At 67.3% G+C, this 113,169-nt stretch carries 103 protein-coding genes and 1 pseudogene (2 of these 104 running past the window's edge); 67 read left to right on the forward strand and 37 right to left on the reverse strand.

Annotation, left to right across the window (positions count from 1 at the left end):
* The 12 genes and pseudogenes from Q0263_RS04580 to Q0263_RS17405 all read left to right on the forward strand — a co-directional run.
* On the forward strand, positions 1–694 hold the 3' portion of the coding sequence (locus Q0263_RS04580; protein ID WP_298013752.1) for an NADH-quinone oxidoreductase subunit D. 560 nt of this gene lie to the left of the window's left edge; only the last 694 of its 1,254 coding nucleotides appear in the window; its start codon lies beyond the left edge, outside the window; its stop codon occupies positions 692–694.
* Between the two features lie 27 nt (positions 695–721).
* Positions 722–1,207, forward strand: coding sequence for an NADH-quinone oxidoreductase subunit NuoE (gene nuoE, locus Q0263_RS04585; protein WP_298013754.1), 486 nt, complete (start codon positions 722–724; stop codon positions 1,205–1,207).
* Complete coding sequence (gene nuoF, locus Q0263_RS04590; RefSeq protein ID WP_298013756.1) at positions 1,204–2,574, forward strand: NADH-quinone oxidoreductase subunit NuoF; 1,371 nt, start codon at positions 1,204–1,206, stop codon at positions 2,572–2,574. The genes nuoE and nuoF overlap by 4 nt, the downstream gene beginning before the upstream one ends.
* 14 nt (positions 2,575–2,588) lie before the next feature.
* Positions 2,589–4,919, forward strand: a complete 2,331-nt coding sequence (gene nuoG / locus Q0263_RS04595; protein WP_298013757.1) for an NADH-quinone oxidoreductase subunit NuoG — start codon at positions 2,589–2,591, stop codon at positions 4,917–4,919.
* Positions 4,919–5,992, forward strand: a complete 1,074-nt coding sequence (gene nuoH / locus Q0263_RS04600; protein ID WP_298013759.1) for an NADH-quinone oxidoreductase subunit NuoH — start codon at positions 4,919–4,921, stop codon at positions 5,990–5,992. The genes nuoG and nuoH overlap by 1 nt, the downstream gene beginning before the upstream one ends.
* 10 nt (positions 5,993–6,002) lie before the next feature.
* A complete protein-coding gene (gene nuoI, locus Q0263_RS04605) occupies positions 6,003–6,491 on the forward strand; it encodes an NADH-quinone oxidoreductase subunit NuoI (protein ID WP_298013761.1) in 489 nt (162 codons plus the stop codon).
* A gap of 16 nt (positions 6,492–6,507) precedes the next feature.
* Positions 6,508–7,137, forward strand: a complete 630-nt coding sequence (locus Q0263_RS04610) for an NADH-quinone oxidoreductase subunit J (RefSeq protein ID WP_298013763.1) — start codon at positions 6,508–6,510, stop codon at positions 7,135–7,137.
* A complete protein-coding gene (gene nuoK, locus Q0263_RS04615) occupies positions 7,137–7,445 on the forward strand; it encodes an NADH-quinone oxidoreductase subunit NuoK (protein ID WP_298014217.1) in 309 nt (102 codons plus the stop codon). Before Q0263_RS04610 ends, nuoK begins: the two co-directional genes overlap by 1 nt.
* Before the next feature lie 7 nt (positions 7,446–7,452).
* Entirely contained in the window at positions 7,453–9,507 is a 2,055-nt protein-coding gene (nuoL, locus tag Q0263_RS04620; protein ID WP_298013765.1) for an NADH-quinone oxidoreductase subunit L, read from the forward strand.
* An 11-nt stretch (positions 9,508–9,518) separates the two neighbouring features.
* Positions 9,519–11,006: an NADH-quinone oxidoreductase subunit M gene (locus Q0263_RS04625; protein ID WP_298013766.1), complete on the forward strand. Its 1,488-nt coding sequence runs from the start codon at positions 9,519–9,521 to the stop codon at positions 11,004–11,006.
* Between the two features lie 12 nt (positions 11,007–11,018).
* Positions 11,019–12,503, forward strand: coding sequence for an NADH-quinone oxidoreductase subunit NuoN (nuoN, locus tag Q0263_RS04630; protein WP_298013767.1), 1,485 nt, complete (start codon positions 11,019–11,021; stop codon positions 12,501–12,503).
* A 397-nt stretch (positions 12,504–12,900) separates the two neighbouring features.
* Positions 12,901–13,098 (forward strand): annotated as a pseudogene (locus tag Q0263_RS17405) (DUF2818 family protein); the annotation flags it as partial.
* A gap of 46 nt (positions 13,099–13,144) precedes the next feature.
* On the opposite strand, the gene Q0263_RS04640 reads toward Q0263_RS17405, so the two are convergent.
* Positions 13,145–14,269: an alpha-hydroxy acid oxidase gene (locus tag Q0263_RS04640; RefSeq protein WP_298013770.1), complete on the reverse strand. Its 1,125-nt coding sequence runs from the start codon at positions 14,267–14,269 to the stop codon at positions 13,145–13,147.
* A gap of 118 nt (positions 14,270–14,387) precedes the next feature.
* Here Q0263_RS04640 and serB point away from each other — a divergent pair, with 118 nt between their 5' ends.
* Positions 14,388–15,239 (forward strand): phosphoserine phosphatase SerB, encoded by an 852-nt coding sequence (gene serB / locus Q0263_RS04645; protein ID WP_298013772.1) that lies wholly within the window; start codon positions 14,388–14,390, stop codon positions 15,237–15,239.
* Positions 15,240–15,250: 11 nt separating this feature from the next.
* Here the strand turns inward: serB and Q0263_RS04650 are convergent, their stop codons facing one another.
* The 4 genes from Q0263_RS04650 to Q0263_RS04665 form a co-directional block, all read right to left on the reverse strand.
* Positions 15,251–16,537: a TRAP transporter large permease gene (locus Q0263_RS04650; RefSeq protein ID WP_298013774.1), complete on the reverse strand. Its 1,287-nt coding sequence runs from the start codon at positions 16,535–16,537 to the stop codon at positions 15,251–15,253.
* Positions 16,534–17,067, reverse strand: a complete 534-nt coding sequence (locus Q0263_RS04655; protein WP_298013776.1) for a TRAP transporter small permease — start codon at positions 17,065–17,067, stop codon at positions 16,534–16,536. The genes Q0263_RS04650 and Q0263_RS04655 overlap by 4 nt, the downstream gene beginning before the upstream one ends.
* A gap of 65 nt (positions 17,068–17,132) precedes the next feature.
* Positions 17,133–18,125 carry a TRAP transporter substrate-binding protein gene (locus tag Q0263_RS04660; protein ID WP_298013777.1) on the reverse strand — a complete coding sequence of 331 codons (993 nt, stop codon included), beginning with the start codon at positions 18,123–18,125 and terminating at the stop codon, positions 17,133–17,135.
* A 68-nt stretch (positions 18,126–18,193) separates the two neighbouring features.
* Entirely contained in the window at positions 18,194–19,072 is an 879-nt protein-coding gene (locus Q0263_RS04665) for a dihydrodipicolinate synthase family protein (protein WP_298013779.1), read from the reverse strand.
* A 120-nt stretch (positions 19,073–19,192) separates the two neighbouring features.
* Between Q0263_RS04665 and Q0263_RS04670 the strand changes: the two genes are divergently transcribed.
* From Q0263_RS04670 to Q0263_RS04705, 8 genes are all read left to right on the forward strand, one after another.
* On the forward strand, positions 19,193–19,570 hold the full coding sequence (locus Q0263_RS04670) for a hypothetical protein (protein ID WP_298013780.1): 378 nt from the start codon (positions 19,193–19,195) through the stop codon (positions 19,568–19,570).
* Positions 19,571–19,620: 50 nt separating this feature from the next.
* The gene (locus Q0263_RS04675) at positions 19,621–20,763 is read left to right on the forward strand and encodes an acyl-CoA dehydrogenase family protein (protein ID WP_298013782.1); all 1,143 of its coding nucleotides are present in this window, start codon (positions 19,621–19,623) and stop codon (positions 20,761–20,763) included.
* A gap of 11 nt (positions 20,764–20,774) precedes the next feature.
* Positions 20,775–22,358, forward strand: a complete 1,584-nt coding sequence (locus Q0263_RS04680; RefSeq protein ID WP_298013784.1) for a CoA-transferase — start codon at positions 20,775–20,777, stop codon at positions 22,356–22,358.
* Positions 22,351–23,292 carry a dihydrodipicolinate synthase family protein gene (locus tag Q0263_RS04685; RefSeq protein WP_298013785.1) on the forward strand — a complete coding sequence of 314 codons (942 nt, stop codon included), beginning with the start codon at positions 22,351–22,353 and terminating at the stop codon, positions 23,290–23,292. Before Q0263_RS04680 ends, Q0263_RS04685 begins: the two co-directional genes overlap by 8 nt.
* Before the next feature lie 50 nt (positions 23,293–23,342).
* Positions 23,343–23,870: a MaoC/PaaZ C-terminal domain-containing protein gene (locus Q0263_RS04690; protein ID WP_298013787.1), complete on the forward strand. Its 528-nt coding sequence runs from the start codon at positions 23,343–23,345 to the stop codon at positions 23,868–23,870.
* Complete coding sequence (locus Q0263_RS04695) at positions 23,867–24,631, forward strand: enoyl-CoA hydratase-related protein (protein ID WP_298013789.1); 765 nt, start codon at positions 23,867–23,869, stop codon at positions 24,629–24,631. The genes Q0263_RS04690 and Q0263_RS04695 overlap by 4 nt, the downstream gene beginning before the upstream one ends.
* Positions 24,632–24,668: 37 nt before the next feature.
* Complete coding sequence (locus Q0263_RS04700; protein ID WP_298013790.1) at positions 24,669–25,397, forward strand: GntR family transcriptional regulator; 729 nt, start codon at positions 24,669–24,671, stop codon at positions 25,395–25,397.
* A 61-nt stretch (positions 25,398–25,458) separates the two neighbouring features.
* Positions 25,459–26,655 carry an MFS transporter gene (locus Q0263_RS04705; RefSeq protein WP_298013791.1) on the forward strand — a complete coding sequence of 399 codons (1,197 nt, stop codon included), beginning with the start codon at positions 25,459–25,461 and terminating at the stop codon, positions 26,653–26,655.
* Positions 26,656–26,683: 28 nt separating this feature from the next.
* Here Q0263_RS04705 and Q0263_RS04710 read toward each other — a convergent pair whose 3' ends face one another.
* From Q0263_RS04710 to Q0263_RS04720, 3 genes are read right to left on the reverse strand one after another with little or no spacing between them, the layout of a single operon-like run.
* Positions 26,684–27,376 (reverse strand): Fe2+-dependent dioxygenase, encoded by a 693-nt coding sequence (locus Q0263_RS04710; RefSeq protein WP_298013793.1) that lies wholly within the window; start codon positions 27,374–27,376, stop codon positions 26,684–26,686.
* Positions 27,370–28,128, reverse strand: coding sequence for a tetratricopeptide repeat protein (locus Q0263_RS04715; RefSeq protein WP_298013795.1), 759 nt, complete (start codon positions 28,126–28,128; stop codon positions 27,370–27,372). The genes Q0263_RS04710 and Q0263_RS04715 overlap by 7 nt, the downstream gene beginning before the upstream one ends.
* On the reverse strand, positions 28,128–30,362 hold the full coding sequence (locus tag Q0263_RS04720; protein WP_298013796.1) for a TonB-dependent siderophore receptor: 2,235 nt from the start codon (positions 30,360–30,362) through the stop codon (positions 28,128–28,130). The genes Q0263_RS04715 and Q0263_RS04720 overlap by 1 nt, the downstream gene beginning before the upstream one ends.
* Positions 30,363–30,584: 222 nt before the next feature.
* Between Q0263_RS04720 and Q0263_RS04725 the strand changes: the two genes are divergently transcribed.
* Positions 30,585–32,732 carry a prolyl oligopeptidase family serine peptidase gene (locus tag Q0263_RS04725; RefSeq protein ID WP_298013798.1) on the forward strand — a complete coding sequence of 716 codons (2,148 nt, stop codon included), beginning with the start codon at positions 30,585–30,587 and terminating at the stop codon, positions 32,730–32,732.
* Here the strand turns inward: Q0263_RS04725 and Q0263_RS04730 are convergent.
* From Q0263_RS04730 to Q0263_RS04745, 4 genes are all read right to left on the reverse strand, one after another.
* The gene (locus Q0263_RS04730) at positions 32,729–33,976 is read right to left on the reverse strand and encodes an MFS transporter (protein WP_298013800.1); all 1,248 of its coding nucleotides are present in this window, start codon (positions 33,974–33,976) and stop codon (positions 32,729–32,731) included. The two genes, Q0263_RS04725 and Q0263_RS04730, sit on opposite strands and share 4 nt — an antisense overlap.
* A gap of 56 nt (positions 33,977–34,032) precedes the next feature.
* On the reverse strand, positions 34,033–36,162 hold the full coding sequence (locus Q0263_RS04735; protein WP_298013802.1) for a TonB-dependent siderophore receptor: 2,130 nt from the start codon (positions 36,160–36,162) through the stop codon (positions 34,033–34,035).
* A gap of 217 nt (positions 36,163–36,379) precedes the next feature.
* The gene (mfd, locus tag Q0263_RS04740; RefSeq protein ID WP_298013803.1) at positions 36,380–39,859 is read right to left on the reverse strand and encodes a transcription-repair coupling factor; all 3,480 of its coding nucleotides are present in this window, start codon (positions 39,857–39,859) and stop codon (positions 36,380–36,382) included.
* Positions 39,859–40,704 carry an SIS domain-containing protein gene (locus Q0263_RS04745; protein WP_298013805.1) on the reverse strand — a complete coding sequence of 282 codons (846 nt, stop codon included), beginning with the start codon at positions 40,702–40,704 and terminating at the stop codon, positions 39,859–39,861. Before Q0263_RS04745 ends, mfd begins: the two co-directional genes overlap by 1 nt.
* Positions 40,705–40,863: 159 nt before the next feature.
* Between Q0263_RS04745 and Q0263_RS04750 the strand changes: the two genes are divergently transcribed.
* The 8 genes from Q0263_RS04750 to Q0263_RS04785 all read left to right on the forward strand — a co-directional run bounded on the left by Q0263_RS04750 (position 40,864) and on the right by Q0263_RS04785 (position 47,702).
* Positions 40,864–41,886, forward strand: coding sequence for a LacI family DNA-binding transcriptional regulator (locus Q0263_RS04750; RefSeq protein WP_298013807.1), 1,023 nt, complete (start codon positions 40,864–40,866; stop codon positions 41,884–41,886).
* 119 nt (positions 41,887–42,005) lie between these two features.
* Positions 42,006–42,677, forward strand: a complete 672-nt coding sequence (locus Q0263_RS04755) for an amino acid ABC transporter permease (protein WP_298013809.1) — start codon at positions 42,006–42,008, stop codon at positions 42,675–42,677.
* Entirely contained in the window at positions 42,677–43,333 is a 657-nt protein-coding gene (locus tag Q0263_RS04760; protein WP_298013811.1) for an amino acid ABC transporter permease, read from the forward strand. Before Q0263_RS04755 ends, Q0263_RS04760 begins: the two co-directional genes overlap by 1 nt.
* Before the next feature lie 61 nt (positions 43,334–43,394).
* Entirely contained in the window at positions 43,395–44,204 is an 810-nt protein-coding gene (locus Q0263_RS04765) for a transporter substrate-binding domain-containing protein (RefSeq protein ID WP_298013813.1), read from the forward strand.
* Between the two features lie 22 nt (positions 44,205–44,226).
* A complete protein-coding gene (locus Q0263_RS04770) occupies positions 44,227–44,991 on the forward strand; it encodes an amino acid ABC transporter ATP-binding protein (RefSeq protein ID WP_298013815.1) in 765 nt (254 codons plus the stop codon).
* An 11-nt stretch (positions 44,992–45,002) separates the two neighbouring features.
* Positions 45,003–45,791 (forward strand): TIM barrel protein, encoded by a 789-nt coding sequence (locus Q0263_RS04775; protein ID WP_298013817.1) that lies wholly within the window; start codon positions 45,003–45,005, stop codon positions 45,789–45,791.
* Positions 45,784–46,728, forward strand: a complete 945-nt coding sequence (locus Q0263_RS04780; protein WP_298013818.1) for a sugar kinase — start codon at positions 45,784–45,786, stop codon at positions 46,726–46,728. Before Q0263_RS04775 ends, Q0263_RS04780 begins: the two co-directional genes overlap by 8 nt.
* The gene (locus Q0263_RS04785; RefSeq protein ID WP_298013820.1) at positions 46,725–47,702 is read left to right on the forward strand and encodes a D-glycerate dehydrogenase; all 978 of its coding nucleotides are present in this window, start codon (positions 46,725–46,727) and stop codon (positions 47,700–47,702) included. Before Q0263_RS04780 ends, Q0263_RS04785 begins: the two co-directional genes overlap by 4 nt.
* A 9-nt stretch (positions 47,703–47,711) precedes the next feature.
* Here Q0263_RS04785 and eda read toward each other — a convergent pair whose 3' ends face one another.
* The gene (eda, locus tag Q0263_RS04790; protein ID WP_298013822.1) at positions 47,712–48,335 is read right to left on the reverse strand and encodes a bifunctional 4-hydroxy-2-oxoglutarate aldolase/2-dehydro-3-deoxy-phosphogluconate aldolase; all 624 of its coding nucleotides are present in this window, start codon (positions 48,333–48,335) and stop codon (positions 47,712–47,714) included.
* A gap of 222 nt (positions 48,336–48,557) precedes the next feature.
* Between eda and Q0263_RS04795 the strand changes: the two genes are divergently transcribed.
* Entirely contained in the window at positions 48,558–49,298 is a 741-nt protein-coding gene (locus Q0263_RS04795) for a 2-C-methyl-D-erythritol 4-phosphate cytidylyltransferase (RefSeq protein ID WP_298013825.1), read from the forward strand.
* Positions 49,299–49,354: 56 nt separating this feature from the next.
* Positions 49,355–49,870 (forward strand): 2-C-methyl-D-erythritol 2,4-cyclodiphosphate synthase, encoded by a 516-nt coding sequence (ispF, locus tag Q0263_RS04800; protein ID WP_298013827.1) that lies wholly within the window; start codon positions 49,355–49,357, stop codon positions 49,868–49,870.
* Between the two features lie 32 nt (positions 49,871–49,902).
* On the opposite strand, the gene Q0263_RS04805 is transcribed toward ispF, so the two are convergent.
* From Q0263_RS04805 to ompR, 3 genes are read right to left on the reverse strand one after another with little or no spacing between them, the layout of a single operon-like run.
* The gene (locus Q0263_RS04805; protein ID WP_298013829.1) at positions 49,903–50,451 is read right to left on the reverse strand and encodes a peroxiredoxin; all 549 of its coding nucleotides are present in this window, start codon (positions 50,449–50,451) and stop codon (positions 49,903–49,905) included.
* Between the two features lie 45 nt (positions 50,452–50,496).
* On the reverse strand, positions 50,497–51,888 hold the full coding sequence (locus tag Q0263_RS04810; protein WP_298013831.1) for an ATP-binding protein: 1,392 nt from the start codon (positions 51,886–51,888) through the stop codon (positions 50,497–50,499).
* Between the two features lie 45 nt (positions 51,889–51,933).
* On the reverse strand, positions 51,934–52,668 hold the full coding sequence (ompR, locus tag Q0263_RS04815) for a two-component system response regulator OmpR (RefSeq protein WP_298013833.1): 735 nt from the start codon (positions 52,666–52,668) through the stop codon (positions 51,934–51,936).
* Between the two features lie 155 nt (positions 52,669–52,823).
* On the opposite strand from ompR, the gene tsaB reads away from it, so the two are divergent.
* Both tsaB and Q0263_RS04825 read left to right on the forward strand, forming a co-directional pair.
* Positions 52,824–54,065 carry a tRNA (adenosine(37)-N6)-threonylcarbamoyltransferase complex dimerization subunit type 1 TsaB gene (gene tsaB / locus Q0263_RS04820; RefSeq protein ID WP_298013835.1) on the forward strand — a complete coding sequence of 414 codons (1,242 nt, stop codon included), beginning with the start codon at positions 52,824–52,826 and terminating at the stop codon, positions 54,063–54,065.
* On the forward strand, positions 54,062–54,940 hold the full coding sequence (locus Q0263_RS04825) for a uracil-DNA glycosylase (protein ID WP_298013837.1): 879 nt from the start codon (positions 54,062–54,064) through the stop codon (positions 54,938–54,940). The genes tsaB and Q0263_RS04825 overlap by 4 nt, the downstream gene beginning before the upstream one ends.
* Positions 54,941–54,979: 39 nt before the next feature.
* On the opposite strand, the gene lplT is transcribed toward Q0263_RS04825, so the two are convergent.
* A complete protein-coding gene (gene lplT, locus Q0263_RS04830) occupies positions 54,980–56,284 on the reverse strand; it encodes a lysophospholipid transporter LplT (protein WP_298013840.1) in 1,305 nt (434 codons plus the stop codon).
* Between the two features lie 172 nt (positions 56,285–56,456).
* Here lplT and smc point away from each other — a divergent pair, with 172 nt between their 5' ends.
* From smc to ligA, 3 genes are read left to right on the forward strand one after another with little or no spacing between them, the layout of a single operon-like run.
* Positions 56,457–59,990 carry a chromosome segregation protein SMC gene (smc, locus tag Q0263_RS04835; protein WP_298013842.1) on the forward strand — a complete coding sequence of 1,178 codons (3,534 nt, stop codon included), beginning with the start codon at positions 56,457–56,459 and terminating at the stop codon, positions 59,988–59,990.
* Positions 59,991–60,009: 19 nt separating this feature from the next.
* Positions 60,010–61,002, forward strand: coding sequence for a cell division protein ZipA C-terminal FtsZ-binding domain-containing protein (locus Q0263_RS04840; protein WP_298013844.1), 993 nt, complete (start codon positions 60,010–60,012; stop codon positions 61,000–61,002).
* Positions 60,999–63,149, forward strand: coding sequence for an NAD-dependent DNA ligase LigA (gene ligA, locus Q0263_RS04845; protein ID WP_298013846.1), 2,151 nt, complete (start codon positions 60,999–61,001; stop codon positions 63,147–63,149). The genes Q0263_RS04840 and ligA overlap by 4 nt, the downstream gene beginning before the upstream one ends.
* An 89-nt stretch (positions 63,150–63,238) precedes the next feature.
* Here ligA and Q0263_RS04850 read toward each other — a convergent pair whose 3' ends face one another.
* The 4 genes from Q0263_RS04850 to msrB are packed head-to-tail and all read right to left on the reverse strand — an operon-like array spanning position 63,239 to position 65,302.
* Positions 63,239–64,033, reverse strand: a complete 795-nt coding sequence (locus tag Q0263_RS04850) for a peptidylprolyl isomerase (protein WP_298013848.1) — start codon at positions 64,031–64,033, stop codon at positions 63,239–63,241.
* Positions 64,030–64,332: a BolA family protein gene (locus Q0263_RS04855; RefSeq protein WP_298013850.1), complete on the reverse strand. Its 303-nt coding sequence runs from the start codon at positions 64,330–64,332 to the stop codon at positions 64,030–64,032. Before Q0263_RS04855 ends, Q0263_RS04850 begins: the two co-directional genes overlap by 4 nt.
* The gene (locus Q0263_RS04860; protein WP_298013852.1) at positions 64,329–64,910 is read right to left on the reverse strand and encodes a septation protein A; all 582 of its coding nucleotides are present in this window, start codon (positions 64,908–64,910) and stop codon (positions 64,329–64,331) included. The genes Q0263_RS04855 and Q0263_RS04860 overlap by 4 nt, the downstream gene beginning before the upstream one ends.
* The gene (gene msrB, locus Q0263_RS04865; RefSeq protein WP_298013854.1) at positions 64,907–65,302 is read right to left on the reverse strand and encodes a peptide-methionine (R)-S-oxide reductase MsrB; all 396 of its coding nucleotides are present in this window, start codon (positions 65,300–65,302) and stop codon (positions 64,907–64,909) included. Before msrB ends, Q0263_RS04860 begins: the two co-directional genes overlap by 4 nt.
* 285 nt (positions 65,303–65,587) lie before the next feature.
* Here msrB and Q0263_RS04870 point away from each other — a divergent pair, with 285 nt between their 5' ends.
* The 5 genes from Q0263_RS04870 to Q0263_RS04890 all read left to right on the forward strand — a co-directional run bounded on the left by Q0263_RS04870 (position 65,588) and on the right by Q0263_RS04890 (position 71,897).
* A complete protein-coding gene (locus Q0263_RS04870; RefSeq protein WP_298013856.1) occupies positions 65,588–66,757 on the forward strand; it encodes an ABC transporter substrate-binding protein in 1,170 nt (389 codons plus the stop codon).
* Between the two features lie 66 nt (positions 66,758–66,823).
* Positions 66,824–67,861, forward strand: coding sequence for a branched-chain amino acid ABC transporter permease (locus Q0263_RS04875; protein WP_298013858.1), 1,038 nt, complete (start codon positions 66,824–66,826; stop codon positions 67,859–67,861).
* 4 nt (positions 67,862–67,865) lie between these two features.
* Entirely contained in the window at positions 67,866–69,725 is a 1,860-nt protein-coding gene (locus Q0263_RS04880) for a branched-chain amino acid ABC transporter ATP-binding protein/permease (protein ID WP_298013860.1), read from the forward strand.
* Positions 69,722–70,471, forward strand: coding sequence for an ABC transporter ATP-binding protein (locus Q0263_RS04885; protein WP_298013862.1), 750 nt, complete (start codon positions 69,722–69,724; stop codon positions 70,469–70,471). Before Q0263_RS04880 ends, Q0263_RS04885 begins: the two co-directional genes overlap by 4 nt.
* A gap of 223 nt (positions 70,472–70,694) precedes the next feature.
* Entirely contained in the window at positions 70,695–71,897 is a 1,203-nt protein-coding gene (locus Q0263_RS04890; protein WP_298013864.1) for an ABC transporter substrate-binding protein, read from the forward strand.
* Between the two features lie 111 nt (positions 71,898–72,008).
* Here the strand turns inward: Q0263_RS04890 and Q0263_RS04895 are convergent, their stop codons facing one another.
* The 9 genes from Q0263_RS04895 to fdxA all read right to left on the reverse strand — a co-directional run bounded on the left by Q0263_RS04895 (position 72,009) and on the right by fdxA (position 80,090).
* Positions 72,009–72,986 (reverse strand): branched-chain amino acid ABC transporter permease, encoded by a 978-nt coding sequence (locus Q0263_RS04895; RefSeq protein ID WP_298013866.1) that lies wholly within the window; start codon positions 72,984–72,986, stop codon positions 72,009–72,011.
* Complete coding sequence (locus tag Q0263_RS04900) at positions 72,983–73,870, reverse strand: branched-chain amino acid ABC transporter permease (RefSeq protein ID WP_298013868.1); 888 nt, start codon at positions 73,868–73,870, stop codon at positions 72,983–72,985. Before Q0263_RS04900 ends, Q0263_RS04895 begins: the two co-directional genes overlap by 4 nt.
* Before the next feature lie 88 nt (positions 73,871–73,958).
* Positions 73,959–75,170 (reverse strand): ABC transporter substrate-binding protein, encoded by a 1,212-nt coding sequence (locus Q0263_RS04905; protein ID WP_298013870.1) that lies wholly within the window; start codon positions 75,168–75,170, stop codon positions 73,959–73,961.
* A 54-nt stretch (positions 75,171–75,224) separates the two neighbouring features.
* Positions 75,225–75,938: an ABC transporter ATP-binding protein gene (locus Q0263_RS04910; RefSeq protein ID WP_298013872.1), complete on the reverse strand. Its 714-nt coding sequence runs from the start codon at positions 75,936–75,938 to the stop codon at positions 75,225–75,227.
* Positions 75,939–76,083: 145 nt separating this feature from the next.
* Positions 76,084–76,866, reverse strand: coding sequence for an ABC transporter ATP-binding protein (locus Q0263_RS04915; RefSeq protein ID WP_298013874.1), 783 nt, complete (start codon positions 76,864–76,866; stop codon positions 76,084–76,086).
* A gap of 134 nt (positions 76,867–77,000) precedes the next feature.
* Positions 77,001–77,639 carry an endonuclease III gene (gene nth / locus Q0263_RS04920; RefSeq protein WP_298013877.1) on the reverse strand — a complete coding sequence of 213 codons (639 nt, stop codon included), beginning with the start codon at positions 77,637–77,639 and terminating at the stop codon, positions 77,001–77,003.
* Positions 77,636–78,247 (reverse strand): RnfABCDGE type electron transport complex subunit B, encoded by a 612-nt coding sequence (locus tag Q0263_RS04925; RefSeq protein WP_298013879.1) that lies wholly within the window; start codon positions 78,245–78,247, stop codon positions 77,636–77,638. Before Q0263_RS04925 ends, nth begins: the two co-directional genes overlap by 4 nt.
* A 104-nt stretch (positions 78,248–78,351) precedes the next feature.
* Complete coding sequence (gene phaZ, locus Q0263_RS04930) at positions 78,352–79,569, reverse strand: polyhydroxyalkanoate depolymerase (protein ID WP_298013881.1); 1,218 nt, start codon at positions 79,567–79,569, stop codon at positions 78,352–78,354.
* 194 nt (positions 79,570–79,763) lie between these two features.
* Positions 79,764–80,090, reverse strand: a complete 327-nt coding sequence (gene fdxA, locus Q0263_RS04935; protein ID WP_298013883.1) for a ferredoxin FdxA — start codon at positions 80,088–80,090, stop codon at positions 79,764–79,766.
* Between the two features lie 220 nt (positions 80,091–80,310).
* Here fdxA and Q0263_RS04940 point away from each other — a divergent pair, with 220 nt between their 5' ends.
* The 4 genes from Q0263_RS04940 (at position 80,311) to accD (ending at position 85,555) form a co-directional block, all read left to right on the forward strand.
* Positions 80,311–82,509 (forward strand): bifunctional (p)ppGpp synthetase/guanosine-3',5'-bis(diphosphate) 3'-pyrophosphohydrolase, encoded by a 2,199-nt coding sequence (locus Q0263_RS04940; RefSeq protein ID WP_298013885.1) that lies wholly within the window; start codon positions 80,311–80,313, stop codon positions 82,507–82,509.
* 125 nt (positions 82,510–82,634) lie between these two features.
* A complete protein-coding gene (gene trpB, locus Q0263_RS04945) occupies positions 82,635–83,834 on the forward strand; it encodes a tryptophan synthase subunit beta (protein ID WP_298013887.1) in 1,200 nt (399 codons plus the stop codon).
* Between the two features lie 9 nt (positions 83,835–83,843).
* On the forward strand, positions 83,844–84,677 hold the full coding sequence (gene trpA / locus Q0263_RS04950; RefSeq protein WP_298013890.1) for a tryptophan synthase subunit alpha: 834 nt from the start codon (positions 83,844–83,846) through the stop codon (positions 84,675–84,677).
* Positions 84,674–85,555, forward strand: coding sequence for an acetyl-CoA carboxylase, carboxyltransferase subunit beta (gene accD, locus Q0263_RS04955; RefSeq protein ID WP_298013893.1), 882 nt, complete (start codon positions 84,674–84,676; stop codon positions 85,553–85,555). The genes trpA and accD overlap by 4 nt, the downstream gene beginning before the upstream one ends.
* A gap of 131 nt (positions 85,556–85,686) precedes the next feature.
* Here accD and Q0263_RS04960 read toward each other — a convergent pair whose 3' ends face one another.
* Complete coding sequence (locus Q0263_RS04960; protein ID WP_298013896.1) at positions 85,687–88,680, reverse strand: Rne/Rng family ribonuclease; 2,994 nt, start codon at positions 88,678–88,680, stop codon at positions 85,687–85,689.
* 484 nt (positions 88,681–89,164) lie between these two features.
* On the opposite strand from Q0263_RS04960, the gene Q0263_RS04965 reads away from it, so the two are divergent.
* Positions 89,165–90,106 carry an RluA family pseudouridine synthase gene (locus Q0263_RS04965; protein ID WP_298013899.1) on the forward strand — a complete coding sequence of 314 codons (942 nt, stop codon included), beginning with the start codon at positions 89,165–89,167 and terminating at the stop codon, positions 90,104–90,106.
* Positions 90,103–90,870: an HAD-IA family hydrolase gene (locus Q0263_RS04970; RefSeq protein WP_298013901.1), complete on the forward strand. Its 768-nt coding sequence runs from the start codon at positions 90,103–90,105 to the stop codon at positions 90,868–90,870. Before Q0263_RS04965 ends, Q0263_RS04970 begins: the two co-directional genes overlap by 4 nt.
* Positions 90,871–90,876: 6 nt before the next feature.
* Here the strand turns inward: Q0263_RS04970 and Q0263_RS04975 are convergent, their stop codons facing one another.
* On the reverse strand, positions 90,877–91,584 hold the full coding sequence (locus Q0263_RS04975) for an SAM-dependent methyltransferase (protein ID WP_298013902.1): 708 nt from the start codon (positions 91,582–91,584) through the stop codon (positions 90,877–90,879).
* 5 nt (positions 91,585–91,589) lie between these two features.
* Complete coding sequence (locus Q0263_RS04980) at positions 91,590–92,177, reverse strand: Maf family nucleotide pyrophosphatase (RefSeq protein WP_298013904.1); 588 nt, start codon at positions 92,175–92,177, stop codon at positions 91,590–91,592.
* 115 nt (positions 92,178–92,292) lie between these two features.
* On the opposite strand from Q0263_RS04980, the gene Q0263_RS04985 reads away from it, so the two are divergent.
* From Q0263_RS04985 to rarD, 18 genes are all read left to right on the forward strand, one after another.
* Positions 92,293–92,799 carry a YceD family protein gene (locus Q0263_RS04985; protein WP_298013906.1) on the forward strand — a complete coding sequence of 169 codons (507 nt, stop codon included), beginning with the start codon at positions 92,293–92,295 and terminating at the stop codon, positions 92,797–92,799.
* Positions 92,800–92,864: 65 nt separating this feature from the next.
* Entirely contained in the window at positions 92,865–93,047 is a 183-nt protein-coding gene (gene rpmF / locus Q0263_RS04990) for a 50S ribosomal protein L32 (RefSeq protein ID WP_298013908.1), read from the forward strand.
* A 28-nt stretch (positions 93,048–93,075) separates the two neighbouring features.
* The gene (gene plsX, locus Q0263_RS04995; RefSeq protein WP_366140681.1) at positions 93,076–94,134 is read left to right on the forward strand and encodes a phosphate acyltransferase PlsX; all 1,059 of its coding nucleotides are present in this window, start codon (positions 93,076–93,078) and stop codon (positions 94,132–94,134) included.
* A gap of 19 nt (positions 94,135–94,153) precedes the next feature.
* Complete coding sequence (locus Q0263_RS05000) at positions 94,154–95,128, forward strand: beta-ketoacyl-ACP synthase III (protein WP_298013910.1); 975 nt, start codon at positions 94,154–94,156, stop codon at positions 95,126–95,128.
* An 11-nt stretch (positions 95,129–95,139) separates the two neighbouring features.
* Positions 95,140–96,072, forward strand: coding sequence for an ACP S-malonyltransferase (gene fabD / locus Q0263_RS05005; protein WP_298013912.1), 933 nt, complete (start codon positions 95,140–95,142; stop codon positions 96,070–96,072).
* A gap of 1 nt (position 96,073) precedes the next feature.
* A complete protein-coding gene (gene fabG / locus Q0263_RS05010; protein ID WP_298013914.1) occupies positions 96,074–96,814 on the forward strand; it encodes a 3-oxoacyl-ACP reductase FabG in 741 nt (246 codons plus the stop codon).
* 185 nt (positions 96,815–96,999) lie between these two features.
* Positions 97,000–97,239: an acyl carrier protein gene (gene acpP, locus Q0263_RS05015; RefSeq protein ID WP_043680887.1), complete on the forward strand. Its 240-nt coding sequence runs from the start codon at positions 97,000–97,002 to the stop codon at positions 97,237–97,239.
* A gap of 140 nt (positions 97,240–97,379) precedes the next feature.
* A complete protein-coding gene (gene fabF / locus Q0263_RS05020; RefSeq protein ID WP_298013921.1) occupies positions 97,380–98,609 on the forward strand; it encodes a beta-ketoacyl-ACP synthase II in 1,230 nt (409 codons plus the stop codon).
* A gap of 19 nt (positions 98,610–98,628) precedes the next feature.
* Positions 98,629–99,228, forward strand: coding sequence for an RNA polymerase sigma factor RpoE (gene rpoE / locus Q0263_RS05025; RefSeq protein WP_298013923.1), 600 nt, complete (start codon positions 98,629–98,631; stop codon positions 99,226–99,228).
* Positions 99,229–99,237: 9 nt separating this feature from the next.
* Complete coding sequence (locus Q0263_RS05030) at positions 99,238–99,744, forward strand: sigma-E factor negative regulatory protein (protein ID WP_298013924.1); 507 nt, start codon at positions 99,238–99,240, stop codon at positions 99,742–99,744.
* Entirely contained in the window at positions 99,744–100,757 is a 1,014-nt protein-coding gene (locus tag Q0263_RS05035; RefSeq protein WP_298013926.1) for a MucB/RseB C-terminal domain-containing protein, read from the forward strand. Before Q0263_RS05030 ends, Q0263_RS05035 begins: the two co-directional genes overlap by 1 nt.
* 23 nt (positions 100,758–100,780) lie before the next feature.
* Positions 100,781–102,265: a DegQ family serine endoprotease gene (locus tag Q0263_RS05040; protein ID WP_298013927.1), complete on the forward strand. Its 1,485-nt coding sequence runs from the start codon at positions 100,781–100,783 to the stop codon at positions 102,263–102,265.
* Positions 102,266–102,418: 153 nt separating this feature from the next.
* Entirely contained in the window at positions 102,419–104,212 is a 1,794-nt protein-coding gene (gene lepA / locus Q0263_RS05045) for a translation elongation factor 4 (RefSeq protein WP_298013928.1), read from the forward strand.
* Between the two features lie 9 nt (positions 104,213–104,221).
* Positions 104,222–105,109 (forward strand): signal peptidase I, encoded by an 888-nt coding sequence (gene lepB / locus Q0263_RS05050; protein WP_298013930.1) that lies wholly within the window; start codon positions 104,222–104,224, stop codon positions 105,107–105,109.
* Positions 105,109–105,864 carry a ribonuclease III gene (rnc, locus tag Q0263_RS05055; protein ID WP_298013932.1) on the forward strand — a complete coding sequence of 252 codons (756 nt, stop codon included), beginning with the start codon at positions 105,109–105,111 and terminating at the stop codon, positions 105,862–105,864. Before lepB ends, rnc begins: the two co-directional genes overlap by 1 nt.
* Positions 105,861–106,793 (forward strand): GTPase Era, encoded by a 933-nt coding sequence (gene era / locus Q0263_RS05060; protein WP_298013934.1) that lies wholly within the window; start codon positions 105,861–105,863, stop codon positions 106,791–106,793. Before rnc ends, era begins: the two co-directional genes overlap by 4 nt.
* Positions 106,786–107,376, forward strand: coding sequence for a DNA repair protein RecO (recO, locus tag Q0263_RS05065; protein ID WP_298013936.1), 591 nt, complete (start codon positions 106,786–106,788; stop codon positions 107,374–107,376). The genes era and recO overlap by 8 nt, the downstream gene beginning before the upstream one ends.
* A gap of 21 nt (positions 107,377–107,397) precedes the next feature.
* Positions 107,398–108,282, forward strand: coding sequence for an EamA family transporter RarD (rarD, locus tag Q0263_RS05070; protein ID WP_298013938.1), 885 nt, complete (start codon positions 107,398–107,400; stop codon positions 108,280–108,282).
* Between the two features lie 81 nt (positions 108,283–108,363).
* On the opposite strand, the gene Q0263_RS05075 is transcribed toward rarD, so the two are convergent.
* From Q0263_RS05075 to Q0263_RS05085, 3 genes are all read right to left on the reverse strand, one after another.
* Entirely contained in the window at positions 108,364–109,065 is a 702-nt protein-coding gene (locus Q0263_RS05075; protein ID WP_298013940.1) for a Bax inhibitor-1/YccA family protein, read from the reverse strand.
* Positions 109,066–109,175: 110 nt separating this feature from the next.
* On the reverse strand, positions 109,176–109,619 hold the full coding sequence (locus Q0263_RS05080) for a DNA polymerase III subunit chi (RefSeq protein WP_298013942.1): 444 nt from the start codon (positions 109,617–109,619) through the stop codon (positions 109,176–109,178).
* The gene (locus Q0263_RS05085; protein WP_298013944.1) at positions 109,616–111,112 is read right to left on the reverse strand and encodes a leucyl aminopeptidase; all 1,497 of its coding nucleotides are present in this window, start codon (positions 111,110–111,112) and stop codon (positions 109,616–109,618) included. The genes Q0263_RS05080 and Q0263_RS05085 overlap by 4 nt, the downstream gene beginning before the upstream one ends.
* 100 nt (positions 111,113–111,212) lie before the next feature.
* On the opposite strand from Q0263_RS05085, the gene lptF reads away from it, so the two are divergent.
* Entirely contained in the window at positions 111,213–112,334 is a 1,122-nt protein-coding gene (lptF, locus tag Q0263_RS05090) for an LPS export ABC transporter permease LptF (protein WP_298013946.1), read from the forward strand.
* A gap of 16 nt (positions 112,335–112,350) precedes the next feature.
* On the opposite strand, the gene Q0263_RS05095 is transcribed toward lptF, so the two are convergent.
* A protein-coding gene (locus Q0263_RS05095; RefSeq protein ID WP_298013948.1) for a LysR family transcriptional regulator crosses the window boundary here: on the reverse strand, positions 112,351–113,169 show its 3' portion. It continues 144 nt past the right edge of the window; only the last 819 of its 963 coding nucleotides appear in the window; the start codon falls outside the window, past its right edge; it ends in the stop codon at positions 112,351–112,353.

The raw sequence follows: 113,169 nt of genomic DNA on the forward strand, positions 1-113,169 counted from the left end.
GCGTTCCGGCTCGCTGCTGGATTTCATCGAGGACTTCACCAACCGCTTCCCCGCCTGTGTGGACGAATACGAAGTCCTGCTGACCGAAAACCGCATCTGGAAGCAGCGCCTGGTGGACATCGGCGTCGTGTCGCCCGAACGCGCCCTGGCGCTGGGCTTCACCGGCCCCATGCTGCGCGGTTCCGGCATCGAATGGGACCTGCGCAGGAAGCAGCCCTACGAAGTCTACGACAAGCTGGAATTCGACATCCCCGTGGGCAAGAACGGCGACTGCTACGACCGCTACCTGTGCCGGATCGCCGAAATGCGCGAATCCAACCGCATCATCCGCCAGTGCGTCGAATGGCTGCGCAACAATCCCGGCCCCGTGATCACCGGCAACCACAAGGTCGCCCCGCCCACGCGCGAGCGCATGAAGACCGGCATGGAAGACCTGATCCACCACTTCAAGCTCTTCACGGAAGGCATGCACGTGCCCGAAGGCGAAGCCTACGCCGCCGTGGAACACCCGAAGGGCGAGTTCGGCATCTACCTGGTGTCCGACGGGGCCAACAAGCCCTACCGCCTGAAGATCCGCGCGCCGGGCTTCGCCCACCTGCATTCTCTGGAAGAAATGTCCAAGGGGCACATGATTTCCGACGTGGTGACCATCATCGGCACCCAGGACATCGTGTTTGGCGAAATCGACCGCTAGCCGCCCGGACACCACAGGACTATGACGATGCTGCTTTCCGAACAAGCCTACCGGGACATCGACCGGGAAATCTCCAAATACCCGGCGGACCAGAAACAATCCGCCGTGATGGCCGCGCTGACCATCGCCCAGACCGAAAAGGGCTGGGTGTCGCCGGAAGTCATCCGCGACGTGGCCGGCTACCTGGGCATGCCGCCGATCGCGGTCCAGGAAGTCGCGACCTTCTATTCCATGTACCACACCCACCCGGTGGGCCGCTACACCCTGACCATCTGCACGAACCTGCCCTGTGCCCTGCAAGGCAGCGCCCAGGCGGCCGAATACCTGAAGGAAAAGCTGGGCATCGGTTTCCATGAGACCACGCCCGACGGCCTGTTCACCCTGGCCGAAGGCGAGTGCATGGGAGCCTGCGGCGATGCGCCGGTGGTGCTGGCCAACGGCAAGCACATGTGCTGCCGCATGCAGCCCGAGAAAATCGACGCCCTGATCCGTGACCTGAAGGAGTCGGCATGAGCGCCCTGGATGTTTTGCAGAAATACGGCACGGATGCGCTGAATCCGAACCTGGGCGACGACGTCTCCCGCAGCATGATCTTTCACGGCCGCCACATTCAGCCGCAGATCCTGGCGGGCCTGGATGGCGACAACTGGGGGATCCAGGATTACATCGCCCGGGGCGGCTATGAATCCCTGAAGAAGATCCTGACCACCGGCATGACGCCCGACGACGTGATCGCCGAACTGAAGGCGTCCAGCCTGCGCGGGCGCGGCGGCGCCGGGTTCCCCACGGGCCTGAAATGGTCCTTCATGCCGCGCAACCTGCCCGGCCAGAAGTACGTGGTCTGCAATTCCGACGAAGGCGAACCCGGCACTTTCAAGGACCGCGACATCCTGCGCTACAACCCGCATTCCGTGATCGAAGGCATGATCATCGGCGGGTTCGCGATGGGCGCGTCCGTGGGCTACAACTACATCCACGGCGAGATCTTCGACGTCTACAGCCGCTTTGAAGAGGCCCTGGAACAGGCCCGCCAGGCCGGCTTCCTGGGCGACAACATCCTGGGCACGGGATTTTCCTTTCAGCTGCACGGGCACCACGGCTTCGGCGCCTACATCTGCGGCGAGGAAACCGCGCTGCTGGAATCCCTGGAAGGCAAAAAAGGACAGCCGCGCTTCAAGCCGCCGTTCCCGGCCAGCTTCGGCCTGTACGGCAAGCCCACCACCATCAACAACACCGAAACCTTCGCGGCCGTGCCGTTCGTGTTCCAGATGGGCGCTCAGGCCTACCTGGAACTGGGCATCGAAAAGGCCGGCGGCACCAAGATCTTCTCGATCTCGGGCGACGTCGAACTGCCCGGCAACTACGAAATCCCGCTGGGCACGCCGTTTCCCAAGCTGCTGGAACTGGCCGGCGGCATGAAGGGCGGGCGCAAGCTCAAAGCCGTCATCCCCGGCGGCTCGTCCTCGCCGGTGCTGCCCGCCGACATCATGATGAACACCAACATGGATTACGACTCGATCGCCAAGGCCGGGTCCATGCTGGGCTCGGGCGCGGTCATCGTCATGGACGAGACCCGCTGCATGGTCAAATCGCTGATGCGCCTGTCGTACTTCTACATGGAAGAATCCTGCGGCCAGTGCACGCCCTGCCGCGAGGGCACGGGCTGGCTGTATCGCATGATGCAGCGCATGGAACACGGCCAGGGCACGATGGAAGACATCGAGACCCTGGATTCGGTGGCGCACAACATGATGGGCCGCACGATCTGCGCGCTGGCCGACGCCGCCGCCATGCCGGTACGCAGCTTCATCAAGCATTTCCGCGACGAATTCGTCCACCACGTCGACCACAAGGAATGTGTGGTCGCCAAGTATCTGTAGGGTCAGGACACGCCATGGTAGAACTCACCATCGACGGGCTGAAGGTTCAAGCCGAAGAAGGCAGCATGGTCATCCAGGCTGCCCACGCGGCGGGGCTGTACATCCCGCATTTCTGCTATCACAAGAAGCTCAGCATCGCGGCCAACTGCCGCATGTGCCTGGTCGAGGTCGAAAAGGCCCCGAAACAACTGCCGGCCTGTGCCACGCCCGTCACCAACGGCATGGTGGTGCACACCCGCTCGCCCAAGGCCGTCGAGGCCCAGCGCGCGGTCATGGAATTCCTGCTGATCAATCACCCCCTGGACTGCCCCGTGTGCGACCAGGGCGGCGAATGCCAGCTGCAGGACCTGGCCATGGGCTACGGCGAATCCGCCTCGCGCTACAAGGAAACCAAGCGCGTGGTCTTCCACAAGCCCATGGGCCCGCTGATTTCCGCCGAACAGATGCAGCGCTGCATCCACTGCACCCGCTGCGTGCGGGTCGGCCAGGAAATCGGCGGCATCATGGAAATCGGCATGCTCAACCGGGGTGAATTCTCCGAGATCACCACCTTCGTGGGCGAAGCCGTCGAATCCGAACTCTCCGGCAACATGATCGACGTCTGCCCGGTGGGGGCCCTGCTGTCCAAGCCCTTCATGATGGGCGCCCGGACCTGGGAACTGGCCCGCCGCCGCTCGGTCAGCCCGCACGACAGCGTGGGCGCCAACCTGGTCGTGCAGACCAAGATGGACCGCGTGCTGCGCGTGGTGCCGTTCGAGAATGAGCCCGTCAACGAATGCTGGATCAGCGACCGCGACCGCTTCTCCTACGCGGGCCTGTACGTCGAAGACCGCCTGCAGCACCCCATGGTGCGCGGCTGCGACGGCCAGTGGCACGAAGCCTCCTGGACGGATGCCCTGCAGTCGGTCGTCACCGGCCTGAACCAGGTGCGCGAGGACGGCGGCGGCGCGCAGATCGGCGCCCTGGCCACCGATACGGCCACCCTGGAAGAACTGACCCTGCTGGCGCGCCTGACCCGCGCCCTGGGGTCGGACAACATCGACTTCCGCCTGCGCGGCGACGGCGCGGCCCTGGATGCCGTGCGCGGCGGCGCCCCCTGGCTGGGCATGCCGATCGCCGATCTGAACACCCTGGACCGCACGCTGGTCGTGGGTTCCTTCCTGCGTAAAGATCACCCCCTGATGGCGCAGCGCCTGCGCCAGGCGGCGAAACACGGCATGCAGCTGTCCCTGGTGGACAGCGTGGCGGCCGATCCGCTGGTGCCGGTCGCGGGCCGCATCACGGTCAAGCCGTCCGGCATGGTCCAGGCGCTGGGCGAAATCGCCGTAGCCCTGGCTGCGCTGAAATCCCGGCCCGCGCCCGACGGCCTGGCCGGCGTGCAGCCGGGCGAAGCCGCCCAGGCGATCGCCGACAGCCTGGCTTCCGGCGAACGCGTGGCGGTCTTCCTGGGCAATCTGGCCGTCTCCGACGACCAGGTCGCCCTGCTGGCGGCCAATGCCCAGGCGATTGCGCAACTGGCCGGCGGCCGCTTCGGCTTCCTGACCCCGGGCGGCAACACGGTGGGCGGCTACCTGGCCGGCGCCGTGCCGTCCGACGGCGGCCTGGACGCCCGGCGCATGCTGGGCGGCGATCCGCTGAAGGCCTATCTGGTCCTGCACGCCGAACCGCGTCTGGACAGCGAACTGGGCGAGCGCGCCGCGCGCGCCCTGCAGGGCTCCGCGATGGCGGTGGCCTTCACGGCCTTCCGCTCCGCCGCCGAGGACTGGGCCGACGTGATGTTGCCCATCGCGCCGTTCACGGAAACGTCCGGCTCCTTCGTCAATGCCGAAGGCCGGGTGCAGAGCTTCAAGGGCGTGGCCGCCCCGGTGGGCGACACCCGCCCGGCCTGGAAGGTCCTGCGCGTCCTGGGCAATCTGCTCGGGCTGCAGGGCTTCGATGACGAAACCTCCGAATCCGTGCGCGACACGGTGATGGTGGGCGGCGTCGATGGCCGACTGTCCAACGAGATCCGCCTGGCTCCCGGCACGGTGGCGCCCGCCGACGGCCTGGAACGGGTCGCGGAACTGCCCATCTACCGCACCGATGCGCTGGTGCGCCGTTCCCAGCCGCTGCAGGAACACGTCAGTTCCGCGCCGCCGCAGGCAGCGGCCAATGCCGCCACCCTGCAGTCCCTGGGGCTGTCGGCGGGGGATGCCGTGCGCGCGTCCACCGTCCACGGCTCGGCCGAGCTGACCGCCGCCCTGGACGATACCGTGGCCGACGGCGCCGTGCGGATCGCCGGCGCCTTTGAACAGACCGCCGCCCTGGGCATGGGCTCGGGCGCCATCCAGCTGGAGCGACGCTAATGGACTGGTTGAATATCCTGAACGCCTACGGCGCGAGCCTGATCGGCGAAACGTCCTGGCTGGTCGTCTGGACGCTGGTCAAGATCGTCGTCATCGCGGTGCCCATCATCCTGTGCGTGGCCTACCTGACGTACTGGGAACGCAAGATGATCGGCTTCATGCACGTGCGCCTGGGGCCCAACCGCGTGGGCTACCGAGGCCTGCTGCAGCCTTTCGCCGACGTCTTCAAGCTGCTGACCAAAGAACTGATTGTGCCGAGCAAGGCCAATCCGGTGCTGTACATCCTGGCTCCGGTGGTCACGCTGATGCCGGCGCTGGCGGCCTGGGCGGTGATTCCGTTCCAGCCCGACGTCGTTCTGGCCAACATCAATGCCGGGCTGCTGTTCATCATGGCCATCACCTCGATCGGGGTGTACGGCGTGATCGTGGCGGGCTGGGCGTCCAACTCCAAATACGCCCTGCTGTCGGCGCTGCGCGCGTCCGCCCAGATGGTGTCCTACGAACTGGCGGTCGGCTTCGTGCTGGTCACGGTGCTGCTGGTCTCCGGCACGCTGAACCTGTCGGGCATCGTGGTGGGGCAGGGGACAGGCTGGTTCGCGGAACGCGGCATCAGCTTCATGTCCTGGAACTGGCTGCCGCTCCTGCCGCTGTTCATCATCTACGTGATCGCGTCGGTGGCGGAAACCAACCGCCACCCCTTCGACATGGCGGAATGCGAATCCGAAATCGTGGCCGGTCACATGGTGGAATATTCGGGCATGGGCTTCGCCCTGTTCTTCCTGGGTGAATACGCCAACATGATCCTGTTGTCCGCCATGGCGGCGGTCATGTTCCTGGGAGGCTGGCTGCCGCCGCTGGACATCGCGCCGTTCACCTGGGTGCCGGGCTGGCTGTGGCTGGGCATCAAGACCTTCTTCGTCGTGTCCATGTTCATCTGGTTCCGCGCCACCTTCCCGCGCTACCGCTATGACCAGATCATGCGTCTGGGCTGGAAGGTCTTCATCCCCCTGACGGGGGTCTGGCTGGTGGTCGTGGCGGTCTGGATGCAGACGCCCTGGAACATCTGGCAGTAAGGGGTACATCATGGAAGCAATCAAGGACTTCTTCGGCAGTCTGATGCTGAAGGAAATGTTCGAAGGCATGCGCCTGACGGGCAAATATTTCTTCAAGCGCAAGGTCACCCTGCGCTATCCGGTCGAAAAAACGCCGGCGTCGCCGCGTTTCCGGGGGCTGCACGCCCAGCGTCGCTACGCGAACGGCGAGGAACGCTGCATCGCCTGCAAGCTGTGCGAAGCCGTCTGCCCGGCCCTGGCCATCACCATCGAATCCACTCAGCGCGAGGACGGCACCCGCCGCACCACGCGCTACGACATCGACCTGGCGAAGTGCATCTTCTGCGGCTTCTGCGAGGAAGCCTGTCCGACCGATGCCATCGTCGAAACGCACCTGCACGAATATCACGCCGAAAAGCGCGGTGATCTGTATTTCACCAAGGACATGCTGCTGGCCGTGGGCGACCGCTACGAATCGGAAATCGCCGCCCGTCGCGCCGCCGACGCGCCCTATCGTTGATGCCGGAAGACCGACCATGAGTTTTGATTCAATCCTGTTCTATCTGCTGGCCATCGTGCTGGTCGTGGCGGCGTTCCGCGTCATCACCGCCAACAGCCCCGTCACCGGGGTGCTGCACCTGATCCTGGCCTTTTTCACGGCGTCCATGATGTGGATGCTGATCCAGGCGGAATTCCTGGCGCTGGCGCTGATGATCGTCTACGTGGGCGCCGTGATGGTGCTGTTCCTGTTCGTCGTCATGATGCTGGACATGCGCTCGGAAGGCCTGAAGAGCGGCCTGAAGGTCTACCTGCCCCTGGGGCTGACCGTGGGCGGCATCATGGTGCTGGAAATGGCCTTCGTGGTGCTGCGTTCCTGGGGCGACGCCCCGGCGCTGCCGCAGCCGGCCGACAATTTCGACAACACCCTGGCCCTGGGCACGGCCATGTACACGGACTTCAGCTACGCCGTGCAGGTGGGCGGCCTGATCCTGCTGGTGGGCATGATCGCCGCCATCGCGCTGACCATGCGCAAGCGCAGCGACTACAAGCGCACCAACCCCGGCAAGCAGGTGCGCGTGAGGGCTTCCGATCGGATCCGCATCGTGAAGATGTCTTCCGTGGTAGATACGCCCGCCGCCCCCGAATCCGAAGGAGCCGAAAAATGATGCAAATCGGACTGAGCCATTATCTGATCGTCGGCGCCATCCTGTTCGCCATCGGCGTGTTCGGCTTTTTTCTGAACCGGCGCAACCTGATCGTGCTGCTGATGTCGATCGAATTGATCCTGCTGGCGGCCAACATGAACTTCGTGGCCTTTTCCGTCTGGTCGGGCAATCCCGCCGGGCAGGTCTTCGTGTTCTTCGTGCTGACGGTGGCGGCTGCCGAGGCCGCCATCGGGCTGGCCATTCTGGTGCTGCTGTTCCGCAATCTCAGCACCATCAATGTCGACAAGCTCGACCAGCTGAAGGGGTAAGGGCGTCATGACCGCGCAAAGTCTTTATTTGTTGATCGCCCTGGCGCCTCTGGCGACGGCCGTGCTGATCGGGTTTTTCGCCACCGGCTTCATGGGTTCATGGCTGGGCCGCCGGGCGACGCATACGCTCGCTGTCCTGGGGGTGGCGGTGTCCTTCGTCGGATCGCTGGTCGTGCTGCAGCAGGTGCTGGGCGGCCAGACCTTCGACGGCACGATCTACACCTGGTCCATGATCGGGCCGTTCAAGTTCGAGATCGGCTTCCTGATCGATTCCCTGACGGCCCTGATGATGGTGGTCGTCACCGGCGTGTCGCTGATGGTGCACATCTACACCATCGGCTACATGGCCGAAGACCCCGGCTACAACCGCTTCTTCTCCTACATCTCGCTGTTCACGTTCTCCATGCTGATGCTGGTGATGTCGAACAACATGCTGCAGCTGTTCTTCGGCTGGGAAGCGGTCGGCCTGGTGTCCTACCTGCTGATCGGCTTCTATTATTCCAAGCCGTCCGCCATCTTCGCCAACCTGAAGGCCTTCATGGTCAACCGGGTGGGGGATTTCGGCTTCGTGCTGGGCATCGGCCTGCTGTACGCCTACGCCGGCAGCCTGAACTACGCGGAAGTCTTCGCGCAGGCCGACAAGCTCGGCGCCATCGTCTTCCCGGGCACCGACTGGCAGATGCTGACCGTCGCCTGCCTGTGCCTGTTCGTGGGCGCCATGGGCAAATCCGCCCAGGCCCCGCTGCACGTCTGGCTGCCCGATTCCATGGAAGGCCCGACCCCCATTTCCGCCCTGATCCACGCCGCCACCATGGTGACGGCGGGCATCTTCATGGTGGCGCGCTTCTCGCCGGTCTATGAACTGAGCGAAACCGCGCTGTCGGTCATCATGGTGATCGGCGCCTTCGGGGCCCTGTTCCTGGGCATCCTGGGCGTGGTGCAGAACGACATCAAGCGCGTCGTGGCCTATTCCACGCTGTCGCAGCTGGGCTACATGGTCGTGGCGCTGGGCGCGTCCGCCTATTCGGTGGCGATCTTCCACCTGATGACGCACGCCTTCTTCAAGGCCCTGCTGTTCCTGGGCTCGGGCTCGGTCATCATGGGCATGCTGCACGATCAGGACATGCGCCACATGGGCGGCCTGTGGAAGCGCATGCCGATCACCTGGATCACCATGCTGATCGGCACGCTGGCCCTGGTGGGCACGCCGTTCTTCTCGGGCTTCTACTCGAAGGAAAGCATCATCGCCGCCGCCGAGGCCGCCAACATCCCGGGCGCGGGCTTCGCCTACGCCCTGACCCTGACGGGCGTGTTCGTGACCTCGCTGTATTCCTTCCGCCTGTACTTCCTGGTCTTCCACGGCAAGGAACGCTATGAAGATCACGGCGATCATGGCCACGACCACGATCACGATCACGCCCATGGCGAAGGCCATTGGGTCAGCCACGGCGACGGCCCCAGCATCCATGCCCTGCATGGCGCCAAGCCCAAGGAGTCGCCCTGGGTGGTCACGCTGCCGCTGTCCATCCTGGCCTTCATGTCGGTCGTGGCGGGCGTCTGGTTCGTCGACCCGCTGCTGTTCGACGGCTATTTCGGCAAGTCCATCACGGTGCTGGCGCAGCACCCGGCGATGGCGGCGCTGGCCGAGGAATGGCACGGCTGGGTGGGCTTCGGCCTGCATGGCCTGACGTCCGTGCCCTTCCTGCTGTTGCTGGCCGGCTTCGTGGTGGCCTGGTACTGCTGGCTGATCAACCCGGCCGTACCGGCGGCGATCGCCCGCGCCCTGGCGCCGGTGTACCGCCTGCTGGACAACAAGTACTACTTCGACTGGTTCAATGAACAGGTCCTGGCTCGCTTTGTCCGCAATCTGGGGCGCGGCCTGTGGCAGGGCGGCGACCGCGGCATCATCGACGGCCTGGTCGTCAACGGCAGCGCCCGCCTGGTGGGGGCCGCGGCCGCGACGACGCGCCTGCTGCAGTCCGGCTATATCTACCACTACGCCTTCGCCATGATCATCGGCATCATGGTGTTTCTCACATTCTTCGTCCTGATGGTTCATTGATGGCTAGCGAAATGGCGTCTTCTACACTCCCCTGGCTGACCCTGTCGATCTTCGTCCCGATCATCTTCGGGCTGTTGGTGCTGCTGACCGGCCGGGACGACAATCCGCGCACCGCCCGGGTGCTGTCGCTGGCGGGGTCCATCGTCGGCCTGCTGGTGACGATTCCCCTGTACACGGGCTTCAATCCGAAGACGGCGGACATGCAGTTCGTCGAGAACACCCCGTGGATCGAGGCCTTCAACCTGAACTACCACCTGGGCATCGACGGGATCTCGGTCTGGTTCGTGCTGCTGACGGCCTTCATCACCATCCTCGTGATCCTGGCCGGCTGGGAAGTCATCAAGTCCCGCGTGGCGCAGTACAACGCCGCCTTCCTGATCCTGTCGGGTCTGATGATCGGCGTCTTCAGCGCGCTGGACGGCATGCTGTTCTACGTGTTCTTCGAGGCCACCCTGATCCCGATGTACATCATCATCGGCGCCTGGGGCGGTCCCAACCGGGTCTATGCCGCGTTCAAGTTCTTCCTGTACACGCTGCTGGGCTCGCTGCTGACCCTGATCGCCTTCATCTACCTGTGGCACGCGGCCGGCGGCTCGTTCGACATCGCCACCTGGCACAAGCTGCCTCTCAGCTACACCGAGCAGATGTTCGTCTTCATCGCGCTGTTCGCCGCGTTCGCCGTGAAGATCCCGATGTGGCCGATCCACACCTGGCTGCCGGACGCCCACGTGGAAGCCCCCACGGGCGGGTCCATCGTGCTGGCCGCCATCATGCTGAAGCTGGGCGCCTACGCCTTCCTGCGCTTCTCGCTGCCGATCGCGCCGGACGCCTCCCACAGCCTGGCGGGGATGATGATCGCCCTGTCGCTGGTGGCCGTGATCTACATCGGCCTGGTCGCCATCGTCCAGGACGACATGAAGAAGCTGGTGGCCTATTCGTCCGTGGCGCACATGGGCTTCGTCACCCTGGGCTTCTTCGTCTTCAACATCACGGGCCTGGAAGGCGCCATCATCCAGATGATCTCGCACGGCTTCGTGTCGGGCGCCATGTTCATGTGCATCGGCGTCATGTACGACCGCCTGCACACGCGCCGCATCGACGCCTACGGCGGCATCATCAACCGCATGCCGCGCTTCGTGACCTATTTCGTGCTGTTTTCCATGGCCAACGCCGGCCTGCCCGGCACCAGCGGTTTCGTGGGTGAATTCACCGTGATCCTGGGGGCCGTGCAGTACAACTTCTGGATCGGCCTGCTGGCGGCATCCGCCCTGATCTGGGGCGCGGGCTATTCCCTGTGGATGGTCAAGCGGGTCGCTTTCGGCCCGGTGGCCAACGAACAGGTGGACGGCATGAAGGACATCAACCGCCGGGAATTCCTGATCCTGGGCCTGCTGGCGATCTTCACGCTGTTCATGGGGATCTACCCCAGTTTCTTCACCGATCTGATGCACCCTTCCGTGCAGGCGTTGCTGGATCACGTCGCTCAATCGAAACTGTAGACCGGAATCACGATGCAAAATCTTTTCGACTTCGCGCTGGCGACCCCCGAGATCGTGCTGCTGGTACTGACCGGGGCCGTGCTGCTGATCGATGCCTTCGGCAACGAGCCCCAGCGGCGCATGACCTTCATCCTGACCATGGGCACTTTGCTGGTGGCGGTGCTGGTGTCCTGGGGGCAGTGGGGAGAGGGCGTCCAGGGCCGCACCTTCAGCGGCCTGTACGTGACCGATTCCCTGGCCCATTTCCTGAAGATCCTGTCGGCCATCGCCGTGGCGGTCACGCTGATCTACGGCCGCGCCTACGCGGAAAAACGCGACATGATGGCGCGCGGCGGGGAACTCTATTCCCTGGCGCTGCTGATGCTGCTGGGTGAATTCGTCATGATCTCGGCCGGCAGCATGCTGACGGTGTACCTGGGCGTGGAACTGATGTCCTTCGCCCTGTATGCGCTGGTGGCCCTGCGCCGCGACCACCTGCCGGCCACGGAAGCGGCCATGAAGTACTACGTGCTGGGCTGCCTGGCCTCCGGCATTCTGCTCTACGGCATGTCCATGATCTACGGCGCCACCGGCCAGCTGGGCCTGGCGGAAATCGCCCAGGTCATCCGCGACGGCGGCGCGCAGCGCCTGCCGCTGGTGTTCGGCGTGGTGTTCATCGTCTCGGGCCTGGCGTTCAAGCTGACCGCCGCTCCCTTCCACATGTGGACGCCGGACGTCTACCAGGGTGCGCCGACCACGGTCACGCTGCTGGTCGGGGCCGCGCCGAAATTCGCCGCCTTCGCCATCACCCTGCGCCTGCTGATCGAAGCCCTGCACGGCATCGCCATCGACTGGCAGCCCATGCTGCTGATTATGGCGGCCCTGTCGCTGGCCATCGGCAACATCGTGGCCATCGCCCAGTCCAACTTCAAGCGCATGCTGGCGTATTCGACCATCTCGCACATGGGCTTCGTCTTCCTGGGCCTGCTGTCGGGCGTGTACCAGGGCCAGGCCGGCGCCAGCGCGGCGGCCTACGGTTCGTCGCTGTTCTACATCGTCATCTACGTGCTGACGACGCTGTCCACCTTCGGCCTGATCATGCTGATGTCGCGCCAGGGCTTCGAGTGCGAGGAAATCGCCGACCTGAAGGGCCTGAACCGCCGCAATCCGCTGCTGGCCGGCGTACTGCTGCTGTCCATGTTCTCGCTGGCGGGGATTCCGCCGCTGTCCGGCTTCTACGCCAAGCTCGTGGTGCTGCAGGCCCTGGTGGGCGCGGGCCACGTGCCCCTGGCGGTGTTCGCCGTGCTGATGTCGGTGATCGGCGCCTTCTACTACCTGCGCGTGGTCAAGATGGCCTATTTCGACGAGCCGGACGACGGCGTCACCCTCAGTTCGGGCACGACGGTCACGCGCGGCGTGATGTCGCTGAACGGCCTGCTGGTGATCGGCCTGGGTATTCTACCGGGCGGCCTGATGGCCCTGTGCATCAACGTCATCCAGCAATCGCTGCGCTTCTGAGGGTGCTGGCTTCATGACCCTGACGCTCGCGGTCTGGCTGGTGATCCTGGGCGCCCTGGCGCTGGCCAATCTGCCGTTCCTGGTCGAACGTCCCCTGGTCCCCTGGCCCTGGGGGCGCGCCTGCCGCTCCTACGGCGGGCTGTCTCGCTGGATCGTCGCGCTGGGGTTCCTGATCCTGCTGGCCGTCTGGGCCTGGGGCACGCTGAACCTGGTGGGCGGCGCCTTCGGCGGCGTGGGCGGCCCCCTGTTCGTGGTGAAGCTGCTGATCAGCATCGCCCTGGCGGCATTGCTGCTCTATGCGCCGGGGTGGATGGCGCAAGGCGCCGGCCAGGCCCCGCAGGGATCGGCCTCGGGCCGTGAAGGCGCCGCGGCCAAGGCGGCGGGCCAGTCAACGGGCAAGCCCTTCATCGACCGCTTCCTGGAAGCCCTGGTCGGTTATGTGCTGGTCGGCACCTTGGGGTTCACGATGGAACTGGACCTGGGCAATGCCTTTCCCCAGGGCTGGGAATTCTATGCCGTGACCCTGGCCCTGTTCCTGGTGCTGGGCTACCCGGGCTTCGTCTGGCGCTACCTGCTGCAGCGCCGCCGGCGTTAAGGCGCCGCGCATCCTGCGCCTGGCAGTGGCCTGGGAGCCGCCGGCGCTATCGATCCCACAGCGTCTCCGGCCCGATGTCGGCCAGCATCCGGCAGCCGGTCAGCGCCATCGCCACTTCCAGCTCTCCTCTCAGCACCTGAATCAGGTGGGCCGCCGCAGGCGCGCCCCCCACAGCCAGCGCGTGCAGCACGGGCCGTCCGATCAGCACGCCCCGGGCGCCCAGCGCCAGGGCTTTCAGAATGTCGGTGCCCCGGCGGATGCCCCCGTCCATCAGGATGGGGAGGCGGCCTTCGGCCGCCTGCGCGATGCCGGGCAGCGCATCCAGGGTGGACGGCAGCGTGTCCAGGCAGCGGCCGCCGTGGTTGGAGACGATCAGGCCGTCGATGCCGTGCGCCAGCGCCGCACGGGCGTCGTCCGGGTCCAGGATGCCCTTCAGCCACAGCGCCGTGCCGGGCAGTTGCGCACGCAGCCAGGCGACGTCGTCCCAGGTCGGGGCGGCGTCCAGCAGTCCGCTGTCGAACAGCGGGCTGCCGCCGGGCGGCGTCGGCCGCGCCGCCGGGGGCGACAGGCCGTCCAGGTGGACGGAACGAATATGGCCGGGCAGGTGAAAGCCGCTGCGCTGTTCGGCATTGCGCACTCCGTTGACGGGGGCGTCGACGGTCAGCACCAGAGTCCGGGCGCCGGCGCCCGCGGCGCGGCGGGCCAGCGCCAGCGTGTCGTCCCGGCGCGCCTGGGCATAGAGCTGGAACCACAGCGGCGGCGGGCCGGGCAGGGCGGCCAGGGTTTCGATGGGCGTGCCCGACTGGGCGCTGACGATGAAGGGCGTATGCGTGGCCGCGGCGGCCAGGGCCGTGGCCTGTTCGGCGTCCGGGTGGACTAGGCCGTGCCAGGCCATGGGCGCGATCAGGATGGGGTGCGCCAGGGCCTGGCCGTTCAGTTCCAGCCGGGTGTGCGCCCCGGCCAGCGGCCGCAGCGCGCGGCTGCGCAGGCGGACGCCGGCGTAGGCGTCCCGGTTGGCCCGGACGGTGATTTCGTCCGCGCCCCCCGATTCCAGCCAGGTCCAGACGGCCGGGTCCAGCCGTTCGCGGGCAAGGTCGGCATAGTCCTGGGCGCAGAGGGGAGACGAGAGAGACAGGGCGTTCATGGAAGCGGGCTGTGTACGGCGATTCATGTGGGTAGGGCGCTCGATGTCCGGCGGGCGCGGAAGCGTGGGTCATGGCCGGCTGTCGTGGCGCGCGCCGCCCCGTCTGACGGGTAAAATGGCCGCGCACTATTGGGAGACCGGATTCATGGCACATATTATCTTGCAGGCGCCGCGCCTGCTGGCGGCGGACGTCGAACGGCTGGCGGCGGTCGCCTGCGCGGAAGGCGTGCAGGAACTGGGCCCCACGGCCATCCGCCTGCTGAACGTGGATCCGTCCGCGCGCGACGAGGTTCTGCCCATGGCGCAGGCGGCGCACATGGACGCGGCCTGGCTGGATGCCATCCACCGGCTGGCCGACTGCAAGCTGCTGGCGATGGACATGGATTCCACGCTGATCAACATCGAGTGCATCGACGAAGTCGCCGACGCCGTGGGCCGCAAGGCGGAAGTCGCGGCGATCACCGAGGCCAGCATGCGCGGCGAACTCAAGGACTTCGCCGAGAGCCTGCGGCGCCGGGTGGCACTGCTGAAGGGCGTGCCGGAATCGGCCCTGGAAGACGTCTTCGCGCAGCGCCTGCGCCTGAATCCGGGCGCGGAGAAGCTGATTGAGACCGCGCGTTCGCACGGCCTGAAGACCCTGCTGGTGTCGGGCGGCTTCACCTTTTTCTCCGAGCGCCTGCGCCGGGGCCTGATGCTGGACCAGGCCCATGCCAACACCCTGGAAGTCGTCGATGGCGTGCTGACGGGGCGGGTGCTGGGCGACATCGTGGACGGCGCCGCCAAGGCCCGCCACGTCCAGGCCCTGGCGCAGTCGCTGGGTGCGACGCCGGAACAGATCATCGTGATGGGCGACGGATCCAACGACCTGCTGATGATGGCGCAGGCGCATTATTCCGTCGCCTACCGCGCCAAGCCCGTGGTGCGCGCCCAGGCGCGCTTCGCGCTGGACGTGAGCCCCCTGGACGCGGTGTTGAACTGGTTCCGGCGCCAGCACTGAGCCGGCCCGGCTCAGCGGATGAGGTTCGTGGCCCGGGGCAGCCACAGCGACAGGTCGGGGAAGAAGGTCACCAGGACCAGCACCAGGACCATCACGCTGATGGGCGCGAGCGACTTGCGCCACACGCGCACCGGCGGGCGTTCGGCCACGTTGGCCGCCACCAGCAGGCAGATTCCGTACGGCGGCGTCACCGTGCCGATGGCGCAGTTGAACACCACGACCAGGGCGAAGTGGATCGGGTCCACGCCGAAGCTGGCCGCTACCGGAATCAGGACCGGCGCGACGATCAGGATGGCAGCGATCGTCTCCATGAACATGCCGATGAACAGGAACAGGATGTTGACGAACAGCAGGAACACCAGCGGGCTGCTGGACACGCGATTCAGCCAGTCGGCCAGCATGTCGGGCACGTCGGCGTTGGCGATCAGCCAGGCGAACACGGATGCCGTCCCGATGATCAGCATCACCGCGGCCGATAGCGAGGCCGCCCGCAGGATCAGCTGCGGCAATTGGTTGAACCTCAGTTCCCGGTAGACGAACAGGCTGACTAGCACGCCGTAGAATCCGGCGACGCCGGCGGCTTCCGTGGGCGTGAAGACGCCGCCGATGATCCCGCCGACGATGACCACGGGCATGCCGAAGGCCGGCAGCGCCGCGTAGCCGGTGCGGATCAGTTCCCGCATGGAGAACGGCTGCGACGAGCGGTATTGCGGCCCGCTCTTGCGTGCGAAGAAATAGGACACCGTCAGCAGCAGGGAGATGCACAGCAGGCCCGGCACGATGCCGGCGATGAACAGGGCCCCGATGGACATGTTCCCGATGATGGCGATCACCACCATGGTCAGGCTGGGCGGAATGACCTGGGCCATGGCCCCCGCGCACGCGATCATGGCGGCGGAAAAGTCCACGTCGTAGCGGCGCGCCTTGAGCTGCGGCTGCATGATGGAGGACACGGCCGCCACGTCCGCCGAGCCCGATCCGGAGATGGCGGCAAGGCCGGCCGAGGTCATGCACGCCACGTGCAGCAGGCTGCCCGTGACCCAGCCGATCAGGGCGGAGGAAAAATTCACGATGCGCCGTGAAATTCCGCCCGCGTCCATGATCACGCCCGCGAAAATGAAGAACGGGATGGCCATCAGGGTGAACGAGTTCAGCCCGGCGAATACCCGCTGGCTGACCAGGGTCACGGGCACGTCGGTGGTCAGCAGCAGCGTCAGCAGGGCCGATACGCCCAGCACGAAGACCAGTGGCACGCCCAGGGTCAGGAATACCAGGAAGCTCAGCAGAATCACGCTCATGACACGTCTCCCGGCGCCTGTTCGGACTGCTGCAGCGCCGTGTCGAACGGGTCATCCCAGTGCCGGACCACGGATACGATCAGTTCCAGCGCGATATAGAACGCCCCCAGCGGCAGGCAGGCGTAGGCGATCCAGAGCGGCATGCCCAGCGCCGGAGAAGACTGCTGCGCGCCGAGCTCGATCAGCGGAAAGCTGCTGTAGGCCAGCACGATCAGGAATCCCAGGGTCACCAGGGCCACCAGGATGCTGGCGACCCGCCGCGCGTTCAGGGGCAGCATGGCGGGCACCATGTCGATGGCCATGTGCTGGTTGCGCGCCATGGCGACCCCCGCGCCCAGCAGCACCAGCCAGACCTGGCAGTACGTCGACAGCTCGGTCGCCCAGGCGGTCGGATAGTTCATCAGATACCGGCTGCCGACCTGGATCAGCACCATCGCCATCATCATGGCGAACAGGACGATCACCAGGCCGGACATCAGCCGCCTGGTCCCGTCGATCACGCGCCAGCACATTCCCGGATACTGTGGCATTTCGTCTCCTTCTTCGGTTCATCCGGATGGGGGCGTTCCGGCCCCCCGGGGAATCGCGGATCGCGTCAGTTGACGGAGCGGATCAGTTCGAACAGGTGCTTCTGGTCGTCCGTCTGCAAGAACTTGTCGTATGTTTTCTTGACGGCCTGGCGGAAGGGCTCCTTGTCCGGGTGGGTGATCTTCACCGGCAGTTTTTCCAGCGCCGCGTAGGCCTTCTTGTCGCTTTCCATGTAGGCCTTGCGCTCGGCGATGGCCGCCTCCTTTCCGGCTTCCAGCAAGGCGGTCTGCACGTCCTTCGGCAGGGCCTCGAACCGCGCCTTGCCCATGATGACCGGCGCCATCATCTCGGTCCAGCCGATCATCGCCCAATTGGGCGCCACTTCGTAGAATTTGCGCGACAGGTAGTTGGTGTTGGCCGCCTCCGCACCGTCCACCACCCCGGTTTCCAGCGCGCCGTACAGTTCGGTGTACGGCATGGGAGTCGGGTTGGCGCCGAATGCCTTGAAGGCGTCGATGTGGATCTTGTTGGTCAGCGTGCGCAGCTTGCGGCCCTTCATGTCGTCGATCGACTGGATCGGCTCCTTGGTCATCAGGTTGCGCGTGCCCGCGAAGAACAGGCCCAGCAACTGATAGCCTTTCTGCGCCAGGATCCGGTTCACGTCGTCGAGCACGGCTTGCGACTGCGCGGCCCGTTCCATCTGCTCCGCGTCCTTGAACAGGTAGGGCAGGCTGAACACGCTCATGCCGGGCACGGAGTCCACCAGCACTTCATTGGCCGTGACGGCGATGTCCACCGTGCCCAGCTTGGTGCCCTGGATGCTTTCGGTCTCGTCACCCAGCTGCGCGTTGGAGAAGACCTTGATCTCGGCCTTGCCGTTCGTCTTTTCCTTGAGCAGCTTGCTCATGGCCTGCATGCCCGTGTGGTAGGGCTCGTCGGGGTTGGCATTGTGGCTGGCCTTCAGCACGATGTCGGCGGCGAGCGCCGGCGCCGCGGCCATCATGAGCGCGGCGCAGGCCGCCGGGATGGCCGCCAACAGTCCGTGTCGTTGGATTTTCATTTTCATCTCCTGTACTCCTCTCTGGGTATTGTCCGGACCGCGCGGCCTGCGGCCGCGCAGGATCCGGTTCAGCAAAGCGCCAGATCCTTCAGGACCTGGAGCAGGGCGGGGTGCCGGTCGTCGGGCAGGGGCAGGCGCGGGGCGCGCGGCTGGCCCACCGGGCGGCCGATATGGGTCATGGCCGCCTTGGTGGCCGACACATACAGATCGCCCGCCAGCGCGTCCAGCAGCGGCAGGACCCGGTTGTACAGGGCGCGCCCGGCTTCCCGATCGCCCTGATCCACCGTCAGCGAGAACAGCCGCGCCGACAGCGCCGGCGCGATGTTGGCAAAGACAGAAACATAACCCGAGGCGCCCACGCAATAGGATTCCCACGGATGGTAACCGGCGAACACCGTCATCTTGTCGCCGCAGCGCCGCTGGATGTCGTTGATCCTGGGAATGCTGCCGCTGGATTCCTTGATGTAGGACACATTGTCGATGTCGGCCAGACGGGCGACCAGCGCCGCGCTCAAATCCACGTTCGAGGTGTTGGGATTGTTGTAGACCATGACCGGAATGGAGATGGCCTCGGCGATCCGCCGGTAGTGGTGGAAGATCTCGTCGTCCGTGGGCGAGGAATAGTACGGCGGCACCACCATGACGCCGTCGGCGCCCAGTTGCTCCGCTTCCCGGGACAGGTCGACGGCTTCGTCCGTCCATTCCGCCGCTGTTCCCACCAGCACCGGCACCCGGCCGGCCGCCTGGCTGATCACGGCCGAGGCCGTGCGTGCGCGTTCGTCGCGCGTCATGGACAGGAATTCGCCGGTGCTGCCCAGCGGTATCAGTCCGTGCGAGCCTTCACGGATCTGCCATTCGACGAAACCCCGCAGACCGTCCTCGTCCAGGGCTCCCTGTGCGTCGAACGGCGTGACCATGACGGTGTAGCTGCCTCTGAAGCCTGCCATGTCCTGACCTCCTTGAAATATGATGATCGATATGGATTTGATCAACTTTAATTGTTTTGAGTTGACATTTGATCATCTATTTGATTATGCTGTCAAGCATCCGAGACCAAGGGGGAGACCATGCCGTTCATTGAGGTATTCGACTTCGATGCCACGCCCGCCCAGCGCGAGACCGCCAACCACCTGCTGACCGACGCGCTGTGCGGCGCCTACGGCATCTCGCCGGAGATCGTTTCCGCCTATTTCTTCGATGTGGGCGATCACGGCTACGGACATGGTGGCAAGTTCCACGAAAAAGCCGCCATCCGGCGCATCTTCATCAAGCTGCACGCCTTCTCCAGATCCCATGAGGCGCGGTGCGAAGCGGCCGAACGGCTGACCGGCGCCGCGGTGCGGGCCTATGGCGTGGCGCCGAAGGCGGTGGTGGTCTATTTCCTGGATCGCGCGCCGGACGAAGCCGCTCACGGCGGCGTGCTGGAAAGCCTGAAGCAGACATGAATTTGATCTGATTTAACCAATAAGACTCTTTTTTGGATGTAGGGAGACACATGGACAGCTTGTATACCGAGGACCAGCGCCAGCTGCGCGACACCGTGCGGCGCTACGCCACCGAGGCCATCATGCCCGTGGCCGCGGAGATCGACCGCAAGGACGTCTTCCCCAGGGAAACCTACCAGGGGCTGGCGGATCTGGGCCTGTTCGGCATCGGCCTGCCGGAATCGGCGGGGGGCAGCGACATGGGAACGGTCAGCACCTGCATCGCGATGGAGGAAGTCGCGCGCGCATCCGGTGCCGTGGGCAATGCCTATGCCTTGCCGGTGGAGGCCGCCCTGTTCCTGCACGCGCATGGCGACGCGCAGCACCGGCGCTTCATTCCCGGCCTGCTGGACGGCTCTGTGCTGCCGGCGACCGCCGTCACCGAACCCGACCACGGCTCGGACGTGGCCGCCATGCGCACGACCGCGCGGCGCGACGGCGACGATTACGTGATCAACGGCACCAAGGCCTGGGTCACTTTCGGCGGCGTGGCCGATTTCATCATGGTCTTCGCCAAGACCGACCCGTCCGCCGGGCACAAGGGCATCAGCTGCATCCTGGTCGAGGCCGACAGGCCCGGCGTGTCGCGCGGCAAGAACGAGGAACTGCTGGGCATGCATGGCCTGGAGGACTGCCAGATCGTCTTCGAGGACGTGCGGGTGCCGGTCGGCCATCGCATCGGGCCGGAACACCAGGCCTTCAAGATGGCCATGAGCAATTTCAATTTTTCCCGCCTGATGATGTCTTCCATGGCGCTGGGCATGGCGCAGGCCGCCATGGAAGACGCGGTGGCGTACGCCGGCACGCGTCGCCAGTTCGGGCAGAAGATCGCGGAATTCCAGGCCGTGCAGTTCATGCTGGCCGACATGTCCACGGACATCGCCGCCGCGCGCCTGCTGATCCACCATGCGGCCACGCTGCACGACGCCGGCCGCTCCATCGCGAAGGAGGCCGCCCACGCCAAGCTCTTCACCACCGACATGGCCATGAAGCATGTCTCCAACGCGCTGCAGATCCATGGCGGCAACGGTTATTCGCGTGAATACCGGATCGAGCGGATATTCCGCGACGTGCGCCTGGCGCAGATCTACGAGGGCACCAATCAGATCCAGCGTCTGATCATCGCCCGCCAGCTGCAGAAAGAACTGACTTGAGAGGAAGAGAAATGATCAGCCTGATCACGGCCAGGGATGCCGCACATCTGGTCAAGGACGGAGATATCCTCACCGTGGGGGGGAACGGGGGCACGGGCGTGCCCGAATCCCTGCTGGTCGCCCTGGAACAGCGCTTCCGGGAAACCGAGAAACCCGCGGGGCTCACGCTGTTCCACGTCACCGGCGTGGGCGCGGCCACGGAACAGGGCCTGTGCCGGCTGGCCTACCCGGGCCTCGTGTCCTGCGTGTACGGGGGGAACTTCGGCCTGCAGATCCCCTTCATGAAGCTGATCCGTGAAAACCGGATCCAGGGCTACAACTTTCCCCAGGGCGTGATGGCGCAGCTGTGCCGGGCCATGGCCGGCAAGCAGCCCGGCGTGCTGACGCACGTGGGGCTGCACACCTATATGGATCCGCGCCAGGAAGGCGGGCGGATGAACGAGTCCACGACCGGGGAACGCATCCGGCTCATGGAGATCGACGGCCGCGAATACCTGCTCTATCAGGCGCCCACGCCCAACATCGCCTTTCTGCGCGGCACCAGCGCCGACGAGGACGGCTACATTTCCATGGAGCACGAGGCCACGACCCGGGAAGACCTGTCCCTGGCGCAGGCCGTGCACAATGCCGGCGGCATCGTCGTCTGCCAGGTCAAGCGGCTGGTGCGCAGGGGCACTCAGCATCCGCAGATGGTGAAGATCCCCGGCTTCCTGATCGATCACGTGGTGCTGGAACCCGAGCAGAAGCAGACCTACACCACGCAATACGACCCCAGCCGGTGCGGCGAAGTCCGCGTGCCCATCTCCACGCTGCGGCCGGACCCGCTCACTCTGCGCCGCGTCATCGCCCGCCGCGCCGCGCTGGAACTGCATACCGGCGACGTGGTCAATCTGGGCGTGGGCATTTCCGCCATGATTCCCAATGTGGCGGCCGAAGAAGGCATCGACGAACAGATCACGCTGACCGTGGAATCGGGCGTGGTCGGCGGCGTGCCCGGCTATGCCCGGGAATTCGGCACCGCCTACAACCCGCGCGCCATCCTGGATCAGCCCTATCAGTTCGATTTCTACGATGGCGGCGGACTGGATTGCGCCTTCCTGTCGTTCGCCGAAGTCGATGCGCACGGCAACGTGAACGTCACCCGCTTCGGAGACCGCTATGACGGGTCCGGCGGTTTCATCAACATCACCCAGGGCGCCAAGCGGCTGGTGTTCAGCGGCAGCCTGACCGGCGGCAGCCTGGACGCGCAGGTCGAGGACGGCCGCCTGCTGATCCGGCGCGAGGGGCAGTTGAAGAAGTTCGTGCCCGAGGTCGGGCAGATCAGCTTCAACGGCAAGCTCGCCCGCGAGCGTGGCCAGGACGTGCTGTTCATTTCCGAGCGGGCTGTGTTCCGGCTGGATGCCGACGGCCTGATTCTGACCGAGATCGCGCCGGGCGTGGATCTGCGCAAGGACGTGCTCGACCAGATGGCGTTCGAGCCGCGCGTTTCGCCCGATCTCAAGCTCATGGACGCCCGCCTGTTCCGGGACGGGCCGATGGGCCTGTCCCGGAACGCGGCCGCGCCCGAACCGACACAGGAGCTCACCCATGTCTGATTCCGTTTCGCTGGATGGCGTCACCGTCGCCACCGTCCTGCCCTTTCATGCCGACCTGAGCATCGACTGGGGCAGCTATGACCGGCTGCTGGCCTATTGCACCCGCCCCGAGGGCATGGGCGCCGTCTTCGTCAATGGCCATGCGGGCGAGGGCGCCACGCTCACCGCGCAGGAGCGCGTCGAGGTCATAAGGCGCACGCGCGCCTTCATCGGCGCCGGCACGCCGCTGCTGGCCGGCATCATTCCTTATTCCACGGCCGATGCGATCCAGCAGGCCCGGGATGCCGAGCAGGCCGGCGCCGATGTCGCCGTCCTGTTTCCCATGCCGCAGTTCGCGGCCGGCGCATCCGACGATGCGCGCTATGCCTGCCGCTACCTGGAAGCCGTGCTGGAAGCCTGCAGCCTGCCGGTGTCCATCTTCCAGCAGGACGTGCGCTCGGGGACCGGATTCTCCACCGCCGTGCTGTCGGAACTGGTCGCCTATGACCGGGTCATCGCGGTGAAGGAAGGCAGCGGGGACATTCGGCTGTACGAGGACAATCTGCGCATGCTGCGGGCCCGGGCGCCGCGGGTGGCGATCCTGCCGTCCAACTACCACTGGCTGTTCGCGCAGGTCGCGCTGGGCGCCGACGGGATCCTGTCCGGCATGGCCAGCATGATTCCCGACGATCTGTGCGATCTGTGGGCGGCCACGCAGGCGGGCGACCTGAAGGCCATGCAGGCGGTCAACGACCGGCTCTACCCGATCGTGCGCACGATCTACGGCGCGCCGCCCCTGATCGACATGCATACCCGCCTGAAGGCGGGGCTGGCGCATCTGGGCGTCATCGACGATCCGGTGCCGCGTCCGCCGCTGCTGCCCGTGCCGCGCGATGTCCGCGCGCGCATCGAGCAGGTCGTCGACCAGGCGGGCCTGCGCTCGCATGTCCGCTGATTTTCCATCCATGCCGCGGGGCAGCGTCCCCGCCCACCGGAGCCACCACCATGTCCAGCAAACCACGCGATGCCTTCGTCGACCTCTACTACGAAGATGTGGTCATCGGCGATGAAATCCTGAGCGACAGCCACACCATCACCACCGAAGGCATCCTGCAGTTCGCCGATACGACCCGGGACCACCACCCCCTGCATACGGACGAGGACTACTGCCGCGAACATACGGAATTCGGCAAGCCGATCGCGCACGGCCTGTTCGGCCTGTCGCTGATCGAGGGCCTGAAGTCCGAACTGGAGCTGTACCAGCACACCTCGGTCGCGTCCCTGGGCTGGGACAAGGTCCGCTTCCGTCAGCCGCTGTTCGCCGGCGACACCGTGCACGTCCGGGTTTCGTTCCTCGACAAGCGGGAAAGCCGCAGCGGCCCGCACGGCATCGTGATCGAGCAGACCGAGCTGGTCAAGGACGACGGCACCGTCGCCATCGAGGCCCAGCATGCCACGCTGCTCTATCGGCGCGACAAGCTGGCGCCCGGCGCCGAGCCGGTTCCCGCGCGCGGGCGGGGCGCGTCGTCATGACGGATCTGCTGATTTCGCGGCCCGAGGACGGCGTGCTGGCGCTGCGGCTGAATCGGCCGAAAGCGCGCAATGCCTTGAGCATCGGCCTGTTGGGCGAGATCCGGGCGGCGCTCGATGCGGCGCGGGACGACGACTCGGTGCGCGCCGTGGTCCTGAGCGGCGACGAGACCGCGTTCTCGGCCGGCGCCGACATCAAGGAAATGCCCTCGGGCGGCATTCCGATGTGGGGGCAGCGCGACCGCTTGCTGGCCTGGAAGACCATCGAGCGGTTTCCCAAGCCGCTGCTCGCCGCCGTCGAAGGCTTCGCGCTGGGAGGCGGCTGCGAGCTGTGCCTGCTGTGCGACATGGTCATCGCCAGCGACACGGCCCGCTTCGGCCAGCCGGAAATCCGCATCGGCGCGTTCCCGGGCGATGGCGGCACCCAGCGCCTGCCGCGCGCCATCGGGAAATCCCGGGCCTTGTGGATGATGATGACGGGCAACACGATCGACGCGCGCACGGCCGCCGAATGGGGGCTGGCGACCGAACGGGTCCCGGCGGGCCGGGCGCTGGCGCGGGCCGTCGACATCGCGCGCGACATCACGCAGATGTCGCCCATCGCCATCGGAATGATCAAGGAAGAGGTCCTGATGACCTACGGCAAGCCGCTGGATGAGAGCCTCAGCCTGGAGCGCAAGCTGTTGCTCTGGCAGACCGAAGACCATGACGAGGGCATCGCCGCCTTCACCGAAAAACGCAAACCCGTGTACAAGGGGCGATAATAGCCCACCGCGCGGCTGACACATCCCGAATCCAATCATGAGCAACATCCCGACAACAAGAAGAAAGCGTGGTCCGGCCGTATCGGTCGAGGGCGAATCGTCCGCGTCCGACGAAGTCTCGACCACGCTCGTGGACCTGGTCGTGAAGACGATCCGCGAGGCCATTCTGTCCGGCGCCTATTTTCCCCAGGAACGGCTGAAGATCTCGGCCCTGTCCAAGCGTTTCAACTTCAGCGCCATGCCCGTGCGCGAGGCCTTGCGCACCCTGGAAGGCGAGGGGCTGGTGGAAATCACGCCCAATCGCGGCGCGACCGTGCGGCGTCTGGACCGGCGCTTCATCGAGGACCTGTTCGAACTCAACACCGAGCTGCGCATCTTCGCCATCCGCCGCGGGATGCGGTACATGACCACGGAAAAGCTGGAGATGCTCTCCGGCATCGCCGATGCGTTCGCGCAGGCCGTCTCCCAGGGGGACCTGGATGCGTCCATCCGGCTGAACCGCCAGTTCCACGGGAAGCTGATGGAAATCGGCGGCAATATGGAAGCGTTGCGCGTCTTCGAACGGGGCTGGGAGCTCATCGGCGCGTTCCGCCGCCATTACGGCTACGGACCGACGCGGCAGCAGGGCCTGGCCACCGAAAAGAAGATGCTGATCCAGGCGTTGAGCCGGCACGATCTGCAGCAGGCCGAGGCCATTCTGCGCATGCAGCATGCCGCGGCCGTCGATGATCTGATCCAGCGGTTCAACGCGATGGAAGGCCATTGACCCGGGACGCCGACCATCGGCGCGCCCGCCCGGACCGAGCGCGGGGCGCCGCATGGCGGGCGTGAAACGCGTTCCCGCGGGCGCGGTCCTGATGGTCGCCGTTTTCCTGGCCGGCCTGAACATGCGGCCGCTGCTGACCAGCGTGTCCGCGCTGCTGCTGGATCTGCAGTCGGCGCTGGGCCTGTCGGCGACGCTGGCCGGCTCGCTGGTGGCGCTGCCCACGTTGTTCTTCGGCATCTTCAGCATGGTCACGCCCCTGTTGCTTCGCTTCATGGACGTGCGCGCCGTGATCGTATCCAGCATGCTTCTGCTGGCGCTGGGCAGCGCATTGCGCGCCACCCTGGGCAGCGCGGGGCTGTTCGCCGGGATGTTCATCGCCAGCGTCGGCATCAGCTTCGTCGCCGTCCTCGCCCCGGCCGTCGCCAAGCAGGCGTTTCCCCAGCGCATCGGCTTCGTCATGGGGGCGTACACCACGAGCTTCTGCCTGGGCGCGTCCATGGGGGCGGGCCTGACCGCGCCCATGGCCCATTGGTTCGGCGGCGACTGGCGGCTGGGGCTGGCCGCCTGGGCGGCGCCCGCGCTGCTGGGCGCCCTGTGGTGGCTCGGCACGCGGTCCGTGGCCTTGTCCGATCGGCCGGAGGCCGTCGGCGCGGCGCCCTCGATACCCGCCCGCGCCTTGTGGCGCGATCCGCTGGCCTGGCAGGTGACCCTGTTCATGGGCCTGCAATCGGGGCTGGGCCAGAGCCTGGTCGGCTGGATGCCCGTGATGCTGATCGATCGGGGCCTGAGCGCGGTCCAGGCCGGCATGGCCCTGTCGGGCACGCTGCTGGCGCAACTGCTTCCCAACCTGGTCGTGCCCTGGATGGCCGCGCGCGCCCGCGACCAGCGCGCTCTGGCCGGTCTGATCGTCGCGTTCTATGTGGTCGGGACCCTGGGCCTGCTGTACGCGCCCGTGGCCAGCCTCTGGCTGTGGGTCGTCCTGTGCGGACTGGGCATGGGCGGCGCGTTCAGCATGGGTTTGTCGTTCGTCGTGTTGCGCACGCGCACGTCGGCGCATGCCACCGCCCTGTCCAGCATGTCGCAGGGCGTGGGCTACACCATCGCGGCGGCGGGCCCCTTCCTCGTCGGGCTGCTGTATGACGGCAGCGGCGGCTGGCACAGCACCGCGCTGCTGTTCGGCGCCATCGGCCTGATCGTGCTCTGGGCGGCCCTCATGGCCGGGCGCGATCGCTACGTCCTGTCGGGGCGGCCCGCGTAGCCGCGAACCCGCCGCGCCGGGCATCCGGTCACGGTTCGGACCACATGCGCAGCAGGTTGTGGTAGACGCCGGTGAGCTGGGCGACGATTTCCGGGTCTGCGCCGACCTGGATCAGGCGCTGGATGGCGACGTCCTGCTGCAGCAGCAGGGTTCGGCGCCCGTCGTCGCGCACCAGGCTCTGGGTCCAGAAGAACGATCCGTAGCGCACGCCCCGGGTGACCGGGGTGACGCGGTGCAGGCTGGAGCCGGGATAGACCACGGCGTGGCCGGCGGGCAGCTTCACGCGCTGCTCGCCGTAGGTGTCCTGGATGATCAGTTCGCCGCCTTCGTACTCGTCGGGGTCGCTGAAGAACACGGTGGTGGAGATGTCGGTGCGCAACAGGCCCGAAGCGGGCGCTTCCGCGCCCGGCGCGCGAAAGAGCGCGTTGTCGATGTGAAAGCCGTAATGCTCGCCGCCTTCGTAGCGGTTGAATCGGGGCGGCAGGATGCGGGCGGGCAGGGCGGCGGACTGGAACACCGGATGCCGCCGCAGCGTCTGGGCGAGCAGTTCGCCGATCCGAAGTCCGATGGGATCGTCCAGCGCCAGCTGGCGGTTGGTCTTGAGGTGCGTGGCGACATGGCCGGCGGTCTGGCGGCCGTCCGTCCAGGCGGCGGATTCCAGCGCTTGCCGGCATTGGCGCGTCTGTTCGGCGTTCAGCAAGTCGGGAATCGTGATCAGCATGAGGACGTCCAGTTCCAGCCCGGATCCAGGTGGGTGCGCAGCCAGGCCCCGGCCTTGTCCAGGAATGCCGGGGTGGCGGTTTCGGGGACTTTGCGCAGCCATGCCAGCGCGGTCTCCGTGTCGCCCAGCGCCAGCATCAGACGGGCGCAGTTGAACTGCCCCCGGAAGTCGCCGGCGGCGCCCGCCTGCCGGTACCAGTCCAGGGCACGGCCTTCGTCCCGGTCCACCACCCAGCCGTCTTCGTGAAAACTGCCGATCATGTTCATGGATTTGGCGTGGCCCAGCGCGGCGGCCTTGCGAAACCAGTCCAGCGCGGCGCCGCGGTCGATGGCGATGCCCTGGCCCAGGGACAGCGCGGTGGCGTAGTTGTACATGCCCCAGTCCAGGCCGCCGATGGCCGCCAGCCGGAACCAGTAGGCCGCCATGAAGGCGTTCCGGGGCACGCCCCAGCCGTGGGCGTGGCATTGGCCCAGCATGTTCAGGGCCATGGGGTCGCCGTCGCGGCTGGCATGCTCGAACCACTGCACGGCCTGGGCGGGATCGCAGTCCACGCCCCGGCCGTCCAGCAGCCACTGGCCGTAGACCAGTTGCGCCTGGACGACGCCGCCTTCGGCGGCGGCTTTCAGGGTGGCCGCCGCCTGTTCCGGCGGACCGGCCAGGATGCGTTGCAGCTCGGCGGCCAGGGCGGCCGGATCAGCCCTGTTGATGGCGTGGCTGTCCAGCGCGACAGCCGAAGGCGCGCCGTTCCTCATCAGAAGTGCAGGTTCAGCGTGGCGACCGCCGAGCGTCCCGGAGCGATCGAGGCATAGTGCGAGGCGTAGGCCTTGTCGTAGTAGGTCTTGTTGAACAGATTGTTCACGTTGATCTGCAGGTCGACGGTCTTGTTGAACTGGTAGCCGGCCATGGCGTCGAAACGCCAGTAGGACGGGATGGTGATGGTGTTGGCCTCGTTGCCGTACTGCTTGTCCACGTAATAGGCGCCGACGCCGGCCGTGAACTTGGGCGTGAAAGCGTAGGTGTTCCACAGGCTGAAGCTGCTCTCCGGCGTGTTGGGGAAGACCTTGCCTTCGTTCGATGCCGCGCCGGTCTTGCCGTCGTTTCCGATGCGGCTCTTCAGGTAGGTGTAGCCGCCGTAGACCTGCCACTGAGGCGTTATGCTGCCCGAAAAGCCCAGTTCGAAGCCATCGACGTGCTTGTCGCCGGCCATGGAGTACAGGCCGTTCGCGTCGGTGATCCGGGCATTGGTCGTTTCGACCCGGAAGACGGCGGCGGTCAGGCCCAGAAGCCCGTCGAGCACGTCCCATTTGGTGCCCAGCTCCATCGTGCGATTCTTTTCCGGAGCGGTGTCGGCGGCGTTCAGGGGCGTGCGTCCGCCCGGGGTGACGGAATTCCCGCTGCCTTCGTTCAGGCCCGCACCCGCGGGCGTGGAGGAAGTGCCGTAGGAAAGGTAGATGCTGCCGTTCTCCGCGGGCTTGTACACCAGTCCCAGTTGATAGTTGAGCAGCGTGTCCTGGCGATCGACCCGGTTGCCGGAGAACTGGTCGACCCGCGTGGCGTAGTTGTCCAGGCGCAGGCCGAGCGTCGTCTGCCAGCGTTCGTTGAGTTCGATGGTGTCGAAGCCGTAGATCGATTTCGTCAGGGTGCGCGTGTAGGTCGGTTCCCCGATGGGGCCGCCGCTGCCGGAATTGACCCAGGGATCGCCGGGGTTCGGATTGTAGAGGCTGGTGCACGTGTAGTTGCCCGCGGCACCGACGCCCGCCGGGCAGCTGCTCTTGCCCCGGTCGATGTCCAGGCTGTCCTTGCGCCCGTCTTCCACCGACAGTTCGATCCCCGTCAGGAATCGGTGCTTCAGCTGCCCCGTGCGGAACTCGCCCAGCAGCTCCGTCTGGTTGGCCCAGGTGCTGACGCGGCTGTCGCGGGTGTTGGCGCGGCGCCAGACCAGGCCGTCGTTGACGTTGCCCTTGCTGTCATCGGGCTGCGTCACGATGTAGCGTTGCGTTCCCCGCGTGTAGCGGGTCTGGTTGCGCAGGGTCAGGCGGTCGCTGAAATCGTGCTCGACGCGCAGCGTGCCCATGTCGTTGCGGGTGCGGCGGTAGTCGCTGTCCAGGCCGTAGAAGTTGTCGCGGTCCACGTCGACGGGCGTCCGGTGGAACCGCGGGTCGTTGGAGCCATTCCTCGAAATCGTGTACGGAATGCCGCTGTCCGGCGTGTCGTCCGCTTCCATGTGGAAGTAGCTCAGCGTGACCCGCGTGGGGGTGCCCAGGCCGAAGGAGATCGTCGGCGCCACGCCCCAGCGCTTGTAGTCCACGGCGTCGCGGCCGTCGACGTCCTGGCTGTGGTTCATGGCATTCAGGCGGAAGGCGGTGGTGTCGCCCAGCTGCCAGTTGCTGTCCACGGTCTGGCGGAAGTACTTGGACGTGCCGAATCCGGCGGACACGTCGGTGAAGTCGCGCAGCTTGGCGGTCTTGCTGATCAGGTCGATGCTGCCGCCCGCGCCGCCCCGGCCCGCGTAGGCGCCGTCCGCGCCCTTGATGACTTCCACCTGTTCCAGGTTGAAGACTTCGCGGGACGTCGCGCCGATGTCGCGCATGCCGTCGATGAAGGTGCTGGATTGGGCGTCGTAGCCGCGGATGAAGGGGCGGTCGCCCAGCGGGTTGCCGCCTTCGCCCGCGCCGAAGGTGATGCCCGGCGAGTTGCGCAGCACGTCGGTCAGGGTGGTGGCGGCCTGGCTCTGGATCAGCTCCTTCGGGATGATCTGCAGGGATTTGGCGGTGTCGAGCACCGGCGCGGTGAATTTGTCGGAAGCGGATTCCTTCACCAGGAAGGGCGCGGGGTTCTCGCCCTGGACCTTGATGGGGCTGAGCTGAGCCGGATCGGTGTTCTGGGCCTGGGCAGCCTGCGGCAGCAGGAACAGACCGGGGGTGGCCAGCGCCGTGGCCAGGCCGCCGGCCAGCTTGCCCGTCCGGGACTCTAGGGTATCTTCCACGCACATTCTCCCTTAAATGATAAATATCATGAAAATCATTCTCAATTAGAAAATGGATTCTAAACAAGAATCGTTCACAATTCAAATTGTGCAGGAATTATGAAAGAATGATGCGGATCGGGGCGGGCCGTCCGATCCCGGCGGCGAGCCGATGCCACCGCGCCGTCCGGTTGTCCGCTCATCCATTCATCCGCTCATTCGATAGGGTCCCGTCCGTCCGCCATGTCTTGCGACACCTCCACCGCCTCTTCCGAATCGCTGCCAGGCTCCCCGGCCTCCTGGCCCGACGTTCCTCCTCCCGTGGCGCTGCGCGAGGAGCGCATCATCCGGCAACTCGGGCGTCGGCGCGACGACCCCTATGCCTGGATGAAATTCGTTCCCTCGTCGGGCGCCCGCGCGCTGGAAGGGCTGCCGTCGCGGTTGCGGGAACACCTGGACGCGGAGATGCGGTACGCGGATGCCGTCCTGCGGCCTCTGGCGGACGATGCCGCGCGGTTCCATGCCCGGATGGCGGCCCGCGCGCCCGAGCTGCGCGAGCCGGCGCCGGCGGCGTGCGCGGGATGGCGCTATGAGTCCGGGGTGCCGGCGGGCGGTTCGCGGCGCGTCTTTTCCCGCGTCCGGGCCGACGGGCGCAAGCAGGCGCTCCTGGACGAGGCCGAACGCGCCCGGGCGCACGCCTACTATCGCGCCACGGATCATCAGCCCAGCCCCGACGGCCGCTACTTCGCCTGGGCGGAAGACGTAATCGGAGACGACCGCCACCGCATCTGCCTGCTGGACATGGACAGCGGCGTCGTCCGCATTCTCGTGCCAGCCGACGCCTTCGGCTATGGCGGCCTCGTGTTCTCGCCCTCGTCCCGGTATCTGTTCTGGATCCGGCGAGACGCGCACAGCCGGCCGACGCGCCTGTACCGCAGCGCGGTCGAAGGCGGCGAGGCGGTGCTGATCCATGAAGAGCGGGATCCTTCGATCTTCATGCAGGTGGCGCGTACGGCGGCCGGCGGCTTCGTCGCGCTGACGCTGGCCGGCCCGGACATCGGCGAGGTGCGGCTGATCGCCGCCGGGGCCGAGACCGATCCGCCCCGGCTGGTGCGGCCGCGCCGGCGCGGCGTGCGCTACGAAGTGGACGAATGGAACGGAGACCTGCTGATGCTGACCGATGCCGACGGCGCCGTCGACCGCAAGCTGCTGCGCCTGGATCCCGGAACCTTCGCGGTCCGGGGCGATCTGGCGCCGCATCGCGCCGGGGTTCCCATCATCGCCGTGCGGCCTTTCGCCGGTGCGCTCGTGCGGGTGGAACGCCAGCAAGGCCTGCGCCGCCTGGTGCTGACGTATCCGGACGGGCGGGAGATGACGGTCGGTTTCGACGATCCCGCCTATGCCATCGATCTGACGCCATCCCAGCCATATGGGGCCCGTCAGGTGCGTCTCGTGCACCAGACGCCGGCCCGTCCGCCGCGCTGGGTGGACGTCGAGTTTTCAAGCGGACGGCGCAGCGTGGCCGGGCGGCTCGAGCCGCCCGGCTTCGACCCAGCCGCCTACCGTGTCGAGCGCCTGGAGGCGCGGGCGTCCGACGGGGAAGCCATTCCCCTCACCGTGCTGTCGCGCCGGGACGCGCGCGCGGGCGAGCCGGGACCTTTGCTGCTGACCGGCTATGGGGCCTATGGCATTGCCAGCGAGCCGATCTTTTCCCTGCCGGCGACCGTGCTGGTCGACGCGGGGTTCCGCTACGCCATCGCGCACGTGCGCGGCGGGTCGGAAAAGGGCGGGCGCTGGTACCGGGACGGCTGCCGCGACAGGAAGCGCAATTCGATGACCGATTTCATCGCGTGCGCCCGCCACCTGCTGGACATCGGCCATGCCGCGCCGGGCCGGATCGTGGCCCAGGGGGTATCGGCCGGCGGGCTGCTGGTGTGCGGCGCCATGAACATCGAACCGTCGCTCTGGGCGGGCGTGATCGCGCAGGTGCCGTTCGTCGACATGCTCAACACCATGAGCGATGCGGATCACCCCCTGGTGCCGCTGTTGCGTCCCGATTGGGGCGATCCGCTCTCCGATCCCCAGGCCTACGACTATATCGCCGGAATCTCGCCGTACGAGAACGTCGCCCGGGCGGACTATCCGCCCGTCCTGTGCACGGCCGGCCTGAAGGACGATCGCGTGCCGTACTGGGAGCCGGCCAAGCTGCTGGCGAACATCCGGCATCGGGGCATCGGCGGCAAGCCGGCGGTGCTCGTGCTGGACCCGGACAGCGGCCATCAGCAAAGCGACGACCGCGACAGCGCGTTTGCGCAGGCCGCGCTGTTCTGGGCCTTCGCCTGCCGCTGCGTGGGGCTGCCGGTTCCCCCGGACGGCGTCGGAGGTTCCTAGGCGGGGCGCGCCGCCAGCCCCTGTTCCTTGAGCGTCCGCAGAAAGGACCGCAGGGCGCAGGCGGCCGAGATCGCCAACGCAGGAACGGCGACGGCGGCGACGGCGTTCAGCATGTGCCGCTGGAACAGCCAGTCCGAGAGCGTGCCCGCCAGCAGGGGGCCGGAAGCGCCGAACAGCGAGACGACGAAACTCCAGATGGCGAAGCAGCGCGCCCTCAGGGACGCCGGCGCCAGGTCCTGCAGCATGGTGGGCACCAGGGCGTTGGCGGTGCAGGTCATGAACAGGAACAGGCCGACGGCGACGAAGGCGTGATCGAGCGCCTGCGCGGCGGTCAGCAGCAGGAGCACGGGGATCGCCATGACCGCCGACAGGCCCATGATCAGGGGGCGCACCGCCTGGCCGACCCGGCGGACCATGGCGCGATCCAGGAGTCCGGCGACGGGCAGGCAGCCGACGCTCGTGATCAGGATGATCAGGCCCATGGCATGGCCGATCTCGCCCGGCGCGGCGTTGAACCTGCGTTCCAGCGCCAGGGCGACCAGCTGGTTCAGGGCCTGCACGGCGACGATCAGGCAGCCGGCCACGCCGGCGAACAGGCCGATGGCCCGCCAGCGGCGCAGCAGGAAGGCCCGCAGCGACGCGGACGACGCGGCGTCGGCGGCTTCGATGCGCCGGGCGGGGTCCGCCGTCAGGGCGCCGAGCAGCAGCAGGGGCAGGCCGGCCATGCCGAGCAGCAGGAAGGCCTTGCGCCAGGGCTCCGCGCCCCAGGGAAACAGGTCCTGCGCGGCGGACAGTATGGCGCCGCTGAAATAGAAGCCGCCGCTGGCCCCGGCCGCCATCAGGGCCGCGAAACCCAGGTTGGCGGCGACCCGGTGCCGTTCCGGCGCCAAATCGGGAATCATCGAGTAGACCAGCGGCACCATGGCGAATTCTGTGATGCCCGCCGCCGAACGGCCGATGAAAAAGAGCGGGAATTCATGCGCGAGCCCGCTGAGCGCCATCAGGACGGACGAGACCGCGATCAGCCACAGCAGCACCCGCTTGCGCGAGTAGCGGTCCGCGAAACGCGACAGCGGGATGGCCAGCGCGCTGGCGATCAGAATGCCCGCCAGGCCCTGCAGCGCGCCCAGGGTGGCGTCGCTGACGCCGAAGCTTGTCTGGATGGCGGCCAGGGAGACGGCCTGAAGCCCCATGTCGGCCATCTGCAGGCCGGCCGCGATGCCCAGGAAGGCGACCGTGAACATGCCCCGCGGCGTCCAGCCGGCGGATTGCGCGGGGCATGGGAGCGCCGAGTCCGGGGTCAGCGCCATTGATACTGAAGCTGCATGTCGATGGTCCGTTCGCCGCCGTAGTAGCAGTAGAAGTCGCAGCCGCTGACGTAGGTCTTGTCCGCCAGGTTGCGCGCGTTCAGCTGCAGGGACCAGCTGCGGTCGATCTGGTAGCGCGCCATCAGGTCGAACAGGGTATAGCCGGGAACGGTCACGCCGCGATAGTAGCGCTGGTCTTCGGTCGGGCCGTTGTAGCGCGCGCCGGCTCCGACCGTCAGCGCGCCGCCCTGGGGCAGGTCGAAGCGATGATCGACCCAGAGGCTCACCTGGTGGCGGGGAATCAGCGGAGTCCGGATGGTCAGCCCGCCGTCGATGTCCTGGCGGGAGTGGTTGTAGGTGTAGGCGACCTTCATGCCGGTGCGCGGCGTGATCCGGAAATCGCCCTCCAGCTCCATGCCCCTGTTGGTGCGCTTGCCGCTTTGCGACTGGATGTTGGACGCATCCGCGATCAGGGCGTTCCGTTCCTCGATGTCGAAGTAGGCGAGCGTCAGGGTGCCTTGCAGCCAGTCCGGGTCGAACTTGATCCCGGCTTCCTTCTGCTTGCCCACGTAGGGCCGGTAGGTGTTGCCGCGGCTGTCGACGCCGGCCTGCGGCCTGAACGACTCGGAATAGCTCACGTAGGGCGAGACGCCGTAGTCGCTGATGTACATGGCGCCGACGTTCACGCTGTTGTGGCTGATGTCGTAGTCGGATCGGGTTCCGGCGATCCGGCCGTCGCTCCTGGCGCGGTCGTGGCGGATGCCGGCGTTGAAGTTCCAGTGCGATCCGACGCGCGCCTGAGCGGCGGCGTACAGGCCCAGCTGCCGGGTGTCGAGATCGTAGGGATCGGCCGTCGCCGTGAAGGGCCGGCCGTAGACCGGGTCGAACATGTCCAGGTTCGGCGCCATGCCGAAGCCGTTGTTGCGGCCGGATGTGTCGGACTTCAGGTAGTCGACGCCGACGACAGGCAGGATCTCCACCGAGTCGCCCAGGCGCACGCGGCCCTTGAGGCGGTGGTCGATGTAGTGGTTGCGGGTGCTGCCGTCGGTGAGCGAATAGCCGCGCAGCAATTCCCGATTGTTGTCCGAGCCGTAGGCGAACACGTTGCGCTGGTCGATGTCCAGGTAGGAATACCGGTAGTTCTGGGTGAAGGTCCAGTCCGGATTCAGCTTGTGGGTGAGCAGCCAGCCGGCGCTGACCTGAGTGCGCTTGAGGTGGTCGAAATCGGGTTCGCCCGCGTTCAGGCGCCGGTCGATCTTGCCGTAGGGGGTGTCGATGATGGTGCCGTAGCCGGGCAGAAAGCCGTTGGTCGGGCGGCCGTCCTCGCGCTGGATGCTGGTCAGCAGCGTCAGGGAGGTGCGCTCATTGAAGTCGACCGTCAGGCTGGGCGCCAGGTAGTAGTTCTTCATGTCCGTTTCCCGCTGCATGCTGTCGGCGCGGCGGGTCTGGGCGACGATGCGGTAATAGACGTTGCCCGCGTCGTTGGCGATCCCGTTGTAGTCGATGCCCAGGCCCAGGCGCTTGCGATGACCCGCCTCCAGGTTCATCAGCAGGGATTCTTCCTTGCGGGGGCGCTTGGTCACCAGGTTGACTACGCCGCCCGTGTTGGACGCCCCGAATTCCAGGGAGTTCGGTCCCTTCAGCACTTCGACCGATTCGACGCCGAAGATCTCGGGCTTCCAGACGAAGAATCCGTTCGGAGTCGTCGGCGTGCCGTCCAGCGAGGTGGAAGCGTCGAAGCCGCGGATCTTGAACCATTCGACCTTGTTGTCCGCGCCGAAGGGTTCGCTGAGAACGCCCGCCTGATATTGCAGGGCTTCGTCGAGCTTGCGGGCGCCTTGATTCTCGATGTCCCGGGCGCTGATCACGGCGCTGGAGTTGGGGGCGTAGAAGTCCAGGCTCTGCAGGTCGCCGACGGAGCCGGTCACCGTCACGGCGTCGAGTTCTCCCACGGTCGGGGGCCCCGCGTTCTCGCCGGCCGGGGCGGCCACGCCGGATCGAGGGGAGGCGTTTTCGCCCGCCGTGTCGGCTGTCTGCGCGTGAAGGGGCGTGGAGGCCAGCGCCAGCAGCCCGGTCATGGCGAGGATGGCGCGGGCGATAGGGGTATGAGTCGGTTTCCGCATGTCTTTTTATCGGCGGTGAGAGAGGAGTGAAAACGGCGGGAAGTTCCCGGGAAGCATGCTGTGGATGCGCAGGCTTCTTTCCTGTCGGCTACGTTCCCGGGATTGTCTCGATATGCAAATGATTATCAGTTGTCTTAATAATTCTAAACAAGAATCGTTAACAATTCAAACCGAGAGACGATTTTGCGGGGAGTCCGGCGCTTTTGCCTGCGGAGGTTTACGCCGCGGCGCCGCCCAGGCGCTGCAGCAGGCCGCGCAGCTTCTGCACCCGGCCGGGCACGTCCACCGCGCCGCCGAAGGCGATCTTCAGCCGGTCGGGGCCGTTCAGGCGCACCTGGCGGTCCTGCTGCACCAGTTCGATGATGCGCAGGGGGTCGACCTTGGGCTGGGGGGCGAACTGGATGGCGGCCTGGGATTCCCCGGCGTCGATCTTGACGACGTCCAGGGATTGCGCCAGCAGGCGCAGGCGGTGCAGGGACAGCAGCGTCTGGCCGGCTTCGGGCAGTTTGCCGTAGCGGTCGATCAGTTCTTCCTGGATCAGCGTCAGGGTGTCGGCGTCGGCGGCGTGCGCCAGGCGCTTGTACAGCCCCAGGCGGGCCTGCACGTCGGCGCAGTAGTCCGAAGGCAGCAGGGCGGGGGCGTGCAGATTGATCTCGCATTGCGAGCCGAAGGGCGCGTCCAGGTCGGGTTCCTCGCCGGATTTCAGCGCCCGCACGGCGGCGGCCAGCATGTCGTTGTACAGGGTGTAGCCGATTTCCTGGATGTTGCCGGACTGCGATTCGCCCAGCACTTCGCCGCTGCCGCGGATCTCCAGGTCGTGCATGGCCAGGAAAAAGCCCGCGCCCAGTTCCTCCATGGACTGAATGGCTTCCAGGCGCTTCTTGGCGTTGGCGGTGATGGCGTCCTCGCCCGGGGTCAGCAGGTAGGCGTAGGCCTGGTGGTGGGACCGGCCCACCCGGCCGCGCAGCTGGTGCAGCTGGGCCAGGCCGAGCTTGTCGGCGCGGTGGATGATGATGGTGTTGGCCGAGGGGATGTCGATGCCGGTCTCGATGATGGTGGTGCACAGCAGCACGTTGCTGCGCTGCTGGTAGAAGCCTTTCATCACGTCTTCCAGCTCGCGTTCGCCCATCTGGCCGTGGGCCACGGCGATGCGGGCTTCCGGCACCAGTTCCTCCAGCCGGGCGCGGCGGTTGTGGATGGTCTCGACTTCGTTGTGCAGGAAATACACCTGGCCGCCGCGCTTGAGTTCGCGCAGGATGGCTTCGCGGATGGTGCTGCCGTCCTCGCGGCGCACGAAGGTCTTGATCGCCAGGCGCTTCTGCGGCGCGGTGGCGATGACGGAAAAATCGCGGATGCCTTCCAGCGACATGCCCAGGGTGCGCGGGATCGGGGTGGCTGTCAGCGTCAGCACGTCCACTTCGGCCCGCAGCGCCTTCAAGGCTTCCTTCTGGCGCACGCCGAAGCGGTGTTCCTCGTCGATGATGACCAGGCCCAGTTGCTTGTAGCGGATGTCCTTGGACAGGATCTTGTGGGTGCCGATGACGATGTCCACCGAGCCGTCGGCCAGCCCTTCGATGGCCTTGGCGGTTTCCTTGCCGGTGCGAAAGCGCGAGAGTTCGGCGATGCGCACCGGCCAGTCGGCGAAGCGCGTGGCGAAATTCTGCGCATGCTGTTCGGCCAGCAGCGTGGTGGGGCACAGCAGGGCGACCTGGCGTCCGTTCAGCACGGCCAGGAAGGCCGCCCGCAGCGCGACTTCGGTCTTGCCGAAGCCCACGTCGCCGCAGACCAGCCGGTCCATGGGACGCCCGGACGTCATGTCCTGGATCACCGCCGTGATGGCGGCCGCCTGGTCGGGGGTTTCCTCGAAGCCGAAACCTTCGGCGAAGGCCTGGTAGTCGCGGGCGGGGAACTGGAAGCGCAGGCCCTCGCGGGCCGCGCGCTTGGCGTACAGGGCCAGCAGTTCGGCGGCCGTGTCGCGGGCCTGGCGGGCGGCCTTGCGGCGGGCCTTCTCCCATTGCCCGGAGCCCAGCGGATGCAGCGGGGCCTGGTCCGGATCGGCGCCGCTGTAGCGGGCGATCAGATGCAGCTGCGACACCGGCACGTACAGGGTGGCGTCGCGGGCGTATTCCAGGTGCAGCAGTTCGATGGGGCCGTCGCCCAGGTCCATGCTGACCAGCCCCCGGTAGCGGCCGATGCCGTGCTGCACGTGCACCACCGGGTCGCCCACGTGCAGCTCGGCCAGATCGCGCACCATGGCGTCGATGTCGCTGTGCTGCTCGAAGCGCCGCCGGCGGCTGCGGGCGGGACGGGCGGCCTGGGCGGGGTACAGGTCGTTTTCGGTCAGGATGGCCAGGCCGGCCGGGGGCATCAGGAAGCCGCCGGTCAGGGGCGCGACGATCAGGGCGAAGCGGGCGTCGCTGTCCAGGTAGTCCTGCCAGGTGTCGAAGGCCGCGTCGGGCTTGATGCGGTAGTCGCCCAGCAGTTCGGTGATGGTTTCGCGCCGGCCGGCGGAATCCACGCAGATGGCGGTGCGCAGCGGGCTGGCGTCCAGGTGGTGGCGTAGTCCGGCCAGCGGGTCGTCGGCCCGGCGGTTGACGGCGACGTCCGGGCAGGCGGCGAAATCCGGATGGACCTGGTCGTGGACCAGCGCCAGGCGGGCCAGCTCGCGCAGCCGGGCGTGGAAGCCCTCGTCGTCCAGGAACAGCATGTCCAGGGGCAGCACGGGACGCTCGGGATCGGACTTCAGGAACTGCCAGCGGTTATGCGCGTCCTGGGTGAAGCGGCCGATGGCGGCGGAGGCGTCGCCCAGCGTCACGGCCAGGGTGTCGGCGGGCAGGTAGTCGAACAGGGTCGCGGTGTGCTCGAAGAACAGCGGCAGGTAGTATTCGATCCCGGCGAAGGCCATGCCGTTGCCGATGTCCTTGTAGGGCAGGGCCCGGGACGGGTCGCCTTCGAAGAGTTCCCGGAAGCGGGCCCGGAAGCGGTTGCGGGCGGCCTCGTCCATGGGGAACTCGCGGCCGGGCAGCAGTTCGATCTCGCGCACCGGATACAGGCTGCGCTGGGTGTCGATGTCGAAGCTGCGGATGGATTCGATTTCCCGGTCGAACAGGTCGATGCGGTAGGGCAGGGCCGAGCCCATGGGAAACAGATCGATCAGGCCGCCCCGGATGCAGAATTCGCCGGGCGCGCCGACCTGGGTGACGTGGCTGTAGTTGGCCAGAGTCAGCTGCGCCCGCAGCCGCTCTTCGTCCAGGGTGTCGCCCTGGTGGAACTGGAAGGTGTAGGCGGCCAGGAACTCGGGGGGCGCCAGGCGCGTCAGGGCCGTCGTGACCGGCACGACCAGCACGTCCACGGTGTTCTGCCCCAGCGCATGCAGGGTGCGCAGCCGTTCCGAAATCAGATCCTGGTGCGGGGAAAAGCTGTCGTAGGGCAGGGTTTCCCAATCCGGCAGGAAGCGGACCCGCAGGTCGGGGTCGAACAGGGTGATTTCCTCGGCCAGGCGCTGGGCCGCCAGGGGGTCGGCGCAGAAGGCCGCCAGCGGGCGGCCGGCCTGCCGGGCCAGGGCGGCCAGCCACAGCGCATCGCCGGAGCCCGGTGGGCGCGGCTGCGCATAGCGCTGGCCGGGCCTGAGGGCGGCCAGGGTCGCCGGCAGGGTGGGCAGGGCGGGGGAAGCGGGGCGGGCGGATGAATCGGGCATCAGGGCTTTCGTTTGTTCTTCAGGCTGTGTTTGGTTCTGGCCAGCGCCTGGCTGGCCTGGCTGCCCTGGCGCAGGGCGACTCCCAGCGCCAGCACGTCGATGATGGCCAGGTGCGCCAGGCGCGAGATCATCGGGCTGTAGAGATCGGTGTCTTCCTGGGTATCGGCCCGCAGCAGGATGGCGGCCAGTCCGGCCAGGGGTGAACCCGAGGCGGTGATGGCGATGACGGGACAGCCGTTGTCGCGGGCCAGGGCGACCGCATCCAGCAGTTCGCGCGAGCGCCCGGAATGCGAGATCGCCACCAGCGCGTCCCGGGGACCCAGCAGCGAGGCCGCCATGCTTTGCGTGTGGCTGTCGGCGTAGGCGGCCACCGCCAGGTCGAAGCGGAAGAATTTGTATTGGGCGTCGGCGGCGACGATGCCCGAATTGCCGATGCCGTAGAACTCGATGCGCCGGGCCGCCGCCAGCCGGTCGATGGCGGCTTCGACCTGGGCGGGGTCCAGGCCGTTGCGCACGCGCAGCAGGGCGGAGACCGCGTTGTCGAAGACCTTGCCCGTCAGCGCGGGCACGCCGTCGCCGGGCATGAGCGCCGAGTGGACGTAGGGCACGCCGCTGATCTGGCTGGCCGCCAGCTGGACCTTGAAATCCGGCCAGCCGGCATAGCCCAGGGCGCGGCACAGCCGGATCACGGTGGGCTCGCTGACTTCCGCCGCTTGGGCGACGTCGCCGATCGCCATGCGGGAGGTTTCGCCGGGCCGGGCAATGACCAGACGGGCGACGCGGGCGGCGGCGCGGCTCAGGTGCGGCAGGCGGCTGCGCAGCTCGGGCAGGATGGGGGTGTTCATGAAGGGCTTAGTATAAAGGCCGCGCGGGGCGCGTGGCGGCCGCCCCGGGGGGCTGATATGATCCCGCAAGCCATCGCGTCCTGCCCGAGCCGGGGTGTCCGGCGCCGCCGGGCGGGATGCCGCCTGACGCTGTCCGCCTTACCGGGAATCCTCTTTTCAATGGCCGATATCATCCGCAAGAATGCCGCGCCCCGGGTCACGATCGCCGACGTCGCCCGCCATGCCGGGGTCTCGAAGGCGACCGTGTCCCGGTTCCTGAACCACCGCGACACGCTGCTGTCGCCCGAGATCTCGGAGCGGGTCGCCGCCGCGGTCGAGGCCCTGTCGTATACCCCCAGCCCCATGGCGCAGGCCCTGAAGCGGGGGCGGTCCCGGCTGGTGGGGCTGGTCGTCGCCGACATCACCAATCCGTACTCCGTCGCCGTCCTGAGCGGCGCGGAGCAGGCCTGCCGCCGGGCGGGGTTCCTGATGATGCTGTTCAACCTGGGCAATGACCGCGAACGCGAGAGCGTCGGCCTGCGGATTCTGTCCAGCTATCAGGTGGAAGGCTTCATCCTGAACACGATGGGCCTGGAACGCGAGGCGGTGGTGACGCAGGCCTTGCAGGGGCGTCCGGTGGTGCTGGTGGATCGCCTGCGGCAGGGGATGGACGTCGATTTCGTGTCCCTGGACAATCAGCAGGCCATCGGCATGTGCGTCCGGCATCTGACGGAATCCGGCTATGGCGAATTCCTGCTGGTGACCGAGCCGCTGGACGGGATCAGCTCTCGGCAGGAGCGGGTGGCCGCCTTCGAAGCGCTGCAGGGCGTCCGGGGGAAGTGGATGGAAACCCGTCCGGACGATCATGCCGGACTGGTCGACGCCTTGCGTGCGCTGCGCCGCCAGGCCCGGCGCCCGCCGGCGCTGATCGCCGGCAATGCGGTGGTCACCATGCGGATCGTCGCGGCGGCGGCGGAACTGGGCTGGCAGCTGGGGCGGGACATCGGCCTGGTCGGGATCGACGACACGCTCTGGGCCCCTTATGTCGGCCCGGGCATCAGCGCCGTCGCGCAGCCGACGGATGCCCTGGGCGCCCTGGCGGCGCAGTGCCTGATCGAGCGCATGGAGGGGCTGGACACGGCCGCCCGCGCCATCCGCCTGCCGGGCACCCTGGTGGCGCGAGGGTCCACCCGGCTGGCCTGACGCCCGTTCCGCGCCGAAACGGATCAGGGTAATTACTGATTTTCCTCGACATCGGGCTTGCCTAATATTATGAAACCGGTTTCAATGACGCCCGGACATTCATTATTCTCCGGCAGCCTATGAATTACACCTTTCAGTTCGGCCCCGTGTTCGAGGCCTGGCCCTTGCTGCTTCGCGGCACCTGGATGACGATCCAGCTGTCCGCGCTGGCCATGCTGTTCGGGGGCGTGGTGGCGGTCCTGTGCGCCTGGGGCAAGACCTCCGGCCCGTCGCCGGTCCGGGCGCTGATCCAGGTCTACATCGAACTGATCCGCAACACGCCGTTCCTGGTGCAGCTGTTCTTCTTCTTTTTCGCGCTGCCGGCCATCGGCGTGCGCTGGTCGCCCTACATGGCGGCGCTGGTGGCCATGACGGTCAACCTGGGCGCCTATGCCACGGAAATCGTCCGCGCCGGCATCGAGGCCATCCCCCGGGGCCAGATCGAAGCCGGCCTCGCCCTGAATCTGTCGCGCGTCGAGATCTTCCGCTTCGTCATCCTCAAGCCCGCCCTGCGCGCCATCTATCCGGCGCTGACCAGCCAGTTCATCCTGCTGATGCTGGCCTCCAGCGTGGTGTCGGTGATCTCGGCCGACGACCTGACCTCGGTGGCGGCGACGCTGCAGTCCGAAACCTTCCGCAGTTTCGAGATCTACATCGTCATCACGGTGATCTATCTGCTGCTGACCCTGTTCTTCTCCTTCGTGTTCCACAGGATCCACCAGCGCTACCTTCACTATCCGGACGGCCGCTGATGAGAACATTCGGACTTTCTGATTTCTGGTACATCCTGTACGCCGCCCAATGGACGGTGCTGCTGTCGATCACGGCGTTCGCCGGCGGCGGGCTGGTCGGGCTGGCGGTCGCGCTGGCGCGCACCGGGACCAGCCGCGCGGGCCGTGCGCTGGCCATGGGCTTCATCCAGATATTCCGCGGTACGCCCCTGCTGCTGCAGCTGTTCCTGGTGTTCTTCGGCGCCCCTGTGATCGGCTTCGAGGTGGATCCCTGGACGGCCGCCGCCGTGGCGCTGGCGCTGAATGCGGGGGCGTTCCTGGGCGAGATCTGGCGCGGCTGCATACAGGCCGTGCCCCGGGGGCAATGGGAAGCCGCCGCCGCGCTGGGTATGAAATACCGCTACCTGCTGCGCGACGTGATCCTGCCGCAGGCCCTGAAGATCGCCATCCCGCCCACCGTGGGCTATCTGGTGCAGGTCATCAAGGGCACCTCGCTGGCGGCCATCATCGGCTTCACCGAGCTGACCCGGGCGGGGCAGATCGTCAACAACGCCACCTTCGAGCCCATGATGGTGTTCTCGATCGTGGCGATCCTGTATTTCCTGCTGTGCTGGCCCCTGTCGCTGCTGGCGGGGCGGATGGAACGCCGCCTGGCGATTTCCCTGGCGCGGGGATAACGATTTCGGGGCGCATCGCGCCCCACTCTGGCTTCGGCCAGCAATTTCATGGAGACATCCTATGTTCAAGCGTCATACCTTGCGCGGCATCCTGGGGGCCACCCTGCTGGCCGCCTGCACGAGCCTGGCGGTCGGCCTGGCGCCGACGGCATCCGCCGAAACCATCGATCAGGTCAAGCAGAAGGGCGAACTGACGGTCGGCATGCTGGTCGACTTCCCGCCCTACGGCATCATGAACAGCGAAAACAAGCCGGACGGCTATGACGCCGACGTCGCCAAGACCCTGGCCAAGGACCTGGGCGTCAAGGTCAAGATCGTGCCCGTCACCGGGCCCAACCGCATTCCCTACCTGCTGACCAACAAGGTCGACATGCTGGTGGCTTCGCTGGCCATCACGCCGGAACGCGCCAAGCAGGTGCAGTTCTCGCAGCCGTATTCCGCCGCCCAGATCGTGGTGTTCGGCGGCAAGGACCTGAAGATCTCCGGTCCCGAAGGCCTGTCGGGCAAGCGGATCGGCGTGGCGCGCGCCAGCACCCAGGACATTGCCGTGACCAAGATCGCCCCGAAGGACGCGGAGATCCGCCGTTTCGATGACGACGCATCCGCCATGCAGGCCCTGCTGTCCGGGCAGGTGGACGCCATCGGGTGCTCCACCACGGTCGCCGCCGGGATCGCCAAGCGCGCGCCGGACCGCTTCGACAACAAGTTCGTGCTGCTGCAGCAGGAAATGGCCGTGGCGATCCGCCCGGGCGAGCCCGAAACCCTGAAGGCCGTCAACGAAGTGATCAAGCGCAACATCGAGAACGGCCAGTTCAGCAAGTTCTACCAGAAATGGCTGGGCTCCCCGCTGCCGGAACTGAAGAAATCCTGATATTGAAGACCGCACGCCCGACATGACTACGACCCAGCCCCATGAAACCGCCGGTCCGATCATCCGGATCGAGAAGATCAACAAATGGTATGGCCAGTTCCATGCGCTGACGGATATCGACCTGGCCGTGGCGGCGGGCGAGCGCATCGTGATCTGCGGGCCTTCGGGTTCGGGGAAATCGACGCTCATCCGCTGCATCAACGGCCTGGAAACCATCCGGGACGGGCGGATCGTGGTCAATGGCACCACCCTGGGCCCCGACGGGCGCGGGGTGGAGACCATCCGGCAGGAAGTCGGCATGGTGTTCCAGCAGTTCAATCTGTTTCCGCACATGACGGTATTGCGCAACTGCATGCTGGCGCCGATGCGGTCGCGCGGGCTCACGGCGGATCAGGCCGAGGCCCAGGCGATGGAATATCTGTCGCGCGTGCGCATTGCCGAGCAGGCGCACAAATACCCCAGCCAGCTGTCCGGCGGACAGCAGCAGCGGGTGGCGATCGCCCGGGCGCTGTGCATGACGCCGAAAGTGATGCTGTTCGACGAGCCGACGTCGGCTCTGGATCCGGAAATGGTCAAGGAAGTGCTGGATACCATGATCAGTCTGGCGGGCGATGGCATGACCATGCTGTGCGTCACCCATGAAATGGGGTTCGCGCGCCGCGTGGCCGACCGCGTGATCTTCATGGCCGATGGCGCGATCGTCGAGCAGGCGCCGCCGGATGAATTTTTCAATCGTCCCCGACACGAGAAGACCCGCGGCTTTCTGGGCCAGATTCTGAATCACTGAAGGAAGCGGGCATGGCAGGCACGATTTCCCCGGGAAGCGCGCTCGTTTCCCTGACGGCCTACGGCGCCGACGAGGTGCGCCGCCATGGCCAGGCCTGGTACGCGCGCCTGGCGCGCGCGGCGGGCGCCGACGGCGTCGAGATCCGCAGCGAACTGCTGCGCGGCGATGCCGCCGAACTCGACGATCTGGCGGCCCTGGTGGCGGATTCGGGGATGGCGTGCGTGTATTCCAGCGCGCAGGGCATGTGGGATGCCGAAGGCCGCTTCGACGCCGCCGCCGTCCGGGACGGCCTGGCGCGCGCCGGCCGGCTGGGCGCGGGCGTCCTGAAAATGTCCATCGGCGGCCGCCGGCCGGGCGATGCCGCCGGCCTGTGCGATTTGCGCGATCTGCTGACCGGCGGTTCCGTGACCTTGCTGGTGGAAAACGACCAGACGGAATCGGCGGGCAGCGTCCCGGCCCTGGAATCCTTTTTCCGCGCCGCCGATGCGGCGGGCGCGCCGCTGGGCATGACGTTCGACGTCGGCAATTGGCACTGGGTGGGAGAATGTCCGCTGCAGGCGGCGCACGCCTTCGCTTCCCGGGTGCGCTACGTCCATTGCAAGGGCGTGCTGCGGCGCCCGGACCGCTGGGTCGCCGTTCCCCTGCAGGCGTCCGCCGCGCCCTGGCGCGCCGTGCTGCGGGCGCTGCCCGCCGCCGCCTTCCGGGCGATCGAATATCCCCTGACGGGCGCCGATCTTGAACACGTGACGCGGCAGGCCCTGGACTCGCTGCGTCGACTGGAGCAACTCTCTGATGAATGAAGCCTTGGACGTCGTCACCCTGGGTGAGGCGATGATGATGCTGGTGGCTGGCCAGCCCGGGCCGCTGGAGCAGGTGGACGTGTTCCACAAGCGCACGGCGGGCGCGGAAACCAATGTGGCCATCGGCCTGGCCCGGCTGGGCCTGAAAGTGGGCTGGGGCAGCCGCCTCGGACAGGATTCGATGGGCCGGTATCTGCTGGCCAGCATCCGCAGCGAAGGCGTGGACTGTTCCCATGTGGCCCTGGTCGCCGGCGAGCGGACGGGCATGCTGTTCAAGGGCCTGGTCGAAGACGGCAGCGACCCGCTGGTGGAATATCACCGGGCGGGTTCCGCCGCCAGCCGCATGTCGCCGGCCGACGTGGATCGGAACTGGCTGCTGAGGGCGCGCCACCTGCATGCCACGGGCGTGTTCGCCGCCGTGTCCGCCGGCAGTTTCCAGGCCTCGCTGCAGACCATGCGGCTGATGCGCGAAGCCGGCCGGACCGTGTCCTTCGATACGAATCTGCGGCCCACGCTGTGGGCCTCGGAGGACGCCATGCGCTCCGGCATCCATCAGTTGGCCGCCCGGGCGGACTGGGTCCTGCCCGGCCTGGAGGAAGGCCGCCTGCTGACGGGGGAACGGCAGCCCGAGGCGATCGCGCGGTTCTACCGGGATCTGGGCGCGCGGCTGGTCGTGATCAAGCTGGGCCCCGAGGGCGCCTATTACGACGATGGAGCGCAGCAGGGCTACGTTCCGGCCTGCCCGGTGGATCGGGTGATCGATACCGTCGGCGCGGGCGACGGTTTCGCCGTCGGGGTGATCAGCGCCCTGCTGGAAGGCATGGATGTCCGCGGCGCGGTGGGCCGGGGCGCCTGGATCGGCGCGCGCGCCGTGCAGGTCCGGGGCGACACCGAAGGCCTGCCGACCCGCGCGATCCTGCGGCAGGCCGGGCTATGAGCCGCCGGTCCGTCCTCGTCTATCGCGACCTGCCTCGGCCCCAGCTGGACAGGATCCGGCAGGAACACGACGTCATCCAGGCCGATCCTCGGCGCGAGGATCAGCGGGCCGCGTTCTTCGAGGCCCTGCCGCGGGTCGAAGGCATGATCGGGTCCAGCGTCCGCCTGGATGCGGCCATGCTGGATCAGGCGCCCCGGTTGCGGGTGGTGTCCAGCATCTCCGTGGGCGTGGACGCCTATCCGCTGGCGGCGCTGCGGGATCGGGGCATCGTCCTGTGCCATACCCCCGGCGTGCTGACGGAATCGGTGGCCGACCTGCTGTTCGCCATGGTGCTGGCGACCAGCCGCCGCGTCTGCGAGATGGCGGCCATGGTCCGCGAGGGCCGCTGGCAGCGCAATGTCGGCGCCGATCAATATGGCTGGGATGTGCATGGCAAGACCCTGGGCATCCTCGGCTATGGCCGCATCGGCCGGGCGCTGGCCCGCCGGGCGGCGCTGGGGTTCGACATGCCGGTGCTCTACCACAGCCGCCATCCGGTCGACAGCGGCCTGCCTGACGGCAGGGCCAGGGCGGCCGGCCTGGACGAGGTGCTGGCCAGCGCCGATTTCATCGTGCTGGTCCTGCCCCTGACGGACCAGACGCGGGGCTTGATCGGGCCGCAGGCCTTCGCCCGCATGAAGCCCGGCGCCATTCTGATCAATGGCGCGCGCGGGCCGATCGTCCAGGAACGCGCCCTGCTGGATGCGCTGGACAGCGGCCGCCTGCGGGCGGCGGGGCTGGACGTGTTCGACGTGGAGCCCCTGCCGGCGGATTCGCCGCTGCGCGGCCATCCCGGCATCCTGGCCTTGCCCCATATCGGATCGGCCACCCACGAGACGCGCCTGGCCATGGCGGACATGGCCGTCAGCAATCTATTGCGGGTGCTGCGGGGCGAGGCCCCGCTGGCGGCCTTTCCGCTGCCGGCGGCGGGCTGAAGGAGCCGTTTACTTCGCCAGCGCGCAGGCCTGCAGGGCCAGTTGCGTGATCGCATTCCAGTCGCGCCCGGCCACGGCCTGGGACGGCGTCAGCCAGGAACCCCCGACGCAGCCCACATTGGGCAGGGCCAGGTAGCCGGCGGCGTTGCCGGCATGGATGCCGCCCGTGGGACAGAACATCAGGTCGGGCAGGGGGCCGTGCCAGGCCTTCAGCAGCGCCGCGCCGCCGACGGCCTCGGCGGGAAACAGCTTCTGGGCGGTGAATCCCCAGTCTGCGGCCTGCATGGCTTCCGATGCGGTGGCCACGCCGGGCAGGAAGGGGATGCCTGCGGACCGGGCCGCCCGCGCCAGGTTGGGCGTCAGGCCCGGGCTGACGCCGAAGCAGGCGCCGGCCCGCAGGGCGTCGTCCAGCTGCCTGGGAGTGCGGACCGTGCCCACGCCGACCAGCGCGTCCGGGACCTGATCGCGGATGGCGCGGATGGCGTCCAGCGCGGCGGCCGAGCGCAGCGTGACTTCCAGGGAGCGGATGCCGCCGGCCACCAGCGCTCGGGCCAGGTCCACGGCGGATGCCGTGTCCTGGATGACGATCACCGGCATGACCGGGCTGTGAGAGAGAAGTTCCAGGGCGTTCATGCGTGGCTGTCGGGACGAAGTCGATGAGCCGGCCATGGATGGCCGGAATGATGTAGTTATTCTACATAATCGAAGAATATTATGGAATGACCAATGATTTTTATCATTGGGCTACTTATTGATGCGTGGGGCGGGCTGCGGGCCTGGCGGCGGATACCCGGGAGCGGGCGCCGGATGCGGCGCGTGCCGGCGGACCGGTTCGCTCGGCTAAAATCCGCCTCTATGGAGAACCCTCTGATTGCCATCGTGCCAGCCGCCGGGATCGGTGCCCGGGCCGGCCGCGCCGATGGCGTGCCCAAGCAATATCGCGTCCTGCATGGCGAGCCCATGTTGCGCCGCGCCGTCCGCGCCCTGCTGGCCGATCCGCGCATCGCCCAGGTGCGGGTCGCCGTGGCGGCGGAGGATCCCTGGGCGGCGCAGGCCCTGGCGGGGCTGCCGCGCACGGTCTGGCGCCCGTGCGGCGGCCCTACGCGGGCCGCCACCGTCAGGGCCGCGCTGCGGGATGCCGGCCTGATGCCGGATGCCTGGGTGCTGGTGCATGACGCGGCGCGTCCCGGCCTGCCGGCGCAGGCCCTGGCGCGGCTGATCGATACCTGCCTGCTGCGGGACCGGGGCGGCCTGCTGGCCCTGCCGGTGGCCGACACGGTCAAGCAGGCCGTGCCGGCGTCCTCATCCGGACCGGAAGAAGGGGACGCGCCGGCGGATGCCGTCGCCCGGACGCTGCCGCGCGATCATCTGTGGCTGGCGCAGACGCCGCAGATGTTTCGCGCGGGGGAACTGGCGGCCGCCCTGGATGCCTGCGCGGCCGATCCGCGCGTGACGGACGAGGCCTCGGCGGTGGAGCTGTCCGGCGGGCGGGCGCCTTTGCTGGTGCCGGGCAGCCGCCGCAACGACAAGCTCACCTGGCCGGAGGATTTCGACTGGTTCGAGGCGTGGCTGCGCGGCCGGCCGGACGCGTCCTGACGGCGCGTCGCCGCGCCCCGGCTAAAATCGCCTCTCGACAGTCCACAGAGATGACCATGAAGCAACGCTTTCCGTTCCGTGTGGGGCAGGGCCATGATCTGCACGTGCTGGTTCCCGGCCGTCCCCTGATCATCGGCGGGGTGACGATTCCCTTCGACCGGGGCCTGGACGGCCATTCGGATGCCGACGTGCTGCTGCATGCCGTCACGGACGCCGTCCTGGGGGCGGCGGGCCTGGGGGACATCGGACGCCATTTTTCCGACCGGGATCCGCGCTGGTCGGGGGCCGACAGCCGCCTGTTCCTGCGCGAGGCCGCCCGCCTGGCCCGCGAGGCCGGGTGGGAGACGGTCAATGTGGATGCCACTGTGCATGCCCAGGCGCCGAAGATCGGCCCGCACGCGGCGGCGATGGCCGCCTGCATCGCCCAGGACCTGGGGATCGCGGCGGCGGACGTCAACATCAAGGCCAAGACCAACGAGGGTCTGGGGTATCTGGGGCGCGGCGAGGCCATCGCCGCCAGCGCCGCCGTGCTGCTGGCGGCCTGCCCGGCGGAAGACCGGCCGGACGCCTGAGCGGAATGTCCGGGCGTCGCGCCGGGGCCTGCTTACAGCGTGGCGCCGCCGATGGCGCGGTTGCAGGCGCACAGCCCGTCGGTCAGCAGACCGTCCAGGATGCGCAGGGTTTCTTCCGGATTGCGGCCGACCTTGAAGTTGTTCACCGAGACGTGCTGGATGAGGTTGTCCGGGTCGATGATGAAGGTGGCCCGCAGGGCGACGCCTTCGGATTTGTCGCGGATGCCCAGTTGGTCGATCAGGGCGCCGTTGGTGTCCCCGAACTGATAGTGGTTCAGTTTGCTGAGTTCCGGGTTCTCGCGCCGCCAGGCCAGTTTGACGTATTCGTTGTCGGTCGATCCGCCCATCAGCACGGCGTCGCGTTCTTCGAAGGCATCGGCCAGGGCGTTGAAGCCGATGATTTCGGTGGGGCAGACCTGGGTGAAGTCCTTGGGATAGAAATAGATCACCTTCCATTTGCCGGGGAAGGAAGATTCAGTGATGTCCTCGAAGGCTGAAACGCCGTTTTCCTCGTGCTGATTGAATCCGGGTTTGACGCCGGTGACGCGGAAGGCCTCGAGCTTGTCGCCTATGGTTTTCATCGGGGCTCCTGAGTGAAGGACGGCCAATCGGGCCGCCTTGTCATTCTACGCCATGGCCTTGTCGGCCTGCCGCGCCTTGGCCTTGGGCATTTCGATGCGCGCCAGCAGCCCCTGCGTCGGCTGGGAAATCAGTTCGAATTTCCCGCCCACCTGGCCCAGCAGCCGCTCGACGATGGACAGGCCCAGGCCGGCGCCGCTGACGCCGGTGCGCGCGGACTCGCCCCGCGCGAAGGGGCGCAGCAGGCGCTGGACGTCGGCGTGCGGAATGCCCACGCCGCGGTCCTGCACTTCGATGCGCAGCAGATTGCCGCTCTGGTAGGCTCGCAGCATGATGTGGGCGCGGTCGTCGCTGACGCTGCGGCCATAGCGCCGGGCGTTTTCGATCAGGTTGCTGACGATGCGCTTCAGGTCGTTGGCGCTGATCCGCGCCTGCAGTCCGGGCTCGATGCTGGCCTGCAGGTCGCCCCCCAGGGACTCGGTATGACTGCGTTCGCGTTCCAGCAGGTCTTTCAGCACCCGCGAGACGTCGATGCCGGTCTCGGGCACCTGGCCGGCGGGGCGGGCGTATTCCATGAGCTGCCCGATACTGTGATTGATCTGCGCCAGGTCGTCGTCGATCGCCTGGCGCGCCTCGTCGCTCATGTGGCTCATCTCGATTTCCAGGCGGATGCGGGCCAGCGGCGTGCGCAGGTCGTGCGAAATGCCCGCCAGCATGATCTCCCGGTCGGCCTCGTTCTGCCGCAAGTCCCGGGCCATGCGGTTGAAGGCGATGTTCATGTCGCGGATTTCGACGGGCCCCTTTTCGGGCAGGGGCGTGGGCGTCGCCCCCCGCGCCAGCTGCTGGGCGACCTTGGCCAGTTGCGCCAGCGGGTGATTGATGAAGCGCACGCTGACGGCGGCCCCCAGCAGCGCCAGCATCAGGGATGCGGCCACCCAGCCCAGCCATTCGCGGCCCGTGGTCAGCCGCAGCTGGTCCCGGTCGAACACCAGCCAGTAGAGCGTGCCGTCGATCTGGAAGCTGATCCAGATGCCGGGCACCTGGTTGACGGCCCACATCATGGCCGTCTGCCCGCCCAGGCGGTTGCGGATCTCCGCGGAGACGTTGTCCCAATAGGCGGTGTGCGGCAGCGGTTCCAGGACGTCCGTGGGTTCGCGGGGCTGCACCCGCAGGCTTTCCTGGGTGGCCAGGTCCAGCAGCAGGGCCGGCCGGACCTCGGTGGGCGCGTAGACCAGGGCGGAGCGCGTGATGCTGACCGTGGTGGCGATGCGCTGGGCCAGCTGCATGGCGCGGGGGCCTTCTTCGATGTTGAAGACGATCTGCAGCCACGCGCCCAGGCTGACCAGCATCAGGAAGGCGATCAGCAGAAAGGATCGGGTGAACAATCCCAGGCGCAACCGGGACAGGATGGCGCGCCGGAGCCGTTTGACGAGCGTCATGAGAGGAATGGCCCGCGAGGGGATGCCCCGCGGACCGTGCAACGATTATTGTCCGCCGTCGGGGACGAAGACATAGCCCAGCCCCCAGACCGTCTGGATGAACACCGGTTTGGAAGGATTGGGTTCGATGAGTTTGCGCAGGCGCGAGATCTGGACGTCCAGGCTGCGGTCGAAGGCCTCGTATTCGCGGCCCCGGGCCAGTTCCATCAGCTTGTCGCGCGAGAGCGGGACCTTGGGGTGACGGGCGAAGACCTTCAGCACCGAAAATTCGCCGGTCGTGATGGGCACGGATTCGCCGCTTTTCATCAGGGTGCGGGTGGATAGATTCAACACGTACGGTCCGAATTCGACGGACTCGTTTTCCTGGCTGGGCGCGCCCGGGTGTTCCTCGGTGCCCCGGCGGCGCAGGATCGCATTGACGCGGGCCAGCAGTTCGCGGGGATTGAAGGGCTTGGTCAGGTAGTCGTCGGCCCCCATTTCCAGACCCACGATGCGGTCGATTTCCTCGGCCTTCGCGGTCAGCATGATGATGGGCGTGTTGTCGTGATTGCCCCGCAGGCGGCGGCAGATCGACAGGCCGTCTTCGCCTGGCAGCATCAGATCGAGCACCAGCAGGTCGAAATGTTCCCGCTGCCAGAGCTTGGCCATTTCTTTTGCGTCTTCGGCCACGTAGACGTTGAACCCCTGCTCGGACAGATAACGCCGCAACAGGTCGCGCAAGCGAGGATCGTCGTCGACGATCAGGATCTTGCGGGTGAGGGTCTGGTTATGTGTATTCATGGGGAAAATGTAACAGGGTCGGGAAAACAGCACCAGCGCTTATCACAACAAATTACACAATAAGCGTTTGGTTGTGTCGTGGTCGGGGCCGGCGTCAGGGCGGAATGCTCGGCCGGATCCGGGATGGGTCGCTCCTCCATTAAAATAACAGCGCCATGGACGATTTTCACATTCTAGCGTTTGAGACATCAAGTTCTCTATGCAGCGTCGCCCTGCTGTCGCAGACGGCCGGGCGCGTGCGCCTGCGCGCCGCGCAGCACGAAGGCCGACAGGAACATGCCGAGCGCATTTTGCCGCTGGCATGGCAATTGCTGGCGGATGCCGGCCTGAAGCGCGCCGATCTGTCGGCGGTGGCCTTCGGCCAGGGGCCGGGCGGCTTCACCGGCCTGCGGGTGGCGTGCGGCGTCGCTCAGGGCCTGGCGGTCGCTCTGGACATTCCGGTGCTGCCGGTGGACTCCCTGTGCGCGCTCGCCTTGCAGCAGGCGGGGGCGGACGCCTCGGGCGTCCACCTCGTCCTGCAGGATGCCCGCATGAACGAAATCTATGCGGCCGCCTATGAATGCGTCGGCGACGAATGGACGACCCTGCAGGCCCCGGCCCTGATCGCCCGGGCCGACGTGACGGCCTGGGTGGCCGATGAATCGGCGGCCTGGGCCATGCGGGCGGGGGGCGGCTGGGCGGCCCATGGGGACGCCCTGGACGCCTTCCCCGGCCTGGCGGACGAATTGCGGGCCCTGGGGGCCGTCGTGGCGGCCGGAAGCGGCGAGCGGGTCTGCGCCCATGCCGCCACGGTGGCCCGCCTGGCCGCCCGCGCCTGGCAGCGGGGGCAGGCTCTGGATGCGGCCCTGGCGGCGCCGGCGTACGTGCGCGACAAGGTCGCCTACACCACGGTCGAGCGTTCGCGCGGCCTGGGCGGCAATCCCCAGGCCGACGCGGCGCGCTGGTCGATCCACGACATGGGCATGAGCGATCTGGACGAGGTCGCCGCGATCGAACGGCAGGTCCAGTCCTTTCCCTGGACGCGGCAGAATTTCGCCGACGGCCTGGCCGCCGGATATCGCGGCTGGGTCGTGCGCCGCCTGGGCGCCATGCTGGGGTTCGCGCTGGTCATGGATACGCCGGACATGGCCCATCTGCTGGTCATCGGGGTGCGCCCGGACAGCCAGCGGCGAGGCGTGGGGGCCGAATTGCTACGATATTGCACGGCGCATTGCCATCAGGCCGGCCTGCCGGCGCTGACGCTGGAAGTGCGCCCCAGCAACGCCCAGGCCATCGCTTTCTACCAACAGCACGGTTTTCAGCAGCTGGGGCTGCGGCGCGGCTATTATCCGGCGGCCCGCGGCGCCCGTGAGGACGCCTGGATCATGACCCTGACCTTCCAGGAAACTCCGGCATGAAGCCCCAGCTGCGTCCCGCGCAGGCCGCCTGGCTGGCGGAAATCGGTCTGGACCTGCATTGGCTGGATGTGCGGCCGATCGCGTCGGCCGCGGGGGATGCCGGGGGCGCGCCGCAGCCTGCGGCCGCGCAGGGGGGCGATCCGGCGGTCCGGGGCGGGGCGGCCGATCGGCCTTCCGCGCCGGCGGCTCCGGCCCTCGCCGACGCTTCCGTCCGGCCGGCGGCGCGTTCGCCCGCGCCTTCCTCCGACCAGGCGCCCGCGCCCGCCATTGCGCCGGGCCTGCCCTTGCGGGATGCCGATCTGGCGGCGTTGGCCGGCATGGCCGATGCCTGCCGGCAATGCGTCCGGCATCAGCAGCGGCTGCGGGCCGTGCCCGGGGCCGGGCAGGCCGACCATCCCTATTACCTGATCGTGGCGGAACAGCCCGGCATCGACGACGAGGTCGCGGGCCAGCCCTTCCAGGGCGATTCCGGCCGCCTGCTGTCCGCCATGCTGGCCGCCGTCCGCCTGCCGCAGGCGGATTCCCGCTACGGCACCTACGTGATGAAATGCCGGGCGCTGGGCGGGCGCGAACCCGACGCGGCCGAAATCGCCGCGTGCGCGCCGTATCTGCACCGTGAAATCGCCCTGCTGCAGCCGCGCTGGATCCTGGCCCTGGGGCGCGTGGCCGCCCAGGCGGTGCTGGGCGATGCGGCGGACCTGGACGCGCTACGCGGCGCGCCGCAGCGCTATCGGCAGGAAGACGGCCGCGAAATTCCGGTCTGGGTGACGCACCAGCCGGCGTCCCTTCTGGTGCGGTCGGCCCTGAAGGCCGAGGCCTGGCGCGATCTGGCGGGCCTGGCTCAGGCGGTGCGGGCGGCCGATCCGGCGGAATGAATCCGGACGCGGCGCGGTCCCTGCGGACTGCGTACCGGGTCAGTGCAGGGCCGTTCCATGGCCCGTCTGCCCGATCTGCTGTTCCAGTTCGGGGTGGGCGCGGTGATTCAGGCGGTTCCAATGGATGAAGACCAGCATCAGGCAGGCGACCAGCACGCCAAAGAGCGCGATGATGGCATTGATGGGCAGGCCCAGCCACAGCATCAGGCTGTAGATGGCCAGCATCAGCAGGATGTTCAGCTGCTCGTTGAAATTCTGCACGGCGATCGAATGGCCCGCCGACAGCAGCACGTGGCCCCGATGCTGCAGCAGGGCGTTCATGGGCACGACGAAGTAGCCCGACAGGCCGCCGATCAGCAGCAGCAGGCAGTAGACGGTGAAGGGCTGGTAGACCAGGGGCATCAGCAGCACGACCAGGCCCATCACCACGCCCACGGGCAGCACCGACAGGGCGCGGCGCAGAGGGACGCGGCCGGCCAGCATGGCGCCGATGACCGTGCCGAAGGCGGCGACCCCCATCAGCACGGAGGCCTGGTCCAGGCGGTAGCCCAGGTGCTGGGCGCCCCATTCGATGACGATGAACTGCAGGGTGGCGCCCGCCCCCCAGAACAGGGTCGTGACCGCCAGGGAGATCTGGCCAAGCTTGTCGGACCAGAGGATGCGCACGTAGGCGTTGAAATTGCGGATCAGCGCGATCGGGCGGGTCTGCTGGCGCGGGTAGAAGGCATGGGTATCCGGAATCAGCAGGTTGCAGATGGCGGCGGCCACGTACACCAGGCCGATCATCAGGATGGCGGATTGCGCCGTGTTGTCGACCAGCGCGTCCACCCAGTCGAAGGACATGAGCCAGGCCGATACCGACGGGCTGATCAGCACCCCGCCCAGCACGGTGCCGATGATGACGGACAGGACGGTCAGGCCTTCGATCCAGCTGTTGCCCTTGACCAGCAGTTCGGGGGCCAGCATTTCGGTGACGATGCCGTATTTTGCCGGGGAATAGGCGGCCGCGCCGACCCCGACGATGGTATAGGCGACGAAGATCAGCATCAGCTGGTGATCATGGCTGAAGCCGAAGGCCCCGTAGCTGAACATCAGCAGGCAGCCGCAGGTCTTGAGCGCGTTGGTGGCGAACATGACCCGGCCCTTGGGGAAGGAGTCGGCGAAGGCGCCGACGAAGGCCGCCAGCACCACGTAGGCCAGGGCGAACCACCACTTCATCATGGGGGCCATCCAGTCCGGTCCGCTGAGATCGGCGATCAGCCCGATGGCGGCGATCAGCAAGGCGTTGTCCGCGATGGACGACAGCGCCTGCGCGGCCATGACCATGAAAAAGCCCTTGTTCAATCGCGGACCCCGAAGTGAGTGGTGACAGGTCGGCACAGAATGCGCGACTGTAAAATGGAGTTGCAGTATAGCGGGTTACTGGGCCTGAACGGGGTTGCCCTGCCGAGGGGCTCATTCTGGTGCGTTATCATACGCTGTTGCGATTCGTCCGCATTTTGCCCGCCAGACTTCCGTGCGCCTCACGCAGATCAAACTTGCCGGATTCAAGTCCTTTGTGGATCCGACCGTGATTCCCACGCCCAGTGAGCTGGTCGGCGTGGTGGGTCCCAACGGCTGCGGCAAGTCCAACATCATCGATGCCGTGCGCTGGGTGCTGGGGGAAACCAAGGCTTCCGAATTGCGCGGCGCCTCGATGCAGGACGTGATCTTCAACGGCTCGGGGCAGCGCAAGCCCGCCGCCCGCGCGTCGGTCGAACTGGTCTTCGACAACAGCCAGGGCCGCGCCGCCGGGCAGTGGTCCGCCTTCGCGGAAATCGCGGTGCGCCGCATCCTGACGCGCGATGGCGCCAGCAGCTACTTCGTCAACAACCAGCCGGTGCGCCGGCGCGACATCCACGACATCTTTCTGGGCACCGGCCTGGGCACGCGGGGCTACGCCATCATCGGCCAGGGCATGATCAACCGCCTGATCGAGGCGCGCCCCGAGGAATTGCGCGTCTATCTCGAAGAGGCCGCCGGCGTGTCCCGCTACAAGGAACGCCGCCGCGAAACGGAAAACCGCCTGCAGGACACCCGGGAAAACCTGACCCGGCTGGACGACATCCTGCGCGAACTGGCTGCGCAGCTGGAGAAACTCGAATCCCAGGCCCGGGTGGCGGCGGATTACCGGGCCTTGCAGACCGAAGGCGAGCTCAAGCAGCATGCTTTGTGGCTGCTGCGCGAACAGGCCGCCCGCGAAAGCCGGCAGACCCTGGCGGCGGATACGGAGCGCGCCCAGGCCGAACTGGAGTCGGCCGTGGCGGGCCTGCGGTCGCTGGAAGCCGATCTGGAGGCCCGGCGCGAGGGCCATTTTTCCGCCAGCGAGGCGGTGCACCAGACTCAGGGGCGCCTGTTCGAGGCGGGCGCCCAGGTCAGCCGCCTGGAAGCCGAGATCCGCCACGTGGTGGATTCCCGCCATCGCCTGCAGGCGCGACGCGCCCAGCTGCAATCCCAGATGCAGGAATGGGGCGACCAGCAGACCCATAGCCAGAGCGCCATCGAGGAAGTCCAGGAGCAGATCGACGAGGCCGTGGCCCGGGCCGAGACCCTGTCCATCCAGGCCCAGTCGGCGCAGGACGGCCTGCCGGATCTGGACGCGCGGCTGCGGGCCTTGAACCTGCAGCGCGACGAATGGCGCCGCGGCCTGGCCCGCACGGAACAGGACCTGGCCCTGGCGGCGCAATCGCAGCGCGATGCCGATCATCAGTGGCGCAGCCTGGACGACCGCCGACAGCGCCTGCAGGACGAACGCCAGGCGCTGGGCATGCCCGATCCGGCGGAATTGCAGCGTTGGGAGGGCGAATGCGCGATGGCGGAAGCGCGCCTGGAAGAAGCCCAGGCCCGGCTCCTGGAACTGGAATCCCGCCAGCCCGATCTGGAGTCCGCCCTGGAGCAGGCGCGGCAGGCCAGTCAGGCGGCGCGGCTCGACCTGGAACGGCTGGACGCCCGCCGCCAGGCCCTGATCGCCCTGCAGGAGAAGATCCAGTCCGAAGACGCTCTGGAACCCTGGCTGCAGCGTCAGGAACTGCACGGCCTGGGCCGTCTTTGGCAGCAGCTGCAAGTCGACGCCGGGTGGGAAACCGCCCTGGAGGCCGTCCTGCACGAGCGCATGAACGCGCTGGGACTGCGCACGCTGGACCATGTGCGGGCCTTCGCCCAGGATGCGCCGCCCGCGCGCCTGGCCTTTTATCAGGCTCCCGCCCAGGCCCCGGATCCCGTTCCGGCGCCGGCGGGGGCCGTCCCGCTGCTGGACCGGGTGCGGGCGCGGGACGCCGCGCTGCGGCCCTTGCTGGCCGGCTGGCTGCAGGGGGTGTACGTGGCCGACGACCTGGGCCAGGCCCTGTCGCGCCGCGCCGAACTGCCCCCTGGCGGGCTATGGGTCGTTCAGGCCGGGCATCGCGTGGATGCCTGCAGCGCGCGCTTCTACGCGGCGGATTCCGAACAGGCCGGTTTGCTGGCCCGCCAGCAGCAGATCGACAATCTGGCCCGCGAAATCAAGGCGGCCCAGCTGATCGCCGATCAGGCCCTGGACGCCCATGCGCGGGCCGATGCCGAACGCCGCGCCCTGGAACAGGCCCTGCAGCCGGCGCGGCTGCAGATCGCCGAGCGCATGCAGGCCCAGCACGACGCCCGGATTCAGCACCACCAGATCAGCCAGCAGATGGCCCGCTCCGACGATCAGGCCCGTCGCCTGGACGGCGACCTGCGGGACATCGGCGCGCAGCAGGCGGAGCTGGCCGCCCGGCGCGACGAGGCCGAGGCGCGCTTCGAATCCCTGGATGCTGTGCTGGCCGAACAGCAGGAACGGCAGGCGGCGCTGGACATGCAGGTCGAGGAACTGGCCGCCCAGGCCGAGCAGGCCCGCCAGCAGGGTCGCGACCAGGAACGCGCCGCCCAGGAGGCCGACTACGCGGTGCGCTCGCTGCGCAACCGCCTGGACGAACTGCGCCGCACCCTGCAACTGGCGGCCGAACAGAGCCGCCGCTCGGGAGCCGAGCTCGAATCCCTGCAGGGCGAACTGTTCGAACTGGACGAATCCGTGGCGCAGACCGGCCTGCAGGACGCCCTGGAAGCGCGCGCCGAGGCCGAAGAAGCCCTGCGCCAGGCGCGCGCCCGGCAGGACCAGGCCGCCGCCGCGCTGCGCGAAGCCGATGAAGGCCGCCTGACGCTGGAGCGCAATCTGGATCCCCTGCGGGCCCGGATCACCGAATTGCAGTTGAAGGAGCAGGCCTCGCGCCTGTCGGTCGAACAGTTCGCCGAACAGCTGGATGCCCGGCAGGTGGATCGCGCCGCTTTGCAGCGCCACCTGGCCGAACAGCCGCCGCAGTGGCAGCGGCTGGACTGGCTGCAGTCCGAGGTCCAGCGGATTTCCCGACGCGTCGAGTCGCTGGGCGCCGTCAATCTGGCCGCGCTCGAGGAACTGGCCGCCGCGCGGGACCGCAAGGAATTCCTGGATCGCCAGCGCGACGACGTGCTGTCGGCCATCGACACGCTGGAAAACGCCATTCGCAAGATCGACCGGGAAACCCGCGAACTGCTGTCCCAGACCTTCGATACGGTCAATCAGCATTTCGGGCAGCTGTTCCCGCAGCTGTTCGGCGGCGGCGAGGCGCGGCTGAGCATGACGGGCGATGAAATCCTGGACGCCGGGGTGCAGGTCATGGCGCAGCCGCCGGGCAAGCGCAACAGCACGATCCACCTGCTGTCGGGGGGCGAAAAGGCCCTGACCGCGACGGCGCTGGTGTTCGCGCTGTTCAAGCTCAATCCGGCGCCGTTCTGCCTGCTCGACGAGGTCGATGCGCCGCTGGACGACGCCAACACGGAGCGCTATGCCAATCTGGTGCGGGGCATGAGCGATCAGACACAGTTTCTCTTCATCTCACATAATAAAATTGCCATGCAGATGGCGCGGCAGCTGGTCGGGGTCACCATGCAGGAGCAGGGTGTGTCCCGGATCGTGGCCGTGGATATGGATTCAGCCTTGCAGTGGGTTGCGGGCGCAGCCTGAACGGGGTAACGAGGTCTTTATGAGCGATTTGCAGATTTTGCTGATTTCGATTGGGGCGGCGCTGATCGTCGTCGTGCTGCTGTATAACGGTTGGCAGGAATGGCGCGCGCGGCGCAGCATGCGGGCGACCATGCCCGAATCCGAGCAGGATGCGCTCATGCAGGACGTCGCGCCCCGGCGCGAGCCCAGCCTCTGGGAACCCGATCGCGCCGCCGTGGCCGACGAGTCCCCCGAAATCGATCCCGCCTGCGAGGCCGTGATCGACATCGCCCTGGCGCATCCGGCATCGGGCGAGGCGCTGTCGGAGGCCGTGCAGTCCATCGCCCGGGTGGGCAAGAAACCCGTGCGCGTCTTCGCCGAACGGGAAGGCGGCGGCCATCGCACCCGGCTGCGGGCCGACGAATCCTACGTGTCGCTGCAGCTGGCCGTGGTGATGGCCAATCGGGGCGGGGCGCTGACGGCCATCGAATGGTCCAATCTCTGGACCCTGGCGCAGAATCTGGCCGAACGCTTCGACGGACAGATCGAGGCCCCCGAACAGGACGTGGTCCTGAAACAGGCGGCCGAACTGGATGCGCGCTGCGCCGCCATGGATGCGCAGGTCGGCCTGATCCTGCAGCTGGCGGCCCCGCGGTCCGCCGCCGCCATCGCGGAGGCCGCCGCCGAGGCCGGTTTCGTGCAGTCGCGCGGGCAATGGGCCTGGATGGCCGAAAATGGCCTGCCGCGTTTCGTCCTGCAGGTCGATCAGCAGTCGGAAGGCCCGTCCCACCGGGCGGACCTGATCCTGGATGTGCCCAACAGCATTCCCGATGACCAGGCCTTCAGCCGGATGGTGGCGGTGGGGCGCGATCTGGCCCAGCGCCTGGAAGCCCACGTGCTGGACGATCAGGGCCGCACCTTCCAGGACGCCTCGGCGCCCGCGATCGACAAGCAGATCAGCGCCCTGTACGACCAGCTGGATCAGGCCGGCTTCCTGGCCGGCACCGAGCGCACCGCCCGGGTGTTTTCGTGACCGACGACTCCCTGCGCCGGGAACTGCTGGACCTGCGGGCCGAAATCGAAGCCCATAATCACCGCTATTACGTGCTGGACGAGCCGGCCGTGTCCGACGCGCAGTACGACCGGCTGATGAACCGGCTTCAGGAGATCGAACAGGAACACCCCGACTGGGTGACGCCGGACTCCCCCACCCAGCGGGTCGGGGCTTCTCCCTCGGGGCATTTCGCGCCGGTGCGTCATGCGGTGCGCATGCTGTCCCTGGGCAATGCCTTCGAAGACCAGGACATCCAGGCCTTCGACGACCGGGTGACGGCCATCCTGGCCGAATCCGGGCTGTTGAATGAGCCCGGACACGGGGCGGTCACCGCGGACTGCCTCGTGCCTGACGAACCCGAACCGCCCGCAAGCGGCGACGCGGACGAGCTGCGCCGCAAAGCGCCGATCCCGGGCGTGGACTACGTGGCGGAATACAAGTTCGACGGCCTGGCCGTCAACCTGCGGTACGAGCAGGGCCATCTGGTCCAGGCCGCCACCCGGGGCGACGGCTCCGAGGGCGAGGACATCACCGCGAACATCCGCACCCTGCGTTCCGTGCCGCTGCGCCTGCGCGGCGACGCCGCGCCCGCCGTGCTGGAAGTGCGGGGCGAGGTCCTGATGACGCGGGCGGATTTCGCCCGCCTGAACGAACAGCAGCTGTCCCGGGGGGACAAGCCCTTCGTCAATCCGCGCAACGCGGCCGCCGGCAGCCTGCGCCAGCTGGATCCGCGCGTGACGGCGGCGCGGCCGCTGCGCTTCTACGCCTATGGCTGGGGGCAGATCCGGGACGCCGCGGGGCGCGATCTGCAGCCGCAGGCCACCCATGCCGCCATGCTGGATTGGCTGGCGGCGTTCGGCTTCGCCGTCAGCCCGGGGCGCCGGCGTTGCCGGGGCGCGGCGCAACTGCTGCGTTTCTATGCTTCGGTCGGTTCGGAACGGTCCGGGCTACCCTACGATATCGACGGGGTGGTCTACAAGGTCAATGACCTGCGCGCCCAGGAAGTGCTGGGCTTCGTGGCGCGGGCGCCGCGCTTTGCGATCGCGCACAAATTCCCGGCCCAGGAGGAAACCACCCGCCTGGTCGGCATCGAGGTCCAGGTCGGGCGCACCGGGGCGCTGACGCCCGTGGCGCGGCTGCAGCCGGTCTTCGTGGGCGGCGTCACCGTCACGAATGCGACCTTGCACAACGAGGACGAGATCCACCGCAAGGACATCCGCATCGGCGACACGGTGGTCGTGCGCCGCGCCGGAGACGTGATTCCCGAAGTGGTCGGGCCGGTGCTGGACTTGCGGCCGGCGGACGCCCTGCCGTTCGATCTGCTGGCCGCCTGCCCGGTCTGTCCGGTCTGCGGGTCCGCGGTGGAACGGCCCGAGGGCGAGGCCATCACCCGCTGCACGGGCGGCCTGTTCTGCCCCGCCCAGCGCAAGCAGACCCTGTGGCATGCTGCCAGCCGCAAGGCCCTGGACATCGACGGCCTGGGAGACAAGCTGATCGAACAACTGGTCGATGGCGGCCGGGTGCGCACCCTGGCCGACCTGTACGGCCTGACCGAGCTGGAACTGTCCACGTATCCGCGCATGGGGCGGAAATCGGCTCAGAACCTGGTGCAGGCCATCGATCAGAGCCGCCGCCCGCCGCTGTCGCGGCTGCTGTATGCCCTGGGCATCCGCCACGTGGGCGAAACGACGGCGCGCGACGTGGCGCGCCATTTCGGCTCCATGCAGGCCATCATGGACGCTTCCGAGGATCAGCTGCTGCAGGTGCCCGACGTGGGGCCGGTGGTGGCGGCTTCCATTCGCCGCTTCTTTGCCGAAGCGCATAACCGCGAGGTCGTCGCCGCGCTGCAGGCGGCGGGTGTGGAGCCGCAGGCCGATGCCGCTCCGGCCGGCGCGAAGCCCCTGGCCGGCAAGACGCTGGTGCTGACCGGCACGCTGCCCGCGCTGACGCGCGACGAGGCCACCCGCCGGATCCTCGCGGCGGGCGGCAAGGTCAGCGGTTCGGTGTCGCGCAAGACCGCCTGGGTGGTGGCCGGCGAGGAAGCCGGCAGCAAGCTCGCCAAGGCGGAAGAATTGGGCGTCGCCGTCCTGGACGAAGCCGGCCTGCTGAAATTGCTGGAGCATTGACGCGCGGCGGGCCGGTATGGGCCGCGCAAAAAAGCAGCGGGGCGGTCTTCCCCAGGAAGACCGCCCCGTTTTTACCTGCCGATGGCGGATTACTTGGCTGCGGTGTTGTCCACGATCTTGGCGTCCTTCATCAGGCCTTTCTGGTAGTCGCCCAGAGCCTGCTGGCGCATCATTTCTTCCAGCTGGGGCTTGGCTTCCTCGAAGGACGGGAAAGCGACGGGGCGCTCGTCCTCGACCTGGATCACGTGCCAGCCGAACTGGGTCTTGACGGGTTCGCTGCTGATCTCGCCCTTCTTCATGCTTTCCACGGCCTTGGCGAATTCGGGCACGTAGTTGCTGGTCGGGCCCCAGCCCAGCTCGCCGCCGTTCTTGCCGCTGCCGGTGTCGATGGAGTCTTTCTTCGCGGCGGCTTCGAAGGTGGTCTTCTTGGCCTTGATGGACTTGATCAGGGACTTGGCCTGGTCTTCTTCCTTGACCAGGATGTGACGCAGCTTGTATTCCTTGCGGTCGGCCTGTTCGGCCTTGAGGGTGTCGTATTCCTTCTTCATGTCCGCGTCGGTGACGGGATGATCCTTCAGGTACTTCGCCATCAGGGCGCGCACCAGGATGCTTTGCGACGCCAGCTCGGTTTCCTGCTGGACGGCGGGATCCTTCTGCAGTCCGGCCTTTTCGGCGGCCTGGACGGCGACCAGGCGGTTGATCATTTCCTGCTTGACCTGATCGCGCAGCTGCGGGGAATCTTGAGCGCCCTGGCTGACGAGCAGGCTGACGAACTGGTCGAACTTGGCCTGGGAAATCCCCTGGCCGTTGACCGTGACGAGATCCTTGGCGTAGACCGGCAGAGCCAGAGAGCAGGCCAGGGCCACAACAGCAATACGTTTCATGAAAGTCCTTGGTTGGGGGAAATGCTGGCCTCGATGGCCAATGCGTGAATCGGATGAGGCATCAGATCCCGCACGCAATCATACACAAGGCGATGGCGTGCGAGAGTTCCGAGCCCCTCGAACTGTTTGGACGCGATCCGGACCCGAAAGTGCCGCGCGCCGCCCCGGGCGCCCGCATGTCCGGCGTGGAGGTGGGATTCGTCGATGAGGTCCAGCGTGTCCGGATCCAGGACCTGCAGCCGCGCCTGCAGCTGCTGGCGCAGATCTTCCGCTGAAGCGGGCGCCGAGGCTGTCGTCATGAGGCGTCCGTGTCCTTGGCGGGCGCGGAATCCGCCTGCGCGTCGGCCTGGATGTGCCGGCCCAGCCACACCGACTGCACGACGACGAACAGCAGCAGCAGGATCATCAGGCCGAAGACCTTGAAATTCACCCACTGCGATTCGGTGAACCGGCCGGAAAACGCCACGTACAGGTTCAGCGCCCCGGATGCGACGAAGAACGCCGCCCAGCTGTCGTTCAGGCGGGCCCAGGCGCGGTCGGGCAGGGCGATCTTCTCGCCCATCAGCCGGCGCATCAGATTGCGGCCCGTCAGGACGCGGGAGCCCAGCAGGATGGCCGCGAACAGCCAGTACAGGACGGTCGGCTTCCACTTGATGAAGGTATCGTCGTGGAACAGCAGCGTGGCCCCGCCGAACACCACGATCACGGTCAGATTGATCCAGTGGGTGCCTTCGATGGCGCGGTGCGTCAGCCGCAGCCAGACGATCTGGGCGATGGCCGCCGCCATGGCGACGCCCGTCGCGACATAGATGTCGGCAAAGCGGAAAGCCACGAAAAACAGGATCAGGGGGAACAGGTCGAAAAGAAATTTTTTCATTCGGCCGGGATGAATTTGAGGGAAAGGGAATTGATGCAGTAGCGCAGGCCGGTCGGCGCGGGGCCGTCGGGAAAGACGTGGCCCAGATGGGCGCCGCAGGCGGCGCACAGCGTTTCGATGCGGACCATGCCGTGGCTGGTGTCGCGTTCTTCGCGGATGGCGTCCGGGCGGATCGGTTCGAAGTAGCTGGGCCAGCCGCAGCCGGCGTCGAATTTGGTGTCGGAGACGAACAGCGGCGTGCCGCAGCACACGCACACGTAGGTGCCGGCCTGGGTGTTGTCCCAGTAGCGGCCGGTGAAAGGGCGTTCGGTGTGTTTCAGGCGGGTGACGGCGAATTCATCCGGCGACAGCTGCGCGCGCCATTGGGCGTCGGTGCGATTGACCTTGTCCACAAAAAAACCAGTATCGGGTCTCTGAATCAGTAACTCGTTTATCTTAAACGACTTTTCCTCCCCTGTCCCCGGGCTGTCACCTCGGGTTTCATTTCGGCGGCCGGGGTCTCGGATGGACGTATTCAGCAGCAAATTGCGTCAGCCTGCGATAATATGACGCCCGATCACGATTCATGCTGAAAACGGGCTGATTTGTCATCGGGAATTGCACAGATGCGCGGGTCCGCCCGTCCGCCTGGGGCCCCGATGCGCAAGCGCGGCGAATAAAAACCTACGGAGACAACCATGACATTTGCACGTTCCTTCCGCCTGACCCTGGGCGCTGCCGCCCTGCTGGCCGCCTTGCCCCTGGCCGTCTCGGCCCAGATCAAGGTCGGCGTGACCGTGTCGGCCACCGGGCCGGCCGCCTCGCTGGGCATCCCTGAGCGCGATACGGTCGCGCTGCTGCCGACGCAGATCGGCGGCGAGCAGGTCCAGTACATCGTGCTGGACGACGCCACCGACACCACGCAGGCGGTCAAGAACATCCGCAAGTTCACGGCCGACGATCATGTGGACGTGGTGCTGGGCACGTCGGTGACGCCCGCGTCCCTGGCCATGTCGGACGTGGCGGCCGAGACCGGCACGCCCATGATCAGCGTGGCCGCCAACGCCAAGCTGGTCGAGCCGGTGGACGGTCCGCGCAAATGGATCTTCAAGACGCCCCAGAACGACGCCCTGATGGCCGGCGCGCTGGCCGACGCCATGGTCAAGCAGAAGGTGAAGACCCTGGGCTTCATCGGCTTCAGCGACGCCTACGGCGACGGCTGGCTGCAGGAAATGAAGGCCGCCGCCCAGGCCAAGGGCATCAAGGTCGTGGCCGCCGAACGTTTCGCCCGCCCCGACACCAGCGTCACGGGCCAGGTGCTGAAGCTGCTGGCCGCCAAGCCGGACGGCATCCTGATCGCGGCGTCGGGCACGCCGGTGGCGCTGCCGCAGCGTGAACTGGTCGAGCGCGGCTACAAGGGCCAGATCTACCAGACCCACGGCGCGGCCAACAACGACGTGCTGCGGGTCTGCGGCAAGGCCTGCGAAGGCATGATCCTGCCCGCCGGGCCCTTGCTGGTGGCCGCGCAGCTGCCCGACAGCAATCCGGTGAAAAAGAGCGCCCTGGTCTATGTGCAGGCCTACGAAGGCAAGTACGGCGCCGGGACGACCAACACCTTCGGCGGCCACATGTGGGACGCCGGCCGGCTGATCAACGATGCGATCCCGCGCGCGCTGAAGACCGGCGCCAAGCCGGGCACGCCGGAATTCCGTTCGGCGCTGCGCGACGCCCTGGAGCAGGTCAAGGAATTGCCGGCTTCCCAGGGAATCTTCACCATGAGCCCGACGGACCATGCCGGCCTGGACACGCGCGGCCGCGTGATGGTCAAGGTCGTCAATGGCAAGTGGACCTACCAGCCGGACCTGTAAGCTCATGACGCAAGGCGGTTCTGGCCGCGCCGCAAGGCAGGGGCGCATTCACGGGGCGGGGCGAGCATGGATCTGACGATCGTACTGATCCTGCTGCAGGACGGCATCCTGAACGGGGCCATCTACGCCCTGCTGGGCCTGGCGCTGGTGCTGGTGTTCCTGGTGACCCGGGTCATCCTGATCCCGCAGGGTGAATTCGTCACCTTCGGCGCCCTGTCGCTGGCTTTCCTGGCCAACGGCAAGGTGCCGGGCACGGCGCTCCTGCTGGTGCTGATGGGCGGCCTGGTCTGCCTGTTCGAAGCCGTGTCCGCCTGGCGCGGGCATCAGTGGCGCGGTTACGGCCGCACGCTGCTCTGGGCGCTGGTCCTGCCCCTGGTCCTGTGGATGCTGGCGCCGCGCGTGGCGGCGCCGGGGACGCCCGTGCCGCTGCAGGTGCTGTTCGCCCTGGCGCTGGTCATCCCCATGGGGCCGATGATCTATCGCCTGGTGTACCAGCCGGTCGAGCAGGCCAGCGTGCTGGTCCTGCTGATCATCTCGGTGGCCGTGCATTTCGCCTTGACGGGCCTGGGACTGCTGTTCTTCGGCGCCGAGGGCTGGCGCACGCCGGCGCTGGTCGAGGGCAGCGTGCAGATCGGTCCTGTGCAATGGACGGCCCAGACCTTCGCCGTGCTGGGCCTGTGCGTCGTCCTGATCGCCGCGCTGTGGCTGTTCTTCAGCCGCACCCTGTATGGCCGTGCCCTGCGGGCGACCGCTGTCAATCGCCGGGGCGCCCGGTTGGTGGGCATCAGCACGCGGGTCGCGGGCAGCCTGACCTTCACCCTGGCCGCGGCCATCGGCGCCCTGTCGGGCATGCTGATCGCCGCCATCACCACCATCTACTATGACACCGGCTTCCTGATCGGGCTGAAAGGCTTCGTCGCCGCCATCTTCGGCGGCCTGGTCAGCTACCCGATCGCGGCGGCGGGCGCCCTGTTCGTCGGCATCCTCGAAGCCTTTTCCTCGTTCTGGGCCAGCCCCTTCAAGGAAGCGATCGTGTTCACCCTGATCATCCCGGTGCTGCTGTGGCGCTCGTTCGGCAGCGTGCATCTGGATGAGGAGGACTGACGCGATGCACCTCCTCTGGATCAAGATCCCGGCCCTGGCCGTGCTGGCATTGCTGCCCTGGATACCGGGCGTGCCGGCGTTCTGGATCACGCAGATGAATTACATCGGCCTGTACAGCCTGGTGGTCCTGGGACTGGTGCTGCTGACGGGCGTCGGCGGGCTGACCTCGTTCGGCCAGTCCGCCTTCGTCGGGCTGGGCGCGTATTCCACCGCCTGGCTGACGACGGCCATGGGGGTGTCGCCCTGGCTGGGCCTGCTGGCGGGCCTGGCGCTGACCTGCCTGGTGGCCTACGGGTTGGGCGTCATCACCCTGCGCCTGTCCGGCCACTATCTGCCCCTGTGCACCCTGGCCTGGTGCCTGGCCTTGTATTACCTGTATGGCAATCTGGATTTCCTCGGGCGCTACGACGGCATCGCCGGCATTCCGCCCCTGAGGCTGGGCGGCTGGTCGCTGGCGGCCGGCCAATCCATGTACCTGCTGATCTGGCTGGTGCTGCTGCTGGCCCTGTGGGCCACGCACAACCTGCTGGATTCCCGCGCGGGGCGCGCGATCCGCGCCTTGCGCAGCGGATCCATGGCGGAATCGTTCGGCGTCGATCTGGCGCACTACAAAGTCGTGATCTTCGTCTATGCGGCCCTGCTGGGCAGCGTGTCGGGCTGGCTGTATGCGCACATGCAGCGGGCCGTCAGCCCCAGCCCCTTCGGCCTGGGGTATGGCATCGAATACTTGTTCATGGCGGTGGTGGGCGGCGCCGGCAGCGTCTGGGGCGCGGTGGCCGGCGCCGCCGCCATCCTGATCGTCAAGGACCAGCTGCAGAATCTGCTGCCCAAGCTGGTCGGCAACGGCGTCAACCTGGAATTGCTGGCATTCGGGGTGCTGATGATCCTGGTGCTGCAGTACGCCCGCGACGGCCTGTGGCCGGTGCTGGCCCGGATCGGCCAGTGGCTGGGCGGGCGTGCGTCCGACGGCGCGCCGGCCCGTTCGCGGCCGGCAGCGGCGGCGGACCTGCCGCATCGGCCCTTGCCGCCCGCCGGGCAGGTGGTGCTGGAAGTCGACCGCGTCCGCAAGGAATTCGGCGGACTGGTGGCGGTGAACGACATCAGCTTCCAGTTGCGAGCCGGGGAGATCATGGGGCTGATCGGCCCCAACGGCGCGGGCAAGAGCACGACCTTCAATCTGATCAGCGGCGTCCTGCCGCTCAGCGGCGGCCAGGTGCGGTTCATGGGGGACCGCATCGACGGCCGCCCGGCCCACGACATCGCCCGCCGGGGCCTGGTGCGCAGCTTCCAGCACGTGCAGCTGCTGCCGGACATGACGGTGCTGGACAACGCCGCCCTGGGCGCGCACCTGCGCAGCCGCGCCGGCGTGGTCGCGGCGGCGCTGCGGCTGGACCGCGCCAGCGAGGCGTCCCTGCTGCAGGAAGCCGCCCGCCAGCTGGAGCGGGTGGGGCTGGGCGACGTCATGGACCAGCCCGCCGGCAGCCTGCCGCTGGGCCGCCAGCGCATCGTGGAAATCGCCCGCGCCCTGTGCGGGGACCCTGTCCTGCTGCTGCTCGACGAGCCCGCCGCCGGCCTGCGCTATCAGGAAAAACAGGCCCTGGCGGCCGTGCTGGACCAGCTGCGCCGCGAGGGCATGAGCCTGCTGCTGGTGGAACACGACATGGATTTCGTCATGAAGCTCACCGATCACCTGCTGGTCATGGATTTCGGCACCCCCCTGGCCGAAGGCGTGCCGGCCGACATCCAGGCCAACCCCGCCGTGCTGGAGGCCTATCTGGGCGGTCTGGACGATGACTGGGATCCGGTCGCGCCGGCCCCGGCGGCGGCCGGTGCGCCTGGCCTGCATCCAGGAGCGGCATCATGACGGCGGCCGCGGACGCGGTGCTGTCGGTCCGGGGTCTGTCGGCCCATTACGGCAAGGTCGCCGCCCTGGATCCCTTGGACCTGACGGTGGGGCAGGGCCGGATCGTGACGGTGATCGGCGCCAACGGCGCCGGCAAATCCACGCTGCTCAACGCCCTGATGGGCGCCTTGCCGCAGCGCGGCCACAGCCAGGGCCGCGTCCTGTTCCAGGGCCGGGAGATCCAGGACTGGGACATCGAGCGCCGGGTCGGGCTGGGCCTGACGCTGGTGCCCGAGCGGCGCGAACTCTTTGCCAGCATGTCGGTGCACGACAACCTGCTGCTGGGCGGGTTCCGCCTGTACCGCGCCGGGGTGCGCGGCTGGCGCGATACCCTGGATCAGGTCTACGCCCTGTTCCCGCGCCTGCGCGAGCGGGCAGACCAGGCGGCCGGCACCCTGTCGGGCGGCGAGCGCCAGATGCTGGCGGTGGGCCGCGCCCTGATGGCCCGCCCGTCCCTGCTGATGCTGGACGAGCCCAGCCTGGGGCTGGCGCCCCGCGTGGTGCGGGAAATCTTCCAGACCATTGCCCAGCTGCGCAGCACGGGCGTGTCCATTCTGCTGGTCGAGCAGAACGCCCGCGCGGCCCTGCATGTGGCCGACACCGGCTACGTGCTGGAAACCGGCTCCGTCGTCCTGCAGGGCGAGGCGTCCATGCTGGCCACCCATCCCCGGGTCGTCGAAAGCTACCTTGGATTCGCCGGGACGTAGGACAGTCCCTGCGGACTGTCCTACGCCAGGCGAATCGAAGCGGCCTGCAGGCCGCGCCGTGGGGGGCTTTATCGGCTTGAGACGCCCCTACCGCCCCCATGCAGGGTTCCATCGCATTGACACCCCCGCGGCCCGACGATAACCTCGAAAGGCAGCCCGCGCGGGGGCCTTGGCGTTTCGCGCGGGGCTTCGCAACACAAAGCATAATCAACGGAGACATTCCATGAAGATGAAGAAGTTGTTGCTGTGCCTGGCGATTTCTGCGGCGATCCCCCAGTTCGCCGGTGCGGCCGAACCCTTGCGCATCGGGATCCTGAACGATCAGTCGGGCCTGTATTCCGATTTCGGCGGGGTGACGTCGGTGACGGCGGCCCAGATGGCCGTGAAGGACTTCGGCGGGGAAGTCCTGGGCCGCAAGATCGAAGTGGTGTCCGCGGACCACCAGAACAAGACCGACATCGCGACTTCCATCGCCCGCAAGTGGTTCGACGTGGATCACGTCGAAATGATCGGCGACCTGACCAATTCGGCGGTGGCCCTGGCCGTGCAGGGCCTGGCGCAGGAAAAGGGCAAGATCACCATCGCATCCGGTCCTTTCTCCGCGGCCCTGACGGGCAAGGCCTGCTCGCCCACGGGCTTCCATTGGGCGTTTGACACCTACGCCTCGTCGGTGGGGACGGCCACCGGCCTGGTCAAGGAAGGCGCCAAGAACTGGTTCATCCTGGGGGCCGATTACGCTTATGGGAAGCAGCTGGCGGCCGACCTGACCAAGGTCGTGGACAAGAACGGCGGCAAGGTCGTCGGCGAGGTCTTCCACCCGGTGGGCACGTCCGACTTCGCGTCCTTCCTGCTGCAGGCTCAGTCCTCCAAGGCGCAGGCCGTGGCGCTGGCCAACGCCGGCGCCGATACCAGCAACAGCATCAAGCAGGCCGCCGAATTCGGCCTGACCAAGGCCGGCCAGAAACTGGTGGCCCTGGGCATCGTGATCAGCGACGTGCATGCGCTGGGCCTGGAAAAGGCGCAGGGGCTGGTGGCGACCACGCCGTTCTACTGGGATCGCGACGATGCCAGCCGGAAGTTCTCCGCGCGCTTCGAAAAGCTGACCCAGCGCGAACCCGGCATGGTGCAGGCCGGCGTGTATTCGTCCACCCTGCATTACCTGAAGGCCGTCAAGGCCGCCGGGACGACCGACGGCAAGGCCGTGGCCGAAAAAATGCGTGAATTGCCGGTCAACGACTTCTTCGCCCACAACGGCGTCGTCCGCAAGGACGGCTGGATGGCCCACGACATGTACCTGATCCAGGTGAAGACTCCGGCCGAATCCAAGGGCCCCTGGGACTACTACAAGATCCTGCGCACCCTGCCGGCCGATCTGGTGTCGGTGCCCTTGTCGGAAAGCGCCTGCCCCCTGGTCAAGAAGAGCTGATCGGGCCGGGCCGGAGATGCTCCGGCCCGAAGGGGCATGATATGAAAAACTCCGGCCCGTCGATGATGGGCCGGAGTTTTTTGCGTACCGCGGGCGGGTCGCCCGAACCGATCAGCCGCGCGCCTTGCGCAGCGCGTGCCGGTGCAGCCATTCGCCGATGATGCCGCGGCGGAAGGTCAGCACGCAGATGACGAAGATCAGCCCGATGACGATGGTGACGGATTCGCCCAGCACCCGGAACCACTGGATGCCGGTTTCCTGCATCAGGAAGCGCCCGATGTCGCCGACCTTGTTTTCCAGCGCGACGACGATGACGGCGCCCAGCACCGGGCCGGTCAGTGTGCCCATGCCGCCGATGAGCGTCATCAGGATCACCATGCCGGACATCTGCCAGGTCGCGTCCGACAGGGTGGCCGAGACGAACACCACCGATTTGGTGGCGCCCGCCAGCCCCGACAGGGCCGCCGACAGCACGAAGGCCAGCAGCTTGAAGCGGTCGACGTGGTAGCCCAGGGACACCATGCGGGCCTCGTTTTCGCGGATGGCCTTCAGCGCCTGGCCGAAGGGCGAATGCACCGTGCGCCAGATGAGCGCATAGCCCAGCACGAAGATCGCCATCACCACGTAGTACAGATTGATGTCCCGGGTGAGATCCAGCCCCAGGATGCTGCCGCGCGGAATGCCCTGCAGACCGTCCTCGCCGCCCGTGAAGGGCGCCTGCAGGAAGTAGAAGAACAGCATCTGCGCCAGGGCCAGGGTGATCATGGCGAAATAGATTCCGCTGCGCCGGATGGACAGGATGCCGAAGATCAGGCCCAGCAGCGCGGCGCTGGCCGTGCCGAACAGCAGGCCGCTGAAGGTGGGCCAGCCCCAGACGGTCAGGGCCTGGCCGCAGGCGTAGCCGGCCAGCCCGAGGAAGGCGGCATGGCCGAAGGACAGCAGGCCGGTGTAGCCCAGCAGCAGGTTGAAGGCGCAGGCGAACAGGGCATAGCACATGACCTTCATGATGAAGATCGGGTAGGCGCCCAGCGCGGGCAGCGCCGCGATCACCACGAAGGCGACCAGGTAGGCAAGCAGTTGTCGATTCATGATTCTTTCCCGAACAGCCCCGCCGGGCGCAGCAGCAGCACGATCACCATGATGATGAAGACCACGGTGCTGGAGGCCTCCGGCCAGAAGACCTTGGTGAAGCCTTCGATGACGCCCAGCCCCAGGCCGGTGACGATGGACCCCAGGATCGAGCCCATGCCGCCGATGACGACCACGGCGAACACCACGATGATCAGGTTGGATCCCATCAGGGGGGACACCTGCAGGATGGGGGCCGCCAGCACGCCGGCGAAGGCCGCCAGGCCCACGCCCAGCCCGAAGGTGAGCGAGATCATCAGCGGCACGTTGACCCCGAAGGCCTCGACGAGTTTGGCGTTTTCAGTGCCGGCCCGCAGCAGGGCGCCCAGGTGGGTCTTTTCGATCAGGAACCAGGTCAGCAGGCAGGCCAGGACGGACGCCACGACCACCCAGGCGCGATAGATCGGCAGATACATGAAGCCCAGGTTCACGCCGCCCTGCAGCAGCGCGGGGGTGGAATAGGGCTGTCCCGAGACCCCGTAGATGCTGCGGAACAGGCCTTCGATGATGAGCGCCAGGCCGAAGGTGAGCAGCAGGCCGTACAGGGGGTCGAGCTTGTACAGGTGGCGCAGCAGCAGGCGTTCGAGCAGGATGCCGAACAGCCCCACGACGATGGGCGAGAGCGCCAGCATCACCCAGTAGTTCAGACCTAGGTACTGCAGGCCCAGCCAGGCGACGAAAGCCCCCAGCATGTAGAGCGCGCCGTGGGTGAAATTGATGATGTTGAGCAGGCCGAAAATGATGGCCAGCCCGAGCGAGAGCACGGCGTAGAAGGAGCCGTTGACCAGGCCGAGCAGCAATTGCCCGAGCAGGGCCTGGATAGGAACACCGAAGAGTTCTGTCATAGGGCTGCAGCGAAGGGGGATGACTGGAACGCTGGATGAGCGCATGGCCCGGCCGTCGAGGCTGGGCCATGCGGCTCAGGCGTCGAGATTAGCCCTTGAGCAGGGGGCAGGTGGACGTGGATTCCGCGCCGTAGACCGATTCGGCGGGCAGGTCGCGGATGATGTTGTAGTAGTCCCAGGGAGCCTTGGACTGGTCGGGGCGCTTCACCTGGGCCAGGTACATGTCGTGCATGAACAGGCCGTCCTTGCGCACGTAGCCGTCCTTCGCGAACATGTCGTTGATCTTGTGGGACTTCAGGTACTGCATGATGGCGTCGCCATCGTCGGTGCCCGTGGCCTTGACGGCCTGCAGGTAGTTCAGGGCGGCGGAGTAGTCGGCCGCCTGGACGAAGGACGGCGCCCGGTTCAGCTTGTCGAAGAAGCGCTTGGACCAGGTGCGGGAAGCGTCGGACTGGTTCCAGTACCAGGGCGTGGTCAGGTACAGCCCCGCGGTGTTGTCCAGGCCCAGGGAATGGACATCGTTGATGAACACCAGCAGGCCGGCCAGTTTCATGGTCTTGGTGATGCCGAATTCCTTGGCGGCCTTGACGGAATTGATGAAGTCGCCGCCCGCGTTGGCCAGGCCCAGCACCTGGGCGCCCGAGCTTTGCGCCTGCAGCAGGAAGGACGAGAAGTCGGTGGTGGACAAGGGGGCGCGGACTTCGCCCAGGACCTTGCCGCCGTCCTTCTTCACGACCTTGGCGGTGTCCTGTTCCAGGGAATGGCCGAAGGCGTAGTCGGCCGTCAGGAAGAACCAGGTCTTGCCGCCTTCGCGCACCACGGCGGAACCGGTGCCGTTGGCCAGCGCCATCGTGTTGTAGGCGTAGTGCACGGTGTAGGGCGTGCATTTTTCATTGGTCAGCTGGGACGAGCCTGCGCCGATGGCGATGAAGGGTTTTTTCTTTTCAGCGGCTACGCCGGCCATGGCCAGGGCCGTGGCGGAATTGGTGCCGCCGATCAGCATGTCCATGTGCTGGGTGTCGAACCAGTCGCGGGCGCGGGCCGAGGCGATGTCGGCCTTGTTCTGGTGGTCGGCGGTCAGCAGTTCGATCTTTTTCCCATTGATCTCGCCCCCCATGTCGGCGATGGCCATGCGGATGGCGTCGGCCCCACCATTGCCGTCGACGTCGGCGTAGACCCCGGACATGTCGGTGATGAAGCCAATGCGGATGACGTCGTCGGACATCCCGGCGGCGTGAGCGGAAAGGCCAAATCCCAGGCCGGCTACGGCGAGTGCGGCGGATAGGGTACGCAATTTCATGGGAAGTCTCCTGAGGAAACCGGTTGTGCCGGTAGATGTCATGATGGATTCGTGTCAGACGCCCAACAGGCTGTCGAGCGTGGATTGTTTTTCCTGCAGCTGGGCGGCGGGGAATTCCTCGACGATCTGACCGTGTTCCATGATGTAGAAGTGGTCAGCCAGCGGCGCGGCGAAGCGGAAGTTCTGCTCGACCATGACGATGGTGTAGCCCTTGGCTTTCAGGGCGGTGATCATGCGGGCCAGGGCCTGCACGATGACGGGCGCCAGGCCTTCGGAAATTTCGTCGAGCAGCAGCAGATTGGCGCCGGTGCGCAGGATGCGCGCGACGGCCAGCATCTGCTGTTCGCCGCCGGACAGGCGGGTGCCCGGCGAGTGGCGGCGTTCGAGCAGATTGGGGAACATGTCGTAGATTTCGGCCAGCGACATGCCCCCGCCCAGGGTGTTGCCCACGGTCGGGGGCAGCAGCAGGTTTTCTTCGCAGGACAGGGAGGCGAAGATGCCGCGTTCTTCCGGGCAGTAGCCGATGCCTAGGTGGGCGATGCGGTAGGTGGGCAGGTGGATGGATTCGGTGCCCTGGATGCGGATGGAGCCCGTGCGCCGGCTGGTAAGCCCGAGCAGCGCCCGCAGCGTGGTGGTGCGCCCGGCGCCGTTGCGTCCCAGCAGGGTGACGACCTGGCCGGGCTCGACGCGCATGTCGACCCCGTGCAGCACGTGGGATTCCCCATACCACGCTTGCAGGTTGGAGATCTCCAGGGCGGGCGCGGTCATATCGCCCCCTTGGCGCTATGCGCTTCCCACGTCGCGGCCTGCATGCCGCTCCGATTCGTCAGGCGCAAGTCAGTCCGCGGGGACTGCCCTGCGTCCGGTCTTATCCCCCCGAGGGGGAATTCGCACTTGGGGCGGCCCTGCGTGCTCATGCACTTGCTCCTTCGAGTTCGCCTTGGGTGGTGCCCATGTAGGCTTCCATGACGGCGGGGTTGTTCGAGACGGCGGCGTAGTCGCCTTCGGCCAGCACCGACCCGCGCGCCAGCACGGTGATGCGGTCGGCGATGGAAGAGACGACCTTCATGTTGTGTTCGACCATCAGGATGGTGCGCCCGGCGCTGACCTGCTTGATGAGTTGGGTGACGCGGTCCACGTCTTCGTGGCCCATGCCCTGGGTGGGTTCGTCCAGCAGCATCAGGCTGGGTTCCATGGCCAGGGTGGTGGCGATTTCCAGGGCGCGCTTGCGGCCGTAGGGCAGGTTGACGGTGAGTTCGCCGGCGAAGTCCGCCAGGCCGACTTCGGCCAGCAGTTCCAGGGCCCGGGAGTTCAGGTGGTTCAGGCTGGTTTCGCTGCGCCAGAAATGAAAGGACAGGCCGGTGTTGCGCTGCAAGGCGATGCGCACGTTGTCCAGCACGGACAACTGCGGGAACACGGCTGAGATCTGGAAGGACCGGATGACGCCCTTGCGGGCGATCTCAGCGGGATTGTCGCGCGTGATCTCCTGGCCGTCGAAGAAGATCTGGCCCCTGGTGGGCGTCAGGAATTTGGTGAGCAGATTGAAGCAGGTGGTCTTGCCGGCCCCGTTGGGGCCGATCAGCGCGTGGATGTGGCCGCGCTGGACCTGCAGGTTGACGGCATCGACGGCGACGAATCCCAGGAAGGTTTTGGTCAGATCGCGGGTTTCGAGGATGGTGGATTGGTCCGTGCCCATAGAGCCCATTTGTCCTGTCGCAGTGCAGCGCCGTTTGGCGGAATGTTGCAAGTATGGGACGGATCGGCGCAGGTCTCCATAGGGGTTTTTCAGAGTTTCCCTGACGTCGAATAGAAATGCTGCGGTGCGGCGACCTAGGCCGGGCGGGTCTTGTCCGGGTAATCGCACAGGTCGCTGATCGGGCATTGCGGGCATTTGGGCTTGCGGGCCACGCAGACGTAGCGCCCGTGCAGGATCAGCCAATGGTGGGCGTCCAGCAGATAGTCTTTCGGGACGCGCTTCAGGAGCGCCCGCTCGACGGCCAGCACGGTTTTCCCCGGCGCGATGCCGGTGCGGTTGGCGACGCGGAAGATGTGCGTGTCCACCGCCATGGCGGCCTGCCGGAATGCCGTGTTCAGCACCACGTTGGCCGTCTTGCGGCCGACGCCGGGCAGGGCCTCCAGGGCCTCGCGGTTTTGCGGCACTTCGCCGCCGTGGCGCTCCAGCAGCAGTTCGCAGGTGCGGATCACGTTGCGGGCCTTGGTCTTGTACAGGCCGATGGTGCGGATGGCGTCCGTCAGGCCCTCCTCTCCCATGGCCAGCAGGCCTGCGGGCGTGCCGTGTTCGGGAAAGAAGCGGCGCGTGGCCAGATTCACCGATCGGTCGGTGGCCTGCGCCGACAGCATCACGGCGATCAGCAGCTGGAAGGTGCTGCCGTATTCCAGTTCGGTCTTGGGATGGGGGTTGGCTTCGCGCAGGCGGCGGAAGCATTCTTCGATGGCGGCGCGTTTCATGAGCGTCGTGCGCGCGCCCGGGCCAGAGCCTGGGCGATGCGGTCCTGTTTGTCGTGGTCGGTGGAGGCGGCGGCCAGCGCCGGCTTGTTGGCCAGGGTGCGGGCGGCCGGCCCGGCGGATTCCGCATGGCGGGCCAGCAGCCGCGCCGTGCGCGACTGGTAGCGTTCGCGGGCCGCCCGGGCGTCCTGCGAGGTCCAGGCGCGGCCGGCGGGCGCCATGGTGATGCAGTCGACCGGGCAGGGGGCCACGCACAGTTCGCAACCGGTGCAGTCGGCCTCGATGACGGTGTGCATGCTCTGGGCGGCGCCCAGGATGGCGTCCACGGGGCAGGCCTGGATGCACAGGGTGCAGCCGATGCAGTGCTCTTCGTCGATCAGCGCGACGCGGAACGGCTGGTGGACGCCGCAGTCGGGGTCCAGCGGCCTGGCCGGCCGGTCCAGCCGCCGCGACAGGGCGGCGATGGTCTGCGGCCCGCCGGGCGGGCAGCGATTGGTGTCGGCCTTGCCCTCGGCCATGGCCTGCGCATAGGGCCGGCAGCCGTCAAAGCCGCATTGCCCGCACTGCGTCTGCGGCAGCAGGGCGTCCAGTTCGTCGGTGAGAGAAGCCATGGGGGAAACGGGTTGCGCTGAAACACCGCGCCGTGCCGTGTCCAGGGCGGGGCGCGCCGCCGTCCGGGCGATGCGACGCCCGGACCGCTGACGCGTGCGATGGATCAGGCGTGGGCGCGGATGAACGCCGAGATTTTAGGACAGATCTGGGAACGCCAGCGCCGACCGGAGAAGATCCCGTAGTGGCCGCAGTCCTTCGCCGTGTGGATTTCCCGCATCGAGGGCGACAGGTTGGCGCACAGATGATGGGCCGCGTGGGTCTGGCCGGAACCCGAGATGTCGTCGAGTTCGCCTTCGATGGTCAGCAGCGCGGTCTTGCGGATGGCGGCGGGTTCCACCAGGGCGCCGTCGATGGTCCAGGTGCCCATGGGCAGGCGGAATTCCTGGAAGACGGTGCGGATGGTGTCCAGGTAGAAGCGGGCCGGCATGTCCAGCACGGCGTTGTATTCGTCGTAGAAGCGGCGGTGGGCTTCCGCGTCGTTGTCGTCGCCGCGCAGCAGGTGCAGGTAGAAGTCGTAGTGGGACTTCAGGTGGCGGTCGGGATTCATGGCGACGAAGCCCGCGTGCTGCAGGAAGCCGGGATACACCAAGCGCCCCGCGCCGGGATAGCGGGCCGGCACGCGATGGATCAGGTTGTCCTCGAACCAGGCGTAGGGCTTGGTCGTGGCCAGGCGGTTGACCTGGGTGGGGGATTTGCGGGTGTCGATCGGGCCGCCCATCATGATCATGCTGCGCGGCTGACAGGGATCGTCGGCGCTGGCCAGCAGGGAGACGGCGGCCAGCACGGGCACCGTGGGCTGGCAGACCGACATCACGTGCGCGTCGGGCCCCAGGTGGCGCAGGAAGGTCTGGATGTAGTGCACATAGTCGTCCAGCCCGAAGGTGCCTTCGGCGGCCGGCACCATGCGCGCGTCGATCCAGTCGGTGACGTAGATGTCGTGGTCGGGCAGCAGCGCCCGGACGGTGTCGCGCAGCAGCGTGGCGTGGTGGCCCGAGAGCGGCGCCACCAGCAGGACGCGGGGATCCTGGCGCCGGACGTCGCGGCGGAAGTGCACCAGGCGGCAGAAAGGCTGGGCCAGGGCGATGTCCTCGGCGACGGCGACGTCCCGGCCGTTGATGGTCGTGACGGGGAGGTTCCAGTCGGGTTTCTCGTAGTCCTTGCCCATGCGGTGCGCCAGTTCGTACGTCGCGGCGAATTGCCGGGACAGGGGCGTGTAGGCCAGCGGGCTGTAGGGATTGGAGAACAGCTGGGACCCCGTTTCGGTGAAGGCGGTGAAGGGGGCCAGAAGAGAGCGTTGCAGCTCGTGGAGATCGTACAGCATGGATGGTTGTTCCAGTGGTCGTCGACGGCGCAGATCATGCGCCCTCATATCGATAGTCTGGATTTAAAGTACCGGTAATCGTTACGATGCGCTACCGGAATTACCCCAGAAGGGCGGATTCCCTGCCGTGGGTGTGGGATTTTGCAGACAGGCGCGGCGCGGCCGCGCCGGCGGACGGCGGGGCGCCGGAACGGTCAGGGACGTTCCAGGTATTTGAGCTTGTCGGCGACGCCGTTCCATTCGTCGGCGCCGTCCAGGGCCTGGATGGAACGGTTGATGGGCCCGAAGATGGGGGACAGTTCGGCGTTCAAGGGGATGTAATCGACCTGGTCCTGAGGCACGTCTTCTTCGGCGAAGATGGCGTTGGCGGGGCATTCCGGCACGCAGACGGCGCAGTCGATGCATTCTTCGGGGTCGATGACCAGGAAGTTGGGCCCTTCGCGAAAACAGTCCACCGGACAGACATCGACGCAGTCGGTGTATTTACATTTGATGCAGTTTTCGGTGACGACGTGGGTCATGAGGGGAACTCCGGGGCAGGCAAACAGAGGCTGGTGACGGCCAAGAGGGATTTTACCGAATTTATCCGGGTCAACCCGCAGAGCCCGATATGGGGATAGGGATGGGGCCGCGCGAACGATATCCCGGGGCTTTCGGCGGGCGGCGGCGACCCTCGCCCAAGGACTCAAGTAGTATAGAGGGGTGGCCTGTTGCGGCCGTCTTTCCTTGCGTTTCCTTGCCATGAGCCTTCCTTCGCAGACAGCATCGACCGACCCGTTTGATCCGGACTGGTTCCGGGCGGCTACCCAGGACCTGGATGCCGATGGAGTCGAACTGCTGCGGCAGGCGGTGGACTGGGTGCGCGAACCCCTGCGCCAGACGCGGGCCAGCACCGGCGAGCCCCTGGACGCGCACTGCGCGGCCGTGGCCCTGATCCTGCGGGACCTGGGCTCGGATGCCGCGACGCGGGCGGGCGCCTTGCTGGCGGTGCAGCCGGTGCCGGCGGGCGAACTCTCCCGCGCGGACCCCTTGCGCAAGGCCTTCGGCCCCGAAGTCGCCACGCTGGTGCAGGGCGCGCGCGCCCTGCTGCACCTGGGGGCCGTGGCCGGGCGGGCAGGGGACGAATCCGGGGCCGACCAGAAGGAGATGCAGCGCAAGATGCTGCTGGCCATGGCGGCCGACCTGCGCATCGTGCTGATGCGCCTGGCCTCGCGCCTGCAGTCGCTGCGCTGGTTCGCCGCGACCCGCACGCCCTGTCCCGCGGAATTCGCGCGGGAAACCATGGCGCTCTACACGCCGCTGGCCAACCGGCTGGGGATCTGGCAGCTGAAATGGGAAATGGAGGACCTGTCCTTCCGCTTCCTGCAGCCCGATACCTACAAGACCATCGCCCGCCAGCTCGAGGAAAAGCGCGTCGAGCGCGAGGCGTTCATCGACGGCGTGGTGGCTCGCCTGCAGGCCGCGCTGGACGACGCCCGCATCCAGGCGGAGATCAGCGGCCGCCCCAAGCACATCTACAGCATCTGGAACAAGATGCGCATCAAGCACCTGGAATTCCACCAGCTGTTCGACCTGCGGGCCCTGCGCGTGATCGTGGCCGACGAGCGCACCTGCTATGCGGTGCTGGCGCTGGTGCATGCCCTGTGGACCCCGGTGCCGGAGGAATTCGACGATTACATCGCGCGGCCCAAGCCCAACGGCTACCGGTCCCTGCACACGGTGGTGGCGGACGGCCAGGGGCGGGCCTTCGAGGTGCAGATCCGCACGCGGGACATGCACCAGTTCGCCGAATTCGGCATGGCGGCGCACTGGCGCTACAAGGAAGCCGGGGCCCGGGGCGGGCAGGTGGCGGCGTCGGGGGAATACGACCAGAAGATCGCCTGGATGCGCCAGCTGCTGGCCTGGAAGGAAGACGGCGGCCCGGCGCCCGCGCCCGAGGCGCCGCGCAGCGAGCGGCACATCTACGTGATGACGCCGCAGGCCCGCGTGCTGGAATTGCCCGAGGGCGCCACCCCCGTCGATTTCGCCTATCTGCTGCATACCGATCTGGGGCACCGCTGCCGCGGCGCCCGGGTCGACGGCCAGATGGTGCCCCTGTCCACGCCGCTGCGCACCGGCCAGACCGTGGAGATCATCGCCGCCAAGTCGGGCGGGCCGTCCCGGGACTGGCTCAATCCGCAGTTGGCCTATCTGGCCAGCCCGCGCGCCCGGTCCAAGGTCCGGGCCTGGTTCAATGCGGTGGAACTGCAGCAGCGCATCGCCCAGGGCCAGACGATGGTCGAAAAGGAACTGCAGCGCCTGGGCAGGACCGCCGTCAACCAGGAACACCTGGCCCAGCAGCTGGGGTTCGCCCGGGCGGATGATCTGTACGTGGCGGCCGCCAAGGAAGAATTCAGCCTGCGGCAGATCGACCAGGCCTTCCGCGAACCGGAAGCCGAGCCGGCGATGCCGGACGAGGCCCGCGTCTATGCCAGCGATGCCGGCAGCGTGGCGCGCACCGGCAAAAGCGGGGTGCTGGTGGTGGGGGTGGATTCCCTGCTCACGCAGCTGGCCCGCTGCTGCCGTCCGGCGCCGCCGGACGCCATCGAAGGCTTCGTGACGCGGGGCCGCGGGGTGTCCATCCACCGGCGGGACTGCGCGTCCTGGGCGGCGCTGGCCCAGCGGCATCCGGAACGCTGCATCGAGGTCGCCTGGGGAGAAACCGGTCAGGCCCTCTATCCGGTGGACCTCAGCATCCATGCCCAGGACCGGCCCAATCTCCTGCGGGATCTGTCCGAGATCTTCGCCCGCCTGCGGCTGCGGGTGGTGCGGGTGACGACCCACAGCCGGCGGTCCCTGGCGCACATGGTGTTCACGATCGAAGTGCGCGACGGCGCGCAGATCCGCCAGGCGCTGGATGCCGTCAATGAGCTGCCGGGCGTCCAGGCCAGCCGGCAATAGCCGGGCGGGGCGGGCCGGATGCGGCAGCGGCGGCTGCCCATCGGCCCGCGCTGCTAAAATGGTCGTTTGGCTGGCCGCTGTGGCCCGCCCCGCCCGGTTCGGGCACCTTTGAAGCGAGTCTGGATTTGAAACCCTATCATTTGCCGGATGCCCAGGGGCATTTTGGCCAGTTTGGCGGTTCGTTCGTGGCCGAAACCCTGGTGCACGCCCTGGACGCCCTGCAGAAAGCCTATGAGCACTACCGGGACGATCCTGAATTCCTGCGCGAATTCGCCGACGAACTGGAACACTTCGTCGGGCGCCCCAGCCCGGTCTACCATGCGCGGCGCTGGTCGCAGCAGCTGGGCGGAGCCCAGATCTGGTTCAAGCGCGAAGACCTGAACCACACCGGCGCCCACAAGGTCAACAATTGCATCGGACAGGCCCTGCTCGCCCGCCGCATGGGCAAGCCGCGCGTGATCGCCGAAACCGGCGCCGGCCAGCACGGCGTGGCGACCGCCACGGTGGCCGCCCGCTACGGCCTGGAGTGCGTGGTCTACATGGGCAGCGAGGACGTGCGCCGCCAGGCATCCAACGTCTACCGCATGAAGCTGCTGGGCGCTACGGTGGTCCCGGTGGAATCCGGCTCGCGCACCCTGAAGGACGCCCTGAACGAGGCCATGCGCGACTGGGTCACCAACGTCGAAAACACCTTCTACATCATCGGCACGGTGGCGGGTCCGCACCCGTATCCGCTGATGGTGCGCGATTTCCAGACCATCATCGGGCGCGAATGCCTGGAACAGATGCCGCGCGACGCGGGACGCCAGCCCGACTACGTGGTGGCTTCCGTGGGCGGGGGATCCAACGCCATCGGCATCTTCCATCCCTACATCGAACATGAGTCCGTGCGCCTGATCGGCGTCGAGGCCGCCGGCGAAGGCCTGGACAGCGGCCACCATGCCGCCTCCCTGAATCGCGGGGTGGTGGGCGTGCTGCACGGCAACCGCACGTACCTGCTGCAGGATGCCAACGGCCAGATCACCGAGACCCATTCGATTTCCGCCGGCCTGGACTATCCGGGCGTCGGGCCGGAACACGCCTGGCTGAAGGATTCGGGGCGGGCCCAGTATGTGGGCATCACGGACCAGGAAGCCCTGGCCGCCTTTCACAATTGCTGCCGCATCGAAGGCATCATGCCGGCGCTGGAATCCGCCCATGCCATCGCCTACGCCGCCAAACTCGCGCCCACGCTGCCCAAGGACCAGATCATCCTGGTCAATCTGTCGGGACGCGGCGACAAGGACATGCATACCGTGGCCGAAACCAGCGGCATCGCGCTTTAGGAGCCTCTCTTGACTGCATCCAATCACCGCCTGGCGGCTGCCTTCTCCGGCCTGTCGGGGGGCACGGCCCTGATCCCCTACATCACGGCCGGAGACCCGCTGGTCACGTCCACGCCTGCGCTGATGCAGGCGCTGGTGGCGGCGGGCGCCAATGTCATCGAACTGGGCGTGCCGTTTTCCGATCCCATGGCCGACGGCCCGGTCATCCAGCAGGCCGGGGAACGCGCCATCGCGGCCGGCGTCAGCCTGACTCGGGTGCTGGACCTGGTGGCCGAGTTCCGCCGCCAGGACGACCGCACGCCGGTCGTGCTGATGGGCTACGCCAATCCCATCGAATGCATGGGCCGGGACGAATTCGTGCGGCGCGCGGCCCAGGCGGGCGTGGACGGAGTCCTGGTCGTGGACTACACCCCCGAGGAATCCGCCGATTTCGCCGCCGGCCTGTCGGCGGCCGGCATCGATCCCATCTACCTGCTGGCGCCGACCTCCACCGAGTCCCGGATGGCCGATGTCGCGCGCCTGGCCCGGGGTTATGTGTACTATGTGTCCCTGAAGGGCGTCACCGGCGCCGGCCACCTGGATACCGACGACGTGGCCCGGCATCTGGCCGCCATCCGCCGCCACATCACGATTCCCGTGGGCGTCGGGTTCGGCATCCGGGATGCGGCCAGCGCCGCCCGGCTGGCGCCTCATGCCGATGCCGTCGTCATCGGCAGCAAACTGATTCAAATCATCGAGGAAGCCTCGCGCAGCGAGGGTCCCCAGGCCGCGGTGGGCGCTGCCGCCGCATGGCTGGCCGACGTCCGCCAGGCCCTCGATCACGTCCAAAAAGGTCAAGCATGAGCTGGTTCGAAAAAATCCTGCCCCCGCGCATCAATCGCCAACATGATTCGGGGTCCAAGCGGGTCCCGGAAGGCCTGTGGGTCAAATGCCCCTCGTGCGAATCCGTCCTGTATAAAGAAGACCTGCTGGCGACCCTGAACGTCTGCCCGAAATGCAGTCATCACATGCGCATCGGGGCCCGGGCGCGGATCGACGCGCTGCTGGACCCGGAAGGCCGGGTCGAGATCGGCGGCCAGACGCGCCCCATGGATCCCCTGAAGTTCAAGGATTCGCGCAAATACCCGGAACGCGTGTCCGAAGCGACCAAGCAGACCGGCGAATCCGAAGCCATGGTCGTCATGAGCGGCACGATCCTGTCGGTGCCCGCCGTGCTGGCCTGCTTTGAATTCTCGTTCATGGGCGGTTCGATGGGCTCGGTGGTGGGCGAACGCTTCGCCCGGGGCGTCCAGGCGGCCATCGACCACCGCATGCCCTTCATCTGCGTGTCGTCCTCGGGCGGCGCCCGCATGCAGGAATCGCTGTTTTCCCTGATGCAGATGGCCAAGACCACGGCCATGCTGCATCAGCTGTCCGAAGCCGGCCTGCCGTTCATCAGCATTCTCACGGATCCCACCATGGGCGGCGTGTCCGCGTCCTTCGCCTTCATGGGCGACGTCGTCATGGCCGAACCCAATGCCCTGATCGGCTTCGCCGGTCCGCGCGTGATCGAGCAGACCGTGCGCGAGAAACTGCCGGAAGGCTTCCAGCGGGCCGAGTTCCTGCTGACCAAGGGCGCCATCGATTGCGTCGTCGATCGCCGCGAGATGCAGGCCGAACTGGCCCACATCCTGGCCCTGTTCACCCGCCAGCCGATCGAAGTCGTTTCCAAGGCGGCCTGATGCCGGGAGCGGGCGCTCCGGCGCCCGCCTGATCGTTCCGTCCGACGCATGAAAAAGGCCCAGGATCTGTGAAGATCCCGGGCCTTTTTGTCGCAGGCCGCCCCCGTCAGGGGGCGGCCCGGATCACGCCATCAATGCGAGGTTTCCACCTGCTGCAGGGGTTCTTCCTGCGTCTTGGCGACGGTCTTGCGGGCGCGGCCCAGGGGCTTGGGCGCCGCGACCGGTTCGGCCGGGGCGGTTCCCGCCCGGGTTTCGATGAGCTGCATCCCGGCGGAGCGCAGGGATTCGTCGATCGAAGGCAGGACGATCGGGTGATCGCTGTCATCGGCCGATTCGGGCACCGGCGCCGCGGGCGGCAGCCCGAACGCCGGGGCTGCGGGGGCCTTGGCGGCGGTTTCGGGCAGGTCGGCCGGCTCGGCGGGGGCCGCTTCAGGTTCCGGCGTCGAAGTGAGAACCGGGGCCGGCGCTTCGGGAGTGGCGGTGTCCTGCGTCACGACTTCGGGCGCCGTCGCGACGGCGGCCGGGGGGGTCTCGGCTTCTTCAGTCGGGATGGCGACCGTTTCTTCCGCCTGGGCGATGACCGGGGCGGCGGGTTCCTCGACTTTCCGGACGGGCTCCTCGACTTCCCGGGTGGACGGCTCGTCGGCGGCGACGGGAGCGGTATCCTGCGTGTCCGTTTCTTCCGCGTTCAGGGCTTCCGGGTCGAAGCGCGGCGTTTCGTGCGTTTCGAGATCGCCGGCGGCGGCTTCAGCCGTATCCGGAGATTCCGTGCCGACGGCGGATTCCGCGCCTTCGCCGGTGCGGCGACCGCGACGGCCGCGACGGCGGCGGCGCTTGCGTTCCGGATCCGGGCTGTCCAGGCCGGCGTCCCCGTCCGTATCGACGGCGGGGCCGGCCACCAGGTCGGCGTCGGTGTCGGCGGGCGTCGGGGCGAATTGCGTGTCGTCCTGAGCGGCGGCCGGGGCGGGGAGGGTTTCGACGGCCGGAGCGGCCACGGCGGCGGCCGTGGTCAGTTCCACGACGTCGCTTGCGGCCTGGTCCTGCGCGTCTTCGGCGCGGCTGCGGCCGCGGCCCCGGCGGCTGCGGCCGCGACGCGGCTCGGCCGTGTCCTGCGCGGCATCCGCCGTGGCGACGGCGGGTCTGGCCGTCTGGGGCGCGCGGTCTTCGGAGGCGCGCTCGCGGCGCTGGGCGGGGCGGCTGTCCGAGGACTTCTCCGCGCGTTCGGCGCGGTCGGGGGATTCCGTCTTGTCGGCGCGGCCGTTGCGGTCGCCGCGGCCATTGGCGCGGGATTCCGGACGGCGGCCATTGTGGCGGCCGGCGCCGTTGCGGCGGCGGCTGTCATCTTCCCGGCGGGTCGGGGCGGCCGGCGCGGATTCCGCAGGCGCGGCCGCCGGTTCGGCGGAGCCGCTGAACCAGGACAGGATGCGCTTGAACAGGCCGCGCGAGGCGTCGGCGGCGGGCGCCGGCGCGGGGGCGGCGGCAGCGGCCTTGGCCGGACGCTCGACGTGGTGCGGCGCCGGCTGGGCCGGCTGGATGCCCTTGACGAGGGCTTCCGGACGCGACTTGGCTTCCTGGTCCTTGTTGGGCTGCCAGACGACCTTGTCTTCGGGTTCCTGGACCAGTTCGAAGCTGGTCTTGTTGTCGTCCAGGCGGGGATCGTCGTGGCGCAGCCGCTCGATGTGGTGATGCGGCGTTTCCAGGGACTTGTTGGGGATCAGGACCAGATTGACCTTCAGGCGCGATTCGATCTGGCTGATGTCGTGGCGCTTCTCGTTCAGCAGGAAGGTGGCGACGTCCACCGGCACCTGGGCGTGCAGGGCGGCGGTGCCTTCCTTCATGGCTTCTTCCTGCAGCAGGCGCAGCACGTGCAGGGCGCTGGATTCGGCATCGCGGATGACGCCGGTGCCGGTGCAGCGCGGGCAGGTGACGTGCGAACCTTCGTTCAGGGCGGGGCGCAGGCGCTGGCGGGACAGTTCCATCAGGCCGAAGCGGGAAATCTTGCCCATCTGGACGCGGGCCCGGTCGAAGTGCAGGGCGTCGCGCAGGCGCTGTTCGACGGCGCGCTGGTTCTTGCCTTCTTCCATGTCGATGAAGTCGATCACGATCAGGCCGCCCAGGTCGCGCAGGCGCAGCTGGCGGGCGACTTCGTCGGCCGCTTCCACGTTGGTGCGCAGGGCGGTTTCCTCGATGTCGGCGCCCCGGGTGGAACGGGCCGAGTTGACGTCCACGGCCACCAGGGCTTCGGTGTGATCGATGACGATGGCGCCGCCCGAGGGCAGCGTCACCGTGCGCGAATAGGCGGTTTCGATCTGGTGTTCGATCTGGAAGCGGGAAAACAGCGGCACGTCGTCGCGGTAGCGCTTCACGCGATTGACGTTGTCGGGCATGACCACGCTCATGAAGGCCGTGGCCTGATCGTGGATGTCGTCCGTGTCGATCAGGATTTCACCGATTTCAGGCGAAAAATAGTCGCGGATGGCGCGGATGACCAGGCTGGATTCCAGATAGATCAGGATCGGAGCCTTGTTTTCGCGGGCGGCGCCGTCGATGGCGGTCCACAGCTGCAGCAGGTAGTTCAGGTCCCATTGCAGTTCTTCCACGCTGCGGCCGATGCCGGCCGTGCGGGCGATCATGCTCATGCCGGCCGGGATTTCCAGCTGGTCCATGGTGTCGCGCAGTTCCTGGCGGTCTTCGCCTTCCACGCGGCGCGAGACGCCGCCGCCGCGCGGGTTGTTGGGCATCAGGACCAGGTACCGGCCCGCCAGGGAGATGAAGGTCGTCAGGGCCGCGCCTTTATTGCCGCGCTCTTCCTTTTCGACCTGGATGATGAGCTCCTGGCCTTCGGTCAGCGCATCCTGGATGCGCGCCGTGCGCACGTCCACGCCTTCCTTGAAGTAGGTGCGGGCGACTTCCTTGAAGGGCAGGAAGCCGTGGCGTTCTTCGCCGTAGCTGACGAAGCAGGCTTCCAGACCCGGTTCGATGCGGGTGATGACGCCTTTGTAGATATTGCCTTTGCGCTGTTCGCGCCCGGCGGTTTCAATGTCCAGGTCGATGAGCTTCTGGCCATCGACAATGGCGACGCGTAGTTCTTCTTGGTGCGTCGCATTGAACAGCATGCGTTTCATGAGTGGGTTTCTCCGTTGTCAGGGCGCGCCGGATTCGGCGCACGACCACGGGTCACTCGGTGTGCATAGCGGCAGTCTGCGGTGGAGGTGGCTGCGGACGAAATCAGGCCGCGCCAGTCTCCGGTAAGAGTGGCACGGCGCGCTGGTGAGCGCGAGGTTCTGGCAGCAGGGAGGTCAAGGGCACGGTCGTGGTTGACGAAAGGTTGCTGGGAACGGCGGACGCGCGAAACACGGCGTCCGGTGCGGAAGAGCGAGCAGAAATCTGCGGCGTCGCACGCGGCTTGTCGATTTCCCTGCCCGATGTGGCGGGCGGAGAAACCGGGACAGAACCGGCGACCAAGGACCCAGAGACCGAAATCCAGGCAGTACAATGATGTCCCTGCAGCCCGGCGGAGCGCATGCCTTGCGTCTCTACGTCTGGCGGTTTTCGGCCTCTATAGGCTGTTGCGATTATATGCCGCTTTTCCCTATGCGCAAAATAGATATGTCACCCGAGCGCCAACCGGCCGTGCGCCAGGTGGTGGTGGACAGTGAATCGGCGGGTCAGCGGCTGGACAACTTTCTGCTGCGCCTGAACAAGGGCGTGCCCAAAAGCCACCTGTACAAGGCCATCCGCGACGGCCAGGTGCGCATCAACAAGGGCCGCTGCCGCGCCGATACCCGGGTGCAGGCCGGCGACCTGGTGCGCATCCCGCCGCTGCGCCTGCCCGATCCCGCCGCCCGGCCGGCCGCGCCGCCGGCGACGTTTCCCGTCCTGTACGAAGACGCCCACCTGCTGGTCATCGACAAGCCCGCCGGCGTGGCCGTGCACGGCGGCAGCGGCGTGTCCTTCGGGGTGATCGAACAACTGCGCGCCGCCCGCCCCGACGAACGCCTGCTGGAACTGGCCCACCGGCTGGACCGGGAAACCTCCGGCGTGCTGATGGTGGCCCGCAGCCGCAAGGCCCTGGTGGCCCTGCACGACATGATGCGCAACAGCCTGGGCCGCAAGCACTATCTGGCCCTGGCGGTGGGCGACTGGGTCAATGATCGCCAGCATATCCGCCTGCCGCTGCTGAAATATCTGACCCCGGGCGGCGAGCGCCGCGTGCGGGTCGATCCCCTGGGCAAGCCCGCGCACACCATCGTCACCCTGAAGCGCCGCTATGGCGGCGCCTATTCCCTGGTGGGCGCCGAGCTGCGCACCGGGCGCACCCACCAGATCCGGGTGCATCTGGCGTCCCAGGGCCATCCCATCGCGGGCGACGAGAAATACGGGCCGGACGAGATCCGCGCGGCCCTCTTCGCCCAGGGCTTCCGGCGCATGTTCCTGCATGCCCACCGGCTGGACATCCCCCATCCCGTGACGGGCGAACCCCTGGCGCTGGAAGCGCCCCTGCCGCCCGCCTGCCAGGCGGTGCTGGACTGGCTGGAGTCGAAACAATGACCTCTATGGACGACATGACACAGAACGCCCCCCTGGCGGCGCCGGCCGCCGCCGGCCCGATCGCCGATTCCGGACGCGCGGCCTACCAGGCCGTGATCTTCGACTGGGACGGCACCCTGCTGGATTCCACCCACCACATCGTCGGCGCCCTGATCGGCGCCTGCCGCGACCTGAGGCTGCGCGAACCCACCCGGGAACAGGCGGGCTGGGTGATCGGCCTGTCGCTGCAGACGGCCTTGTACCAGCTGGTTCCCGAACTGCGGGCCGACCAGGTCGACGCCTTCGCGGAACGCTACAAGACCCATTTCAGGCGCCTGCTGGCCGACATGCATCTATTCGACGGGCAGGCGCAGCTGCTGCGCGATCTGCACGCCCAGGGCGTGGCGCTGGCCGTGGCGACCGGCAAAAGCCGCCTGGGCCTGGATACTTCCATGGAACGCCTGGGGCTGCAGGATCTGTTCCGGGCCACCCGCACGGTGGACGAGGCCCGGGGCAAGCCCGACCCCGACATGCTGGAGCAGCTGCTGGTCGAACTGGACCTGGCTCCCGGGGCCGTCCTGATGGTGGGCGACACCACGCACGACGTGCTGATGGCCAAGGCCGCCGGCATCGACAGCCTGGCCGTGTCCTACGGGGCGCACCGGGCCTCCCTGCTGGAATCCGCCCAGCCCACGGCCCTGGTTGGCACGGTGCCGGACATGCAGGCCTGGATTCGGGCCCGCGTCGTCCCCGGCGGCCCGGCCCGGGAAGTCGTCAATTCCTGAGACGGCTCAGCTGGCCAGGAACAGAAACAGCGTCGGTTTCTTTTCGAAATCCGGCGCCCCGGCCTTGCGCCACTGCGCCACCGTCCGCGTCTGGATCGACTCGTCCGCGCACGTCAGCGAACTCGCGATGCATATCCGCGTCGTATCGCGCAGCGTGTGCGTCAGGGCCTCGAACATCGCGCCATTCCGGTAGGGCGTCTCGATCAGGATCTGCGTCTGCTGCTGCTTGTGGGATGCCGATTCCCAGGCGCGCAACTGCGCATCCCGTTCGTGCGCCTTCACCGGCGCGTAGCCGTGAAAAGCGAAACGCTGGCCTTGCAGCCCGCTGGCCATCAGTCCCAGCATGATCGACGACGGTCCCGTCCAGGGCAGTACCCGCAGGCCGCGCTCGTGCGCCTGCGCCACCACCAGCGCCCCGGGATCCGCGACCGCCGGGCAGCCCGCCTCGGACACCAGTCCCAGATCCTGGCCGGCGGGCACGGCATCCAGCCAGCCGCGGATGTCCTGCGGCGTGCTGTCCGCCTTCAGCGTGTGGATCGTGATCTCCTGCAGCGGGATCTGCGTGCCGATCAGTTTCAGGAACGCCCGCGCCGATTTCGCGTTCTCGGCGATGAAATAGCGCAGCTGCGCCGTGATTTCCCGGGCGGCCAGGGGCAGCCAGCGGTCGGGGGCGGACTCGCCCAGTCCGACGGGGATGAGGTGCAAAGTGGTCATGGGAGTCAGGCGCGGAGGGAGGGTTGCAGGGGATCCAGGCCGAAGGCGCGGAGCATGCGGCACACCGCGATCAGGGGCAGGCCGATCAGGGCCGTCGGGTCGTCGCTGTTCATGCGGGCCATCAGGGCGATGCCCAGGGCTTCGGCCTTGGCGCTGCCCGCCGTGTCGTACGGTCGTTCGGCGCGCAGGTAGTGTTCGATCTGGGCGGGGTCCAGGGCCAGGAATTCGCAGCGGGTCGGGACCTCGTCCAGCAGGCGCGATCGCCCGTCGGTCACGCATACGGCCGTGTGGAACAGGACTTCCCGGCCGCTGAAGCTTTGCAGCTGGGCCCGGGCCGATTCGTGGTCGCCGGGCTTGCCGATGGCCCGGCCCTCGCAGGCGGCTACCTGGTCCGACCCGATCACCAGGGCGCCGGGATGATCCGCCAGCACCCGGTCCGCCTTTTCGCGGGCCAGCCGGCAGGCCAGGTCGCGGGGGGACTCGCCCGGCAGCGGGCGCTCGTCGATGTCCGGCGAATGGCATTCGAAGGGCAGCCGCAGCCGTTGCAGCAGTTCGCGCCGGTAAACGGAGCTGGAGGCCAGGATGAGGATCATGACGGAAGCCGTGCGGAGAGAACCGGCAGTGTACAGCGCTCGATGATCTCCCCGGAAATTGACTTCGATTGCTGTTGACAAGTAAAATCTAGAGTTTTCCTGGAAGTCAGAATTCATGGTCGTCGATGCCTTGGCGTTCTCGCAGGCAGGCCGGGTGCTGGAAGGCAGCCGGAAAGCCAGTGAATTTGCGCGTCTTTGCCAGGGCCTGCCGGCGCCTCAGGATGCTGAAATCGCCTGGCGCGTGGCCGGCCGGCAGGATGCCGGCACCGGTCGCCTGTGGCTGGACATCCATGCCCAGGGGGCTGTGACGCTGGTTTGTCAGCGGTGCCTGGGGCCTTTGGCGCTGCCCGTGCAGGTGGACAATACGGTCGGGCTGGTAAAGAATCAGGCCCAGCTGGATGCCCTGGACGCGCTGGAATCCACCGGTGAAGGCTCCGACGTCGAATATCTGGTTGCCGACCGGCAGCTGGACATCCTGGCGCTGATCGAAGACGAACTGATTCTGGCTTTGCCCTATGCTCCCCGGCACGATGTCTGCCCCGGCGCGGAGGATGAGCCAGGACACCAGGATGTGACCAAACCCTCGCCCTTTGCCGTTCTCGAACAGCTCAGGAAACACTGAACCATCATTTAACACGCGGGCTCGCGCTTACCTTAAAATAGGCGGCCCCGATCACAGGAGTCATCATGGCTGTCCAGCAAAACAAAAAGAGCCCGTCCAAGCGCGGCATGCATCGCTCGCACGATTTCCTGACGGCGCCGGCCACGGCTATCGAGCCCACCACCGGCGAACAGCATCTGCGCCACCACATCAGCCCCAACGGCGTGTATCGTGGCCGCAAGGTCCTGAAGACCAAGAACGACGAGTAATCCGGCGCCTCGGTTTCCATCGCGCCCAATGCCCGATCATTCTCTTACCGTCGCCATCGATTGCATGGGCGGCGACCACGGCCTGCCCGTCACGGTGCCGGCGGCGGTGACGTTCGCCCAGGCGCATCCTGACACCCGCTGCCTGCTGGTGGGGGACGAATCCCAGATTCGCTCCATGCTGGCTCAGCACGTGGTGTCCGCCGGGCAGTTCGACATCCTGCACGCCTCCGAAGTCGTCGCCATGCACGACTCGGTCGAAGTCGCCCTGCGCCGCAAGAAGGATTCGTCCATGCGGGTGGCGGCCCAGGCCGTCAAGGACGGCCGCGCCGACGCAGCCGTCTCCGCCGGCAACACCGGCGCCTGGATGGCGATTTCCCGCTATGTCCTGAAGACGCTGGACGGCATCGACCGCCCGGCCATCGCCACCGCCTTGCCCAACCAGAAGGGCGGGGCCACCACGGTGCTGGACTTGGGCGCCAACGTCGATTGCTCGGCCGAGCATCTGCTGCAGTTCGGCCTGATGGGGGCGGCCCTGGTATCGGCGGTGGACCGCCGGACCCAGCCTTCGGTGGGCCTGCTCAACATCGGCGAAGAAGTCATCAAGGGCAACGAAGTCGTCAAACAGGCGGCCGAACTGCTGCGGGCCAGCGGGCTGAATTTCTACGGCAACGTCGAAGGCGACGACATCTTCAAGGGCACGGTGGACGTGGTCGTCTGCGACGGCTTCGTCGGCAACGTCGTCCTGAAGTCGGTCGAAGGCCTGGCGCGGATGATCAGCACCATGATGCGCGAGGAATTCCGCCGCACGCCGTTCACCATGGCGTCCGGCCTGGTGGCCACGCCCGTGCTGCGCCGCTTCCGCGACCGGGTGGACAATCGCCGCTACAATGGCGCAGCGCTGCTGGGCCTGCGCGGCATCGTCATCAAAAGCCACGGCTCGGCCGATATCTATGCCTACGGACAGGCGCTGCAGCGTGCCCGCGAGGCCGTCCTGAACGGCCTTCTCCAGGGCACCATCCAGCGCCTGGATGCCTTGCGCAGCCGCGCGCCTTCGCCCTCGCAGGGCGACGCCGCCCAGGCTGTCTAGTCTCTTTTTCGGAATCGATATGCCTTACGCCAGGATTACCGGAACGGGCGGCTATCTGCCCCCCCGTGTCGTCACCAACGATGATCTGGCTGCCGACCTGGCCACGCGAGGCGTCGAAACGTCCGACGCCTGGATCGTGGAACGCACCGGCATCCGCCAGCGCCATATCGCCGATCCCGGCACCAAGACCAGCACCCTGGCCACGGAAGCCGCGCGCGCCGCGCTGGAAAACGCCGGCGTGCAGGCCGGCGAACTGGACCTGATCATCGTGGCGACCTCCACGCCCGATTTCATCTTCCCCAGCACGGCCTGTCTCGTGCAGGCCAATCTGGGCGTCGGCGGCGCCGCCGCCTTCGACGTGCAGGCCGTGTGCAGCGGCTTCGTCTACGCCCTGGCGACCGCCGATGCGATGATCCGCGCCGGCCGCGCCCGCCATGCCCTGGTGATCGGCGCCGAAGTCTTTTCGAGCATCCTCGACTGGAACGACCGCCGCACCTGCGTGCTGTTCGGCGACGGAGCGGGGGCCATGGTGCTCAGCGCTGCCGACGAACCCGGCATCCTCGCGGCCAAGCTCAATGCCGACGGCCGCCAGCAGCACATCCTCTGCGCGGCGGGCAACGTCGTCGGCGGCCAGGTCACGGGCGACCCCTTCCTGCGCATGGACGGCCAGGCTGTGTTCAAGCTGGCGGTCAATTCCCTGACGCATTCGGCGCGCGAAGTCTGCGAAGAGGCCGGCGTCGAATTGTCCGACCTGGACTGGATGGTGCCGCACCAGGCCAACGTCCGCATCCTCAATTTCATCAGCCGCAAGCTCGGCCTTCCCGAAGAAAAACTCATCGTCACGCTCGACAAGCACGCCAATACCTCGGCGGCCAGCGTGCCGCTGGCCTTCGACGTGGCCTGGCGCGACGGCCGCATCCACGCCGGGCAGCTGGCGCTGCTGCAAGGCGTCGGCGGCGGCTTTACCTGGGGCTCCGTCCTCGTCCGACTGTAAGGCGCACGCACATGAAGATCGCATTCGTATTTCCGGGCCAGGGTTCCCAGACCGTCGGCATGATGGACGCCTGGGCCGACCATGCCGGCGTGCAGGCCGTCCTGCGCGAGGGCGATGAGGCCCTGGGCGAAGACCTGACGGGCCTGATCGCCCGGGGGCCCGCCGAATCCCTGAACCTGACCGCCAACACCCAGCCCGCCATGCTGCTGTGCTCGGTCGCCATGTATCGCGCCTGGCAGCAGGCGGGCGGCGCCGCGCCGGCCGTCGTGGCCGGACACAGCCTGGGGGAATACTCCGCGCTGGTGGCCGCCGGCGCCCTGGACCTGGGCGACGCCGTGCGTACCGTGCGCGTCCGCGCCCAGGCCATGCAGTCGGCGGTTCCCGTGGGCGAGGGCGGCATGGCCGCCATCCTGGGGCTGGACGACGACGCCGTGCGCCAGGCCTGCGCCCAGGCCTGCGGCGACCAGATCGTCGAGGCCGTCAATTACAACGCGCCGGCCCAGGTCGTGATCGCCGGCCATGCGGCCGCGGTGGAACGCGCCTGCGAACTGGCCAAGGCGGCGGGCGCCAAGCGCGCCGTCACGCTGCCGGTGTCCGCGCCTTTCCATTCCCGCCTGTTGAAACCGGCCGCGGTCGTGCTCGAACAGGCCCTGGCCGGGATCGCCGTGCGTGCGCCCGCCGTTCCCCTGATCAATAATGTGGATGTGGCCCGGCCGGCCGATCCCGCCGCCATCCGCGATGCGCTGGTGCGCCAGGCCTGGCATCCGGTGCGCTGGGTGGAAACGATCCAGGCGATGAAGCGCGACGGCGTCACCCATCTGGTCGAATGCGGTCCGGGCAAGGTCCTGACCGGCCTGGTCAAGCGCATCGATCGCGATCTGACAACCTTCAACATTACCGATCCGGCATCGCTGCAGCAGACGCTGGACGCCTTGAGAGGCTGATATGGCAGAACCCATCCTGACGGGCAAGATCGCCCTGGTTACCGGCGCTTCGCGCGGCATCGGCCGCGCGGTCGCCCTGGAACTCGCCGCCGCCGGCGCCACGGTGGTGGGCACCGCCACCTCGCAGGCCGGGGCGGACGGCATCACCGAAGCCCTGGCTGCCCAGGGCGGTCGGGGCGTGGTCCTGAACGTCGACGACGCCGCGGGCTGCGATGCGCTGCTGGCGGAACTGGCAGGGCAGGGCGGACCCCACATTCTGGTCAACAATGCCGGCATCACCCGCGACGGGCTGATCCTGCGCATGAAGGACGAAGACTGGGCCGCCGTGCTGAACACCAATCTGTCGGCCGTGTTCCGCCTGTCGCGCGGCGTGGCCAAGACCATGATGAAGGCCCGCTGGGGTCGCATCGTCAACATCACTTCGGTGGTCGGCTACAGCGGCAACCCGGGGCAGGCGAACTACGCGGCGGCCAAGGCCGGCGTGGCCGGCATGTCGCGCGCGCTGGCCCAGGAACTCGGCAGCCGCGGCATCACGGTCAATTGCGTGGCGCCCGGCTTCATCGACACGGACATGACGCGGGCGCTCAACGAGACCCAGACGGCGGCGATCCTGCAGCAGATCCCCTTGGGACGCCTGGGCTCCGCCGCGGAAATCGCGAGCGCTGTCGCTTATCTGGCCAGCCCGCAGGCCGGCTACGTAACAGGCACGACCTTGCACGTCAATGGTGGTATGTACATGTAGGGTAAAGAGAACGGACGATACCCGTCTAAGGTAAAATCCGTTCAAACTCAGTAGGCAAGTCTCGGTGCTTCAATCGTCCAGTGCGTTTCGTCTGGTCCCGAGCTGCTTTTTTTTGACTAAGACCCGCAGCCCAGCTGTCCTCGTTTGGCTATAATTCGCGGGATTTTTCCTAACTGGAGATATGCATGGAAAGCATCGAACAGCGCGTCAAGAAGATCGTCGCTGAACAGCTCGGCGTCAACGAAGCCGAGATCAAAAACGAATCTTCCTTCCTTGACGACCTCGGTGCCGATTCGCTCGATATGGTCGAGCTCGTGATGGCCCTCGAAGACGAATTCGAAACGGAAATCCCCGACGAGGAAGCCGAGAAAATCACGACGGTGCAGCAGGCGGTCGATTACATCACCTCGCATAGCAAACAGTAATCCCATTCCGACCCGACGCAGGCGCAGTCCGCCGCGTCCGGGCCATGGCAGTTCGTGACGGGTGATCATCGGGCAGGCAGGTCTGCATGTCCGACCTGATGATCTGCCATGAACTGCCTTTTTCTTTTCAGGAGCCGTATGTGAAACGACGAGTCGTCATAACCGGATTGGGCATCGTGTCGCCTGTGGGAAATGATGTCGATACCGCCTGGGACAACCTCATCCATGGCCGCTCCGGTATCGGGCGGGTGACGCGATTCGACGCCTCCGTGCTCAACAGCCAGATTGCGGGCGAGGTCAAGGGCTTCGAAGTCACGGACTACATGGGCGCCAAGGAAGCCAAGCAGATGGATCACTTCATCCATTATGGCGTGGCGGCCGGCATCCAGGCATGGCGCGATTCCGGCCTTGAAATCACGGAAGAAAACGCCGACCGCATCGGCACCATCATCGGTTCGGGCATCGGCGGCCTGCCGCGCATCGAGGAAACCCAGATCGAATTCCTGCAGCGCGGCGCGCGGCGGATCTCGCCGTTTTTCGTGCCGGCTTCCCTGATCAACCTGATTTCGGGCCAGCTGTCCATCATGCTGGGCCTGAAGGGCCCCAGCTACGCGGTGGTCTCGGCCTGCACCACCGGCCTGCACTCCATCGGCGACGCGGCCCGCCTGATCGAATACGGCGATGCCGACGTGATGGTCGCCGGCGGCGCGGAAAGCTCAGTCTCGCCGCTGGGCATGGGGGGCTTTGCCGCCATGCGCGCCCTGTCCACCCGCAACGACGATCCCGCCACGGCCTCGCGTCCCTGGGATCGCGACCGCGACGGCTTCGTCCTGGGCGAGGGCGCCGGGGTGCTGGTGCTGGAAGAATACGAACACGCCAAGCGCCGGGGCGCCCGCATCTACGGCGAATTCCTGGGCTTCGGCATGAGTTCCGACGCGCATCACATCACCAGTCCCGACCAGGACGGTCCGCGCCGGGGCATCCTGCATGCCCTGCGCAACAGCGGCGTGAACGCGGATGAAATCAGCTACGTCAATGCGCACGGCACGTCCACCCCGCTGGGCGACAAGAACGAGACCGAGGCCCTGAAACTGGCCTTCGGGGATCACGCGCGCAAGCTGGTCGTCAATTCCACCAAGTCCATGACGGGCCACCTGCTGGGGGCCGCCGGCGGGATCGAGGCGGTCTTCACGACCCTGGCGGTCTACCGCCAGATCTCGCCCCCGACTATCAATCTGTTCAACCAGGACCCGGAATGCGACCTGGATTACTGTGCCAACCAGGCTCGCGATATGAAAATCGACGTCGCCTTGTCCAATTCCTTCGGGTTTGGCGGCACCAACGGTTCCATGATCGTGAGGCGTATCTGACCTTCGTCGGAGGCCCGGCATGAGCGAGCGCGAGGTCGACCTCGCGCTGGTCGAACGCGTGCGGCGCGGCGACCGGCATGCCTTCGACCTGCTGGTGATCAAATACCAGCGCAAGATCATGCGCCTGCTGTCGCGCATGATTCACGATCCCGCCGACATCGAGGACGTCGCCCAGGAAGCGTTCGTCAAGGCCTACCGCGCCTTGCCGCAATTCCGGGGCGACAGCGCCTTCTACACCTGGCTGTATCGCATCGCCATCAACACGGCCCGCAACTGGCAGGCCGCCAATTTCCGCCGGCCGACCACCGTATCCGTACTGGAAAACGAAGAGGGTGAAACTTTTGACCAGATCGATGGCCTAAGTGATCAGAGTACGCCCGAATCGATGATGGCCAGCCGCCAGATCGCCCAGACGGTGAACGAGGCGATCGAGGCGCTGCCGGAAGACCTGCGGACGGCGATCGTGTTGCGGGAGATCGAAGGGATGAGTTATGAAGATATTGCCAGCACCATGCAGTGCCCGATCGGGACGGTCCGTTCCCGGATCTTCCGGGCGCGGGAGGCCATCGCCAGCCGCCTGCGGCCGGTCATGGAACATGACCCGGCGCGCCGCTGGTAAGGAGCCCTCATGAATATCAAGCATGAACCGGACGTCGCAGGCCATGAATGGGAAGCCTCGGTGTCGTCCTGGGTGGACGGCGAAGCCGATCTGCGGGCCGAGGAACTCGACAGCCCCTACGGCCGGCAGATCTGGGATACCTATCACCTGATCGGCGACGTCATGCGCAGCCAGGACCTGGCCATTCAGCCGTCCGAACGTTTCTATGCCCGGGTGTCGGCCGCCCTGGACGCCGAACCCGCCATCGTCGCGCCGGCGCCGCTGGCGCGGCATCACGCCTGGCGCTTCGGCCTGTCCGGCCTGGCGGTGGCGGCGGCCGTGGCGTCGGTGGTCTGGATGGCCAAACCGTTCCTGGCCGAGCCGGATGCCGCGCCGGCCGCCCGGCCGGTGCTGGCCCAGGCCGCCGAATCGGACGCCAATGATCCCACTCTGGCGGATTACATGGCGGCGCACCAGGACATGGCCGGCGCGGGCCCGGTGCGCCAGGTGTCCTATGACAGCATGGGGTCCCGCTGATGATGACGCAGCGGGGCGGCGCCCGGTCTGCCCGCTGGGCCTGCGGCCTGCTGGCGGGCCTGATGCTGTGCTCGGGCGCCGGGGCTGCCCAGTCCGCGGCTGCGGCCGGCAGCGACGCCCTGGCTTTTTTGCAACAGGTCCAGCAAGCCGCCCGGTCGCTGGATTATTCGGGGATCTACGTCTATCAGCAGGGGCACATTCTGCAGGCGTCCCGGCTGGTGCACCTGGTCGACGGCACCGGCGAACGCGAGCGCCTGGAAGTGCTGGACGGCGCCCCCCGCGAATGCCTGCGCCAGAACGGCGTCGAGCAATGCCTGAGGCCGGACCACAAGGTCGTGATCATCCAACCCGCGCGCAGCGACCATTTCCCGGGCCTGCTGCTGGGCAACGCCCAGGCCATCGCCACGCACTATGAATGGCGCGCCTCGTCCCGCGTCTACCGGATCGCCGGGCGGGAATGCGCGATGTCCGAACTCAAGGCGCGCGACCACCTGCGCTACAGCTATCGCATCTGCACCGACGCCAAGACGCATCTGCTCCTGAAATCCCAGACGCTGGATGCTACCGGACATCTGGTGGACCAGGTCGCGTTCAGCAGCATCCGCGTGGGCGCCGACGTGCAGCCCGCGTCCCTGACGACGCACTGGGACACTCGAAGCTGGCAGCTGATCACGGAATCCAGCGAACCCACGGACCTGCAGGCCCAGGGCTGGCGCTTCACGCTGCCGCCCGGTTTCCAGCCCGTGGCGGAACTCTCGCGCCAGATCGGGCCGGGCCATGCCGTGAACCAGCTCGTGGTTTCCGACGGCCTGGCCGCCATTTCGGTGTTTATTGAAACCTTTGACCCGAAACGCGATCAAAACATCAGACAGGGAGACCTGCGGCAAGGTGCAGTCAACATCTATCGGATGCGTCTGGCGTCCTATTGGTTGACTGCCGTTGGCGAAGCACCCGCCCAGACGGTTCGCGATCTGGCCCGTGCCGTGCAATATGTGCCGCAGGCGGCCCGCTAAATCATTCTTCCAAGGAGAACTCCATGGCTTTCCAATTGCCCCGAGCGCCGGGTGTGAAGCGGGCCCTTGCCGGCGCCGCGGCCGGCCTGCTGCTGATCTCGGCGGCGCCCATGAGCGTCGCCCAGGCCGGACCGGCCGTGTCGACATCGGCGGCGCTGCCGGATTTCACGCAGATCGTCTCTGAAACCGAGGGTTCCGTCGTCAACATCCGCACGACCGAAGCCGTCCCCGTGCGCCGCTCGCCCACCGGGCCCGGCGGCGGGGATCCCTCCGACCTGTTCCGGTGGTTCTTCGGGCCGGATTTCATGCCGCCCGGATACGGGCCCCAGCAGCAGCCCCAGCGGCCGCATGCCCAGCCCGACCAGCCGACGCCCAAGGAACGCACCGTGCCGCGCGGGATCGGGTCCGGCTTCATCCTGTCCAGCGATGGCTACGTCCTGACGAACAACCACGTCGTGGATAATTCCAATGGCATCTTCGTCACCATGACCAATGGCAAGGAATACAAGGCCAAGGTCGTCGGCACGGACGCCCGCACCGACATCGCCCTGCTGAAGATCGACGCCACCGGGCTCAAGCCCCTGGCGATCGGGGATTCCGACAAGCTGAAGAAAGGCCAGTGGGTGCTGGCCATCGGTTCGCCGTTCGGCCTGGATTCGACCGTGACGGCCGGCATCGTCAGCGCCATCAACCGGGACACCGGGGACTATCTGCCCTTCATCCAGACCGACGTGGCGGTGAACCCGGGCAATTCCGGCGGTCCGCTGATCAACCTGCAGGGCCAGGTGGTGGGGATCAATTCCCAGATCATCTCGCGCAGCGGCGGCTTCATGGGGATTTCCCTGGCCATCCCGATCGATGAGGTGATGCGGGTGGTGGATCAGCTCAAGGCGCACGGCAAGGTCACGCGCGGCCGTATCGGGGTGCAGATCACGGAAGTCCAGGACGACGTCGCCAAGGCCCTGGGGCTGGAAACGTCGCAGGGCGCCCTGGTCAGCAGCGTCGAGCCCGACGGCCCGGCCGCCAAGGCGGGCGTGCATGCCGGCGACGTGATCACGGCCTTCGACGGCCATGCCATCAAGCACATGACGGACCTGCCGCGCCTGGTCGGGGCGACCAAGCCGGGCACCGAGGCCACGATCCAGGTCTGGCGCAAGGGCAAGTCGCTGGACCTGAAGGCCAAGGTCGCGGAACTGGACCAGAAGGCGGCCGCGGCGTCCAGCCCGGAAGCGCCTCCCAATGACGGCACCGACCGCCTGGGGCTCAGCGTCAAGGCCCTGCCGGCGGATTCGGGCCTGGACCAGGGGGTGCTGGTCAGCCAGTCCGAAGGTCCGGCGGCGGATGTAGGGATCGAAGCGGGCGACATCATCCTGCGGGTCAATAACACCGACGTCAGCAGCCCGGCGCAGTATGAAAAGGCCGTCAAGGGCCTGGACAAGTCCAAGCCGGTCGTGCTGCTGGTCAGCCGGGACCAGCAATCCCAGTGGGTGATCATCAAGCTGCAATGACCTTGAACAGGGCACCAGGGGATTCCCCGGCGGGAAAAAGCTAAAATACCGCCTGTACGGAAGGGGGCGCCTTGCGGCGCCCCCTTTTCTTGACGGCATACCGGTTCGCCTTCCTCCATCCTTTCCGACCTTCCCGATTTCCGCACGCAGTCTATGGACCACATTCGCAACTTCTCCATCATCGCGCACATCGATCATGGCAAATCGACCCTGGCCGACCGCCTGATCCAGCGCTGCGGCGGTCTTCAGGACCGCGAGATGGCGGCGCAGGTGCTGGATTCCATGGACATCGAACGCGAGCGCGGCATCACCATCAAGGCGCAGACGGCCGCCTTGCGCTATACCGCCGCCGATGGCCGCGTCTATGCCCTGAACTTGATCGACACGCCGGGCCACGTGGACTTTTCCTATGAAGTCAGCCGTTCCCTGTCGGCGTGCGAAGGCGCCTTGCTGGTGGTCGATTCCACCCAGGGGGTCGAAGCCCAGACGGTGGCCAACTGCTATACCGCCATCGAACTCGGCGTCGAGGTCCTGCCGGTCCTGAACAAAATGGACCTGCCGTCCGCCGATCCGGACGCCGCCGCCGCCGAAATCGAGGACGTCATCGGCATCGACGCCACCGACGCCATCCAGGCCAGCGCGAAAACGGGCCTGGGCATCGACGAGATCCTGGAAGCCGTCGTGGCGCGCGTGCCGCCGCCCAAGGGCGACCCCGCCGCCCCCCTGCAGGCCCTGATCATCGATTCCTGGTTCGACAATTACGTGGGCGTGGTGATGCTGGTGCGCATCGTCAACGGGGTGCTGCGCCCGAAAGACAAGATCCTGCTGATGGCCACCGGCGCCACGCACCTGTGCGAACAGCTGGGGGTGTTCACCCCCAAGTCCCAGCCTCGGGACGTCCTGTCGGCCGGCGAGGTCGGCTTCATCATCGCCGGCATCAAGGAACTCGAACACGCCAAGGTCGGCGACACCGTCACGCTGGCGGGCAAGCCCGCCGCCGGCCCGCTGCCCGGCTTCAAGGAAGTCAAGCCGCAGGTGTTCGCGGGCGTCTATCCGGTGGAATCCAGCGAATACGACCAGTTGCGCGATTCCCTGGAAAAACTCAAGCTCAACGATTCGTCCCTGATGTTCGAGCCGGAAGTCTCCCAGGCGCTGGGCTTCGGCTTTCGCTGCGGCTTCCTTGGCCTGCTGCACATGGACATCGTGCAGGAGCGCCTGGAACGCGAATTCGACATGGACATCATCACCACCGCGCCGTCGGTGGTGTACGAAGTCCTGCACCGCGACGGCACGCTGCTGATGGTCGACAGCCCCGCCCGCATGCCCGAAGTCGGCCACATCCAGGAAATCCGCGAACCCATCATGACGGTGACGCTGTTCATGCCGCAGGAATACGTGGGGCCGGTGATGTCGCTGTGCACGTCCAAGCGCGGCGTGCAGCTGAACATGAGCTACCACGGCCGCCAGGTGCACCTCAGCTACGAAATCCCCCTGGCCGAAATCGTCCTGGATTTCTTCGACCGCCTGAAGTCCGTATCGCGCGGCTATGCCTCCATGGATTATGAATTCAAGGAATACCGGGTGGCGGACGTGGTGCGCGTGGACCTGCTGATCAACGGCGACCGGGTCGACGCCCTGTCGATGATCGTGCACCGCGCCAACGCGCGGCATCGCGGCCGGGACGTCGTCACCCGGATGCGCGGCCTGATTCCCCGCCAGATGTTCGACATCGCCATCCAGGCGGCCATCGGGGCGGAGGTCGTGGCGCGGGAAAACGTCAAGGCGCTGCGCAAGAACGTGCTGGCGAAGTGCTATGGCGGCGACATCACGCGTAAAAAGAAGCTGCTGGAAAAACAGAAAGCCGGCAAGAAACGCATGAAGCAGGTCGGAAACGTGGAAATCCCGCAGGAAGCCTTCCTGGCCGTCCTGCAGGTCGAGGACAAGTAAGGATCACCCATGAGCTGGGATTTTGCATTGCTGCTGTTTGTCGCCCTGGTCGTGACCGGACTGGTCTGGCTGCTCGACCGGGTCCGTTTGCGCGGCCGGCGCCGGGAACGGGCCGAGGCCGCCGCCCAGGCCTGCCGCAACAACGCGGCCGGCCTGGACCCGGCCGCCCTGCAGGCTGAATGCCAGCAGGCCTATGAACGCGCCTTCCAGGCCCCGTGGTGGATCGAATACTGCGTCAGCTTCTTTCCGGTGATCCTGTTCGTGTTCGTGCTGCGGTCCTTCGTGGTCGAACCCTTCCGCATCCCGTCGGGCTCCATGCTGCCGACGCTGGAAAACGGCGACCTGATCCTGGTGAACAAATTCCAGTACGGCATCCGCCTGCCGGTCATCGACCGCAAGATCATCGACGTCGGCTCGCCCAGCCGGGGCGACGTGGTGGTGTTCCGCTACCCGGTGGATCCGTCCGTGGACTACATCAAGCGCGTGGTGGGGGTGCCGGGCGACGTCATCGAATACCGCGACAAGACCCTGTTCATCAACGGGCAGCAGGTGCGGCGCGAGCGCGACGGCGATTATTTCGAGCCCGACCGCGCCGTGTACGTGGGCCAATACCGCGAACAGCTGGGGCAGGTCTCGCACCGCATCCTGCTGAACGTCAACGCGCCCCAGGATTTCATGCCGATCACGCGCTTTCCGGATTTCAAGGCCTGTGCCTACCAGGATGGCGGCGTGCGCTGCACGGTGCCGGCCGGCCATTACTTCATGATGGGCGATAATCGCGACAACAGCCTGGACAGCCGCTACTGGGGCTTCGTGCCCGATCGCAACATCGTCGGGCGGGCGTTCTTCGTCTGGATGAATTTCAGTTCGCCCAGCCGGATCGGCGGGTTCCGCTGATGGCCGGGCTCGACGCGCTGCAGGCGGCGCTGGATTACCGCTACCGTGATCAGGCTCTGCTGGAGCAGGCCCTGACGCACCGCAGCCACGGCATGCCGCACAACGAGCGCCTGGAGTTCCTGGGGGACTCGGTGCTGAATTTCGTCGTCTCGGCGCTGCTGTTCACCGAGCACGCGGAAATGGACGAAGGCGACCTGTCGCGCGTGCGGGCGAACCTGGTCAAGCAGTCGGCCCTGGCCGACATCGCGCAGAAGCTGTCCCTGTCCACCTATCTGCGCCTGGGCGAGGGCGAGCTGAAGAGCGGCGGCTTCCGGCGCCCGTCCATCCTGGCCGACGCCCTCGAAGCCATTTTCGGCGCCCTGCTGCTCGACGGCGGGTATGATCAGGTCAGCCGGGTCATCGAACGGCTGTACCGCCCCATCCTGTCGCACATCGACGTGCGCACGTTCGGCAAGGACCCCAAGACCCTGCTGCAGGAGATCATGCAGGGGCGCGGGCTGGACCTGCCGCACTACGAGGTCGTCTCCACCCGGGGGGCGGCGCATAATCAGACCTTCGACGTGGTGTGCTCGGTGGCGCAGCTCGACATCCAGGTCCAGGCCTCGGGCAGCAGCCGGCGGGCGGCTGAACAGGCCGCCGCGGGCCAGGTCATCGCGGCGGTGGAGGCGCTGGGGCCGGCGCGCCGCTCGGGGCGCCGCCACCGCAAATCCGCCCAGCTGTCCCTTCCGGTGGCGGTTTCCCAGGAAAAGACATGAATGATGACGCCCTGAATCCATCGCCCGACGCGGGCGCCGCCGGCGGACCGCCCAGCCGCTGCGGCTTCGTCGCCCTGGTGGGGCGGCCCAACGTCGGCAAGTCGACGCTGGGCAACGCCCTGATCGGCGCCAAATTGTCCATCGTGTCGCGCAAGGCGCAGACCACCCGCCACCGCATCCACGGGGTGCTGACCCGGGATGCGGACCAGTTCGTCTTCGTCGACACCCCCGGTTTCCAGACCCGCCACGGCGGGACCATGAACCGCATGATGAACCGGGTCGTCACCCAGGCGCTGGCCGAGGTCGACGTCGTGGTGCACGTCGTCGAGGCCGGCAAGTGGTCGGCGGGCGACGCGGCCGTGGTGCCGCTGCTGCCCCGCCAGCGGCCCGTGATCCTGGCCGTCAACAAGATCGACGCTCTGAAGGACAAGAACGCCCTGTTCGCCTACGTGGCGCGCCTGAGCCAGGAATTCCCCTACGCGGCGGTCGTGCCCGTCAGCGCCGCGCGTTCGGTGCAGCTGGACGTGCTGGTGGGCGAGATCGCCCAGTACCTGCCCGAAGGCGAACACCTTTTCGACGCCGACACCTTCACCGACCGGCCGGTCCGCTTCCTGGCGGCCGAGCTGATCCGGGAAAAGATCTTCCGCCTGGTGGGCGACGAGCTCCCCTATGGCTGCACCGTGGTGATCGAGCAGTGGGAAGAGGATGACAGCGGGGCGCGGGTCTCCGCCTGCGTCGTCATCGAGCGCGACAGCCACCGGCCGATCCTGCTGGGGTCGGGGGGGCAGCACATGAAGCGCATCGCCACCGAAGCCCGCCAGGACATGGTCAAGCTGCTCGACAAGCCGGTGTTCCTCGACGTCTACGTCAAGACCCGCAAGGGCTGGTCCGGACGCGAGGCCACCCTGCGGGAACTGGGATATGACTAGACGCGGCTTGCGCATCCAGGATGCGCAAGGCTATGTGCTGCATGCCAGCCCATGGCGGGAAACCTCGCTGATCGTCCAGTGCTTCACCCGAGACCACGGCTGCGTCGCGCTGGCGGCGAAAGGCGCCAAGCGCCCGTATTCCGCGCTGCGGCCGGTGCTGGTCGCGTTCCAGCCGCTGTGGCTGTCGTGGTCGGGGTCGGCCGAAGTCCATACCCTGACGCGCGCGGAATCCGGTCCCGTGCGCCTTCTGAACGGCCGGGCCATGATGTCGGCCTGGTATCTGAACGAATTGGTCCTGCGCCTGCTGGCCCGCGAAGACCCGCATCCCGGCGTCTATGACGCCTACGAAGCGGCGCTGGACGCCCTGGCCGATCCCCAGGCCCGTTCGCATGCCGGCGCCCTGCGGCGCTTCGAATGGCTGCTGCTGGAACAGGCGGGCTACGGCGTGGACGAACCCATGCCCGATTTCGCCGACGCGGGCGCTGAGCCGGGCCTGCGCCAGGCCCTGCGGGAACGTCTGGACCTGTTGCTGGAAGCGCCTTTGCGCACGCGCCAGGTGCTGATGGATCTGCAGCGCTACTGACTCTTTTTCGGAACCGTCCCCATGAAGCATGGCATCGTCCTGTCGGTCGCTTCCTCGGCCCTGTTCGCCACCATGTATTTCTATGCGACGCTGATGCAGCCCTTCGATGGCGACATCGTGTTCGCCTGGCGCATCCTGATGGGTCTGCCGATGATGGCCCTGGTGGTCCATCGGGCGCGGGGCTGGGGCGCCTTGCGCGCCACGGCCCGGCGGTTCTCGCACGGCCGGTTCCTGGCGGCGATGGCCTTGTGTTCCGTGCTCCTGGGGGTCCAGCTCTGGCTGTTCGTCTGGGCGCCCCTGCACGGCTATGCCCTGGACGTGTCCATGGGGTATTTCCTGCTGCCGCTGGTGATGGTGCTGGCCGGCCGGCTGGTCTATGGCGAGCGGCTCAGCCGTTGGCAGGCCTGGGCGGTGGCGTTCGCGCTGCTGGGAGTCGGCCACGAATGGTGGCGGCTGGGGACGGTGTCGTGGGCGACCGCCCTGGTGGCGCTGGGCTATCCGCCGTATTTCATGCTGCGGCGCCGCCTGCAGGTGGATGCGCTGAGCAGCCTGTGGTTCGACATGCTGTTCCTGCTGCCCGTCGCGATCCTGGTCTTGCAGTCCCAGGCGACCGAAGCCGCCCGCATTTTCCAGGCCCATCCGCGCCTGCTGCTGCAGGTGCCGTTGCTGGGGCTGCTGAGCGCCGTCTCGCTGTCCATGTATCTGGCGGCCAGCCGGCTGCTGCCCATGGGTCTGTTCGGCCTGCTCAGCTACGTGGAGCCGGTGCTGCTGTTCTGGGTGGCGTTCCTGCTGATGGGCGAGCCGGTGGCTCCGGCCCAGTGGCTGACCTACGGGCCGATCTGGCTGGCCGTCCTCCTGATCGCCGCCGAGGGCGTGAAGAAGCTGCCCCCGCGCGGCGCAGGCTGACGCCTGCTTGTCGTGCGTCTCCAAGGCAAAAAAATGGCGGGCCGAAAGGCCCGCCATGGTGTCCGTCGCCGGGACCGGGGATCAGTCGCGGTTGCCGCCCAGGACGCCCAGCAGCATCAGCAGGTTGGTGAAGATGTTGTACAGGTCCAGGTAGACCGCCAGCGTGGCGCTGATGTAGTTCGTTTCGCCGCCCTGGACCACGCGCTGCAGGTCGACCAGCAGGAAGGCGGAAAAGATGCCGATGGCCAGCACCGACAGGGTCAGCATCAGGGCCGGGATCTGCAGGAAGATGTTGGCCACCATGGCCACGATCAGCAGCACCACGCCCACGAACAGGAATTTCTGCAGGTGGGTGAAGTCGCGCTTGGTGGTGGTGGCCACCGTGGCCATGGCGCCGAACACGGCCGCCGTGCCGCCGAAGGCCAGCATGATCAGCTGCGCGCCGTTGCCCATGCCCAGGACGAAGCTGAGCAGGTTGGACAGCATCACCCCCATGAAGAACGTGAAGCCCAGCAGCAGGGCCACGCCCAGCGAGGAGTTCTTGTTGCGTTCGATCATGAACATCAGGCCGAAGGCCCCGACCAGGAAGACCAGGGTGCTGATGCCGGGGTTGGCGGCCATGGCCTGGCCCGTGCCGAAATGCAGGCCGACGGCCGCGCCCAGCACGGTGGGGATCAGGGACAGCGCCAGCAGCCAGTAGGTGTTGCGCAGCACGCGGTTGCGCGCCGTGACCGACGCGTCATAGGCGCCGGCGCGAGGTAGGGTATTGCGAAAGTCGGACATGGTGGTTTCCTGTCGTGCGTCTGATCAGTCTAACGCTGATAGCATGGTTGATGCAGTAATCTTACATTAAGCTGAACGAAATCGTCCAGATCGTCATGGCTTGGACCGGTTCAGGATTCCCAAGTTCCCGCCGACAGCTGATGACCTCGCACGTCGTGGCCCGCGTCCCGGTACTGCGCCCAGCGGCTGCGGGCGGCTTCCCGGTCGGCTTCGTGCCCGGACACGATTTCCAGGATGCGGGCGAACTGGCCGGCATCCGGCGGGCAGGCGAGATCCAGGTTCAGCAGCCAGCCGGTGGCCGGCGCCGCCGCCAGGGCCTGGGCATCGGCCACCAGGATGACGTCGGCCTGGTCCGCCAGGGGGTCGTGCGCGTAGGCGTGGGGGATGAAGCTGGCGGGGTCGAAATCCCAGAGCAGCCCGTCGAAGCGCCGCAGGCGCCGGGGATCGGTGCAGTAGACCAGCAGGCGGTGGCCCGCCTGCACATGGCGGGCCGTGGTGCGGCAGGCCGCCCGCAGGCGGTGGGCGGCGCCATAGGCGAAATCCACGCGGCTCATGCGCCGCATTGCCCCAGCAGATACTGCGTCAGCAGGGGCACCGGGCGGCCGGTGGCGCCTTTCTGCTTGCCTTCCAGCCAGGCGGTGCCGGCGATGTCCAGGTGCGCCCAGCGGTATTTGCCGGTGAAGCGCGACAGGAAGCAGGCGGCGGTGATGGCTCCGGCCGGGCGTCCGCCGATGTTGGCCATGTCGGCGAAGTTCGATTTCAGCTGATCCTGGTAGGCGTCTTCCAGGGGCATGCGCCAGGCGGGGTCCTGGGCCTGGCGGCTCGCCGCCAGCAGTTCGCCGGCCAGGACGTCGTCCTGGGTGAACAGGCCGCTGTTGACGTGGCCCAGGGCGATGACGCAGGCGCCGGTCAGGGTGGCCACGTCGACGACGGCGGCCGGCTTGAAGCGTTCGGCGTAGGTCAGGGCGTCGCACAGGATCAGGCGGCCTTCGGCGTCGGTGTTCAGGACCTCGATGGTCTGGCCCGACATGCTGGTGATGATGTCGCCCGGCTTGACGGCCGAGCCGCTGGGCAGGTTCTCGCAGCTGGGCACGATGCCGATGACTTCGCGCGGCAGGTCGAGTTCGGCCACGGCGCGCATCGTGCCCAGGACGCTGGCCGCGCCGCACATGTCGAACTTCATTTCGTCCATGGCCGGACCGGGCTTCAGGGAGATTCCGCCGGCATCGAACGTGATGCCCTTGCCGACCAGCACGATCGGGGCGGCCTTGCGGGCCGCGGGCTTGCTGGGCGTGTGGCGCAGCACGATGAAGGCCGGCGGTTCGACCGATCCCTTCGCCACGGACAGGAAGGAACCCATCTTCAGGGCTTCGATCTTCTTCCGGTCCAGGACTTCGGCCTTCAGGGTCTTGAACTGCTTGGCCAGGCCCCGGGCGGTCTGGCCCAGGTAGGTGGGGGTGCAGACATTGGGCGGCAGGTCGCCCAGCAGGCGGGCCAGGTTGACGCCGGCGCCGATGGCCGCGCCTTGTTCCAGGCCGGTCTTGGCCTGGGCGGCCTTGGACCGGGGCAGGTGCAGGGTGAAGCTGCGCAGCTTGACGGCGGGCTTGGCCCGGCTGAATGTCTGATCGTAGCGGTAGGTCGCTGCGGCGACCAGGCGGGCCGCCGTGCGCGCGCAGTCCGTCGGGGATGCGTCGCCGGCGTTCAGGGCGCACAGCGTGGAGACCGCCGTGCCGACGCCCGCGCTCACGCAGTAGCCCGCGAATGCCTGGTGCGCCTTGGCCAGGATGGCCGCCGTCAGGCTGTCCTGGCGGCCCAGGCCGAGTAGAATGACCCGGTCGGCGGTGATGCCGGCCGGCGCGTGCAAGGTCAGGCAGCTGCCGGGGGCGGCATCGAATTCCGACTGGACGACGGCGCGGATCGCACCGCCGGATGCCTGGTCCAGCGCGTCGGCGGCGGGGCTCAGGATGCCGTCCTGGAAAACGCCGATGGCCAGCGCCTGGGCTTTCAATGTGTGCAGAGAGGTCGCGGTGCTTGTGCTAAATTCCATTCGTCTTTCCTTTGATCCAGCAGCTTTCGGGGTGTGTGCGGCCAGTCTGCCGACCACCGCCTTTGTTCAGGATTGATGGTTCATTATTCCGCATTTTCCCATGTCATTGTTCAAGCGCGCCGTCTTTTCCGAGATCACCAGCCATGCCGGCATCGTGTTCTCCACTTTATTGGTGGTCTGGCTCAGCGTGCTGATCGTGCGTCTGCTGGGCGAAGCCGCCAATGGCGACATCGGCGCCAACGTCGTGCTGGGGCTGGCGGCCTTTTCCAGCATCACGGCATTGCCGGTCATTCTGTCGGTGGCCCTGTTCGTGGCGGTGCTGACGACCATCACGCGCAGCTACCGTGAATCGGAAATGCCCGTCTGGTTCGCCAGCGGCCTGTCGCTGGCCGACTGGCTGCGTCCGGTCATGATGTTCGCCTTGCCGGTCGCCGCCGTGGTGGCGGTGCTGACGCTGTCGGCATCGCCCTGGGCGTACGGGCAGATCGCCGAATACCGCCAGCGCTTCGAGCAGCGGTCCGATCTGTCCAAGGTCACGGCGGGCCAGTTCATCGAGACCGACGACGGGCAGCGGGTGTTCTTCGCCGAGTCGCCCTCGCGTCCCGAGGACGAACTGGGCCGCGTCGTGGCGCGCATCATCGAACCCGACTGGCTGAGCGTCGTCACCGCAGACAGCGCCGCCATCCGCACGGAGGCCAACGGCGACCGCTTCCTGGTGCTGGGGCCGGGACACCGCTATGACCTGAAGCCGGGCACTCCCGAATTGCGGCTGCTGGATTTCCAGCGGTATGGCGTGCGGATCGAAAGCCGCACGGATCCCGGGGCGCTGGAAGCCGCCCGCCAGAAGGCGCTGCAGGAAATCAAGGCGCGCCCGACGCTGGATCTGCTGGTGCGCGGGGATAACGAATCCCTGTCCCAGCTGATGTGGCGCCTGGCCCTGCCGATCGCCGTGCTGAATCTGGCGCTGATCGCTCTGCCGCTGGGCGCGGTCAATCCGCGCCTGGGGCGTTCCGGCGACCTGCTGCTCGCCGGGCTGCTGGCGCTGCTCTACATGAACCTGATCAATCTGTCGCGCGGCTGGATCAGCAACGGGGTGCTGTCGTTCGGGCTGGGGGTCTGGCTGGTCCATGGCCTGTTCCTGGCCCTGGGGCTGGGGCTGCTGTGGCGGCGCATCCGCATGCCCAGGCCGCGCGGCCGGGCGGCGGCGCCCGCCGCCGGCTGATCCGGCGCGGGGCGCTTCATGCCGCGGGCGCGTCCGTCCCGTAGGATGGCGCCCAGTCCTCGGCGGGCGTGCGCAGGGTGCGGCTGCCGCCTTGCAGCAGTTCGCGGTTCAGGTCGATGGCATGCTTCAGATAGTCCCATAGGGCCATGACGCGCCGCGTCTGGCGCAGGTCTTCGTGGCAGTACATCCAGAAGCTGCGGGTGACGTGGATGTCGTGCGGCAGGACCGGCGCCAGACGCGTGTCCTGCGCCGCCAGGAAGCACGGCAGGATCGCCAGGGCCTGGCCGCCCAGGGCCGCCTGGTACTGGGCCAGCACGCTGGTGCTGCGGAACACGACGTTCGCCGCCGGCGCCAGGTCGTCCAGATAGCGCAGGCGGTCGCTGAACAGCAGTTCGTCCACGTAACCGATGAAGCGGTGCCGTTCCAGGTCGTGCCGGTGGCGGATGGGCGGCTGGCGATCCAGGTATTCCCGCGTGCCGTACAGCTGCAGGACGTAGTCCCCGAGCTTGGTGCACAGATAGGGGCCGCGCTGGGGGCGTTCCAGGGCGATGGCGATGTCGGCCTCGCGCTTGGACAGGCTGATGTAGCGCGGCACCGGCATGATGTCCAGGGTCATGCCGGGATGGCGGCGCTGGAAGTCGATCATCAGCGGCGTCAGGATGGTGCTGCCGAAGCCTTCGGTCGAGCCGATGCGCAGGTGGCCGGAAGGCCCCTGGGCGGCTCCCGACAGGGCCTCGCGGGCGGCGAGCAGGGCGCTTTCCACCTGTTCGGCGTAGGCGAAGAAACGCTGGCCTTCTTCCGTCAGGGTGAAGCCGCTGGCGCGGGATTTCTCGAA

Source organism: uncultured Castellaniella sp. (assembly GCF_937988725.1).
Classification (GTDB): domain Bacteria; phylum Pseudomonadota; class Gammaproteobacteria; order Burkholderiales; family Burkholderiaceae_B; genus Castellaniella.

Excerpts from the sequence above, each read along its gene's own strand:
- Q0263_RS04715 (WP_298013795.1), bottom strand. The coding sequence starts at position 28,128 with ATGAGGAACGGCGCGCCTTCGGCTGTCGCGCTGGACAGCCACGCCATC.
- Q0263_RS04970 (WP_298013901.1), top strand. The coding sequence starts at position 90,103 with ATGACCTCTATGGACGACATGACACAGAACGCCCCCCTGGCGGCGCCG.
- plsX (WP_366140681.1), top strand. The coding sequence starts at position 93,076 with ATGCCCGATCATTCTCTTACCGTCGCCATCGATTGCATGGGCGGCGAC.
- Q0263_RS04695 (WP_298013789.1), top strand. The coding sequence starts at position 23,867 with ATGACGGATCTGCTGATTTCGCGGCCCGAGGACGGCGTGCTGGCGCTG.
- Q0263_RS04780 (WP_298013818.1), top strand. The coding sequence starts at position 45,784 with ATGAATGAAGCCTTGGACGTCGTCACCCTGGGTGAGGCGATGATGATG.
- Q0263_RS04940 (WP_298013885.1), top strand. The coding sequence starts at position 80,311 with ATGAGCCTTCCTTCGCAGACAGCATCGACCGACCCGTTTGATCCGGAC.
- acpP (WP_043680887.1), top strand. The coding sequence starts at position 97,000 with ATGGAAAGCATCGAACAGCGCGTCAAGAAGATCGTCGCTGAACAGCTC.
- Q0263_RS04890 (WP_298013864.1), top strand. The coding sequence starts at position 70,695 with ATGAAGATGAAGAAGTTGTTGCTGTGCCTGGCGATTTCTGCGGCGATC.
- Q0263_RS04735 (WP_298013802.1), bottom strand. The coding sequence starts at position 36,162 with ATGCGGAAACCGACTCATACCCCTATCGCCCGCGCCATCCTCGCCATG.
- rarD (WP_298013938.1), top strand. The coding sequence starts at position 107,398 with ATGAAGCATGGCATCGTCCTGTCGGTCGCTTCCTCGGCCCTGTTCGCC.
- fdxA (WP_298013883.1), bottom strand. The coding sequence starts at position 80,090 with ATGACCCACGTCGTCACCGAAAACTGCATCAAATGTAAATACACCGAC.
- lptF (WP_298013946.1), top strand. The coding sequence starts at position 111,213 with ATGTCATTGTTCAAGCGCGCCGTCTTTTCCGAGATCACCAGCCATGCC.
- Q0263_RS04690 (WP_298013787.1), top strand. The coding sequence starts at position 23,343 with ATGTCCAGCAAACCACGCGATGCCTTCGTCGACCTCTACTACGAAGAT.
- rpmF (WP_298013908.1), top strand. The coding sequence starts at position 92,865 with ATGGCTGTCCAGCAAAACAAAAAGAGCCCGTCCAAGCGCGGCATGCAT.
- fabD (WP_298013912.1), top strand. The coding sequence starts at position 95,140 with ATGAAGATCGCATTCGTATTTCCGGGCCAGGGTTCCCAGACCGTCGGC.
- nuoL (WP_298013765.1), top strand. The coding sequence starts at position 7,453 with ATGACCGCGCAAAGTCTTTATTTGTTGATCGCCCTGGCGCCTCTGGCG.
- nuoG (WP_298013757.1), top strand. The coding sequence starts at position 2,589 with ATGGTAGAACTCACCATCGACGGGCTGAAGGTTCAAGCCGAAGAAGGC.
- Q0263_RS04855 (WP_298013850.1), bottom strand. The coding sequence starts at position 64,332 with ATGACGACAGCCTCGGCGCCCGCTTCAGCGGAAGATCTGCGCCAGCAG.
- era (WP_298013934.1), top strand. The coding sequence starts at position 105,861 with ATGAATGATGACGCCCTGAATCCATCGCCCGACGCGGGCGCCGCCGGC.
- Q0263_RS04760 (WP_298013811.1), top strand. The coding sequence starts at position 42,677 with ATGAGAACATTCGGACTTTCTGATTTCTGGTACATCCTGTACGCCGCC.
- Q0263_RS04750 (WP_298013807.1), top strand. The coding sequence starts at position 40,864 with ATGGCCGATATCATCCGCAAGAATGCCGCGCCCCGGGTCACGATCGCC.
- Q0263_RS04965 (WP_298013899.1), top strand. The coding sequence starts at position 89,165 with ATGTCACCCGAGCGCCAACCGGCCGTGCGCCAGGTGGTGGTGGACAGT.
- Q0263_RS04680 (WP_298013784.1), top strand. The coding sequence starts at position 20,775 with ATGATCAGCCTGATCACGGCCAGGGATGCCGCACATCTGGTCAAGGAC.
- Q0263_RS04870 (WP_298013856.1), top strand. The coding sequence starts at position 65,588 with ATGACATTTGCACGTTCCTTCCGCCTGACCCTGGGCGCTGCCGCCCTG.
- Q0263_RS04825 (WP_298013837.1), top strand. The coding sequence starts at position 54,062 with ATGAAGCCCCAGCTGCGTCCCGCGCAGGCCGCCTGGCTGGCGGAAATC.
- Q0263_RS04675 (WP_298013782.1), top strand. The coding sequence starts at position 19,621 with ATGGACAGCTTGTATACCGAGGACCAGCGCCAGCTGCGCGACACCGTG.
- Q0263_RS04975 (WP_298013902.1), bottom strand. The coding sequence starts at position 91,584 with ATGACCACTTTGCACCTCATCCCCGTCGGACTGGGCGAGTCCGCCCCC.
- Q0263_RS04985 (WP_298013906.1), top strand. The coding sequence starts at position 92,293 with ATGGTCGTCGATGCCTTGGCGTTCTCGCAGGCAGGCCGGGTGCTGGAA.
- Q0263_RS04765 (WP_298013813.1), top strand. The coding sequence starts at position 43,395 with ATGTTCAAGCGTCATACCTTGCGCGGCATCCTGGGGGCCACCCTGCTG.
- Q0263_RS04915 (WP_298013874.1), bottom strand. The coding sequence starts at position 76,866 with ATGGGCACGGACCAATCCACCATCCTCGAAACCCGCGATCTGACCAAA.
- Q0263_RS04640 (WP_298013770.1), bottom strand. The coding sequence starts at position 14,269 with ATGAATCGCCGTACACAGCCCGCTTCCATGAACGCCCTGTCTCTCTCG.
- nuoF (WP_298013756.1), top strand. The coding sequence starts at position 1,204 with ATGAGCGCCCTGGATGTTTTGCAGAAATACGGCACGGATGCGCTGAAT.
- nth (WP_298013877.1), bottom strand. The coding sequence starts at position 77,639 with ATGAAACGCGCCGCCATCGAAGAATGCTTCCGCCGCCTGCGCGAAGCC.
- Q0263_RS04840 (WP_298013844.1), top strand. The coding sequence starts at position 60,010 with ATGAGCGATTTGCAGATTTTGCTGATTTCGATTGGGGCGGCGCTGATC.
- Q0263_RS04610 (WP_298013763.1), top strand. The coding sequence starts at position 6,508 with ATGAGTTTTGATTCAATCCTGTTCTATCTGCTGGCCATCGTGCTGGTC.
- eda (WP_298013822.1), bottom strand. The coding sequence starts at position 48,335 with ATGAACGCCCTGGAACTTCTCTCTCACAGCCCGGTCATGCCGGTGATC.
- Q0263_RS04700 (WP_298013790.1), top strand. The coding sequence starts at position 24,669 with ATGAGCAACATCCCGACAACAAGAAGAAAGCGTGGTCCGGCCGTATCG.
- nuoI (WP_298013761.1), top strand. The coding sequence starts at position 6,003 with ATGGAAGCAATCAAGGACTTCTTCGGCAGTCTGATGCTGAAGGAAATG.
- lepA (WP_298013928.1), top strand. The coding sequence starts at position 102,419 with ATGGACCACATTCGCAACTTCTCCATCATCGCGCACATCGATCATGGC.
- nuoK (WP_298014217.1), top strand. The coding sequence starts at position 7,137 with ATGCAAATCGGACTGAGCCATTATCTGATCGTCGGCGCCATCCTGTTC.
- Q0263_RS04885 (WP_298013862.1), top strand. The coding sequence starts at position 69,722 with ATGACGGCGGCCGCGGACGCGGTGCTGTCGGTCCGGGGTCTGTCGGCC.
- Q0263_RS04775 (WP_298013817.1), top strand. The coding sequence starts at position 45,003 with ATGGCAGGCACGATTTCCCCGGGAAGCGCGCTCGTTTCCCTGACGGCC.
- Q0263_RS05075 (WP_298013940.1), bottom strand. The coding sequence starts at position 109,065 with ATGTCCGACTTTCGCAATACCCTACCTCGCGCCGGCGCCTATGACGCG.
- Q0263_RS04785 (WP_298013820.1), top strand. The coding sequence starts at position 46,725 with ATGAGCCGCCGGTCCGTCCTCGTCTATCGCGACCTGCCTCGGCCCCAG.
- Q0263_RS04880 (WP_298013860.1), top strand. The coding sequence starts at position 67,866 with ATGCACCTCCTCTGGATCAAGATCCCGGCCCTGGCCGTGCTGGCATTG.
- Q0263_RS04625 (WP_298013766.1), top strand. The coding sequence starts at position 9,519 with ATGGCGTCTTCTACACTCCCCTGGCTGACCCTGTCGATCTTCGTCCCG.
- Q0263_RS04710 (WP_298013793.1), bottom strand. The coding sequence starts at position 27,376 with ATGCTGATCACGATTCCCGACTTGCTGAACGCCGAACAGACGCGCCAA.
- accD (WP_298013893.1), top strand. The coding sequence starts at position 84,674 with ATGAGCTGGTTCGAAAAAATCCTGCCCCCGCGCATCAATCGCCAACAT.
- Q0263_RS04810 (WP_298013831.1), bottom strand. The coding sequence starts at position 51,888 with ATGACGCTCGTCAAACGGCTCCGGCGCGCCATCCTGTCCCGGTTGCGC.
- Q0263_RS04665 (WP_298013779.1), bottom strand. The coding sequence starts at position 19,072 with ATGGCAGGCTTCAGAGGCAGCTACACCGTCATGGTCACGCCGTTCGAC.
- rnc (WP_298013932.1), top strand. The coding sequence starts at position 105,109 with ATGGCCGGGCTCGACGCGCTGCAGGCGGCGCTGGATTACCGCTACCGT.
- Q0263_RS04770 (WP_298013815.1), top strand. The coding sequence starts at position 44,227 with ATGACTACGACCCAGCCCCATGAAACCGCCGGTCCGATCATCCGGATC.
- nuoH (WP_298013759.1), top strand. The coding sequence starts at position 4,919 with ATGGACTGGTTGAATATCCTGAACGCCTACGGCGCGAGCCTGATCGGC.
- Q0263_RS04650 (WP_298013774.1), bottom strand. The coding sequence starts at position 16,537 with ATGAGCGTGATTCTGCTGAGCTTCCTGGTATTCCTGACCCTGGGCGTG.
- Q0263_RS05000 (WP_298013910.1), top strand. The coding sequence starts at position 94,154 with ATGCCTTACGCCAGGATTACCGGAACGGGCGGCTATCTGCCCCCCCGT.
- Q0263_RS04660 (WP_298013777.1), bottom strand. The coding sequence starts at position 18,125 with ATGAAAATCCAACGACACGGACTGTTGGCGGCCATCCCGGCGGCCTGC.
- lepB (WP_298013930.1), top strand. The coding sequence starts at position 104,222 with ATGAGCTGGGATTTTGCATTGCTGCTGTTTGTCGCCCTGGTCGTGACC.
- Q0263_RS04850 (WP_298013848.1), bottom strand. The coding sequence starts at position 64,033 with ATGAAACGTATTGCTGTTGTGGCCCTGGCCTGCTCTCTGGCTCTGCCG.
- Q0263_RS04725 (WP_298013798.1), top strand. The coding sequence starts at position 30,585 with ATGTCTTGCGACACCTCCACCGCCTCTTCCGAATCGCTGCCAGGCTCC.
- fabG (WP_298013914.1), top strand. The coding sequence starts at position 96,074 with ATGGCAGAACCCATCCTGACGGGCAAGATCGCCCTGGTTACCGGCGCT.
- Q0263_RS05030 (WP_298013924.1), top strand. The coding sequence starts at position 99,238 with ATGAATATCAAGCATGAACCGGACGTCGCAGGCCATGAATGGGAAGCC.
- ispF (WP_298013827.1), top strand. The coding sequence starts at position 49,355 with ATGAAGCAACGCTTTCCGTTCCGTGTGGGGCAGGGCCATGATCTGCAC.
- Q0263_RS05035 (WP_298013926.1), top strand. The coding sequence starts at position 99,744 with ATGATGACGCAGCGGGGCGGCGCCCGGTCTGCCCGCTGGGCCTGCGGC.
- Q0263_RS04670 (WP_298013780.1), top strand. The coding sequence starts at position 19,193 with ATGCCGTTCATTGAGGTATTCGACTTCGATGCCACGCCCGCCCAGCGC.
- recO (WP_298013936.1), top strand. The coding sequence starts at position 106,786 with ATGACTAGACGCGGCTTGCGCATCCAGGATGCGCAAGGCTATGTGCTG.
- Q0263_RS04960 (WP_298013896.1), bottom strand. The coding sequence starts at position 88,680 with ATGAAACGCATGCTGTTCAATGCGACGCACCAAGAAGAACTACGCGTC.
- Q0263_RS05080 (WP_298013942.1), bottom strand. The coding sequence starts at position 109,619 with ATGAGCCGCGTGGATTTCGCCTATGGCGCCGCCCACCGCCTGCGGGCG.
- ompR (WP_298013833.1), bottom strand. The coding sequence starts at position 52,668 with ATGAATACACATAACCAGACCCTCACCCGCAAGATCCTGATCGTCGAC.
- rpoE (WP_298013923.1), top strand. The coding sequence starts at position 98,629 with ATGAGCGAGCGCGAGGTCGACCTCGCGCTGGTCGAACGCGTGCGGCGC.
- Q0263_RS04900 (WP_298013868.1), bottom strand. The coding sequence starts at position 73,870 with ATGACAGAACTCTTCGGTGTTCCTATCCAGGCCCTGCTCGGGCAATTG.
- nuoN (WP_298013767.1), top strand. The coding sequence starts at position 11,019 with ATGCAAAATCTTTTCGACTTCGCGCTGGCGACCCCCGAGATCGTGCTG.
- tsaB (WP_298013835.1), top strand. The coding sequence starts at position 52,824 with ATGGACGATTTTCACATTCTAGCGTTTGAGACATCAAGTTCTCTATGC.
- Q0263_RS05040 (WP_298013927.1), top strand. The coding sequence starts at position 100,781 with ATGGCTTTCCAATTGCCCCGAGCGCCGGGTGTGAAGCGGGCCCTTGCC.
- serB (WP_298013772.1), top strand. The coding sequence starts at position 14,388 with ATGGCACATATTATCTTGCAGGCGCCGCGCCTGCTGGCGGCGGACGTC.
- Q0263_RS04875 (WP_298013858.1), top strand. The coding sequence starts at position 66,824 with ATGGATCTGACGATCGTACTGATCCTGCTGCAGGACGGCATCCTGAAC.
- Q0263_RS04745 (WP_298013805.1), bottom strand. The coding sequence starts at position 40,704 with ATGAACACCCCCATCCTGCCCGAGCTGCGCAGCCGCCTGCCGCACCTG.
- mfd (WP_298013803.1), bottom strand. The coding sequence starts at position 39,859 with ATGCCCGATTCATCCGCCCGCCCCGCTTCCCCCGCCCTGCCCACCCTG.
- Q0263_RS04980 (WP_298013904.1), bottom strand. The coding sequence starts at position 92,177 with ATGATCCTCATCCTGGCCTCCAGCTCCGTTTACCGGCGCGAACTGCTG.
- Q0263_RS04805 (WP_298013829.1), bottom strand. The coding sequence starts at position 50,451 with ATGAAAACCATAGGCGACAAGCTCGAGGCCTTCCGCGTCACCGGCGTC.
- Q0263_RS04860 (WP_298013852.1), bottom strand. The coding sequence starts at position 64,910 with ATGAAAAAATTTCTTTTCGACCTGTTCCCCCTGATCCTGTTTTTCGTG.
- Q0263_RS04655 (WP_298013776.1), bottom strand. The coding sequence starts at position 17,067 with ATGCCACAGTATCCGGGAATGTGCTGGCGCGTGATCGACGGGACCAGG.
- Q0263_RS04730 (WP_298013800.1), bottom strand. The coding sequence starts at position 33,976 with ATGTTCACGGTCGCCTTCCTGGGCATCGCGGCCGGCCTGCAGATGGCC.
- nuoE (WP_298013754.1), top strand. The coding sequence starts at position 722 with ATGCTGCTTTCCGAACAAGCCTACCGGGACATCGACCGGGAAATCTCC.
- Q0263_RS05085 (WP_298013944.1), bottom strand. The coding sequence starts at position 111,112 with ATGGAATTTAGCACAAGCACCGCGACCTCTCTGCACACATTGAAAGCC.
- Q0263_RS04925 (WP_298013879.1), bottom strand. The coding sequence starts at position 78,247 with ATGGCTTCTCTCACCGACGAACTGGACGCCCTGCTGCCGCAGACGCAG.
- Q0263_RS04795 (WP_298013825.1), top strand. The coding sequence starts at position 48,558 with ATGGAGAACCCTCTGATTGCCATCGTGCCAGCCGCCGGGATCGGTGCC.
- Q0263_RS04910 (WP_298013872.1), bottom strand. The coding sequence starts at position 75,938 with ATGACCGCGCCCGCCCTGGAGATCTCCAACCTGCAAGCGTGGTATGGG.
- Q0263_RS04895 (WP_298013866.1), bottom strand. The coding sequence starts at position 72,986 with ATGAATCGACAACTGCTTGCCTACCTGGTCGCCTTCGTGGTGATCGCG.
- phaZ (WP_298013881.1), bottom strand. The coding sequence starts at position 79,569 with ATGCTGTACGATCTCCACGAGCTGCAACGCTCTCTTCTGGCCCCCTTC.
- Q0263_RS04685 (WP_298013785.1), top strand. The coding sequence starts at position 22,351 with ATGTCTGATTCCGTTTCGCTGGATGGCGTCACCGTCGCCACCGTCCTG.
- Q0263_RS04905 (WP_298013870.1), bottom strand. The coding sequence starts at position 75,170 with ATGAAATTGCGTACCCTATCCGCCGCACTCGCCGTAGCCGGCCTGGGA.
- Q0263_RS04755 (WP_298013809.1), top strand. The coding sequence starts at position 42,006 with ATGAATTACACCTTTCAGTTCGGCCCCGTGTTCGAGGCCTGGCCCTTG.